62 protein-coding genes, 1 tRNA gene, 3 pseudogenes and 1 riboswitch (2 of these 67 running past the window's edge) are annotated in these 115,343 nt (G+C 47.9%); of the genes and pseudogenes, 14 read left to right on the top strand and 52 right to left on the bottom strand.

The features are described from left to right. The 13 genes from AC2CGA_RS01865 to AC2CGA_RS01805 all read right to left on the bottom strand — a co-directional run. Positions 1-4,838 carry the 5' portion of a non-ribosomal peptide synthase/polyketide synthase gene (locus AC2CGA_RS01865; protein ID WP_349686179.1) on the bottom strand. It extends 11,251 nt beyond the left edge of the window, so 4,838 of the gene's 16,089 nt are visible here — the first part of the coding sequence; the start codon lies at positions 4,836-4,838; its stop codon lies beyond the left edge, outside the window. Between the two features lie 44 nt (positions 4,839-4,882). After that, complete coding sequence (bamA, locus tag AC2CGA_RS01860) at positions 4,883-16,831, bottom strand: bacillomycin D hybrid PKS/NRPS BamA (RefSeq protein WP_484480109.1); 11,949 nt, start codon at positions 16,829-16,831, stop codon at positions 4,883-4,885. 19 nt (positions 16,832-16,850) lie between these two features. Further along, positions 16,851-18,053 carry a bacillomycin D biosynthesis malonyl-CoA transacylase BamD gene (bamD, locus tag AC2CGA_RS01855; protein ID WP_043867172.1) on the bottom strand — a complete coding sequence of 401 codons (1,203 nt, stop codon included), beginning with the start codon at positions 18,051-18,053 and terminating at the stop codon, positions 16,851-16,853. 555 nt (positions 18,054-18,608) lie between these two features. After that, positions 18,609-19,394 carry a 3-hydroxybutyrate dehydrogenase gene (locus tag AC2CGA_RS01850; protein WP_014305097.1) on the bottom strand — a complete coding sequence of 262 codons (786 nt, stop codon included), beginning with the start codon at positions 19,392-19,394 and terminating at the stop codon, positions 18,609-18,611. Positions 19,395-19,406: 12 nt separating this feature from the next. Next, entirely contained in the window at positions 19,407-20,069 is a 663-nt protein-coding gene (locus tag AC2CGA_RS01845) for a CoA transferase subunit B (protein ID WP_015388161.1), read from the bottom strand. Between the two features lie 17 nt (positions 20,070-20,086). Continuing rightward, positions 20,087-20,788, bottom strand: coding sequence for a CoA transferase subunit A (locus AC2CGA_RS01840; protein WP_003153920.1), 702 nt, complete (start codon positions 20,786-20,788; stop codon positions 20,087-20,089). A gap of 24 nt (positions 20,789-20,812) precedes the next feature. Then, complete coding sequence (locus AC2CGA_RS01835; protein ID WP_484480108.1) at positions 20,813-22,258, bottom strand: GntP family permease; 1,446 nt, start codon at positions 22,256-22,258, stop codon at positions 20,813-20,815. Positions 22,259-22,561: 303 nt separating this feature from the next. Then, on the bottom strand, positions 22,562-23,758 hold the full coding sequence (locus AC2CGA_RS01830; RefSeq protein WP_014305101.1) for a cytochrome P450: 1,197 nt from the start codon (positions 23,756-23,758) through the stop codon (positions 22,562-22,564). Between the two features lies 1 nt (position 23,759). Beyond that, the gene (gene bioB, locus AC2CGA_RS01825) at positions 23,760-24,779 is read right to left on the bottom strand and encodes a biotin synthase BioB (RefSeq protein WP_003153914.1); all 1,020 of its coding nucleotides are present in this window, start codon (positions 24,777-24,779) and stop codon (positions 23,760-23,762) included. Positions 24,780-24,781: 2 nt separating this feature from the next. Then, positions 24,782-25,483, bottom strand: a complete 702-nt coding sequence (gene bioD / locus AC2CGA_RS01820) for a dethiobiotin synthase (protein WP_024085380.1) — start codon at positions 25,481-25,483, stop codon at positions 24,782-24,784. Next, positions 25,480-26,640: an 8-amino-7-oxononanoate synthase gene (bioF, locus tag AC2CGA_RS01815; RefSeq protein ID WP_484480107.1), complete on the bottom strand. Its 1,161-nt coding sequence runs from the start codon at positions 26,638-26,640 to the stop codon at positions 25,480-25,482. The genes bioD and bioF overlap by 4 nt, the downstream gene beginning before the upstream one ends. Continuing rightward, positions 26,630-27,976: an adenosylmethionine--8-amino-7-oxononanoate transaminase gene (gene bioA / locus AC2CGA_RS01810; protein WP_024085382.1), complete on the bottom strand. Its 1,347-nt coding sequence runs from the start codon at positions 27,974-27,976 to the stop codon at positions 26,630-26,632. The genes bioF and bioA overlap by 11 nt, the downstream gene beginning before the upstream one ends. Then, positions 27,973-28,743 carry a 6-carboxyhexanoate--CoA ligase gene (locus AC2CGA_RS01805; RefSeq protein WP_207119914.1) on the bottom strand — a complete coding sequence of 257 codons (771 nt, stop codon included), beginning with the start codon at positions 28,741-28,743 and terminating at the stop codon, positions 27,973-27,975. The genes bioA and AC2CGA_RS01805 overlap by 4 nt, the downstream gene beginning before the upstream one ends. Before the next feature lie 278 nt (positions 28,744-29,021). On the opposite strand from AC2CGA_RS01805, the gene AC2CGA_RS01800 reads away from it, so the two are divergent. From AC2CGA_RS01800 to uptA, 3 genes are all read left to right on the top strand, one after another. After that, positions 29,022-29,429, top strand: coding sequence for a GtrA family protein (locus AC2CGA_RS01800; RefSeq protein WP_025851040.1), 408 nt, complete (start codon positions 29,022-29,024; stop codon positions 29,427-29,429). Positions 29,430-29,435: 6 nt separating this feature from the next. Then, positions 29,436-30,329, top strand: a complete 894-nt coding sequence (galU, locus tag AC2CGA_RS01795; protein ID WP_024085384.1) for a UTP--glucose-1-phosphate uridylyltransferase GalU — start codon at positions 29,436-29,438, stop codon at positions 30,327-30,329. A gap of 74 nt (positions 30,330-30,403) precedes the next feature. Continuing rightward, the gene (uptA, locus tag AC2CGA_RS01790) at positions 30,404-30,994 is read left to right on the top strand and encodes an undecaprenyl phosphate transporter UptA (protein WP_007410125.1); all 591 of its coding nucleotides are present in this window, start codon (positions 30,404-30,406) and stop codon (positions 30,992-30,994) included. A gap of 53 nt (positions 30,995-31,047) precedes the next feature. Here uptA and AC2CGA_RS01785 read toward each other — a convergent pair whose 3' ends face one another. The 17 genes from AC2CGA_RS01785 to AC2CGA_RS01705 form a co-directional block, all read right to left on the bottom strand. After that, positions 31,048-32,577 (bottom strand): acyl-CoA carboxylase subunit beta, encoded by a 1,530-nt coding sequence (locus AC2CGA_RS01785; RefSeq protein ID WP_007410124.1) that lies wholly within the window; start codon positions 32,575-32,577, stop codon positions 31,048-31,050. 17 nt (positions 32,578-32,594) lie between these two features. Next, the gene (locus AC2CGA_RS01780) at positions 32,595-33,374 is read right to left on the bottom strand and encodes an enoyl-CoA hydratase (RefSeq protein ID WP_264254917.1); all 780 of its coding nucleotides are present in this window, start codon (positions 33,372-33,374) and stop codon (positions 32,595-32,597) included. Positions 33,375-33,387: 13 nt separating this feature from the next. Further along, positions 33,388-34,287, bottom strand: a complete 900-nt coding sequence (locus AC2CGA_RS01775) for a hydroxymethylglutaryl-CoA lyase (protein ID WP_032857973.1) — start codon at positions 34,285-34,287, stop codon at positions 33,388-33,390. Positions 34,288-34,302: 15 nt separating this feature from the next. After that, a complete protein-coding gene (locus AC2CGA_RS01770) occupies positions 34,303-34,515 on the bottom strand; it encodes an acetyl-CoA carboxylase biotin carboxyl carrier protein subunit (RefSeq protein ID WP_007410121.1) in 213 nt (70 codons plus the stop codon). Then, complete coding sequence (locus AC2CGA_RS01765; RefSeq protein WP_139885300.1) at positions 34,512-35,861, bottom strand: acetyl-CoA carboxylase biotin carboxylase subunit; 1,350 nt, start codon at positions 35,859-35,861, stop codon at positions 34,512-34,514. Before AC2CGA_RS01765 ends, AC2CGA_RS01770 begins: the two co-directional genes overlap by 4 nt. Positions 35,862-35,882: 21 nt before the next feature. Beyond that, the gene (locus AC2CGA_RS01760) at positions 35,883-37,523 is read right to left on the bottom strand and encodes an AMP-binding protein (RefSeq protein ID WP_014305111.1); all 1,641 of its coding nucleotides are present in this window, start codon (positions 37,521-37,523) and stop codon (positions 35,883-35,885) included. 44 nt (positions 37,524-37,567) lie between these two features. After that, positions 37,568-38,710 (bottom strand): acyl-CoA dehydrogenase family protein, encoded by a 1,143-nt coding sequence (locus AC2CGA_RS01755; protein WP_014305112.1) that lies wholly within the window; start codon positions 38,708-38,710, stop codon positions 37,568-37,570. Between the two features lie 141 nt (positions 38,711-38,851). Next, positions 38,852-40,390 carry a glycoside hydrolase family 10-like protein gene (locus tag AC2CGA_RS01750; RefSeq protein ID WP_088037168.1) on the bottom strand — a complete coding sequence of 513 codons (1,539 nt, stop codon included), beginning with the start codon at positions 40,388-40,390 and terminating at the stop codon, positions 38,852-38,854. Positions 40,391-40,511: 121 nt separating this feature from the next. Next, on the bottom strand, positions 40,512-40,892 hold the full coding sequence (locus tag AC2CGA_RS01745; protein WP_015388151.1) for a DUF1360 domain-containing protein: 381 nt from the start codon (positions 40,890-40,892) through the stop codon (positions 40,512-40,514). 74 nt (positions 40,893-40,966) lie between these two features. Further along, positions 40,967-44,770 (bottom strand): non-ribosomal peptide synthetase, encoded by a 3,804-nt coding sequence (locus AC2CGA_RS01740; protein ID WP_484480106.1) that lies wholly within the window; start codon positions 44,768-44,770, stop codon positions 40,967-40,969. An 18-nt stretch (positions 44,771-44,788) separates the two neighbouring features. Continuing rightward, entirely contained in the window at positions 44,789-55,564 is a 10,776-nt protein-coding gene (locus tag AC2CGA_RS01735; protein WP_484480105.1) for a non-ribosomal peptide synthetase, read from the bottom strand. A gap of 25 nt (positions 55,565-55,589) precedes the next feature. Further along, complete coding sequence (locus AC2CGA_RS01730) at positions 55,590-63,239, bottom strand: amino acid adenylation domain-containing protein (RefSeq protein WP_484480104.1); 7,650 nt, start codon at positions 63,237-63,239, stop codon at positions 55,590-55,592. Positions 63,240-63,254: 15 nt separating this feature from the next. After that, positions 63,255-70,952, bottom strand: coding sequence for an amino acid adenylation domain-containing protein (locus AC2CGA_RS01725; RefSeq protein WP_484480103.1), 7,698 nt, complete (start codon positions 70,950-70,952; stop codon positions 63,255-63,257). A gap of 25 nt (positions 70,953-70,977) precedes the next feature. After that, positions 70,978-78,636 carry an amino acid adenylation domain-containing protein gene (locus tag AC2CGA_RS01720; RefSeq protein WP_484480102.1) on the bottom strand — a complete coding sequence of 2,553 codons (7,659 nt, stop codon included), beginning with the start codon at positions 78,634-78,636 and terminating at the stop codon, positions 70,978-70,980. Between the two features lie 479 nt (positions 78,637-79,115). Continuing rightward, the gene (dacB, locus tag AC2CGA_RS01715; RefSeq protein ID WP_103695042.1) at positions 79,116-80,591 is read right to left on the bottom strand and encodes a D-alanyl-D-alanine carboxypeptidase/D-alanyl-D-alanine endopeptidase; all 1,476 of its coding nucleotides are present in this window, start codon (positions 80,589-80,591) and stop codon (positions 79,116-79,118) included. A gap of 18 nt (positions 80,592-80,609) precedes the next feature. Further along, complete coding sequence (locus AC2CGA_RS01710; protein ID WP_139885610.1) at positions 80,610-81,578, bottom strand: aldose 1-epimerase; 969 nt, start codon at positions 81,576-81,578, stop codon at positions 80,610-80,612. Positions 81,579-81,693: 115 nt separating this feature from the next. Next, positions 81,694-83,082 carry an MATE family efflux transporter gene (locus tag AC2CGA_RS01705; protein WP_139885609.1) on the bottom strand — a complete coding sequence of 463 codons (1,389 nt, stop codon included), beginning with the start codon at positions 83,080-83,082 and terminating at the stop codon, positions 81,694-81,696. A gap of 228 nt (positions 83,083-83,310) precedes the next feature. On the opposite strand from AC2CGA_RS01705, the gene AC2CGA_RS01700 reads away from it, so the two are divergent. After that, the gene (locus tag AC2CGA_RS01700) at positions 83,311-83,853 is read left to right on the top strand and encodes an IseA DL-endopeptidase inhibitor family protein (RefSeq protein WP_015417595.1); all 543 of its coding nucleotides are present in this window, start codon (positions 83,311-83,313) and stop codon (positions 83,851-83,853) included. A 145-nt stretch (positions 83,854-83,998) separates the two neighbouring features. On the opposite strand, the gene AC2CGA_RS01695 is transcribed toward AC2CGA_RS01700, so the two are convergent. The 3 genes from AC2CGA_RS01695 to AC2CGA_RS01685 form a co-directional block, all read right to left on the bottom strand. Beyond that, positions 83,999-84,071, bottom strand: a tRNA-Arg gene (locus AC2CGA_RS01695). Positions 84,072-84,113: 42 nt separating this feature from the next. Next, positions 84,114-84,659: a site-specific integrase gene (locus AC2CGA_RS01690; protein WP_003153850.1), complete on the bottom strand. Its 546-nt coding sequence runs from the start codon at positions 84,657-84,659 to the stop codon at positions 84,114-84,116. A 314-nt stretch (positions 84,660-84,973) separates the two neighbouring features. Then, positions 84,974-85,204 carry an excisionase family DNA-binding protein gene (locus AC2CGA_RS01685; RefSeq protein ID WP_003153848.1) on the bottom strand — a complete coding sequence of 77 codons (231 nt, stop codon included), beginning with the start codon at positions 85,202-85,204 and terminating at the stop codon, positions 84,974-84,976. 243 nt (positions 85,205-85,447) lie between these two features. On the opposite strand from AC2CGA_RS01685, the gene ggt reads away from it, so the two are divergent. Beyond that, positions 85,448-87,223: a gamma-glutamyltransferase gene (gene ggt / locus AC2CGA_RS01680; RefSeq protein WP_014305170.1), complete on the top strand. Its 1,776-nt coding sequence runs from the start codon at positions 85,448-85,450 to the stop codon at positions 87,221-87,223. A gap of 46 nt (positions 87,224-87,269) precedes the next feature. Here ggt and AC2CGA_RS01675 read toward each other — a convergent pair whose 3' ends face one another. The 4 genes and pseudogenes from AC2CGA_RS01675 to AC2CGA_RS01660 all read right to left on the bottom strand — a co-directional run bounded on the left by AC2CGA_RS01675 (position 87,270) and on the right by AC2CGA_RS01660 (position 90,085). Continuing rightward, a complete protein-coding gene (locus AC2CGA_RS01675) occupies positions 87,270-88,445 on the bottom strand; it encodes an MFS transporter (protein ID WP_117614591.1) in 1,176 nt (391 codons plus the stop codon). A 143-nt stretch (positions 88,446-88,588) separates the two neighbouring features. Then, positions 88,589-88,891: an ArsR/SmtB family transcription factor gene (locus AC2CGA_RS01670; RefSeq protein WP_014305172.1), complete on the bottom strand. Its 303-nt coding sequence runs from the start codon at positions 88,889-88,891 to the stop codon at positions 88,589-88,591. Positions 88,892-88,928: 37 nt separating this feature from the next. Further along, positions 88,929-89,167, bottom strand: a pseudogene (locus tag AC2CGA_RS01665) (His/Gly/Thr/Pro-type tRNA ligase C-terminal domain-containing protein); the annotation flags it as partial. Positions 89,168-89,218: 51 nt separating this feature from the next. Next, positions 89,219-90,085, bottom strand: coding sequence for a LysR family transcriptional regulator (locus AC2CGA_RS01660; RefSeq protein ID WP_117614592.1), 867 nt, complete (start codon positions 90,083-90,085; stop codon positions 89,219-89,221). Positions 90,086-90,203: 118 nt separating this feature from the next. Here AC2CGA_RS01660 and AC2CGA_RS01655 point away from each other — a divergent pair, with 118 nt between their 5' ends. Next, positions 90,204-91,184, top strand: a complete 981-nt coding sequence (locus tag AC2CGA_RS01655) for a zinc-binding dehydrogenase (protein ID WP_117614593.1) — start codon at positions 90,204-90,206, stop codon at positions 91,182-91,184. Positions 91,185-91,559: 375 nt separating this feature from the next. Here the strand turns inward: AC2CGA_RS01655 and gltD are convergent, their stop codons facing one another. Further along, the gene (gltD, locus tag AC2CGA_RS01650; RefSeq protein WP_003153838.1) at positions 91,560-93,041 is read right to left on the bottom strand and encodes a glutamate synthase small subunit; all 1,482 of its coding nucleotides are present in this window, start codon (positions 93,039-93,041) and stop codon (positions 91,560-91,562) included. A 16-nt stretch (positions 93,042-93,057) separates the two neighbouring features. After that, positions 93,058-97,617 carry a glutamate synthase large subunit gene (gene gltB / locus AC2CGA_RS01645; RefSeq protein ID WP_484480101.1) on the bottom strand — a complete coding sequence of 1,520 codons (4,560 nt, stop codon included), beginning with the start codon at positions 97,615-97,617 and terminating at the stop codon, positions 93,058-93,060. 145 nt (positions 97,618-97,762) lie between these two features. Between gltB and gltC the strand changes: the two genes are divergently transcribed. Continuing rightward, positions 97,763-98,665, top strand: a complete 903-nt coding sequence (gltC, locus tag AC2CGA_RS01640; protein WP_003153836.1) for a glutamate biosynthesis transcriptional regulator GltC — start codon at positions 97,763-97,765, stop codon at positions 98,663-98,665. Positions 98,666-98,725: 60 nt separating this feature from the next. Here gltC and proB read toward each other — a convergent pair whose 3' ends face one another. From proB to AC2CGA_RS01620, 4 genes are all read right to left on the bottom strand, one after another. Then, positions 98,726-99,844: a glutamate 5-kinase gene (proB, locus tag AC2CGA_RS01635; RefSeq protein ID WP_014305177.1), complete on the bottom strand. Its 1,119-nt coding sequence runs from the start codon at positions 99,842-99,844 to the stop codon at positions 98,726-98,728. 24 nt (positions 99,845-99,868) lie between these two features. Continuing rightward, positions 99,869-100,717 carry a pyrroline-5-carboxylate reductase gene (gene proC / locus AC2CGA_RS01630; RefSeq protein ID WP_076983312.1) on the bottom strand — a complete coding sequence of 283 codons (849 nt, stop codon included), beginning with the start codon at positions 100,715-100,717 and terminating at the stop codon, positions 99,869-99,871. A 176-nt stretch (positions 100,718-100,893) separates the two neighbouring features. Beyond that, positions 100,894-101,262, bottom strand: a complete 369-nt coding sequence (rtp, locus tag AC2CGA_RS01625; protein ID WP_003153833.1) for a replication termination protein — start codon at positions 101,260-101,262, stop codon at positions 100,894-100,896. A gap of 285 nt (positions 101,263-101,547) precedes the next feature. Further along, positions 101,548-102,264, bottom strand: a complete 717-nt coding sequence (locus AC2CGA_RS01620; RefSeq protein ID WP_003153828.1) for a 3-ketoacyl-ACP reductase — start codon at positions 102,262-102,264, stop codon at positions 101,548-101,550. Between the two features lie 129 nt (positions 102,265-102,393). Here AC2CGA_RS01620 and AC2CGA_RS01615 point away from each other — a divergent pair, with 129 nt between their 5' ends. Both AC2CGA_RS01615 and AC2CGA_RS01610 read left to right on the top strand, forming a co-directional pair. After that, on the top strand, positions 102,394-102,699 hold the full coding sequence (locus AC2CGA_RS01615; RefSeq protein ID WP_003153826.1) for a DUF948 domain-containing protein: 306 nt from the start codon (positions 102,394-102,396) through the stop codon (positions 102,697-102,699). A 65-nt stretch (positions 102,700-102,764) separates the two neighbouring features. After that, positions 102,765-103,526: a hypothetical protein gene (locus AC2CGA_RS01610; protein ID WP_003153824.1), complete on the top strand. Its 762-nt coding sequence runs from the start codon at positions 102,765-102,767 to the stop codon at positions 103,524-103,526. Between the two features lie 31 nt (positions 103,527-103,557). On the opposite strand, the gene AC2CGA_RS01605 is transcribed toward AC2CGA_RS01610, so the two are convergent. Genes AC2CGA_RS01605 through AC2CGA_RS01595 form a run of 3 tightly spaced genes read right to left on the bottom strand, consistent with a single transcriptional unit; the run spans position 103,558 to position 107,328 of the window. After that, positions 103,558-104,805, bottom strand: coding sequence for an RbtT/DalT/CsbX family MFS transporter (locus AC2CGA_RS01605; RefSeq protein WP_003153823.1), 1,248 nt, complete (start codon positions 104,803-104,805; stop codon positions 103,558-103,560). Between the two features lie 47 nt (positions 104,806-104,852). Next, positions 104,853-106,319 (bottom strand): FGGY-family carbohydrate kinase, encoded by a 1,467-nt coding sequence (locus tag AC2CGA_RS01600; RefSeq protein WP_003153822.1) that lies wholly within the window; start codon positions 106,317-106,319, stop codon positions 104,853-104,855. Continuing rightward, positions 106,312-107,328: a 2-hydroxyacid dehydrogenase gene (locus AC2CGA_RS01595; RefSeq protein WP_003153821.1), complete on the bottom strand. Its 1,017-nt coding sequence runs from the start codon at positions 107,326-107,328 to the stop codon at positions 106,312-106,314. The genes AC2CGA_RS01600 and AC2CGA_RS01595 overlap by 8 nt, the downstream gene beginning before the upstream one ends. Before the next feature lie 121 nt (positions 107,329-107,449). Continuing rightward, positions 107,450-107,542, bottom strand: a riboswitch (SAM riboswitch). Positions 107,543-107,688: 146 nt separating this feature from the next. Between AC2CGA_RS01595 and AC2CGA_RS01590 the strand changes: the two genes are divergently transcribed. Both AC2CGA_RS01590 and AC2CGA_RS01585 read left to right on the top strand, forming a co-directional pair. Further along, positions 107,689-109,752, top strand: a complete 2,064-nt coding sequence (locus tag AC2CGA_RS01590) for a molybdopterin oxidoreductase family protein (RefSeq protein ID WP_139885606.1) — start codon at positions 107,689-107,691, stop codon at positions 109,750-109,752. A gap of 121 nt (positions 109,753-109,873) precedes the next feature. Beyond that, a pseudogene (locus AC2CGA_RS01585) lies at positions 109,874-110,012 on the top strand (hypothetical protein). Between the two features lie 43 nt (positions 110,013-110,055). Here the strand turns inward: AC2CGA_RS01585 and AC2CGA_RS01580 are convergent. Then, positions 110,056-110,280: a hypothetical protein gene (locus AC2CGA_RS01580; protein ID WP_139885613.1), complete on the bottom strand. Its 225-nt coding sequence runs from the start codon at positions 110,278-110,280 to the stop codon at positions 110,056-110,058. A gap of 197 nt (positions 110,281-110,477) precedes the next feature. On the opposite strand from AC2CGA_RS01580, the gene AC2CGA_RS01575 reads away from it, so the two are divergent. After that, on the top strand, positions 110,478-111,056 hold the full coding sequence (locus AC2CGA_RS01575; RefSeq protein WP_014305183.1) for a MarR family winged helix-turn-helix transcriptional regulator: 579 nt from the start codon (positions 110,478-110,480) through the stop codon (positions 111,054-111,056). Next, positions 111,049-111,330 carry a hypothetical protein gene (locus AC2CGA_RS01570; RefSeq protein WP_043867200.1) on the top strand — a complete coding sequence of 94 codons (282 nt, stop codon included), beginning with the start codon at positions 111,049-111,051 and terminating at the stop codon, positions 111,328-111,330. Before AC2CGA_RS01575 ends, AC2CGA_RS01570 begins: the two co-directional genes overlap by 8 nt. Positions 111,331-111,705: 375 nt before the next feature. Here AC2CGA_RS01570 and AC2CGA_RS01565 read toward each other — a convergent pair whose 3' ends face one another. Further along, entirely contained in the window at positions 111,706-112,452 is a 747-nt protein-coding gene (locus tag AC2CGA_RS01565) for an SDR family NAD(P)-dependent oxidoreductase (protein ID WP_060387001.1), read from the bottom strand. Between the two features lie 168 nt (positions 112,453-112,620). Between AC2CGA_RS01565 and AC2CGA_RS01560 the strand changes: the two genes are divergently transcribed. Further along, positions 112,621-112,977, top strand: coding sequence for a winged helix-turn-helix transcriptional regulator (locus tag AC2CGA_RS01560; protein ID WP_044053329.1), 357 nt, complete (start codon positions 112,621-112,623; stop codon positions 112,975-112,977). A gap of 598 nt (positions 112,978-113,575) precedes the next feature. Here AC2CGA_RS01560 and csaA read toward each other — a convergent pair. From csaA to AC2CGA_RS01540, 4 genes and pseudogenes are all read right to left on the bottom strand, one after another. Beyond that, on the bottom strand, positions 113,576-113,908 hold the full coding sequence (csaA, locus tag AC2CGA_RS01555) for a chaperone CsaA (protein ID WP_003153809.1): 333 nt from the start codon (positions 113,906-113,908) through the stop codon (positions 113,576-113,578). 68 nt (positions 113,909-113,976) lie between these two features. Further along, positions 113,977-114,665, bottom strand: a pseudogene (locus AC2CGA_RS01550) (AraC family transcriptional regulator). A gap of 56 nt (positions 114,666-114,721) precedes the next feature. Further along, positions 114,722-115,282, bottom strand: coding sequence for a TetR/AcrR family transcriptional regulator (locus tag AC2CGA_RS01545; RefSeq protein WP_069013334.1), 561 nt, complete (start codon positions 115,280-115,282; stop codon positions 114,722-114,724). Next, positions 115,282-115,343: the 3' end of an MBL fold metallo-hydrolase gene (locus AC2CGA_RS01540; protein WP_024085465.1), read on the bottom strand. It continues 658 nt past the right edge of the window; the window shows 62 of its 720 coding nt (coding positions 659-720); its start codon lies beyond the right edge, outside the window; it ends in the stop codon at positions 115,282-115,284. The genes AC2CGA_RS01545 and AC2CGA_RS01540 overlap by 1 nt, the downstream gene beginning before the upstream one ends.

Genomic DNA, 115,343 nt, shown 5'->3' with positions numbered 1-115,343 from the left:
AACCGGACGGGAATGGTGTTAATGAATAAGCCGATCATGGTTTCCACGTTTGGAATTCCAGCAGGTCTTCCGGATACAACACTTCCAAACACAACGTCCCGGCTGCGGTTATATTTCTGCAGCAAAACCGCCCATGCCGTCTGCAGCAGCGTATTCAGCGTGACATGATGCTCGCCTGCCGTCCGCTTCATTTTCGAAGTGAGATCGGAGCTTATGTCACACGTCACTTTTTCAGGAACGTATCGTCCGTCTTCCGCTGCATGATGATCCTTAGGAAGGCCGGTTTGCTCCTCATATCCCTCCAAGTACTGATCCCAATAAGCCGTGGCCTCTTTCGCATCTTGCCGGCCGAGCCATTCAATATATTGACTGTACGGAGTAATTGATGATTGTTCAGGCTGCTTTTGCTGAAGCAAGGCAAAGTAATTCTCGAATATTTCTTTTGTAATCAGCGGCAGGCACCAGCCGTCCATCAAAATATGGTGGAAGCTCCAGATAAAACGGTATGTCTTTTCATCCGTACGAAGGATGAATAGCCGCATTAACGCGCCTTTTTCTAAGTCGAACCCCCGCATCTTATCTTCTCGGGCATACTGCTGAATCATCGCTTCTTTTTGTGATTCCTTCATCTCTCGTAAGTCATTGAATTGAAAACCGATTTTTTTCGTTTTGAATATGATTTGGAGCGGCTGATCCTTCCAGCCTCTGTAAAAATTCGTGCGGAAAATATCATATTTTTGCGATAAGCCGTCCAAGCTTTTTGAAAATGAATCAATCTCCAGATCTCCATGCAGATCAAACATCGTTTGCTGAAAATAAGCACCTGAATTCGGATCAAATAAGCTGTGAAACAGCATGCCCTTCTGCATCGGCGTTAATGGATAAATATTTTCCGCTTCGCCTAATTCACGCGTCTGCTCCAAAAGCTGTTCCAGTTCGTCGATTGAGATATCTTTTAACAGGATGTCACTTGGTGTGAGAGAAGTCTGCTGCCGGCTTACGCAATGCGCAATGACTTCTTGCAAACTTTCTTTCAACCCTTGGGCAAATTGCGCCATAGTAGATCTTTCGTATTGTTTGCTGCTGTAGCTCAGTGTCAGTGATAATGTCCCTTCGGCAATCATGCCGTTCAAATCAAGCACGGCCGTTCTCTCTTGGTTTTCGTTCATCGATAACCCTGTGGAATATGGCGATATGTGCAAAGCCTGATGCTTCAGGTTTTGGTCAAATTGTCCCAAATAGTTAAACGATATCTCCGGATTCAGCTGCAGGCTGTCGGCTTCCGGATGCCCGGATATATATTTGATGATGCTGTAATTCATTCCTTTATCAGGGATGCGGCGCAGCCCTTCTTTCACGATCTTGATCCGCTGTGACAGGTTTTTTCCGGCTTCCATTCTCAGGACGACAGGGTACTGGCTTGTGAACCATCCTATCGTGCGGGAAATGTCAGCATTCGGAATAATCGGTTCTCTCCCGTGGCCTTCCAAATTCACGACAATGTCTTCCGTGCCTGTCCACTTGTGAACGGCCAGCCCTAACGAAGTCAGCAGCAGATCGTTGATATCCGTGTTGTAGGCGCGGTTCGCTTGTTTTAATAATTGCTCCGTTTCCTCTTTTGTCCATTGAATCGTCACTTCTTCGCTGTCACTTAATAACGATCCTTCGCTGATAGTGTCTTTAGGCAATGGCTGAGGCTTTATGCTTGAAAGCTCAGTCCAATAAGCAATCTCCTCTTCCATATCGGTTTCCGCCGCATACTTGGACAATTGATCGGCCCAGAATGGAAACGAATCTGTTTTTTGCGGGAGCTGGATCGTTTGTCCGCGTTCTGCCTGCTCATAACCGCTTGCAAAATCCTCGAGCAAAATACGCCAGGATACTCCGTCAATCAGCAAATGATGAATTGCAATCAGCAAATGATCTCCGTCCGGACATTGGAACAAACCGAGCTTCATCAATGGCCCTTTGTCTAATACCATGCTGCTTTGAATCTCATTCGCCTTATCGGCAATCGCTTGAGCCGGATCGGTTTCCCCTTTATAATTCATCACTTCCAGATGGTATAGTTCACTTTCATCTGTTCCTGTAATTCGCGGAGCGTATCCATCCGGCGTTTTTTCAAAAATCATCCTCAAGGCATCGTGATGCGACGCGATCTGTTCTATCGTCCGGCGAAGCGGAGCCTCTTTAAAGCATTCCGCCGAATATAACATGACGGCCTGATTGTAATGGTGTGCATGCGGCATGTTTTGTTCAAAAAACCAATGCTGTATCGGGGTCAGCTTGGTTCCGCCATTCACTTCTCCTTGATCAGCCACCCTGCTGACCGGCGCTACAAACTGACTTAGTTCAGCAATCGAGGGGTGTTTAAACAAATGCTTCATATCAACCTTGTATCCGGCTTGATACAATCTGGATGATACCTGAATTGATTTAATCGAATCTCCGCCAAAATCAAAGAAATTATCCAAAATTCCTATACGTTCTGCCCCTAATACTTCTTGCCAGATGGACGCCAGCAGTTCTTCTATTGTGTTCCGCGGGGCTATGTATTCGTATTCCGCCCGCGTATTTTCGTCAGCAGCAGGCAAAGCTTTCAGATCAATCTTCCCATTGGAAGTGAGCGGAATGCGTTCCAATGGGATAAAGCGGGAGGGAATCATATAATTGGGCAGTTCCCGGGATAATTCTTTTCTGAACTGCGCTGCTGTCAAAGAAGGCTCGCCGACATAATAGGCATACAATTGTTTGGACCCGTCTGCGTCTTCCCGCGCGACGACTGCGGCTTCACGAACGTTTTCCAGATTGAACATGGCTGCCTCTACCTCGCCGATCTCAATCCGGTAGCCGCGAATTTTTACTTGATGATCAATCCGGCCTAAATATTCGATTCTTCCATCCGGCAGCCATCTGGCGAGATCCCCCGTTTTATACATCTTTTGATCAGGGACATGCAGATGCTCCACAAATTTTTCCTCCGTCAATTCAGGGCGATTGAGGTAGCCGCGGGCCACTCCCGCTCCTCCGACATACAGCTCTCCCGGTACGCCGATCGGCTGGATTTGATGGTGCGCTCCTAAAATATAAGCTTGATGGTTGGCCACCGGGCTGCCGATTGTGATCTGTTCATCAGCGGACTGAACAGGGTGAAATGTAGATACCACGCTGTTTTCTGTCGGTCCGTATTCATTATTGATCCGAATGCGAGGCTGCAGAGAATGCAGCTTCTCAACTGTATCTGTTTCCAGCTGCTCACCACCTACAACAACATGCTGAACATGGATGAAGTCCTCTGCATTCATCTGTTCGATCATCGTTTTCAGAAGACGGGGAGAGGTTGAGAAATGAGTAATTCTCTCTTGTTTTATGGCATTTTGAATGGCGAAAGTTTCTTTATTCTCTTCATTAGGCAATAGGTGCAAAGTTGCCCCCGAGATGAGCGGGCCGAAGAAATTTAAAATGAACGCATCAAAAACATACGGGTACAAAACAAGCACGCGATCCGCCGGAGAATGTTTAAAAAACGCCTTCTTCCATTGGAGCGAATTCACAATGCCGCCGTGTTCAACCATGACTCCTTTCGGCTTTCCTGTTGTACCCGACGTATAAATGACATAGGCTAAATGGCTGTGTCCCGCTGCTGGTGATAACAATGAGCTATCGGCATGGTATGATGTTTCATCATTCAAATCAATCACCGGGCCGTCAAAGGTGAGACTGTTTTTTAAATGACGCTGAACAAGGAGAACGTCTGCATCCGCATCATGAAGCAAATATTGAAGCCGCTCTTTTGGATATTCAGGATCCAGGGGCACATAAGCGCCCCCTGCCTTCCAAACGGCTATAATGGATACGATCATCTCTAATGAACGATCAGCGAGAATGGCGACTAACGTATCGGGTTGAACCCCGCAATTACGCAATGTTCTTGCCAAACGGTTCGCCTTCTCATTCAGTTCCCTGTACGTCAAATGGTCGTTTTTAAACTTGACGGCCGCATGCTCAGGCGTTCTTTCTGCTTGCTCTTCAAATAATTGATAGACTGTTCTGCTCCCGGAGAAATCTCGGAAGGTGTCGTTAAAATCAACCAATAGCTTCTGTTTTTCCGCTTCCGGTAAGATCTCTGCCGTATGGATCGCGGCTTGAGGCTGAAACAGGATCACAGACAGCAGCTGATCCAAATGGGATACAATTTGATTAATATAGCGCTCATCGTACAGATTGCCGTTATAAAAAAGCTTCAAATGAACCCCGTTGTTCTCCAAATCAAAGTGAAACAGCGTATCGGCTGCAGTATCTTCTTTAAATTGCAAGGAATGAATTTCGTTAAGCGAAACGACGGTATGAATCAACGGCAGATGCTCGTCATTGTATTGCACGCTCAGATGCTGAACCATTTTTCTAAACGGCAGGTTTTGATTTTTCAGAGAATCATTAACGGCTTCTTTCAGCTGCCCGAATACGGTTTTAAATGTACTCTCGTTTGAAAGCGTATTTTTTAAGAGGACAATGTTGTTAACGGCTGACTGGCCGGCTTTTTGCTTCGATACCGTCGGAATGCCAAGAATCAGGCTCGTTTGATCCGTATATTTATATAACAAGCATTCAATACCCGCCAATAAAATCAGATAGGCCGCCATATCGGAATGATACGCCATTGTCATGATTCTTTGAGATACTTCCGGAGATAAGGAACGGCAGATGCATTTTTCCTGGTAGCCGGTACGGGCCAACGACGCTTTATCCGCTGCTTTAAAGTAAGGGAATGCGCTTAGTCCGTCTTCTTCATCAAACAGGTTTTCCCAGTACGTTTCTTGGTTTTTAAATACCGACATTGGAGCACCTCATTTTATATAATTTAAAGAAATAATGCTTTTCCCTAAAAATTCAATTGAATAGAATCAAGCGCGTTCTCTTCTTCCTCATTGCTGCCGCTCAATCCGATATGTTCGATTAGAATGCTTGGCTGTTCCAAAATCGCCGATAGGATGTGTAAGTAGTCGTTTGATAAAACCTCGATTCTGCTTTTCTTAAACAGTTTTTTCGAATATTCAAACAGTCCGTGATAGTTGTCTTGGTCCGCCTGAATCGACAAGGTCAAATCGAATTTGGCAACCGGATGATGAAATGGATACGGCTTGAGTTGAAGAGAATCAAAAGTCAATTCAGCATGATCGAGATTTTGCAGCACAAACATCGTATCGAATAAAGGATTGCGGCTTGAATCTTTTGGAAGATGCAGATGCTGAATTAATTCTTCCAACGGATAGTCTTGATTTTTATAAGCGTTCAGCATGTTTTCTTTTACTTCGTTTAAGTAGGCATCAAATGTTTTACGGCCCGCCGGGTGATTGCGAATGACTAACGTATTGACGAACATTCCCACGACCGGCTCTACATCCAAATGAGTCCGCCCGGCAGATGGCGTTCCTACGATAATATCTTCTTGTCCGCTGTACTTGGATAAAAGAATCGTATAGGCTGCCAATAAAATCATATACAGTGTTGCTCCTGTGTCTTCTTCCATTTGGCTTAAACGCTGTTTCAAGTGTTCGGGTATAAGAAATTCAAATGATTCGCCTTCGTAATCGCGTATGGCAGGTCTCTCATAATCCGCAGGCATATCCAGTACAGGAATATCACCGTGAAACTGATCCAGCCAATACGCTTCCTGGCTCTTGATGTTCCGTTTCTGAATGTCCGATTGCTGCCAAACTGCAAAGTCTTTATATTGAATAGAGAGCGGGTCCGGTTCGTTCCCCTCGTAGATTCGGCTTAAATCTTTCATCAGAATATTGACGGACACGCCGTCAGAAATGATATGATGCATATCAACCACAAGCACGTGCCGCGCAGGTTCAATTTCAATCAGTCCGGCCCGCATCAGCGGCGGTTTGGCTAAGTCAAACGCTTTGATGAAATCAAGCACACGGTCTTCCGCTTCTTCTTCGCTTGCTTGAATCCGTTCTATCGTAAAGTCGACGTTCTGATGAATACGCTGTGCCGGCTCGCCTTCATATAAATCAAAGCTGGTCCGCAACGCTTCATGACGCGCGATTAATTTTCGGAAAGCGGCGTTTAACCGTTCGGGATCGATCGTCCCTTCCACATTCATGGCACCCGTCATATTGTAAGTCAGCTCGCCGCCTTCTGTGTGACTTAACAAATACATACGCCTCTGAGCTGAAGAAACCGGATAATATGGCATTTCCTTTGCAGCCGGAATCGGTACATATCGGTTTTTGTCCATGTGTAACGCCTTGTCAGCCAATTGTTCAATGGTAGGAAACTTGAATATGTCTTTTAGAGACAGATTCACATCCAGCTCTTTGTGAATTCTGGCGGCTAAGGCAGCCGCTCGGATGGAGTTGCCTCCGAGATCAAAGAAATTATGTTTGATCCCCGCATGGCTTATTCCGAGCACTTCCTTCCATAAATCTGTCAGTTTGGACTCCGTCTCATTACCCGGCGGAACATATTCAGCTGTCAGCTGCAGACTCGCTTCTGGTGCTGGCAGTGCCTTACGGTTTATTTTCCCGTTGGACGTTAACGGCATATGCTCCAGTTGGACAAAATAGGACGGAATCATGTAGTCCGGAAGCTCCGATGACAATTGTTCCCTAAGCTGCGCAGCCGCTATAGGCTTGTCGCTTACGTAATACGCGCATAATTGTTTTAAGCCGTCTTCTTCTTCTTTCACTGTAACCGCGGCTTTTTGCACCGCTTCCGCGTTATGCATTGCTGCTTCAATTTCACCAAGCTCGATTCGGTGTCCCCTGATTTTGACTTGTTCATCAACGCGCCCGATATATACAAGATTTCCGTCCTTCAACCGCTTAGCCAAATCCCCTGATTTGTACATCTTCGCTCCCGGGACATACGGGTTTTCAACAAATTTCTCTGCCGTTAAATCCCGACGGTTCCAATACCCTCTGGCAACACCCGGTCCGCTGATATATATTTCGCCGATTACCCCGATCGGAACCAGATTTCTGCTTGCATCGGCCACATAAATATCCGTGTTGGCAGCCGGAGTGCCGATCGGTACAAATTCCCGCTTGTCCCGTTCTGCGTCGAAGTGATAAATCATACATCCGACGACAGCTTCCGTCGGTCCGTATTCATTGAAAATGTCCAGCCGGCCTTTAAACTGCTCGCTGACACTTTTGGCCAGACGGGTGCTTAAATTTTCTCCGCCGACAATCATTTTCCGTATTGCGGTGCCGCCAGCGATATTCATCTCCTTGATGACGTGCAGATGTGCCGGGGTCAACTTGATCATGTCTATTCTTGAGTCCCGCATAATCTCAGAAAGCACAGCGCTTTTGTCTTCGCCGTCAAAGACAATGATGGTATTTCCCGTAACCAGCGGCGTAAATATCGAGGTCACAGTCAGATCGAAAGAGATGGAAGAGTATAATGGGAAGTTGGTTTTCTCACCTCTTACATAGACCTCTTTCGCCCACCAAATATAATCAGCCAGTCCCTGATGCTCAATGAGGACACCTTTTGGATTTCCCGTGGAACCTGACGTATAGATCATGTAGGCCAAATCATGCGCATCGCTGTCCGATTCAAGATTCGAGTGATCCTCATGGTATGAGTTTTCCTCATCCAAAAGCACAACGTCACCATCATACGGTAATTGATCCAGCAGGCTGCGCTGTGTCAACACAACCTCCGCCCTTGAATCTCTCAGCATATATTGGATCCGATCTTCCGGATATTCAGGATCAATAGGCACGTATGCGCCGCCTGATTTCAGAACAGCCAAAATACCAACAATCAACTCGATGCGATGCGGAGAGATGATGGCAACGAATTGATCCGCTTGTACGCCTTTTGTCCGTAACATCCGCGCCAATCGGTTCGCCCGTTCATTGAGCTGTCTGTACGTATACCGCTCATTGCCAAAAATAACGGCTGCATGATCGGGACTCTGTTCCGCCTGCATTTCAAACCATCGGGTTACTGTTTCGTTATGCGGATACGGCGTCTTTGTGCCGTTACACTCCGTCAGCAGTTGATGCCGTTCGGTTTCAGACAGCATAGGAACGGAAGACAATGTCATCTCCGGCTGCTCAACAAGACTGTTTAAAATGCCGGTATAGTGTCTGGTGATCTGTTCAATGGTGTCTTTTGTGAATCGTCCCGGTTTATAATCAAAATGCATCTCTATCTGTTGACCGGCATCTTCGATCGTGAGCATCAAATCATACAAAGAGACCCCTGGATTTCGTTCTTTCACTTTAAATGTACATTCATTGTGCCGGATTTCATGAAATTCAATGTTTTGAAACACAAACATCGTGTTAAACAGAGACTTTCCGGTTGTTTCCCGCTGCACATTTAATTTCTCCACAAGCCGGTCGAATGGATAGTCTTGGTTTTCGAAAGCGTCAAGCGTCTGCCGCTTTACTTCTTCCAGATAATCCGTAAACGTTCTATTGGCGTGCGGCTTCGTCCGGATTCCGATGGTTTGTATGAAAATACCGATGATTTTTTCGATATCCGGATGATTTCTTCCTGAAGCAGGCGTGCCTACGACAATGTCTTCTTGTCCGGTATATTTATGAAGCAGCACATTATAGGCGGCCAGAAGCACCGTATAGAGAGTGGTTTCCGCCTTTTGCGCCAAATCTTGAAGCGAACGGATGACATCCGGCTGTAAGGAGCATGTCACACGCTGTCCCTCAGAAGACCGTTCTGCCGCTTTTGAACCGTCTGTCGGCAGGTCAAGGATGGGAATTTCGTCTTGAAATTGTTCCAGCCAATATGTCTCCTGTCGCTTCATGGCATCCTCATTCAGCCGTTGGTTTTGCCATTCTGCGAAATCTTTATATTCAAATTCAATGTCCGGTAATGGTTTCTGATGATATAAAGCCAGCAATTCATTTGTAAGGATGTTGACGGAATAACCATCCGAAATGATATGATGCATATCGATGAGCAGTTCGGCCTGCTCGTTTTCAATCTTGATCAGCTCCGCACGAACTAACGGAGCTTGGTCCAGGCGGAACGGTTTTACAAACCGGTCTGAATAGGCATCAAATTCGTCCCGGCTCATTGTCCGGACATGAACGTTAAAATCAACTTCGTTTTCAAGTTTCTGAACGATATCGCCATCTATAATGTCGAAATACGTGCGAAACGCTTCGTGCCGCTGCATCACTTGTTGAAGAGATGAGATCAGGGCTTGCTCATCGTACTTCCCTGTTATTGATATTTGGCCGAACATATTTTGCGCCAGCTGATCCGGTTCCAGTTGGTGCAGGAAATATACTCTTTGCTGCGCCGGCGATGTCGGGTAATACGCTTTTTTCTCGGCAGCCTTCATCGGGAGGTGCACGACTTTTGTTTCGTTCTGAATGAAATGTGCTAATTCCTTAACAGTCTGGTGATTGAAAAATTGTCCGATGGAAACCTTTTGATGAAATGTCTTCTGAACTTTGGAAAGCATAAGCGTCGCCTGGAGCGAGTTTCCTCCCAGAGCCAGGAAGCGATCTGATCTGCCGACCCGTTCAAGGCCGAAAAGTTCCTCCCAAATCCGCGCCAGCTGCCGTTCCGTTTCATTTATCGGCGCCTCGTAGGCTTCAGTGAAATTTGCTGTATTGCTTCCTATTGAAGAGACCCGCTTCTGGTGTTCGGCATACAGTTTTTGTAAATCGTGCTGTTCTTCATCGGAAAACATCATCATGGCGTCAAGAGGGATTGAATCCCCCTCAACCATTTTTTGCAGCAAATTTGTAAAACCCGCTCCCCACTTTTTCATGATTTCCGGACTGATGACGTTCGTATTAAAGTCGAAATCAAGAACATATTCTTGATGCGCGTCTGTTATGTTAAGAAATAAATCGTACAGGGTGCATTTTACCGGGTATGCAACGGGCTCCGCTTCCGCCTTTCCGAAATGCAGCTTTCGAAAAGGCCTGTCTAAATTAAAGATAATACGCATATCCGGCACTTGATCGTGCGGAAGCTCTCTGGCCACCAGTGTCATCGGGACGGCTTGGTGCCGCATTGCAAGATTCACGCTTTCTTTCATACTGCCAAGATAACCGGTTAAAGTGCTTTCTGAAGTAGACGTGTTCTTCACCGGAATCATATTGACGCAATTTCCAATCAGATCATGCTGTTTTATATGCGATTGACCTGCTGCGGGGATCCCGATCACAAGGCCTGACTGTTTGGTAAGCCGGTGCAGAAAAAGATGAAATGCACCCAGCATTGTCACAAATACGCTATTTTTCATCTGAATGCTTAATGACCTTAAAGCCTCGCTCAATGGCCGTCCAAGCCTGACGGTACACCGGTCTCCCTCATACCCGTTCGGATAACGGACAGAACCTGTGCTCGGCAGAATTGGCTGCTGAATCGGTTCAGAGAAATGACGCCGCCAATAACGGACCCCTTCTTCATAATGGCCGCTGTCAATCTGTGCCTGCTGCCAGTCTAAGTATTGGCGAAACGAAACATCTGCCTCTTTCGGTGAAATCGGTTTTCCTTGTACGATTGCCGCGTAGTTGCTCTCCAGTTCTTGAACAAATACGGCGATTGACCATCCATCGGCAATGATATGATGGAACGTGAGCACAATCAGATGTTCATTGTGAGCCGATGTAAGCACATGGATTCTAAACAAAGGCTTTTGTTCATGGAAATGGAACGGCCGCTTGGCATCTTCTGTCAGCCATTTTTGAATTTCCGACTCCCGATGTTCATGCGGGTGAACGGTAAAATCAATGACTGGTATTTCTATATTCATCCGTTCATGCACTTGCTGTACCTCGTCATCGGGATGAATCACCGTACGTAAAGCTTCATGACGGCCAACGATATGCCGGACGGCTTGTTTTAATGGTATATGCTGCAGTTCGCCCTCCACTTTCAGCATAATGGACTGGTTTAAAGCGGCGGACGCTTCATTCCCGTAATGGGATGCCATAACCAACTGCTTTTGTTCAGGTGAAAGCTCGCGCGTCCCGGACTTTTTACGGCCTCCGCCATCAGGGGAGTCCGGGCCTTCCGGAATAAATCCGCCTCGGCGAAGATCCTCCACCGTGTCTTTCACCGCTTGAATAATCTTTTCGATATCATCAGCGGTATGCGCCGCAGACAAGAAGCAGTTGCGTCCTTCCCACACATAGACACCTTTATAGTTGAGATGGTAAAAGAACAAGTCATTATCAAGCGATGAGACAAACCGGAATAAAGAACCGAATCGAACCATGCGGATAGGCACTTGCGCTTGTTCGAAGCAGCGATTCAGCTCATCCACCAAGTAGGCTGTTTTTTGATTAAGCTGCTCATACAGATGTTCTCCCTCGGTTTGTAAATGACGAAGCACGGCTAATGACATTCTCATGGTAAGCGGATGAGTATTGAAGGTTCCGGCCACAAACGTGCGTTTCGCCTCGTCTTGCGGGTAGGAATCATCCCCATACTGCCAGGTGCCCCCGTCGATCGCATTCATGAACTCAGCTTTTCCGGCAACTACCCCTAACGGCTGTCCGCCGCCGATGATTTTTCCGTAGGTCACTAAATCAGCCTGAATGCCGAACCATTCCTGTGCGCCGCCGAGACCGATCCGAAATCCGGTAATAATTTCATCCATAATCAGAGCTGTTCCGGATTGCTGCGTGATCGCCCGCAATTCTTTCAAAAATGCCCGCGGCTGCAAATCCGGTCTGCGGCTTTGTACCGGTTCCACCAGTACGGCTGCCAATTCATCACCAAGACTGCGGATCACGTCCAGCGAATCGGGATTGTTGTAATGTAAAATAATCAAATCATCCATAAAGCTCTGCGGTATACCCGGAGCCAGCGGGTTCGCAGACGCAGCTCCGCCTTTTGTGCCGGCAACCCCTAATACGCCGTCAAACGTGCCGTGATAAGACCCCGAGAACGCCACGACTTTCTTTCTTCCTGTTGCCGCCCGCGCCAAACGCAGGGCAACCATGACGGCCTCTGTTCCGGAATTATAGAAAGCGACCCTTTCTACCCCGGTACATGTGCGGATCCGGTCGGCAACTTCACCGGCGACATCTGACATCGGTCCGAGCGGAGGCAATGAAGAACGGGCTGAATCATCGATAACCTGTGTAATAAAGGAAGGATGATGCCCGAAAAGGTTAACCCCGAATCCCATGGTGACATCGATATATTCATTTCCGTCAATATCCCACATTTTAGAACCGTCAGAACGTTCGGCGATAATCGGGTATACGATTTCCTTCCAATATGAACGGAAGCTGGACAAGTTGCGGTTGTTTGCATGAGCAAATCGGGTGTTGTCCGTATATTGTTTGGAACCTTTCGTTTTATCTGCGTATTTCTTGATGAAATCTTCTAAGTATTGTTTTTGCCGTGCGGTATAGTGTCCCTGTTCATGCAGGTTCTGAGGCTGGAAAGGAACATAGGGTTTCGCTTCTTGAGCCGCTTTCTTTTCTGCAGTGACGGCCGGAGGCCCCTGCTGGACAGAAGGAATTGATCTCTCTTGCGCTTTAGCGTATTCTTTCTCATCGGAATGATGTCCGCTGTTTCTCAACAAATTAAAGCTATGTAATTGAGCTTGCAAGGTATCCTGAATTAATTGATTCTGAGAAGCGATTATTTTTTCGAGCATATGCTCTTGATGACCTTCTCTGCGATCCGATTCAGACTGTGCTTCTGAAATGACCTGCATTTCCTGCGCCGGAACATTCTCTTGAGGCGGAGCGGATGCAAAGGACGATGGAACGGTCTCAGCCAAGTAATCTATGACACTTTGAAGGTTGTTCATCGTATCAAAAAAACGATCCATCGGGATGTCTGCCCCAAATTCGTCCGCGATGGCTTTTTTGACCTGTGACAGCATGATAGAATCCATTCCGAGTCCGATAAAATGAGCATTCAGATCGAGTTCCTCCGCTCTGATCCCCGAAGCATTGCTGATTACAGTTTTCAGGAAGGATTCAATGTGCGACTTCGATTGATTGATATTCAATGCTGCTTCTCCTCTCTTTTCGTCCTCGTTTAAGCGCAATTGGTCAGCTTCAGCCCAGCATCGGCTCCGTTCAAACGGATACACGGGCAATGGCGTCTTTTGTACAGTTTCACCTGAATAAAGCGCGCGCCAATCGATAACGGCTCCTTGCACAAATAATTCGGCGGCGCGATGCAGCCATGTGATCCGTTCATCTTGCGTACGTAAACGCTGCTTAATCAGTGCGGCTGCTTGTTTATTCAGCTCTTCTTTATGAGCGGGCAGCATTTCCTTCATATTCTTGTAGCCGATGTATACACCGGGAAGGTTTCTGTCTCCCTGAATCAGGCGGGTCAGCTTATCCGATAGTTCTTGTTTACCGGATACAATCATGGCAATGCCATGATCCAAATGAGCCCTGCCCGTACTGGCTGTATAGCAAATGGACTTTAATGAAGCTTGGCTGTCATCCGATACATATTGCCGGTACTGCTGTGCGAGTTCATAGAGTGATTTTTCAGTATGAGCGGATAAAACAAATAGGTGCGGCCCATGTTCATCCTCGGGCGCATACTCACTTTGAGAAATATATTCTTCCAATACCACATGAGCGTTCGTTCCGCTAAAGCCAAATGAGCTGACTCCGCCTCGCAGCGGCTCATCACCGGATGGGAACGCTGCAGCTTCCTGGTTTACGTAAAATGGTGAAGAGTGGAAATGAATGAGCGGATTAGGTTCATTAAAGTGCACTAACGGCGGATTTTTCTTGTGATTCAGCATGAGGACAGATTTGATCAGCCCGACGATGCCTGCCGCTTCAAACAAATGACCGATGTTCGATTTAACAGAACCAATCGCACAAAATTGTTTTTTTGCCGTATACTTTTCAAACGCTTTACAAAGCCCGTTAAATTCAACCGGATCGCCGAGCTTCGTTCCGGTGCCATGCGCTTCGATGAAAGACAGTGTTTCAGGGGCAATGCCCGCGTCTTTCCAGGCCGTCTCAATGACCTCAGTCTGAGCTGCCGGATTCGGTGCTGTAATCCCGGCGGTTGTTCCGTCTTGATTCAACGCGCTTCCCTTGATTACGCCGTAAATATGGTCTCCGTCGCGAACAGCATCCTGCAGAGGTTTCAGCAGGACTGCGGCCGCGCCTTCACCTGTGCCAGTACCGTCTGAATCTTTGCTGAACGTTTTCGTGTACCCGTCCGAAGATTCCATATCAAGTCCGATACAGATCGGCAAGAGCGATGTCCGGATACCGCCGGCAAGAGCCATTTCACAATCGCCGGATATTAAAGATTTACATGCCATATGAACGGCGGCAAGCGATGAGGAGCACGCCGTATCGACTGTCACCGCCGGCCCTTTTAAATTTAAGAAATAAGCGATTCGGCTGGCTAACACGGAAGGGAGATTGCCCACGATATATTGATGAAGCTCCTCCGGATAATTCGCAGAAAGGAGACGTTCATAATCGTAGCCCACCTTCGAGTACCCTGCATATACCCCGACACGGCTCCCGTTCATGCTGCCGCCGGCATAGCCCGCATCTTCAATCGCATGCCATGCAGACTGCAAAAACAGTCTTTGGTTAGGGTCCATAAACTGAGCCGTTTTAGGAGCTAAACCGAAGAACGAGTAATCAAAGCGGTCGATTTCATCTAAATAGCCGCCCTTCACAAACTGATTCTCATTGATTTCGCTTTGGATGGACTTTAAATAATCCGCCGCATCTTTCAGCCGGGATGCAGGGTATTCTCGAATGCTGTGCTCACCTTTTTCAAGCAGATTCCAAAAATCATTTTTAGTTGATGCTCCAGGGACATTGAGCGACATCCCGATAATGGCGATATCTTTCGGCGTCACGTGGCTTGGTTTCGCTGCCACGTCCTGCTTGATTTCAGCCCGGCTTTCAGACAGATATGCCGCTAAATCAGTGATAGAAGGATACGTAAAGAGATCTGAAACGGCAAGCTCGCGTCCGAATTTCTGTTCTATGCGCTCGGCAATCTGCGATAACTGTAATGAATTTGCTCCCATATCAAAATAACTGTCAGCGAGGTGAACCTTTTTCCCATTGAGTACATCGGAAAAGATAGACAGTAATTCCGTTTCAATTTCATGAATGGGAGTCTGTCCGGACGTTTCCGGGCTGCTCTCCAAATATTCATTGATGGCGGCAGACTCTGTTGAAAAATTCCCTGCCTCATACTGTCTGGCAAGTTCGTAGCGTTTAACCTTTCCGCTGGTTGTTTTAGGGAGTTTTCGGATCGGAAGGACATCTTTTATGCTCCAGCCGCCCCGCTTGAGCAAATGCTTTTTTATCTCTTTGACAAGCGGTGCGAATTTTTCAGGTGATTTTTTGTAAACAACAAAGAGCACGATTTCTCCGCTTTGTGTCTTTTGATCATATACACCGCAGGCGGCAACCCTTCCTAAGTCAACCTCTTCCATTTCAATCGCGACCCGTTCAATATCGTGCGGGTAGATATTTTTTCCGTTCACGAAAATAATGTCCTTTTCTCTTCCCGTTACGACTAAGTTACCACTTTCACTAATGAATCCGAGGTCTCCCGTTTTTACCCAGCCGTCAGAAGTCAGCGCTTTTTCCGTACTCTCGGGGTTGTTATAATACCCTTGAGTCACATTGTCTCCTTTGATCTGGATATGGCCGATGATTCCGTCTTCTACTCTTTCATTTGCTTCATCGGAGATCCGAAGCTGACAATAGTCAATAGGTCGTCCCACTTCGACGAATGAAGCGCAATTTTGATCCTCTTTGCTGACGTTTACAGCTCTTTCACCAAGATTTAAATAGTCACGATGCAAATAAACGGGAACGAATTCTTTACCTAATTTAGAGAATGCTGCGCCGACCGAAGCTTCCGCTAAACCGTAAACATTCAAAATGGCGGATCTTTTCAGATTGAATGCTGCGCATCTTTTCAAAAATTCGTCACATAGCTCCGGCAATATCGGTTCTGCACCGTTTGCGATGACCTTGATGTGGGATAAATCCCAGTCTGGTTCGTTTTTCAGAAATTTAAGGAAGTAGTTGTATCCGAAATTAGGAGAGGATAGAATACTGGCTTTATGTTCATGAGCTTTTTTCATCCAAAGGATAGGTCTGCGAATAAATAATTCTGTAGGCATCAGATTTTGATTGATTCCGGTTATGAAGGGAACAAGGTGGCAGGCGATGAGCCCCATATCATGCGTTAAAGGCATCCATGATAAGAAAGAGTCTTTCGAATGAACGGCTAGGGCATTCCCAATGGCGCACGTGTTATGTATTAAGTTGTGATGCGTTAACATGACTCCTTTTGGATCTCCTGTCGATCCTGAAGAAAATTGGATAAAGGCGAGTTCATTCGCACCAGGTTCATAAAACGAAGCGGGGTAATCGTAGGTTTGATCTTGAATGATGTCAGATTTTTCGTTTAATTGATGATGGAAATCCTGTAAATCGTGTTCTGCAGCGTATTTCTTTATTTTGTCCAATACTTTTTCAGAGGTAATCAGAAACGGGTGATTTAATATGTTCCAAATGCGCCAGACCTTCAGCTTATGGTCATCATCTTCTCCGATACTGACCGGCACCGGGATCATTCCTCCTAATATACAAGCCCAAAAAGCAACGACAAATGATTTGTTTTCTTGGATTTGAAATACAATTTCCTGCTTCGGCTGAATGCCGATATGCTGTAAATAGCCAAGATATCCTTGCGCCTCTTCAAACAATTGGCGATAAGAGACAACCGTCTCGTTTTTATCGGATTCGATAAAACGGATCCCGCGGTCAGAGATATTGCTTCTTTCCCGAATGACATCTACTAAGGTTTGGAATTGACTGGTATACATAGGTCCCCTCCTGGGCGCTTTATTTTAAAATCCGCAATTCTTCCCAATCCGGAAGCTGTTTAGCCTCGCAAATTAATTTGCATAAATGGATCGAATGTTCGAGCTCTTGTTCTGAGAGCTCATTTTCCTGTCTTTCCATTCTCTCTTTCAGCTCTTGGATTTGCGTAAATAATGCCGTCGTCATATTGGAATAAGCCGCTGAATCCTTGTTGTAATTTCGCGCAATGACGGATTGAATCATCAATTTATTCAGTTGTTTTTTGCGTAAACGGACAATATGTTTCTTTCTTTCTGCTGAATTGGAAAGCAAGTGAACATCAGATGTCTGTCCTAAGGGATAAGGTACAATGTGATTCGTTGTTTTTCTCAGCAGACCGGCTAAGACATTGTTCGGACCCATTTCGATGACTTCCGTCACTCCGTGTAAAAGCAAGTAATGCATCGATTCCGTCCATCTTACCGGCATCGTCATGTGCTGCTCGAGATGTTCGCTGATCGAATTTCCGCTGCTGTAAGGGCGTGCAGTGACATTTGAAATGATCGGCCATGCGGCTTCCCGGAAGGAATACCGGTGTAATACAGTCTGGAATTGTTCAGATGCTGATCGTATCAGCGAACTGTGAAAAGGCGCACTGACATTCAAATAAGTGTATGCCGCTCCCTTTTCCTCCGCCATCTTGATGACACGTTCCACAGCTTGCCGGTGTCCGGAAATCACATGCTGCTGTTCTGAATTCATGCAGGCTACTCCTGCCGGAAAGTCTTCCGTCGACACTTTCGAACATATTTCCTGCAACGTTTGAAGAGAGAGGTGAGTCACGGCGGCCATCGTCCCCTGCTGCTGAGGATCCGCATTCTGCATAAGAATTCCCCGCTGCCTTACAAGTGTAACGGCATCCTGAAAAGAAAGGGCGCCGGCACAGACAAGCGCTGAATATTCGCCTAAGCTATGGCCTGCCAGGAAGCGGGGCTTCACCCCTATTTCCTGCATATACACTTGAAAAGCAATAACACTGACCGTTAAAATAGCGGGCTGCGCGTTCATTGTCTTTGTCAATTCATTCATATCTCCGTTAAAACACAGTTTTTTTACATCCAAGGAGATCGCATCGCTCGCTTCTTCAAACAATCTCTTTGCGAGCACAAAATCATTCCAAAATTGTTTGCCCATTCCTACAAATTGAGACCCTTGTCCAGGAAATAAAAAGGCAAGATTGTTCATGAGATTCCTCCGATCATATTGAACAGAAATACAATATCCTACAAATTATCCCTTTATCTAACATCCTAGCATGATTATAACAAATGTGTATAGAATACTTTCGGAGGAGTTATTGTTCGATTTTACAAACGAATTAGATATATTTATTCATAAAATAAAACATGGGGTTTCACCGAAAATCAGTCTTAAAGAGAGATGATGAAAAGCCGGAGTGGAGCCTGTTACCGGCTCTTCTTCACTTAGGTCGCGTTCTTCATGTTTCATATGTTTTAGGGCTATTGGCATTATTGTGTCAGAAATTACATATTTTCTGTTTATTGTAAAAATTCATTTGTATATCTGTGAAGGATTGTAAACTGATGGCGCTTGATTATAAATGCGGCGCAGAAATGGATCTGGATGAGGAAAATCTGCAAGGACAAAATACGCCGCAGAACATGTGAATGACCCAGCCCGGATACCGGTTGGGCAGTAAATCGGCCTATTGAGTGAACAAGTTTTTCAGGCATAAAAAAACAGCCGTTCAGAGCGGCTGTTTTTAAAAAAATATAAGAACTATTGAGCGGTATACCCGCCATCCATGACTACGGCCTGACCTGTAACCCCTTTTGCTTTGTCGCTGGCCAAAAATACAGCGTAATCAGCGATTTCCTTCACTGACAGCAGCCGTTTTTGGGGAACGAGCGGAAAGATGACGTCCTCAAGCACCCGCTCGTACGGTACATTCCTTGTTGCGGAAATGTCCTTTAACTGATTGCGGACAAGCTGAGTGTCCACATATCCCGGACAAAGCGCATTGACGGTAATGCCGTCAGCCGCGCCTTCAAGTGCGCCGACTTTCGTTAAACCGATGACGCCGTGCTTGGCGCTGTTATATGCCGCTTTCCCGTGAAAACCGATCAGCCCGTTGACAGACGCCATATTAATGATTCGCCCGAATTGCTGTTTTTTCATAATGGGGAATGTATGCTTCATTGCGATAAATGGCGCAGTCAGCATGACACGAATGAGCCGTTCAAACTGTTCGGTGGGAAATTCCTCGATGGGCGCGACATGCTGAATGCCCGCATTATTCACAAGGATATCGAGGCGTCCGAATTGTTTCTCGACCGTCTGCAGCATGTCGGCCACTTGCTTTTCATTTGTTACATCGCATGTGATGCTGACTGCTTCACAGCCTTCTTCTTTCAGTCTGGCCGCCGCTTCTTTCCCCGCTTGTTCGTTTACATCAGAGATGATGACGGCTGCTCCTTCACGGGCGAATTCTCTTGCGATTTCAAGCCCGATTCCTCCGGCTGCTCCTGTTACAACGGCTGTTTTTTCAATAAGCAATGAATGCATGACGGCATCTCCTCATTTTGGTCTGACCCCGTTTTTTAACGACTGGCTGACAGTAAAATGACCTTCTGTTTTCTCAAAGACCTCCTCCATTGTTACACCTTCCTGCAGTTCGGTGAGCGTCATACGGCCATCATGAAAATCGAATACAGCCAAATCTGTGATCAGCCGATCGACCACCTGCCTGCCGGTTAAAGGCAGCGTACATTCCGTTCTCACTTTAGATTCCCCATATTTATTAACATGCTCCATAATGACAATAATCCGTTTTGCTCCGTGGACCAGGTCCATGGCGCCGCCCATTCCTTTGATCATTTTTCCGGGGATCATCCAGTTCGCCAAATCTCCCCGTTCGGACACTTCCATCCCGCCGAGGATCGCTACATCAATGTGGCCGCCGCGAATCATGGCGAAGGATTCGGCACTGTCAAAATACGAGGCTCCCTTTACCTCGGTAATGGTTTCTTTTCCCGCATTGATCAGATCGGGATCCTCCGTTCCATCCGCCGGATAAGGCCCAATTCCGAGCAAGCCGTTTTCAGACTGAAGCAGGACGTTATAATCATTCGGTATCTCATTGGCTACAAGCGTCGGCATCCCTATCCCCAAGTTCACATTCATTCCGTCCTTTATTTCCTTTACAGCCCGTTTGATCATTCGTTTTCTGCTATCTCTCATTCTGTCAGCCTCCTTTATCATGCTTGCCGGACGGTGCGGCGTTCAATCCGTTTTTCATGAATCCCGCCAAGCAGAACGTGCTGCACAAAAATACCCGGCGTATGAATTTGATCGGGATCAAGCTCTCCGGCATCGACGATTTCTTCAGCCTCTGCAATCGTCACTTTGCCTGCCATTGCAGCGAGCGGATTGAAATTTCTCGCCGTCTTTCTGAACATCAGGTTGCCCAGAGGATCGGCTTTCCAGGCCTTTACGATGGCGGCGTTCCCTGTAATCCCTTTCTCCAGAAGATAGGTGCGTCCGTCAAATGTCTTATGTTCTTTTCCCTCGGCTACTGATGTTCCGACGCCCGCAGGTGTATAAAACGCCGGAATGCCCGCCCCTCCCGCGCGAATTCTTTCTGCGAGCGTTCCTTGGGGCACCAATTCGACTTCCAGCTCCCCGCTTAAAAACTGCCGTTCAAAGGTTTTGTTTTCTCCGACATAGGATGCGACCATTTTTTTGATCTGCCGGTTTGCAAGCAAGAGGCCTAACCCCCAATCATCAACACCGCAGTTATTACTGACAACGGTCAAGTTTTTCACGCCGCTGTCCCTGATCGCGAGTATTAATTGTTCCGGAATGCCGCACAGGCCGAAGCCTCCTGCGATGAGGGTGTCTCCGTCCTTGATCAGTGCAGCAGCATCTTTATAAGAGTCCATCACTTTTCCTTTTCCCATATTCGTTTCCCCTTTCTGTTTTGGCTACACAAGGCCCGTCAGACTGTAAATGGCGATGATGACAAACACAGCGGCTGTTTTAATGACGGTAATGGCAAAGATATCCTTGTAGGATTGGCGGTGGGTCAACCCGGTGACCGCGAGCAGTGTAATGACGGCGCCATTATGCGGAAGAGTGTCCATCCCGCCGGAGGCCATCGAAATCACCCGGTGCATGACCTCCGGCGGGATGTGGAATGTATTGATTGCTTCTGTATATGTTGCTGACATCGTGCTTAAAGCGATGCCCATTCCTCCTGATGCCGATCCTGTAATTCCGGCAAGTGCAGTGGTCGTCACCGCTCCGTTGACGAGCGGATCAGTAAACGTCTGCGATATGCCGCTGCTGACCATTTTAAAGCCGGGAAGCGCCGCAATGATGCCGCCAAATCCGTATTCGGCTCCTGTATTCATCGACGCCAGCAAGGCACCCCCGATGCCCTCATTCAGTCCTTCTTTCAAATTGAAGAGCACTTTTTTCCAATCGAACAAAATCGTTGTCATGATTCCGATGAGCAGTGCGAGTTCTACTGACCAGATCGCAGTGACGGAGGAAAGGTCAATCTTCCCGAACGCTTCTAAACCGAGCTGCGCAAAATCAAATCCGTCAGGGTACCAATGCGGGAGCCACATCGTGAAGCATTTGTTCATGACCCCCACAAGGATAAGCGGAACAAAGGCGAGCACTTGCCGCGCGGGGCTGGGTTCTGCCTCCTGCGGTAAAACAGGCGTATGTTTTTCATTAGCCAGACCTGAGGGTTCCTCTGCAGCGGAAACTTCAGATTGAAATCCAGCATAGCCTTCTCCGGCATTGGCCGCTTTTTTGCGCCGGGATTCTAAATAAATCATTCCGGCCGTAAGCACAAATGCTGCGCCAATCAGTCCGAGCCAGGGAGCGGCATAAATGTTTGTTTTAAAAAAAGCTGTCGGAATGACATTTTGAATTTGCGGTGTGCCGGGAAGCGCATCCATTGTAAAAGTAAACGCGCCCAATGCAATCGTACCGGGTATCAGACGCTTGGGAATATCAGCTTTAATAAATAGTTTTTTAGCAAACGGATAAATGGCAAACACCGCTACGAAGAGACTGACGCCGCTGTACGTTAAAATCGCACCCATTAAGACGATGGCGAGAATGGCTCTTTTTGCTCCCACAAGCCTGACGATTGTTTTTGCAATCGACTCGGCGAGCCCGGATATTTCAACAACCTTGCCAAAAACGGCCCCTAAAAGAAATACGGGAAAATACAGCTTAATAAATCCTACCATCTTCTCCATAAATATATTCGAGAAGAAAGGAAGTACGAAGCTTGGATCTGTAAGAAGCACGGCAAACAGTGCACAAATCGGAGCGAATAAAATGACTGAAAAGCCCCGGTAAGCCGCAAACATCAGCATGCCTAATGCCAATAAAATAATAACAATGTCCACAAATCCCCCTCTTTTCTGCTCAATATTAGTAAGCGCTTACAAAAATCAAGAAAATAAAGCAAAAAACATGCCGATTTTGCACCGTTTCTGAGGCTGAAAAAATGTGCATCATGGTGAATTTTCCGTTTTGGCGAAAGAAAAGGAGATTCTTGCTGTATGATATTGAATGGCGGAGCAGCGAGTTTTTTTAGGGATAGTGAGATGGATCAGAGAGGATTTTTGCTTTATAAATATGTATTCTTTTTTCTTTCATTTATTTCCTGCAAGAGGAACCGATAAAATCCGGCCCTCCTGCATGGTCATTCAGCCAAGGACAACCGGAAGCTCTTTGAGCGACCTAAAACCAATGAGCTTGCGGTATTCAAGGCGGTGTGCGGCCAGCCGAAGCTTAGGCATCCGCTCAAACAGTGTGAGAATTGCAATTTGTGCTTCGATGCGCGCTAATGAGGAGCCTATGCAAAAATGGGCGTTCTTTCCGAATGCAAGATGCGGATTCGGTTTTCTTTGGATGTCCATTTTATGAGGCTGATCGAATATGCTTGGATCGCGATTGGCTGCCCCTAAAAGGATATATACCTGCTCTCCTTTTTTTATGGTCTTCCCATTTATTTCACAGTCTTCTGAAGCGGTGCGTGCCGTCAGCTGCGCGGGGCTGTCGTAGCGCAGACATTCCTCGACAGCAGTTTCAATAAGCGAGGGGTTTTCTCTCAGTGCGCTAAGCTGTTCAGGGTGTTTCAATAAAGTAAACACACCGTTGCTCATGAGGTTTACCGTCGTCTCGTGTCCGGCTATGACAAGTAAGATACATGTCGCGAGCACTTCGTCTTTTGAAAGCTGTTCCCCCATAATAAACCTGCTGATTAAGTCTTCCTGAGGATGTGCTTTCCGCTCGTGAATCAAATCTCTGAAATAAGCAGTCAGCCTGCCTGCGGTGTCGCTTGCTCTGACTAACATCTTTCTTGACCGGGTAAGATCAATGGCCTGAATGACGTCTGCCGTCCATTGTCTGAATTGATATCTCTCCTCTTTCGGCACTCCGAGTATCTCCGCAATGATGAGGCTTGCCAATGGAAAGGCAAACTCTGAAACAAGGTCTGCGTTTTTTTTGTTTTGGATTTGATCCAACAAGTCATGAACCGTTTCTTTTATACAGGGGCGAAGTGATTCCGCCGTCTTTGCGGTAAATTCTTTACCTATAAGCATCCGCATCCGCTTATGGTCTGATTGATTTTTAAATAACAGCATATCGTGCTGGATATGCGATAGATTTTGATATTTCGTTGAAGCTTCCGGAAAAGGGACGCGGTTTTTAAACCGGGTGTCTTTCAAAATCGCTGCCGCTTCTTTATACCCGGTGACATACCAGCCCGGATGTTTTAATACGGTTCCTTTATAAACAGGATCAATGGCACGCAGTTTTTCATAAAACGGGTAAGGGTCATTCCAAAAATCCGAATCCGCATGGAGGGACGGATGTGCAGTCGATAGGCCCGCCGTCATCTTATACCTCCGTATTGCAGGCGGATTGCAGGCCGGCTTTCATTTCTTCAACGGATTCGACTTCAAACCCTAAATCATGGAGCATTTGATGATCCTCTGTTTCATGCTGCCCTGCTGTCGTTAAGTAATCTCCGACGAAAATCGAATTTGCGGCGTAAAGTCCCAGCGGCTGCAGCGAACGAAGGTTGACTTCCCGGCCTCCTGAGATACGGATTTCTTTTGACGGATTGATAAAACGGAACAAGGCGAGCACTTTCAGGCAATACACCGGATGTAATTCGCTTACCCCTTCTAACGGAGTTCCGTCAATCGCATGCAGAAAATTAACCGGGATGCTGTCGGCGTCAAGCGCTTTTAAGCTGTTCGCCATATCAATGACGTCCTGTTTCGTTTCTTTCATGCCTACGATGACACCCGAACAAGGCGACATCCCCGATTGTTTCGCCGTTTCCACTGTATTGACCCTGTCGTCATACGTGTGGGAAGTCGTAATGTTTGAGTGATTCCTTTGTGATGTATTGATGTTATGATTGTACCGGTCTACTCCTGCCTGTTTCAGGCGCTCTGCCTGTTCCGGCTTCAGCAGACCGAGGCATGCGCAGATTTTTAAACCGTACGTTTCTTTAATTTCTTTGACAGCATCAACAACTTGATCTACTTCTCTGTTTGACGGTCCCCGCCCGCTGGCGACGATGCAGTATGTCCCTATATTCAAGTCATGGGCGCGTTTTGCCCCCTTAAGCAATATATGCTTATCCACCATCCGATAAGACTCGATCGGCGCTTTTGATATTGAAGATTGTGAACAGTACCCGCAATTTTCCGGACACAGGCCTGATTTTGCATTCATAATCATATTCAGCTTTACTTTTTTTCCGTAAAATCGTTTTCTGATATGAAAAGCGGCATGCATCAGCAATAAAAGATCCTCATCAGGACAATTTAAAATGGCCAGCGCTTCTTGATTCGTTACTTCCGCCCCGTCCAGAACTCTCTCTGCAAGATCCATCCATTGATTCATGTTTATCTCCCCATTTGTGTCAGATTCATGAAAGAGGAAACATCTATATGTTTCTCAATCATGTGTTGAATGTTTTCCGGTGAAACGTGATCCAGCTTCGGTGTGATTCCCAAAATCGGAACTTTGCATAATGTTTCAATCATGCTCGGGTTTGTCTTCTCGTCCAGCCCCGGCCGGCTCTTTACGCCGTTGATCATAATACCGAGAACCTCTATTCCCATGTTTTTCGCATATTCAACGGTTAAATATGTGTGGTTGATGGTTCCGAGATCAGGCCTGGCGACAATCACTGCCGGTAATTCCAAGGCTTTTATCAAATCACTGACTAAGTAATTTTCACCAAGCGGAACGGAAATGCCGCCTGCCCCCTCGACGATGAAACACTCATGACGATTTTTGATCTTACTCCAGTGGGCCATGACTTCATCCATGCTCACGGATTTCCCCTCAAGCATGGCGGCCGTGTACGGCGCAAGCGGCTCTTTCCATTCAAATGGCGTGATTTCTTCATGAGACAGTGCGGTTTGTGACATGTTTTTCAAAAGCGAGGTGTCACTTTCCGGATGAGTCCGCGGCACGCCGCTTAAAAACGGTTTAAACACTCCGATATCCGCCTGTTTCTGCCTGAATGCCGCGGCAAGTCCGCAAGAAACGATGGTTTTTCCGACGCCGGTATCTGTTCCTGTGACAAAAAAACTTCTCATTTGTTTATATTCAGCTCTTTTCTAATGGAATCAAATGCTTCTGTCAGCTCGTCTATGTCCTGTAAGCTGCGATCCGCCGTAACGGTCAGCCTGATTCTGCTTTCGCCTTCCGGAACGGCGGGCGGGCGGATGGCCGGGGCGCAGATTCCCTTTTTCTCAAGCAGCGCAGCGGCTGAAACCGCTGTTTTTGCATCACCGATGATAACGGGGATAATCGGTGTATCTCCGCCTCTTACAGTAAAGCCCATATCGGCCAGACGCGTTTTTATCTTTTTGACAGACGACTGCAGCTCACGGCGCGTATCGTGCATATCTGATATGAGGTCAAATGCCGTATGCGAAGCCGCACAAATTGACGGCGGGAGGGCCGTCTGAAAAATAAACGTCCGCGCCTGATTCAGCAAAAAATCAATAAAAATGTTTGATCCCGCGGCAAAACCGCCTTCCGTTCCTACAGCTTTGCTTAATGTGCCGATGACAACATCAGGACAAACACCGAAATAGTCACTGGTTCCTCCGCCGTTTTCCCCGAGTACACCGGTTGCATGCGCGTCATCTGCTATCACAAATGCCTGGTACTGCTTTGCAAGCGGCATTATTCGGTCAAGAGGCGCGATGGTGCCGTCCATGCTGAAAACGCCGTCTGTGACGATAAAGCGGCGGTTCCGATTCTGGACGGAGGCAAGTTTTTTCTCAAGATCAGCCATATCAATATGGCGGTACACGATGGTTTCCGCTTTTGATAAACGGCAGCCGTCAACAATGCTCGCATGGTTCAGTTGATCGCTTAAAATGACATCGCCTTTTTGAGGCAGTGAGGCAAGCACGCCGATATTCGCCAAGTAACCGCTTGAAAATAATAAAGCCGCTTCCGTCTGTTTAAAGTCCGCGATTTTTTGCTCAAGTTTTTCGTGCCACACAGTATTTCCTGTCGTTAACCGTGAGCCGCCGCTTCCCGCTCCGAACCGGCTCAGCGCTGTTTGCGCGGCTGTGATCAGCCGTTCATCTTTTGACAGGCCTAAATAGTCATTGGACGCCCAGGTCTGCCGCTTTTGCCCCTTGGTTTTAAGAGCGGTTTCCTGTGTTCGCAGCGTCCGATACAGCCCGTCTCTTATCACCGCATCGAGCCTTCCGAGGAGCCATCCGTCAAAATCCACGGCCGGTCACCTCGGCTATCGCTTCTTTCATAATGGAAATCATGGCTTGTAACTGGTCGGTTGTGCTGGCGAGCGGCGGAAGAAAGGCGATGACGTCACCGAGCGGCCGTGTCAGCATACCCAGCTCTCTCATTTTCAAGGACACCTTGTATCCCATCCGCTTTTCAGGCGGATAAGGCTGTTTTGTCCCCTTATCCTGCACAAGCTCTATGCCGCACATCAAACCGAGCTGGCGGACATCGCCGACATGAGGAAGCAGCTTCAGATCATGAAGAAATTTCGCAGCCGTTTTTGATTTTTCGGCGACTCGTTCAACGATTCGCTCTGATTCGAATAAACGCAGATTTTCAATTGCCGCGGCACAGCCAAGCTGATTTCCTGTATAGGAATGGCCGTGGAAAAATGTTTTCATTTTGTCGTAGTCATCGTAGAAGGCTTCATAAATGGCTTCTGTGGCAAACGTCACAGCGATCGGCAAATAGCCTCCCGTAATGCCTTTCCCTGCCGCCATCAAGTCCGGCTGGACGTTTTCATGCTCACAGGCAAACATTTTTCCGGTGCGGCCGAACCCCGTCGCCACTTCGTCAACGATCATTAACACATCATATGCCGTACACAGCTTTCGTACGCCTGCCAGAAAGCCTTCAGGCATGACGATCATCCCGGATGCGCCTTGCACCATCGATTCAATCGTAAGTGCGGCAATCTCTTCGTGGTGCTTTGCAAGCAGCTGTTCGAGCGCGTGAAGGCATTCATCCCGGCACTGTACGGGGTCACCGCTTTCAGATCTGTATACATATGGAATCGGGGCTTTGTAGCTTTCAAACATCAGCGGGCCGTACACATGGTGGAAGAGTTCAATGGAGCCGACGCTGACGGCTCCGATTGTATCGCCGTGATAGCCGTTCTGCATCGAAATAAACGTCTGCTTCTTAGGTCTCCCTACGTTTTTCCAGTATTGAAAGGCCATTTTCAGAGCGATTTCCATTGCTTCCGCTCCGCTGTCGGAGTAAAAAACGCGCGTCAGCTTTTCCGGTGTGATGCCCGTCAGCATCTCGGCAAGTTCTGTTGCGGGAACGTTCGTCATACCCAGCAAAGTCGAATGAGCGATTTTTTCAAGCTGTTTTTGAATCGCTTCATCCATTTCTTTTTTGCGGTGGCCGTGTACATTGAGCCATACTGAAGAAAAGCCGTCATAATATTCTTTGCCGCTGATGTCTTTCAGCATGATCCCGTTTCCGCTTTCAATGATGAACGGATCTTCATCGTAATCTTTCATTTGTGTGAAAGGCAGCCAAAGATGCTGTTTGCTTTTTTCAATCATTGATTGTTTCATATGTTCTCCTCCCGCTGTATGAATACAGGCTGCTTCTCTAAAAAATGGATACAGCTCTCCGCATCTATGGAGCCATCAGTAAAGAAAACCCGGCATCCGCTTTCATCTCCGGCATTCTTCATCTTGGCAATCCGCTGATATCCCAGCTTCTTTGCGGCAACGTAGCCTGTTATGTAATCAGGGTCATCTGACCAGCACAATTCGGCAATAATTCCCGGATGTGCGCAAACTTTTGCCGCGATGGCATGTGCTTCCTTTATTCGTGAATTTTCCGGCATGTTGTGAGTAAAAGCCCATTTTTGAAAATCATGTGACGGCCAATCCACTCGGGATACCCGCACACCTCTATTCCCTCTGCAGTCAATGCGTTTTCCTGCCCGGATATCAAACAGGACCGCTCCTCTTGCTTCTGCATATTCCGCAATGTTTTCGTACGCTTTCTCGATCATGTGCGGAGGAATCCCCGCCTTTTGCAGAAGCTTGCGGGCGATTGCTTGTCCTTTTTCCGGCGTGTCTGTTTGATGGAGGGCAACCGGCAAAGGGCGGATCGTTTCGATCGGTTCATGAACGCTTTCAAGCTGAATCTGCATAAAATCAGGTATCCCTCTTGAGTGTGAGAAGCCTTTATGTAATAAGCCATCTACCGCTTCCTGTAAACCGCTGTAAGTGATGAGCCGTTCTCCGCCGGAAATATGTTTTCCGCCCTGCTCATGGGGGGCGTTTCGGGAAGCTCTCATTCTGACGCTGTAATAGGTCTCTTCCTGCATGAAATTTCCCTCCTTTCTTTTATTTCGAAATTTAATGTTAACCAAAATAATAAAAGGTTAACACTAATACAGAATATTAGTGTCTTGCACGTAATATGTCAACCTAAAATATAAAACTGTTAACTTAATGGGTTTTACAAAGCCTCATTACGTTTTCATGTTTTGTTCATATTTTAGTAATTGTTTATTCAACACTGTCCGCTAAAGTAATCCATATCAACAAATAGGACAGCGATCCGCATCTTACTTATGAAGGGAGGTCAAAACCGGATGCCGTTATGCTGAAAGAAAAAGTAAAGACAGCAGGCCGTTTTTGCACCGTGGGCGCCGGCAATACGCTGATCGATTTTGGTGTCTTCTTTCTTCTCACCGCTTGCCTTGTCCCCTATCTGCCGGCGCAGATCTGCTCCTATTCGGCAGGGATCATCAACAGCTATGTGTGGAACCGGAAGTGGACGTTTCGTGTAAAACACAAGGCTGACGGGAAAGAGATCGTGCGCTTTCTCATCATTAATCTTGCAGCGTCGGGAATCACCTTTTTGCTGCTGTACGCGTTTCAAAAAGGCGGCTGTTCGCTTTTGGTGAGTAAGCTCGCCGCCACTATCGGCGGAATGATGATGAATTTTATCGGAAACCGAATCTGGGTATTTGGAGATTCGCTGAAAAACATACAGGATCAGGAGTGAAGATGAATGAGAAAAAAAGTGAGAAAAGCGGTCATCCCCGCAGCGGGTTTAGGAACGAGATTTCTGCCGGCGACAAAGGCGCAGCCGAAAGAAATGCTGCCGATCGTCGACAAACCGGCCATCCAGTACATTGTCGAAGAAGCAAGAGAGTCAGGAATTGAAGATATACTGATTATTACAGGGAGAAACAAACGCTCGATTGAAGATCATTTTGACCGGTCGGCGGAGTTGGAAATCAATCTTAAGGAAAAAGGCAAGTCAGAGACGCTGAAGGAAATGCAGCGGATTGCCGATTTGGCCAATATTCATTACATCCGTCAGAAAGAACCGCTCGGACTAGGCCATGCGGTGCTGTGTGCGGAGCATTTTATCGGAGATGAGCCTTTTGCCGTTCTATTAGGTGATGATATTATGGTATCTGACACTCCCGCTCTTTCACAGCTCATAGACGTCTATAACCAACACGGCACAGAAACGATCGGCGTACAGCCCGTCGATCCTGCTGATGTCAGCAAATATGGTATTATACAGACGGGGCGGCAGAGCGGTCATGTGTACCGGGTTGAGGATCTGATTGAGAAACCGGCCGTTGAAAAGGCGCCCTCTCATATTGCCGTGTTGGGCCGTTACATATTAACCCCTGCCATTTTTAAAGCGCTGAAGACGATCGGAAGAGGCGCGGGCAGCGAAATCCAATTGACAGACGCGCTGCGCGAAGTATGCCGCACCCGAAGCATTTACGCGCGGGAGCTTGAAGGAAGCCGGTTTGATATAGGAGATAAGTTCGGCTGTTTTAAGGCCGGCACGGAGATCGGGCTTCTGCGGGAAGAAATGAGACCGAAACTTTTAGCTTATTTAGAAGAGGTGTTAAAAAGAGAATCTGAAGAAATCGCGCGTTAAAAAATAATTTGTAACCATTTTGCTTGTCAATCAGTCATATAATTGGGTAAAAAGATAAAGAGGTTGTGAACAGTGTGGGCAATTTTATTAGTGAAATATTATCCTGGCTGACAAGTATGGGCTATTTAGGGATTGCGCTCGGATTAATGATCGAAATCATTCCGAGTGAAATCGTTCTGGCTTACGGAGGCTATATGGTGTCAGAAGGCACGATCAGCTTTATCGGCGCCATTGTCGCCGGTGTGATCGGGGGAACGATCGCGCAGTGCTTTATATACTGGATCGCCCGTTATGGGGGACGGCCGTTTTTGGACAAGTACGGCAAGTACTTACTTCTGAAAAAGCATCATGTTGATGTTGCGGAAAACTGGTTTCGCCGTTACGGCGCCGGCGTTGTGTTCTCGGCGCGGTTTATCCCGGTCGTCAGACATGCGATTTCCATCCCGGCCGGCCTTGCGAAAATGCCTCTTTCCAAGTTTGTCATATTGACGACGCTTGCCATTATTCCGTGGTCTGTCATTTTCGTTTATCTCGGGTATCAGCTCGGGGGACAGTGGAAAGACGTAGACAGCTATGCCGGAATGTATACAACTCCGATCATTATATTGGCACTCGTATTTATTGTTGTTTATTTTGTTGTGAAGAAAATGAGATCAAGACTGTGAAAAAAGACTGCATAAGAACGGCTGTGAGCCGGATCTATGCAGTCTTTTTTTATTTATACCGGGTATACGGGGTGTTTCCGGTGTGTGAATGTCAGTTGTTTGGACATGTAAGCAGTGAGGCGTTTATTGAGTTCTTCCCGCAAGGAATCAGCAGGAACAATGCCGTCAATCACCATTTCAGAGGCAAGCCGGTAAAGGTTAATGTCTTCCTTATATTCATCACGCTTTTCTTGAATAAAAGCAGGCCTTTCTTCAGGGGCCAGCTCGCTGATTTTGTTTGCGTAGACCGCATTCACCGCTGCTTCAGGACCCATTACGGCAATTTGCGCAGTCGGAAGCGCTAAACAGCAGTCCGGTTCAAAAGCAGGCCCCGCCATCGCGTATAATCCGGCACCGTAGGCTTTTCTGACGATAACGGAAAGCTTCGGAACAGTCGCTTCCGCCATTGCGGAGATCATTTTTGCGCCATGCCTGATGATGCCCGCCTGCTCAACCTTCGTTCCGATCATGAATCCGGGAATGTCTGCTAAAAACAGAAGCGGAATATGGAATGCGTCGCACAAAGCGATAAATTTTGCGGCTTTATCCGCCGAATCGAGAAATAAAACTCCGCCTTTGACACGCGGCTGATTGGCGATAATGCCGACCGGCTGTCCGTGAATTCTCGCAAGCCCCGTTATTAATTCCTGCGCAAATAACGGTTTAATCTCAAAAAATGAGTCTTCATCAATGACACGTTCAATTAAATCCATCATGTTGAACGGTGCGTTTTGATGTGCCGGGATGACATCTGAGAGCGGTTTTTCAAAAGCTTTCGGGTTCTTAGATTTGTTGACGGGCGCTTTTTCAGTATAATTTGCCGGAAAGTAGCTGAGATATGTCTGCGCCATCATGATTGCTTCCTGTTCCGTCGGGGCGAGGAGATCACCGCAGCCTGATACAGAACAATGCATACGGGCGCCGCCCATTTCTTCAAGCGATACTTTCTCGCCGATTACCATTTCTGCCATGCGCGGGGAACCTAAGTACATGGATGCATTGCCTTCGACCATAATGACAATGTCGCAAAAGGCCGGAATGTAAGCGCCGCCCGCAGCGGAAGGACCGAACAATAAACAGATTTGCGGAATGCGGCCCGACAGCTTTACTTGATTATAAAAGATGCGGCCGGCTCCCCTTCTGCCCGGGAACATGTCGACCTGATCCGTAATTCTCGCACCTGCGGAATCGACTAAGTACAAGAGCGGACACTGAAGCTTCTCCGCCGTCTCCTGAATGCGGATGATTTTTTCCACCGTTTTCGCGCCCCACGAGCCCGCCTTTACGGTTGAGTCGTTTGCCATCACACAAACGGTTCTGCCGCCGATGGTTCCGATCCCGGTAACGACCCCGTCAGCCGGCAGTCCGTCTGACATGCACTCGGCGAAAAAAGCGTCTTCAACGGATATGCCGTCATCGAATAAAAGCTTCAGCCTGTCTCTTACAAAAAGTTTTCCCTTCTTTTCGTTGCTTGCATGATATTTCGCGGCTCCTCCCTTTTCAATCGTTTTGCTGCGTGTCTGCCGTTCTTTTTCGTAATCCATCCGAGTCCCTCCATGTTTTATTTTCCTTTGTATTCAGGGGGTCTTTTTTCTTTAAAAGCGCGCAGGCCCTCTTCTCTGTCAAGTGTAGGGATGACTTGTTCATATGCTTTTCGTTCGATTTCGAGCCCTGTTTTGAGATCTGTCTCCAGACCCTTGTTTATCGCGGATTTTGCTTGTCTGACGGCGATCGGCCCATTAGCGGCGATGCGGCCGGCCAGTGCTTTTGCTTTTTCCATAAGTTCATCGGCTTCACAAACATGCTCGATCAGCTTCATGTCTTTTCCCTCTTCGGCAGAAAGCCTTCGGCCGGTATAGATCAATTCTTTTGCCGCGCCGGGGCCGATAAGCCGGGGCAGTCTCTGCGTTCCGCCCGCCCCGGGAATGATTGCAAGCCCTGTTTCAGGAAGGCCGAGGCCCGCCCGGCTGACGGCTGTTCTGATATCGCAGGCGAGAGCGAGTTCAAGGCCTCCTCCGACAGCGGTTCCGTTCAGCGCTGCAATGACCGGCTGCGGGAGAGCTTCAATGGATGCAGCCGTTTCACCGATACGCCTGACGCTTTGCTTAACTTGTTCATGATTCATCCCAGCTCTTTCTTTTAAATCAGCGCCGGCGCAAAATGTGTTTCCGGAGCCGGTGAGAATAACACAGCGAATGGATGGCGAGTTTTTGATGTCTTCAATCACACGCTGTAAATGATCAATCATTTCTGAAGACAGCGAGTTGGCCGCATGCGGGCGGTTCAGCGTGATCAGACCGATCGTTTCTTGACAGACGGAATACAAGACGCAATCTCCCATGGCTTCTCCTTTCTCATTTCGTTCTGAATGCCTGCAGATTTCTGCTTGGCAGCTCTTTGCCTATTTTATCCGCGATCCAGCCGGCGGCATAAAGAAGTTTATTCATGTCCGTCCCGGTATCAATCCCCATTTGTTCGAGCATATAAATGACGTCTTCTGTGGCAGCGTTGCCTGCTGATCCCGGAGCATACGGACAGCCGCCAAGCCCGCCTGAGGAAGTATCGAAGGATGTAATCCCCATATCAAGAGCGGGAATGATATTCGCTAGAGCCGTTCCTCTTGTATCATGGAAATGGAGTGCGATTTTTGAGGCGGGAATTCTCGGCAAAAGGGCTTCAAGCACGGCTATGACCTGCAAGGGGTTTGCCGCGCCGATCGTGTCGCCGAGCGATATTTCATCAACACCCATTTCGAGCAGTGTGTCTGACAGGCGGATGACTTGTTCGACCGGCACGTTCTGTTCGTACGGACAGCCGAACACAGTGGACAGATAAGCTCTCGTCGCCATTTTTTCAGCTTTTGCTTCAGTAATAACCCGCCTGAGCTCTTGAACGGTCCGGTCAATCGGTTTGTTTACGTTTTTTTGGTTATGGGTTTCGCTTGCAGATAAAAATACACAGGCCTGATCGATTCCGCCTTCTGCCGCATGCTCCAGTCCGATGAGGTTCGGAACGAGCGCCGCGTAGACCGTATGTTCAGACCTGGCAATGCCTTTTGCGACGTCCAGGCTGTCACGAAGAGCCGGAATCCATCTCGGATGCACGAATGATGTCACTTCGATATAGGGAAGGCCTGTTTTTGACAGCATATTGATCCACTCAATCTTATTTTCTGTATCCACCCACGCCGATTCATTCTGCAAGCCGTCACGCGGTCCTACTTCATTGATGCGGACATATTCCGGACAGTTCATGCTGCACCTCCCGTTTTATTGAAGTTCAATCAGGACCTCTCCTTCATCAGTGAAATCACCTTCTGATTTTTTCACTTCTTTCACCGTACCCGCTGCATCAGCGATAATCGGAATTTCCATTTTCATAGATTCCAAGATGGCCACTTCCTGTCCTTCTTCAATGACATCACCGGGCTTCACATGAATTTTCCACAGGTTTCCCGCCATCTGAATTTTTATGACGCTCATTTTGATGCCCCCTCGTTCATTGTTTGTAAAAAACCGGTTGTTGCCTCACCCTTTTCAAACATTTCTGAATGTGCAATTTTTGTAAGCAGCGGAATGTTGGTTTTAATCCCTTCTACATGATATTCGCCAAGGGCGGTTTTCAGTTGTTCAATGGCTTGTTTTCTCGTATTCGCCGTGACGATCATTTTGGCAATCATCGGATCGTAAAACGGAGAAATGACGCTTCCCTTTTCGACGGCGCATTCGTGTCGCACTGACGGGTGTCTTAAAACGGAAAAAGACGAGATGGTACCGGGTGACGGGTAAAAGGTGACCGGATCTTCCGCATAGATCCGCACTTCTATCGCATGACCGCGGTGGTTGATATCTTTCTGCGAGAAAGTCAGCGCCTGCCCGGCGGCGATTTTCAGCTGTTCTTCCACAAGATCCAGTCCTGTAATTTCTTCTGTCACCGGATGCTCCACCTGCAGTCTTGTGTTCATCTCTAAAAAATAGATTTGTTTCTTTTGGTCGACGAGAAATTCTATTGTGCCTGCATTTTGGTAGCCGATCGATTTAGCGGCTTTAACGGCGGTTTCACCGAGTCTTTGTCTTAATTCAGCGTCAACAAACGGCGACGGCGCTTCTTCTATCACTTTTTGGTGGCGCCTTTGTACTGAACAGTCACGTTCAAACAGATGAACGGTGTTGCCGAAAGAATCTGCGAGAATCTGAATTTCAATATGACGGGCATTTTCAATGACTTTTTCCATATACATTGCGCCGTCTCCAAAAAAGGACGCGGCCCGCTTTTGATTGCCTTCGAACGCTTTGGCCAGCTCTTCTTCTGAATGTACGATCTGCATGCCGATTCCGCCTCCCCCTGCAGACGCTTTCAGCATGACCGGAAAGCCGATGGCACGGGCTTCGGCTAAGGCGGAGTGGACATCGGGCAATGGCTCTGAAACACCGGGAACGATCGGGACCTTTGCTTTTTGCATCGTTTTTCGGGCTTCTATCTTGCTGCCCATCTTGGCGATGATATCACCGGGCGGGCCGATAAATGTGATTTGTTCCTTCCGGCAGCGTTCGGCGAACAGGCTGTTTTCTGACAGCAACCCGTAGCCCGGATGAATGGCGTCCGCTCCGGCGGATTTGGCGGCTTCTATGATTCTGTCGATATGTAAATAGCTTTCATTTACTCTCGATTTACCGATCGGATAGGCCTCATCAGCCGCTTTTACATGCAGCGCGTCCCTGTCGGCTTCTGAATACACAGCTGCCGAGGGGATGCCGAGACGTTTGCAGGTGCGGATAATTCTTAAGGCGATTTCTCCTCTGTTGGCAATCAGGACTTTTTTAAACAAATGTGAAGCACTCCTTTTTCATTAAGTTAACTTGAGCTCTTCAATCGTTTTTTCCCGCAGCTTGAATTTCTGAATTTTTCCTGAGGCTGTCATTGGATATTCATCTGTAAACAAAACATACCTGGGGACTTTATAGCGGGCGATATGTTCTTTGCAAAAGGTTCTGATGTCTTCTGCGGAAGCGGTTTGTCCGTCTTTGAGCCTGACCCACGCCGCGGCCTCTTCTCCGTATTTCGGATCAGGCACGCCGACGACCTGAACGTCTGCCACTGCGGGATGCCGATATAACATTTCCTCAATCTCGCGCGGATAGATATTTTCGCCGCCCCTGATCAGCATGTCTTTCAGACGGCCCGTGATTTTGCAGTACCCGTCCTCGTCCATGACAGCCAAATCACCGGTATGCAGCCAGCCGTCCTTGTCTATCGCTTCTTCGGTCGCTTCTTGATTTTTATAGTAACCTTTCATGACATGATATCCGCGGGTGCAGAGCTCTCCTTGTTCGCCCCGGGCGGCTTCTTGGGATGTTCCGGGCCGAACGATTCTGACTTCGATATGGGGAAGCGCGCGCCCCGCTGTTTCCACTCTTCTTTCAAATGAATCATCCGTTCTTGTCTGCGTAATGACAGGTGATGCTTCGGTCTGTCCGTAGGCAATGGTAATGCCGGTCATCCCCATTTTGCCGATCACTTCTCTCATGACTTCCGCCGGGCATGGCGAGCCTGCCATAATCCCGGTTCGGACGTGGGAAAGATCATATTCAGAAAAGCGGCTGTCATTTAGGAGGGCGATAAACATCGTCGGTACACCGTGCAGAGCCGTGCAGGCTTCTTGCTCCACCGTTTTCAGAACGGCCGGCGGAGAAAACTGCTCGATCGGAATCATCGCCGCACCCGCGGAAACACATGCCAGCACGCCAAGCACACACCCGAAGCAGTGGAAAAACGGCACGGGAATACATAAACGGTCACTTGAAGTAAGCTTCATGCATTCTGCGATATTGGCCGCGTTATTTACGATATTAAAATGTGAGAGCATGACGCCTTTCGGAAATCCGGTCGTACCTGATGTATATTGCATATGAATGCAATCATCCTTTTTCAGGCTGTCCATCCTTCCGTCAAGCGCTGCATCCGTTACAGCTTCGCCTTCCTTCAGCAAAGAATCCCAGCGGTGCATCCCGGGCGGACTTTTATCACCGATATATAACACCGTCCGTAAAAAGGGGTAACGTTTCGAACGCAGCCTGCCGTGCTCACAAGTTTTCAGCTCCGGAATCAGCTTATTCACCATCTCAACATAAGATGTCTGCCGGTAGGAATCCATGATTATCAGGGCCGAGACGTCTGAATGCGCCAGCAGGTAATCGAGTTCTGCGATTTGAAAATTTGTATTAATGGTGACCAGAACAGCGCCGATTTTCGCCGTTGCAAATTGCGCCGCGAGCCATTCCGGTATGTTGGATGCCCATATGGCCACATGATCTCCTTTTTCAATTCCCAGTTTCATCAGCCCTTTTGCGGTTTGCCGGCATAACCGGTCAAACTCGGCATACGTATAACGAAGGCCGCGCTCAGGGTAAACAACCGCTTCATGATCCGGAAAAAGCTCCGCGGTCCGCTCAAGCAGCTTTCCGGCTGTTAAATGGATAAGTTCAGCCATATGACCTGCCCCCTTCCATCCCTGTCTTAGTAAACGTTTTCATTTCACTTCAAAAGCTGTCTTGCGATGACCATTCTTTGAATTTCTGACGTTCCTTCGCCAATCTCCATCAGCTTTGCGTCACGAAGCATACGTTCGACACCGCATTCCTTCATATAACCGGAACCGCCATGAATTTGGATGGCCTGAAGGCATGTTCTGACGGCCATTTCTGAAGCATAAAGCTTGGCGAATGCCGCTTCTTTCGTAAATGGCAGGTTTTGATCCTTCAGCCATGCCGCTTTAAGCACCATTTGTCTGGCAAGGTCAATTTCCATCGCCATATCGGCCAGCTTAAATTGAATGGCTTGAAATGACGATATCGGACTGCCGAACTGCTTGCGTTCCTTCGCATATGACAGCGACGCCTCCAGTGCGCCTTGAGCGATACCGACAGCCAGTGCCGCAATCGAGATCCGCCCGCCGTCTAATGTATATAAAAATTGTTTAAAACCTTTTTCAGGATCACCGAGCAGGTTATCGGCAGGCACCCTGACATCCTCCAGCACAAGCTCGGCCGTATCCGAGCCTCTCACACCCATCTTGTCGTACGGATTTGTGATCGTAAATCCCGGTGTGTCTGTCGGGACGATGAGAGCTGAAATGATCGGTTTTCCGGCGGAGTTCTTTCCCGTAACGGCGGTGACAATGACCGTGCGGGCGTAATTTGCGTTTGTGATCCAGCATTTTTCTCCGTTTATCACATAGTCATCGTCCTTTTTCTCGGCTTTTGTCTGGGTGCCGCCGGCATCTGAACCGGCATTCGGCTCTGTCAGCCCGAATGATCCGAGCGCTTTTCCCGAAGCAAGCGGAATAAGATGTTCTTGCTTTTGCTGTTCAGTACCGAAATAGTATAATGGGCTTGCGCCGAGTGACACGGCTGCCGCGTAGCTCAGCCCCGTGCTGCCGCAGGCTTTTCCGATTTCTTCAACCGCTGCTGCATATGAAATGGTGTCACCGCCCGCCCCGCCGTATTCTTCCGGAAACGGAATTCCGAGCAGCCCGAGTTCGCCTATTTTTTTAAATGTGTCTATCGGGAAGACGGCTGATTGATCAACCTCATGGGCTTTCGGGGCAATTTCATTTTTGGCGAAATCTCTGACCATTTCGCGCACCATCTGCTGTTCTTTTGTCAGTTGAAAATTCATTAACCTTCCTCCTTCTGCTGCTTTCTACATTTTATTAATGGGGGTCTTTATTCATTCCATCCAAATAAAGTCTGAACATTCGGACTCATCCGCCGCAAAAAAAACTGACAGTGCCGCAACTGTCAGTTTTATTAATAATGGCTATTTAATCGTCCGTTTTGCGGAGGGACGGCTCTCATGGTGAAGCCTGTCAACAGAAGTAACGATATAGGTGCATGCTTCTTCCGCCCGAATATCAGTATCTGAAAATGTCTGCGTCCGTGACGATGTTTTTCTGACTGTATCCACTAAATAAGGCTGCTTTCCCTTTTCTGCGCGGTAAATGGCGTAATAAGCCGTTTTTTTACCGTTGGATTTCGCATCTTCGATATAGAGTGTATGGCCTGAAGCATTCTTCTCCGCCCGTTTGACAGCCGGTTTTTTTAAAGCGGAATGTCCGAGCCAAGGCATCTCGGGAATTAATGCGGGCCGGCTGTACATGTCATTGATCAAACGGTTTTTCACATCGAGCGGATTACGGTTTAAATCCTTTAAACTGAAATGCATGCTGCCTTTTATCCATGCTGATCCTCTGTTTAGCGTAATCTGTCTTCCGTATTCCCCCGGGTCGGCCCAGGCCGGATCAGTATTGTTGTTGATTTTATAAGCTGCCTGCCCGATATATAAATGCACCGGCCGATTGTTCACTTCTTTTCCCCACCAATCCGCTAAGACGTCATATGCCGCCGCTTTAAATCCGATACTCCAGTAAATTTGCGGTGCGATGTAATCAATGTATCCTTTTTGGATCCATTCTCTTGTATCAGCATATAAGTCATCGTAGTTCCGCACCCCGGCGGCCGTTTCGGAGCCTGTCGGATCATCTGCGGCATTTCTCCATACGCCGAACGGGCTGATTCCGAATTTGACATAAGGTTTTTCTCGTTTGATGGTTTCGTTGATTTCTTTTACAAGCCGGTTGACGTTATCCCTGCGCCAGTCATCAATTGATGCAAAGTGAGCTTTTCCGTACCGTTCGTATTCCGCCTGATCGGGGAATTCCTGTCCGGCAATTTTATAAGGATAAAAATAATCATCCATATGAACCGCATCAATGTCATAACGGCTGACCACTTCTTTGATTCCATCCGTTATAAATTGTCTTACTTCCGGAATGCCCGGATTATAATACAGCTGTTTTCCGTATGCAGCGACCCAGTCCGGATGGGAACGCGCGGGATGATCATCTGAAAGCGCATTCAAATTTGTGTGATTCATCGTGATCCGGTAAGGATTGAACCAAGCGTGAAATTCAAGATTCCGTTTATGTGTCTCTTCAACTAAAAAAGCAAGCGGATCGTAGCCGGGATTTTTGCCTTGGGTTCCTGTCAGATACTCTGACCAAGGCCCGTAATCTGATGGATAAAAAGCATCAGCCGCAGGCTTAATTTGGACGATAACGGCGTTCATTCCCATCTTCTGAACGTCATCCAGCAGCTTGCTGTATTCTCTTTTTTGCTCTTCCGGTGACAGCCCTTTTTTAGAGGGCCAGTCGATATTGGTGACAGACGCGATCCATACGGCTCGCATTTCTCTCTCCGGCTGAGTGCCGCTTGCTTGTGCGGATGCTGAGAACGTAAAGATGCCGGCTGTCAGTACAACGGCCAAAAACCATATCATGCTAAAACGGCAGCTTTTCATGTTTTTCCCCCTCTCTGCTTTACGGTATTCCGAAGCATTCCGGGCGGTGAATCAGAAAGCCTGCTTTGCTCCTCTCAGCCTAAAAGGGAAAGAAAAAAGTCCTAAAGCGAATCAAAACGCTTCAGGACTTTTTATGTTTTATGGCGGCGAGCACGTCAATGACCTTCGTTCCGACGCCGACGCATGTTTCAAGAATGGCCTGCGCTCCGGCAATGGACAAAATGAAAATAACCGGATGTGCATAGCGGGGCCAGACCAAATAGCAGATGCCGATCAATATGGCGCACCAGACGCCCGCACACCAATAACATTGCAGCATATAACCGAATGCGGAGGAAGGGACTTTTTTTTGGATGGCGCGCCCGTTTTGATCGACGGTTTTTTCTTGCTTTATAAAGGGTTTTCTTATGAATTCCGTAATCTTATCAAATACGATCAAATGGGTCAGCCGGTAGCTGGCAAGAATAATCATTACATACGTAAGCCAAGATAGGTTCGTCATCTCAAAGCCTCCAAAAAAACTGAGTGTGATTCCCCTATCTTGCCCTTTGTCTTCTTCAGTCATTCTGCCGGATGTTACAGATTCCGCGCCAAGCGTCTTCCGCTGTTTGCGATGATGTCCAGTATGACCTCGGCATTTTTGTGTGCAAACTCGGGCTCAAACATATCTTTATGGGCTCCCTCGCCCTGATATTCCTGGTAGAGTCCCGTTGTGGCGCCTTCCCATTTCTTCGGCTCAGACTCAGCATTGTGCTCTTCCTTTAAGCCGGCCTCGATAAAATGGAGGTTTGCCGCAATTTGGCCGTCATTTATCAGTTCCGCCCAGTACGTTTGATAGCGCTCTGTTTTTCTGATGACCGCTTCCCTGACGGCTTCCGGGACATTTTCGGCTGTTGCGTTTGTTGGCTGCTGCGGCAGTGCGTCAAGCTTTCTGTACGCGTCTGCGATAATGACGTCGCTGATTTCTAAGCCGCGCTTTTCCATCGCTTTTGCAGCCTCGAATGCCGTATTGCCGCCCGCTGAATATCCGAAGAGGATATAAGGGCCTTCCGGCTGGATTTCCAGCATTTTATCAATGTATTGTTCCATTCTGCTGTCTTCTTCAATAAAGTTAAAACCGTACACAGCAGCCCGTCCATTTAATGCCGCCGCCAGATCTTTAAAGAAAATGCCGAAACCTGAGATAGGCGGAAAACAGAAAAGATTGCGGCCTTTCGGCTGATTCAGTCTGCTGATATGCTGTTCGGCAGCTTCTGACAGTGTGTTTGAATACAGCTTTTCAGCCAATTGTTCGATTGTCGGATATTCAAATATCATTTCAATCGGGACGTCCATCTGCTGCCTGGTCTTCAGCTGATGAATCACTTGCAATGCTTTCAAAGAATGGCCGCCCAGCTCAAAGAAGTCATCCTGTATGCCCAGCTCCCCGCAGCCGAGGATCGGCGTCCAAATGTCGATCAGCTCACGCTCTACCCAGTTTCGTGGCGGAACGGCTTTTGATGAAGCTTTTTTCCGTTCCGGCGCAGGCAGCCCGCGGCGGTCCACTTTGCCGTTTGCGGTAAGCGGCATACGGTCAAGCTTCATCACATACTGCGGAATCATATAGTCGGGAAGCGACCTGGCCAATAGGGATCGAATGGCTCTTTCTTCAGCATGTGCGCCTGTATAATACGCACAAAGGGTTGCTTCTTGTCCTTCGTCTGACACGATGACTGCCGCTTCCCTGATTCCATCAATTTCAGTCAGCCGCGCTTCGATTTCGGCCGGCTCGATACGCTTCCCGCGAATCTTGAATTGACGGTCGATACGGCTGATGTATCCGATGCTTCCATCAGGCAGCCAGTGTGCCAAATCCCCTGTTCTGTAGATCTTTTCTTCAGGATGAACCGGGTGGCTGACAAATGCTTCACTTGTTAAGTCAGGCCTGTTTAAATAGCCTTTGGCAACCCCGTCCCCGCCGACACAAAGCTCACCGGGCACGCCGATCGGCGCAAGTCCGCCATTTTTATCAATGATATACGCGGTTGAATTGCTGATCGGTTTTCCGATTGGGATCGGCTGAGAAAAATCGTGCCTGATTTCGTAAAAGGTAGAAAATGTTGTATTTTCCGTCGGTCCGTATATGTTATAAAGGCTGAGATTCGGACAGCGGTGTCTGACCTTATTGATGAGCGCCGGGGACAATGCTTCTCCGCCGACATATAAGGTGTGCAATCCGGAAAACATCTTCGGATCCGCCTGGGCAAACTGGTTAAAAAGCGCCGTCGTCAAAAACAGAATCGTAATACGGTTGGAAGAAAGATAATTGCCGAACCTCTCAGGGGCAAGCATTGTCGTACGGTCAACCACATGGAGGCACGCTCCGTTCAATAGCGCTCCGAAGATTTCAAACGTCACTGCGTCAAAACCGATGGATCCTGTCAGAATGAGACGGTCCGTCGTGCCGGCTGACGTGTAATTACTGTTTGACACGAGCGATACGACGTTGCGGTTGGAAATCATCACGCCCTTCGGTTTTCCTGTTGAACCGGATGTATACATAATATAGGCAAGGTCACCAGGTGACGTAACGGTATTCAGTTTACCCGCCTCAGCTGTTTGTTTTTCAGCTGCAGCCGGGATAGAGATGATGTGAGAAAAGTCAATGTCAGTCTCAATCCCTTTTTGTACCGTTAACAGCTGTGCTCCGCTCTCAGTGAGCATTTCGGCGATCCTGTCGGATGGCAGTTCTGCATCGAGCGGAAGGTACGTCCCTCCCGCTTTCAATACAGCGAGAACAGCGATGATAAATTCCGGTGAGCGTTCGGCAAGAATCCCGGCAATTCCTTTTGGCGCCAAACCGTTTTCCAGCAGGATGCGGGCGAACGCAGTTGACCGTTCATCGAGCTCCCGGTACGTCATCGTCAGCCCGCCGGCGTGAAGCGCCTGATGGTCCGGGGTTTTCTTCACCTGTCGGCTGAACAGGCTGATGATGCTTTCGTCTCTTTCATACGTTGTTTTCGTGTCATTAAATTCGCCGATTATTCTTGATTTTTCCTTTTGTCCGAGCATCGGAAGCCGATCAGCGGGAACATCAGGATTGAAGGCGGCGCCGCGCAGCGCCTCTTCCAAGTGTCCTTTTACGCTCTCTATCCATACTTCGTCATAAACGTTCGCATTGTAGCTGAATTTGATGATCAGCTCATCGCCGGGCGCTATGATGAGGTTAAAATCGTAGCCCGATTGTTCCGAAACATTGACATTCCCGATCCGGAACGGTGCATCCGATTCCTTTTCCGCGTCTCTCATCTGCTGCTGAATCGGATAATTTTCAAACACGATGATATGGTCGATTAAATCCTGTTTCAGCTCAGTCTGAGATTGGATGTCAGCAAGCGGATGATAACTGAACGCCTCTGAATCAAGCATTTCTTTCTGGCAGCGGCCCAGCAGTTCTCTAAAGCTTTCGTCACCCGTTTTAATGCGTACCGGCACAGTATTGATAAACAGCCCGATCATGCTTTCCACGCCGTCAATGACGGAAGGCCGCCCTGATACGACGGCGCCGAATACGGCATCGTCCGTCCGGTTGTAGCGCTGCAGCATCAGGCCCCATACAGTCTGCATAAGAACCGCGAGCGTAGCGCCCTCTTCTTTGGCGATGGTTTTCAGCCTGTCTGTCAGATTTTGATCTAAAGAAAACAGGAGCTCTTTCTTACGGTAGCCTTTTTCCTGGGGACGGGCCGATATTTTCGGGAGTCCTGAGGGTGTCTCGCAGCCTGCTAAATATCCTTTCCAATACTCAGAAGCCGCGTCTTTGTCCTGATCAGTCAGCCATGTAATATACGTGCTGTAAGGCTTTGCGGGCGCCAATGTGACGGGTGAGCCTGATTCAATCGCCCGGTACATATGCATGAATTCCTGAAGGACGATGCCGAGGCACCAGCCGTCCATAAGGATGTGATGGTGGCTCCAGACGCATACATATTTTTCGTCAGCCGTTTTAAACAAAGACACACGCATCAGCATATCCTTTTGCAAGTCAAAGCCTTTTAAGCGGTCACGTTCCTTAAATCGCTGTAAGTAGGCGCTCTGTTCCGCTTCATCCAAATGTGTAAGATCTTCGCGGTGCAGCAGGAATTCCCGCTCACGCAGCACAACTTGGCGGGGGCCGTTCAGCTGAGCGACATGAGGTAAAAAAACCGTTCTGAAAATATCGTGACGGCTGATGACAGACTGTACGCTTTGCTCAAACAATTCCGGACGAAGCCGGCCTTTTATGGTGAAGACGGATTGCTCGATATATGCAGCCCCCTCCTTTTGCAGAAAGGAATGAAAAAGCATTCCTTCCTGCATTCGGCTGAGGGGATAAATATTTTGGATATTTTTTGTTTTGTCCATGTGTTCCTCCCGCTCGGTTTAGTGGAAGCTGAGTAAGTCGGCAATATCCTGCAAGGCTTCCTCAGTCAGCTCCCGATCATCAAAGTCACTGACGGTCTTCTCCGTATCGGTTTTGCTGAGGCAGTGTTCCGACAGTTTCAGGAGATAATACCGGCAGCTTTCGGACAGCCGTTCGATCGTATCTTGCCGGAAGCGCTCCGTTTCATAGGAAATGCTGACGGTCATCCGGCCTTTTGCCGCAATCGCGCTGATTTCAAGTGACTGCTCCCGTTTCCATGTATCTGTGACATCATCTCCGCCTCCCAAAGGAGAAAACTGAAACGCGTCAGGCTGTTCCGTTTCTGCCGGACTCCCGCCGGGCGCATCGAATTGTCCGAGATAATTAAAGCTGATCTCCGGTGCTTTCCCGAAAGTCATCCCGGCAAGCTTCGGCGGTGTTAAATATTTGAGGACGCCGTATCCGTTCCCTTTATCCGGAATGCGCCGCAATGTGTCTTTAACGGTTTTCAATGTGCGAATTTCATATTCTTCAAGAGGTTCATAAACTCCGCTCCGGACAAGCACCGGGTAAATGGAAGTGAACCACCCCACTGTCCTGCTGATGTCCGCACCTGCCTGCTCCGATTGGCGTCCGTGTCCTTCAAGGGCGATTTTCAAAGCGTGCCGCGGCGACCACTTTTGAAGGGCAAGCACGGCGGAAGCCAACAGCACATCTTGCGTATCCGTATTGTAGGCGCTGTGCACATCTTTCAACAGGGCGTCCGTTTCACTTTCTGTCAGAGTGAAGGATACCGTGTTCCGTTTTTTTGCAGGAGTTTGGGATAGATCTGCCTGCTCGTAAGGAAGACTTTCTGTTTCATAGTGTTCAATCTCCCGCCAATACTCCGCCTGCTGAAGAAGCTGTTTGCTTTCGGCATAATCGGCCAGCTGCTCCGTATATGTTTTGAATGACATGGTTTTCGGAGGGAGTTTGATTTCCTGTCCAGAGGCGGCCTGCTCATAAGCAGAAGCCAAGTCCTCCAATAAAATCCGCCATGATATCCCGTCGACAGCGAGATGATGGACCGTCAGAAACAAGTAATCTTCTGCTTCAGAGCGGAACAGTCCCGCCTGTACCAGCGGCCCGTTCTCCAAATCCATGTTTCTCTGAAGCTCTGCGACACGGCGTTTTATAAAACGTTCCTTCTCATGCTCATCGCCTTCCGTTTCTAATATGGTCAGGTTGTAAAGCTGCTCATCTGCGAGGTCAGCCGGTCTGTTGAAGAGGAGAAGACCTTTCTCTTCGTCTTTTTTGCAGACAAGGCGCAAGGCATCATGATGAACGGTAATGGCTTTTAACGTTTTCCTGAGAGCCTCTTCATCTATTGAATTTGTTCTCGTCAGCATGACGGACTGGTTAAAATGATTTGCTTCCTTCATGTCTTGTGTGAAGAACCATTTGTGAACCGGCGACCACTTCACTTCTCCTTCTGCAGGAGCTTGGCTGACCGGCTGCCGCTCTGTACGGACATAAGGAGCCAGCTCTCTAATTGTCGGCCGGCTGAAAATATCTTTTACGGCGATCTGTTTTCCTGCCTGATGTAATCGGGCTGATACTTGCAGGGCTTTGATGGAATCGCCGCCCAGTTCAAAAAATGATTGATCCGCGGCAATGTTTTCAGTTCCGAGCACTTCGCTCCAAATCGCGGAAAGCTCTTTTTCCATGTCGCTTTCAGGCTCCGTAAATGCCCGTCCGGTGTGCGCTTTTTTCCGCGGCTCAGGAAGCGCGCGGCGGTCAAGCTTCCCGTTCGGTGTGACAGGCAGGGCTTCAAGTGTTTCAAAGAACGCCGGCACCATATAAGCGGGCATTTCATTTCTGAGCGCCTGCTGCACGGTTTTACTTTCTGTTCCTTCTTCTGTCACGATATAAGCGCATAGTTCCGTTTGGCCTGCTGATGCGGTATGAGCGGTGACGGCTGCTTCTTTGACACCTTTTATGCCTGTTAAGACCGATTCAATTTCTTTCAGTTCCACCCGGTAGCCTCTGATTTTGACTTGCTCGTCCATTCGGCCGATATATTGCAGCGTGCCGTCCGGCAGCCATTTTGCCAGATCGCCTGTGCGGTACATGCGCCGGTTCTTCTGGAACGGGTCTTGGACAAAGGCTTGGGCCGTTTGCTTAGGAAGATTGCGATACCCTCTTGCAAGGCCGGAACCCGAAATGCAAAGTTCTCCCGTTACACCGATCGGCTGCGGGTGATCCCCGTTTAAAATATAAACGTGTGAATGCTCAATCGGCCGGCCGATCGTAATGTTCTCACTTTGTTCTATATGTCTTGCCGCTGTAGTGGCGACGCTGTTTTCCGTCGGGCCGTACTCATTGGCAAGCTCCGTGTGAGGACAAACCGATAAACTGCGGCTGATAATGTTTTGGTCGACAGCTTCTCCAGCTAATGTGACAATTCTGAGAGACTCTGCATCCCCCGGCTCCAGTACGTCAAGCAGTGTACGGTACAGTACGGGAACAATGATCATATGAGTGATGCGGTAAGATGCAAGATAGTGTTTAATGGCAAGAATATCTCTTGCTTCATCTTCGGCTAAAACGGCTGCTTTCGCACCGGAAATCAGCGGTGTGAACATACTTGTTACAAAACCGTCAAATGAAAATGAAAAGAGCTGAAGAACCGTATCTTTCTCATTCAGATCATAAAATCCGCTTCGCCATTGAAGGGTTTGGCTGACGGAACGATGTTCGACCATAACCCCTTTCGGCCTGCCTGTCGTCCCGGACGTGTAAATGATGTAAGCCAAATCTTCCGGTGCTGATAATGGCTGAACCGGTGATGCGTCTTGTTCTTGGATATCCTCCAGTGCGAGCACTTCGCCTTTAAAATGATCAGGCACTTGATCTATTGCGCCGTGTACGGTAAGGAGAAGCGCTGTGCCGCTGTCTGAAATGATATATTGCTTGCGTTCCTCCGGGTATTCAGGATCTATCGGAACGTAGGCGCCCCCGGCTTTCCAAACCCCGAAGACTGCGGCGACTTGTTCCGGTGATCTTGGTATCACAATGCCGACGGCGGCATTCGGTCCGATCTGCCGTTTTTGCAGAGCTCTGGCGATTTTATTCGACCATTCATCTAATTCTTTATATGTGACCAACGTTTCCCCGCTGATAAGGGCTGCCGCATCCGGTGTTTTTCGCGCCTGAGTGATGAACAGTTCATGAACTGTTTTTTCAGGCAGCTGTTTATCCGTCATGCCGTTAAAGTCCGAAAGAATTCGGTCCCGTTCCGCAGCAGTCAGCATGCTGATCGCTTGTATAGAAGTTTCCGGTTCACGGACAATGTGTTCAAGCATCGTCATAAAGTGGGAAGCCCAGCGCTGCATCGTTTCTTTCCGGAATAAAGACGCCGCATATTCAAACAGAAAATGAATCTGTCCCCCGCCTTCAGAAGCCTGCAAAGTGACATCAAATTTGGAAACCGGACGGGACACGTCCGCAGGCTGAATATGCAAACCGTCCAACAGCAATTCCTCATGTTCCATATTCTGAACGACAAGCATGGCATCAAATAGCGGATTACGGCTTGTGTCCCGCTGCACGCCGATCCGCTCCACAAGCTCTTCAAACGGGTAGTCCTGATGTTCATACGCCTCAAGTGCCGCCTGGCGGACTTCCGCCAAATAATCGGTGAACCGTTTGTCTCCTTTCGGCTCCGTTCTGATGGCAAGCGTGTTGACGAACATCCCGAGAATCGGTTCAAGGTCTTTGTGCGGACGCCCGGCAATCGGCGAGCCGACGATGATGTCTTCCTGCCCGCTCAGGCGCGCGAGCAGCGTATTGTACGCGGCGAGAAGCACCATATACAAAGTGGAGCCGTGATCCCGGGCGATGCGGTGAAGGCCGGATGCCGTTTCAGCGTCAAGCGTGCACGATACTTTCCCGCCCGCAAAGCTTCTGACCGCCGGACGGGGCTTGTCAGCCGGAAGCTCAAGCACCGGAAGCTCTCCTTCAAGCCGCTTCAGCCAATAGGCTTCCTGCTTCTGATATCCTTCCTTCTCCTGAAACGACCGCTGCCAGACGGCATAGTCTTTATATTGAAGGCGCATCGGCGCAAGCGAACGGCCTGCGTACAGCTCGCCGAATTCTTTAATCAAGGTGTTGACGGACACACCGTCAGAAATTATATGATGCATATCCGTTAATAAAAGATGGCGTTCATCCGATTCTTTCACGAGAGCCGCACGGAAGAGCGGCGCTTCTTCCAGACAAAACGGCCGGACGAATGCGTCAGCTGACTCGGCCTCATCGAGCTGAAACGGTACGCTGTCATGGATGCGCTGCACCGGTTCGCCGTCAGGCCCCGTTTCAAAGGACGTTCTGAGCGACTCATGCCGCTCAACAAGCTGCCGGAACGTCTCCTCCAGCCGGCTGCGGTCAAGCGGGCCCGTCAGTTCCAGCACAGCCGGCATATTGTAGCCGACACCGCCGTCTTCAAGCTGTTGGAGCACATACATCCGTTTCTGCGCTGAGGACACCGGGTAGGTGTCCTGTTTTTTCGCAGGCTGAATCGCTTCATACGGGCTCTCTTCCAAGTCCTGAATAACCGAAGCGAGCTCTTCCACCGTCGGCCGGGCGAAGATGTCCTGTAACGGCACCTGAACACCGAACTCTTTGGCGATGCGGGAGACGAGAGCCGTCGCTTTTAACGAATGGCCGCCCCGCTCAAAAAAGTGATCCCGGATGCCGACGGGGCCGTTTTTCAGCACCTCTTCCCAAAGGGCGCAAAGCTTCATTTCCGTGACGTTCCGCGGGGCGGTGTACGCCTGTCTGTCTGCCGCTCCGCCGGGAGCCGGCAGCGCGCGGCGGTCAAGCTTTCCGCTCGGCGTGACCGGCCATTCGCTCATCTCTATGAACTGAGCCGGCATCATGTAGGCCGGAAGGCGTGTGGCAAGCTCTGCCCGCACGTCATCGCTTTTTCGTCCTTCGATATAGGCGTAAAGCGCGGTTTCGCCGTGTTCGGTCCGGGCGGTGACCGCCGCCTCACGAATGCCGTCGATGCGCCGGATCGCCGCTTCGATTTCTCCCGGTTCAATCCGGTAGCCGCGGACTTTCACCTGTCCGTCTGAACGACCGAGCCATTCGACAAGGCCGTCTTCTGTCCAGCGTGCGATATCGCCCGTCTGATACATGCGTTCTCCCGGATAAAACGGATCAACGACAAAGCGCTCCTCCGTCAGCTCAGGGCGGTTCAGATAGCCCCGAGCCACGCCGGTCCCCGCGATATACAGCTCTCCGATACAGCCCGGCGGCAGAAGCTGTTTCTTTTGATTTAAGATATACAGCCGCATGTTATGTCCGGAACTGCCGATCGGAACATTGTGAAATTCCTTTCCTTGCGGCAAATCGAAGTACGCCGCTTCTACCGTCGCTTCCGTCGGACCGTAGGAATTTGTCAATTCCGTTCCCGGCAGAAGGTCATAAAAACGGGAAACCAAGTGCGGGCCCAATTGTTCGCCCCCGGCAAAAACCCTTTTTAAGCAGGTCTTTTTGATCGGCTGTTTTCTGGAATTTATATATTCCAAGAAAGCATGAAGCATGGATGGCACAAAATGAGCTGCCGTGATGCGGTTTTTCTCCAATGCATTCAGTATCATTTCAGGGTCTTTCTCGCCGCCTTGCGGAAGGAGAAAAACAGAAGCTCCCGCGATCGGCCACCAAAACAGCTCCCAAATCGAAGCATCGAAAGAGTATGATGTTTTATGCAAAATGGTGTCGGAATCCTTTAATCCATAACGCGTTTGCAGCGAGTATAAAAAGTTTACGGCTGACTGATGTTCAACCTGCACACCTTTTGGGCGTCCCGTAGAACCGGATGTATAGATGATATAAGCCAATGAATCAGGTTTTACCGGAACATTGGGGTTGGCCGCAGCTTCCGGGTTTCCTGTTTGTCCGCTTTTCAGAGAGATCGTTTCTCCCTTAAAAAGATCTGGTGCGAAAAGTTCTGGTTCTGCCATTAAGAATTTCACGCCGCTGTCTTTCAGTAAAAAGCGAATCCGCTCTTCCGGGTAATCCGGATCAATCGGCAGATATGCACCGCCTGCTTTTAAGACAGCGTAAATGCCGATCAGCATGTCAGGAGAACGCCGGCCCATAATGGCAGTTTTATCCTCCAGCCTTATCCCCCGCTTGATCAGCCGGTGCGCAAGCTCATTCGCTCTTTCGTTCAGTTCCTGATACGTAATCGAAATGTCATCAGTTAAAATCGCCGGACGGTCCGGCGTTTTTTCCGCCTGTTGTTCCAGCAGCTCATGAAGAGGCTGATGAAGCGGAAACGCTGTTTTCTGCAAGGGGCTGAAATTTTGAAGCAGAGACACTTCTTCTTTTTCTGACAAAACAGAAATATCGTCTAATTCCAAACCCGGATCAGCTGCGGCGTTTTCGGCAAATGTCGTGAAAAATTCCGCCCATTTTTGAATCGTTTTTCTCTCAAACAAATCAGTGCTGTATTCAAACTGGCAGTACAATTCACCGGCGTTTTCGGAGATGTACAGCGATAAGTCAAATTTAGAAATCGGCAGGCTGACGTCTGCCGGCTGCAGTTCAAGTCCGGCTGCCCTAAGCTTCTGCTGTTCCATATTTTGCAGCGCAAATGTTGTGTCAAACAGCGGATTTCGGGACATGTCCCGCGGCACACCGAGCTTATCGACGAGCTCTTCTAACGGGTAATCCTGATGCTCGTAAGCCTCAAGCGCTGTTTGGCGAATTTCCTTTAAATATTCTTTGAACGTCATGCTTCCGTCGGGACGCGTCCTGAAAGCGAGCGTATTGACAAACATGCCCAGAACGGCGTCAAGGTCGGCATGAGGCCTTCCTGCAATCGGAGACCCGACAATCATATCTTCCTGTCCGCTTAAACGGGCTAACAGAACCGTGTACACACCGAGCAGCGTCATATAAAGTGTGCATTTGTTTTCTTTCGCCAGCTTTTTCAACTGTGCTGTATGTTTTTCGCTGATGACAAATGACACCCGGTCACCGGAAAAGCTCCGCACCGGGGGACGCGGCTTATCAGCCGGCAATTCAAGCACGGGAATCTCCCCGGCAAGCCGGTTCAGCCAGTACTCCTCTTGTTTCCGATATGCGGCGCCCGCCTTAAATGATTGCTGCCAGACGGCATAATCTTTGTATTGAATCCGTAACGGCGGCAGACTTCTCTCGGCATACAGCTCACTGAATTCACGTATCAAAAGATTGACGGATACGCCGTCTGAAATAATATGATGCATGTCAGCTAAAAGCAGATGCCGGTCTTTTTCTATTTGGACAAATCCCGCCCGGAAAAGAGGCGCTTTACCGAGTTCGAACGGCCGGATAAACGCTTCGGCTGATTGTTCTTTTGTAAATGCAAACGGCACTTCGTCATGAATCCTCTGCACAGGCCGGCCGTTTATTTCTTCAAAGGACGTTCTGAGCGGTTCATGCCGCCGGATCAGCTCCTTGAACACGGCTTCCATCCTGTCTCGGTCAAACGGCCCCTTCACCTCTAAAACGGCTGGAATGTTATAGCTGACACCGCCATTTTCAAGCTGGTGAAGGACATACATCCGTTTTTGAGCGGATGAGACAGGATAAGTTTCTTTTGTTTCTGTCTTTTCTATGGATGCGAACGGATTCTCTTCTGCTTCACCGATGATTTTGGCGAGTTCTTCTACAGTCGGATAGCTGAAGACATCACTCAGCGGGATTTGCACGCTGCACTCTTTAGCTATTTTTGCAACGAGTGCCGTCGCCTTTAATGAATGGCCGCCAAGCTCGAAAAAGTGATCGTGAACGCCGATCGGGCCGGTTTGAAGCACTTCTTCCCATATGCGGGTAAGCTTCAGTTCGGTCACATTCCGGGGAGCTGTATATCGACGGCCCGCTGCGTACGCCGAAGCTTCCGGAAGGGCCCGCTGATCGACTTTGCCGTTCGCAGTGAGCGGAATCGCGTCAACGAAAGCCCATTTGACCGGAATCATATAATCAGGCAGCTCTTTGGCCAAATCACTTCGCAGCTGAGAAGGATCAGTCGCTTGTGAGACGCTGCAGTAGGCGCATAATTCATTTTCGCCCGACTCATTCGTTTGAATCAGCACGGCAGCTTCTTTCACGGCATGATGATTTGCCAGGACGGTTTCAATTTCCTTTGGTTCAATCCGGTACCCTCTGATCTTCACTTGATCATCTGTCCGGCCGATGTATTCCATTTGGCCGTCCGCACGCAGTCTTGCCAAATCTCCGGTCCGGTACATGACGGCGCCCTTTCTGAACGGATCCGGCAAAAATTTCTCTTCGGTCAGCGCCGGATTGTTCACATAGCCTCTTCCTGTATTCGCTCCGGAAATATACAATTCTCCCGCAATTCCGAGAGGCTGAAGCTGTCTGTTTTTGCTGAGAATATACATCTTGTTATGATGGATCGGTTTCCCGATCGGCGGATGTTCAGGTATGTCATCTCCCGCAGAAATCGTATACGTTGAAACCACATGGGTTTCTGACGGGCCGTAATGATTATGCAGCTGCATACCGTGTAAACGGAGCGTCTGCCTGAACAAACGTGAGATAGTCAGCTGCTCCCCGGCCGTAATGACATGCTTCACACAGCGGGGAAAAGACTGTGCATAACCTTCTTCATTGAAAAGCATCTTGACAAACGCAGTCGGGAAAAACACCACTTCCGTTTTGTGCTGATCGATAAACGAATACAGCTGAGAAACATCCCGTTTGATTGATTTGGGCACGATACAAAGGGTGCCGCCGCTCAAGAGTACTGAAAATAACTCCTGATAGCAGACGTCAAACGCCAAAGATGCGTACTGCAGCACATTTGTGCAAAAATCAATGCCTGTGTTCGTCAATTGGTCAGAAAGAAGGTTGGCCATATTTTTATGTTCGAGCAGCACGCCCTTCGGTTTCCCTGTCGTACCGGATGTATAAATCATATAAAGGAGGTCGTCCGCCGTATTAATGGATTGCACATTGCTTCCGTCCGCTTCCGTCCCGGCCTCTTCTATATATGTAACCTGCAGCGTTTGTTCCGCGGGGAGTGACTGATCCCGCTCTGTTACAACATGGATGCAGCCGCTGTTTTCAATAACATATCGGATACGCTCCTTTGGACTGCCCGGATCTATCGGAACAAAGGCGCCGCCCGCTTTTAAAATACCGAGAACGGCCGCCGCTAAAGAAGGAGAACGGCCGAGCATGACGCCTACCGGCTCCTCCCGCTTTAATCCGCGTTTTTGCAGCAGACGGGCCAGCTTATTAGCCGATTCATTCAGCTCTTTGTACGTCACTGACCCGCCTTCATACCGGATCGCGATTTGATCCGGCGTTTGTGCGGCCTGCCGTTCAAACATCGCATGAATCGTGTCATACTCAGGCTTTTCAGTTTCTTCAGAAATCGGAGCAAGCAGCTGCTCTTTTTCCTCAGGAGTGATGATTACAAGCTTATCCGGCGTGATATCAGGTTTGTCGAGAATCTGGGAAACGATATGTGTCAAATGACCTTTGATATTTTCGATAAATTGGCGGTCATACACGCTTGAATCGTATCTCATTTTCAAGTGAATCTCGTCACCCGGCGCCACCATCAGGTAAAAACTGTAATTGGTTTCGTCTTCCATGCTGAAATCATGGATGTGAAAAAGGTCTTTCGTGTCCCCCTTGCTGTTCAGTACATCAAGCTCTTGTTCAACCGGATAATTCTCAAAGACGAGAATGTGGTCAATTAAGCCTTGTTTTACCTGTGAATTCGCCTGTATATCATAAAGCGGATGATAGCTGTATGCCTGTCCTTTCAAAGCGTCCTTTTGCACGTTTTTGATCAGCTTTTGAAACGGGATGTCCGCCCCGCTGATCCGGACAGGCACGGTATTAATGAACAGGCCGATCATTCGCTCGATGCCTTCGATTTCAGACGGCCTTCCGGAAATAACAGAACCAAAAACCGCATCTTCTGTCTGGTTATACGCCTGAAGCAAAATGCCCCAGAGCGTGTGGAAAATGGTGCTCAGCGTGACCTCTTCTTTCACGGCCAGATCTTTCAGCTTAGCCGTGTCCTCTTTTGAAAAGGAAAACGTCACTTCCTCTTGTCTGCTTTCGCCGGCTTTTTTCTGCTTCGGCAGAACAGTCTGCTGCTCAAAGCCTTCAAGGTATCGCTCCCAGTACGAAGCGGCTTTTTCTTTATCTTGCTCCATCAGCCACTTGATGTAGGTTCCGTACGGCACAGCGGGCTCAAGCGTTAACGGTGTCCGGCGGAGCCGCGAGGCGTATATCTGGAAGAACTCTTTCAGCACGATTCCGAGACACCAGCCATCCATAATAATGTGATGAAAACTCCATATGCACGTATATTCACATTCACCGGTTTGAAGCAGCGTCACCCGCATCAGCATGTCTTTTTGCAGGTGAAATCCTTTCTTACGGTCTCTTCGTTTGGCTTCTTCAATATGCTTGATTTGATCAGCCTTGTTTAAATTGGTGAGATTTTCCTCAATGATGCTGACGTTCCGCTCTTTTAATACGACCTGTTGCGGCACTGACACGTTCTGGCTGATAAAGATCGTTCTGAAAATATCATGTCTTTCGAAAAGGGCATGAACGCTCTCTTCAAACACGCGGGTGTCAACCTTCCCTGTTATTGAAAAAGAGGCCTGCTCGGCGTAAGCTTGTGATTCCTTTTGCAGGAGGGAATGAAAAAGCATTCCTTCCTGCATATAAGACAGCGGATAAATATCCTGAATTGCATTCTTTTTTGTCATGTTATAATCTCCCCGTCGCCTTTTTCTACAGTTCCTCGACAAAACTCGCTATGCTGTCCAAATCATCAGATGTTAACGTTTTGCTGCTAAAATCACTAACGGTTTTTTCTGCTTCCTCTTTGCCGGTGCAGTGCGACATAATATCACGCAAATATTGCTGTAAGGTTTGCAGCAGCTGTTCCATCGTTTCTTTGCGGAAGCGGCTCGGCGGATAGCTCAAACTGAAGTGCAGTTTATGTTGTGCAGCCATCGCGCTCATTTCCACCGCTTGTTCCCGCTGCCATGTCGGCGTGATGTCGTGCCCGCTCGCAAGACCGGATAAACTGAATGTGTGCTGATCTTCTGTATCATTGAATTGCCCTAAATAGTTAAAGCTGATTTCAGGCGCTTGTCTGAAGCGGATTGTTTTTTGTTCAGGCGGTGTCATGTATTTTAAAATGCCGTAGCCTATTCCTTTATCCGGTATTCTTCCGAGTGTGTCTTTGACCGTTTTTACAGCCGTTCCAAGCTCAGCGCCTGCTGTGTTCAAGTCAATGAGCACCGGGTACATGGAGGTAAACCAGCCTACGGTGCGGCTGATGTCGAGCTCCGGCATGATGTGCTCTCTCCCGTGCCCTTCCATCGCGATGCGCAGTCTGCCGCCCCCTGTCCAGTCCCGTAAAGCCAAAGCTGCGGCAGTCAGAAGAATATCTTGCGTATCGGTATGGTATGCCCGGTTGACCTGCTGAAGCAAAACGTACGTTTCTTCTTCTGTAAGTGTAAAGCTTACCGTTTGCCGAATGCTGTCGGCTCCCGTCTGATGCTGCGGTTTTTCATAAGGAAGTTCGGCGGCTGTTTCTTCTTCAATAAAACGCCAATATTCTTCTTCACGCATCAGCTTGCTGCTTTTTGCGTATTCTGAAAGCCTTACGGCGTATTGCTTAAACGAATCGGTCTTTGGCGGAAGCTGGACCGGCTGACCTTTTACGGCTTGAGTGTAAGCGGCAGATAAATCCTCCAGCAGAATACGCCATGACACTCCGTCAACCGCCAGGTGATGTACGGTGATGAATAAATAATCCCCTGACTGGGTTTTGAACCAGCCGGCTTTTAATAACGGCCCTTTTTCAATATCCATCCGCTGTTGGAGCGCAGCCACTTCATCTTCTATTTCTCTTTCCCAAGTATCTGTCTCAGACAGATCCCAAATGTCCAAGCTGTACAGTTCATCTTTTTGAATACCGTGATTGATTTGTCTGATACTTTCGTTTTCTGAACTGACGGTGATCCGGAGTGCATCATGATGAATGACAAGATGCTCCAAGGCTTGTTTGAGCGGCTGTTTATGCAATGCGTCAGAGCTGAACATCATGACGGACTGATTGAAATGATTTCTGTTTTCCATCCGCTGTGATAAAAACCAGTGCTGAACGGGTGTCCAAGGTATGTCTCCTTCCACCGGCCGCTGATCGATGACTCTTTCCGCTTTCCGGATAAGAGGCGCGAGTTCCTTAATGGACGGATGCCGGAATAAGTCACTTGCCGTCATTTTCCACCCGTAGCGTCCGAGCCGTGCGGCAACTTGCAGCGCTTTGATTGAATCGCCGCCCAACTCAAAAAATGAGTCCTCAATCCCGACTTGTTTTGTGCCGAGCACTTCCTGCCAGATCACGGAAAGCTGTTCTTCAAGCTCATTGCGGGGAGCTGTGTACGCGGTTTGAAGCGCGAGCTCCGGTTCGGGCAGATTTTTCCGATCCAATTTACCGTTCGGCGTAAGCGGCAGCTTCTCAAGTTCCATCATATAGGCCGGGACCATGTAATTCGGCAGTTGCTTAGAAAGTGATGAACGCACTTTTTCTGTATCCAGGTCCGTCTGCAGACTCATATATGCGATCAGTTCTTTATTGCCGGACTGCCCGGTTCTGACTGACACGGCAGCTTCTTTCACGCCGTCCAGGCTCCTTAGTGCGGCTTCAATCTCTCCCAGCTCGACCCGATAACCGCGGATTTTCACTTGATCATCCATCCGTCCGGCATATTCAATCGTTCCGTCCGGCAGCCAGCGGGCTAAATCTCCGGTGCGGTACATCCGTTCTCCCGGAACAAAAGGATTAGGGACAAATTTTTCTTCCGTCAGCTCAGGGCGGCCGAAATATCCTCTTGCCACACCGTCTCCGCCTGTGCATAATTCGCCGATGACGCCGATCGGCTGCGGTGTTCCCCTGCTGTTTATGATATATGCAGTTGAATTTCCGACAGGGCGGCCGATCGGGATTGAATGATCGTATGATTGTTCAATCAAAAAGCAAGTCGAGAACGTCGTGTTTTCAGTCGGTCCGTATCCATTCCATATTGAAAGATGCGGCAGCGTTTTCCGAACCCGGTTTACATGACTTGGGGACAGTGCTTCCCCGCCGATAATCAATCGGGATAATCCGGAAAACACGTGTTCATTTTGTTCTGATAGATGATTGAACAAAGACGATGTCAGCCACAGTGTCGTAATGCCGTTTTGCTGTATAAATGTTTCCAGAACATCAGAGTCGAGATAGGTTTCCTGGTCACTTACATATAAAGAAGCACCGTTTAAAAGCGGACCGAATATTTCAAATGTCGTTACATCAAATCCTAATGATGAAGTAAACAACAGTCTGTCTTTCGGCGTAAAATCAATATAATTGCTGTTTTTCACAAGACGGATCACACTTCGCTGTTCAATCATGACGCCTTTTGGCGCACCTGTTGACCCGGATGTATAAATCATGTAGGCCAATGATTCAGGTCCGCCGAGCGGTTCGGGATTTTCCGAACTCAAGCCGGCCTTTGTTTGAATATCCTCTATGAATAAACGTTTTCCGGAAAGCGGCAGACCGTCAAGTTTATCAGATTGGAGAAGAATATCAGCTTTACAGTCTTTAAGCATCCATTCAGCCCGTTCCCGAGGCACATCGTCACCGATAGGCAAGTAGGCGCCTCCCGCTTTTAATATTCCGAGGATTCCGGAAGCAAGCTCTGTTGTGCGGCCGGTTAATAAGGCGACAACACTTTCCGGACCGACGCCATTTGATCGGAGAGCCGCCGCTATTCTGTTAGCCCGTTCGTTCAGCTCACGGTATGTCAAGATTTGTCCATCATATACAACTGCCCGGGAATCGGGGGTTTCTTCAGCCTGCCGCTCAAATAAACGGCTGATGGTTTCATGTCTTGGGTAATCGCTTTTCGTCTGATTAAACTGATAAATGACGCGATTTGTTTCAGCATCATCCAATACGTGAATGTCACCAAGCGGTATTGTTTGGTCTTCAATTACTTTTGTAAGAATACGAGTAAAGTAAGAAAGCCATTTTTCGATTGTCTGTTTTTGATAGATATCTGTATTGAATTCAAAATCAAAGCTGATGGAACCGTCAGACCCTTCCGCCGCGTAAAGCGTGGCATCAAACTTTGCGGTTTTATGACCTGTATCCGCGGCTTGAGTCAAATGCAGCTCATTTAAATTCAGGGATTCACGCTCCATATTTTGGAGCACAAACATCACGTCAAACAGCGGATTACGGCTCATGTCCCGCTGCACGCCGATCCGCTCCACAAGCTCTTCAAACGGGTAGTCCTGATGTTCATACGCCTCAAGCGCCGCCTGGCGGACTTCCGCCAAATAATCGGTAAACCGTTTGTCTCCTTTCGGCTCCGTTCTGATGGCCAGCGTGTTGACGAACACCCCGAGAATCGGTTCAAGATCTTTGTGCGGACGCCCGGCAATCGGCGATCCGACGATGATGTCTTCCTGCCCGCTCAGGCGCGCGAGTAACGTATTGTACGCGGCGAGAAGCACCATATACAAAGTGGAGCCGTGATCCCGGGCGATGCGGTGAAGGCCGGATGCCGTTTCAGCGTCAAGCGTGCACGATACGCTGCCGCCCGCAAAGCTTCTGACAGCCGGACGGGGCTTGTCAGCCGGAAGCTCAAGCACCGGAAGCTCTCCTTCTAGCCGCTTCAGCCAATAGGCTTCCTGCTTCTGATATCCTTCTTTCTCCTGAAACGACCGCTGCCAGACGGCATAGTCTTTATATTGAAGGCGCATCGGCGCAAGCGAACGGCCTGCGTACAGCTCGCCGAATTCTTTAATCAAGGTGTTAACGGACACACCGTCAGAAATTATATGATGCATATCCGTTAATAAAAGATGGTGTTCTTCCGATTCTTTCACGAGGGCCGCACGGAAGAGCGGCGCTTCTTCCAGACAAAACGGCCGGACGAATGTGTCAGCTGACTCGGCCTCATCGAGCTGAAACGGTACGCTGTCATGGATGCGCTGCACCGGTTCGCCGTCAGGCCCCGTTTCAAAGGACGTTCTGAGCGACTCGTGCCGCTCAACAAGCTGCCGGAACGTCTCCTCCAGCCGGCTGCGGTCAAGCGGGCCCGTCAGTTCCAGCACAGCCGGCATATTGTAGCCGACACCGCCGTCTTCAAGCTGTTGGAGCACATACATCCGTTTCTGCGCTGAGGACACCGGGTAGGTGTCCTGTGTTTGCGCAGGCTGAATCGCTTCATACGGGCTTTCTTCCAAGTCCTGAATAACCGAAGCGAGCTCTTCCACCGTCGGCCGGGCGAAGATGTCCTGTAACGGCACCTGAACACCGAACTCTTTGGCGATGCGGGAGACGAGAGCCGTCGCTTTTAACGAATGGCCGCCCCGCTCAAAAAAGTGATCCCGGATGCCGACGGGGCCGTTTTTCAGCACCTCTTCCCAAAGGGCGCAAAGCTTCATTTCCGTGACGTTCCGCGGGGCGGTGTACGCCTGTCTGTCTGCCGATCCGCCGGGAGCCGGCAGCGCGCGGCGGTCAAGCTTTCCGCTCGGCGTGACCGGCCATTCGCTCATCTCTATAAACTGAGCCGGCATCATGTAGGCCGGAAGGCGTGCCGCAAGCTCTGCCCGCACGTCATCGCTTTTTCGTCCTTCGATATAGGCGTAAAGCGCGGTTTCGCCGTGTTCGGTCCGGGCGGTGACCGCCGCCTCACGAATGCCGTCGATGCGCCGGATCGCCGCTTCGATTTCCCCCGGTTCAATCCGGTAGCCGCGGACTTTCACCTGTCCGTCTGACCGGCCGAGCCATTCGACAAGGCCGTCTTCTGTCCAGCGTGCGATATCACCCGTCTGATACATGCGTTCTCCCGGATAAAACGGATCATCGACAAAGCGCTCCTCCGTCAGCTCAGGCCGGTTCAGATAGCCGCGGGCCACGCCGGTCCCCGCGATGTACAGCTCTCCTGCCACACCCGCAGGCTGGATGGTTCCTCCGCTATCTAATACATACAGACGGGCACCCGGAACGGGTTTTCCGATCGGAAGCCGCGTTCGTCCGCTGTCCTGTTTTCGGTCACAGACGTAAAACGCCGCATCAACCGTCGCTTCCGTCGGTCCATAGCCGTGAATAAGCATGGTCTCCGGCAGAAGATCGGCAAACCGGGCAGCCGTAAGCGGGGAAAGAGCTTCCCCTCCGGCGAACACGCGTGTCAGTGTTCTGCCGAGGCGTGCTCTTGTTTCCGCAGGCTCTGTTTCCAGCGCGTCTAAAAAGCTGTTGACCATCGCCGGAATAAAATGCGCGGTCGTCACCTTTTCAGAAGAAAAAGCTTCAATCATCCGCACAGGATCTTTCTCCCAGCCGGCCGGAAGCAGATACACGGAGGCGCCGGATATCGTCCACCAAAACAATTGCCAGATAGAGGCGTCGAATGAAAAGGATGATTTCAGCACGATAACATCCTCTTCCGTTAACGGAAACTGCCCTTGCATCCCTGATAAAAAGGCGGCGGCTTGACGGTGTTCAACAGCCACTCCCTTCGGTGTTCCCGTCGAACCGGACGTATAAATGATATAAGCGAGCGAATCAGCATCCGCTTCGTCAGAGACAGCCCCTGTCTCCGCCTCACTTGTCAGAGAAGAAAGAGACACTTCTAGCGTTTCACCGGAAAAACCGGAAACGGATAACCCCGGCTGTGCAAGCAGGAGACAAGCGCCGCTGTCCTCAAGCATATATCGCAGCCTGTCCTCAGGATAGTCAGGGTCAAGCGGCACGTAGGCGCCGCCCGCTTTTAACACGGCAAGCACTGAAACCGCCATCTCCGGCGAGCGTTCAGCGAGTACGCCGACCATGCTTTCTTTGCGGACGCCTTTTTGTCGGAGCCGGACGGCGAGCCTGTCCGTGTACTGGTCAAGCTCAGCGTACGTCAGCATACCGCCCGGAAAACGGAGCGCCGGACGATGCGGCGAAAGCGCGGCGCGGCGGGCAAACAGCCCGTGAAGCGTCGGAGCCGGCGGTTCAACCGCTTCTGTATGGTTAAATGCATCCATCATACTTCTGGCTTCACACGCATCCAGCAATGCGATCTCGGAAGCGCCGATTTCAGGGTCGGAAATGACTGAGTTCACCATATGCCGTAAAAATGTTTCGATATTCTTCATAAAAACATCGTCGTATATACCGGTATCAAATTTTAAGCGGATATAAAGAGAATTGCCCGGAATCACCTTTATGCTGCATCCGTAGTTTGTGACTTCTTCCATCGTAAAATCCTCTACCGCAAAATCAAATGAACCGGCCTGACTCACATTTTCAATTTCACGCTGGGCCGGCACATTTTCAAACACGATAATGTGGTCAAACAGCGCTTGCTTCAGAGGGCTTTGCGCCTGAATGTCATACAGCGGATAATAGCTGTACGCTTCTGCTTGCAGCGTCTCCTGCTGCAAATGCCTGACAAGCTCCAGAAAAGAAAATGAACCGCTTTTCACCCGTACGGGAATCGTATTGATAAACAGTCCCACCATTTTTTCCACGCCTGCGAGATCCGACGGCCGGCCGGAAACGACAGAACCGAAAACGGCATCATCACAGCGGCTGACACGCTGCAGCAAAATGCCCCACAGTGCCTGGAACACTGTATTCAGCGTTGCTCCCGCCCTTGCCGCAATGTTCTTCAGCTCATTTGTCTGCTCTTCAGAAATGGTGAAAACCGCCTGCTCAAGTTCGCCGTTTGGTTCCGCGGATTTTTTCGGAAGAGACGCCGTTTGCTCAAGATCGGCAAGTCTCGTTTTCCAAAAAATCTCGGCTTCTTTACGATCCTGCTTCATGAGCCATTTAATATACTTCCCATATGGCTGAACGGGCTCGAGGAACGGAAGCCGTTCGTCTCCGAGAGATTGATAGATCATCAGAAATTCCTTCATGACAATTCCGAAGCACCAGCCATCCATGACAATATGATGATGGCTCCATATACAAACATAGCGTTCAGGCGCTTTTTTCAAAATGGAGACTCTCATGAGAGGGTCTGATTGCAAATCAAAGCCTTTATCTTTATCTTCTTTTCTGAACCGGTCGGCATATTTGTCTTGTGCCTTCTCGTCCAAATGAGAAATATCATGAAACTGAACGCGGCTCGGCCTGTTTTTCAACACGACTTGGCGGGGCTTTGCCACATTCTTGTGAATAAATGTCGTACGGAAAATATCGTATCGTTCAAAAACAGTGTCTATACTTTTTTGGAACCGTTCCCGGTCAAGCTGTCCGCTGATCGTAAACACCGCTTGTTCGAAGTAGGCTCTTGAGTCATGATCCAACAGAGAATGAAAAAGCATGCCCTCCTGCATAAAAGACAAAGGATATATATCTTGTATTTCCGGTTGCTGCCCCATTGCGCCACTCCTTTTCTATAGTTTGTTGACGGCTCCCATAATGTCATTCAGATCTTCCAGCGTTAACTCCTCGTCACTGAAATCAGCGGCGCTCCATTCACGCTCCTCTTTGCCTGTGCAATGCGTGATGATCTGCTTGAGAAAGGTATGAAAATATCCCGTCAAAACTTCAATCGTTTCTTTTTGATACTGAAAACGGTTGTACACGACATGCATGCTGAGACATTCCGACGATACGGAGCCGCTGATATCAAGTGTGTACGGACGTTCCCAGTCTGGGCTGACTTCATTTCCCGCTTTTACGGGAGAAACACCGAAGCCGCTGGAACGGATTTCCCGGTCAAACTGTCCCAGATAGTTAAAACTGATTTCAGGAGAATCAGATTCAGTCTCTCCCCAGAGTTTGCTTATATATTTCAGCACCCCGTATCCCGCTCCTTTATGCGGTATGCGGCGCATCATGTCTTTTGTCCGCTTAATGTGATAGCCGAGACGCTCGCCGTCATCAGGCTGATCTTGAAAACTTGCGTCAACCAATACCGGATAAATTGACGTAAACCAGCCGATGGTTCTGCTGATATCAAGATGCTCCAGGTGCTCTTCCCTTCCGTGGCCTTCCATGCTGATTTTGAATGTCTCGTTTCCGGTCCATCTGTTCAGCGCTAGGCTTAACGCGGCAAGCAATAATTCGCCCGTCTCTGTTGTGTATGCTCTGTTCGCTTCCGTTAACAGCTGCTCGGTCTCCTGTTTTGTCAATGTAACGGTCATCACATCTGTATCTTTCAGAAGATTGGAAGAGATGCGGGTATCTTTCGGAAGCGGTTTGACCGCCGCTTTTTCTCTTTCGGACCAGTAGTCTGCTTCCTGTAACAGCCGGCGGCTTTTTGCATAATCAGAGATTTGCTTCGCGTAAGTCTGATAGGAATCGGTTTTTGCCGGAAGCGCGGCTTCTTTTCCTTCGAGCGCCTGCCTGTAGCACGCGGTGAGATCTTCAAATAAAATCCGCCATGACACTCCGTCAATGACAAGGTGATGAAGGGAAAGCAGCAGATGATCGCCATCATTAGCGTGAAATAAACCGACAGCTACGAGCGGACCCGTCTCCAGCCGAATGGAAGTTTGAATGCGGGCGGCCGCCTGTTCAATTGCGGCGTGTTCCTCTTGTAATAACCCTTTCCCTCTCACGTCATGCGTTTCAAACGTAAAGAGTTCTTCTTCAGAAAGGTTATCCGCTCTGTTATATTGAATCAATGATCCGTTTTGTGTGCCGCATACCATCCGTAATGCGTCATGATGAACCGCGAGCTGTGCCAGCGCTTTTCTCATAGCAGATTCATTGATTCTGTCCGCACTGCTGAGCATAACGGACTGATTAAAATGATCATGCGGCAATGATTGCGAAAAGAACCAGTGCTGGATCGGCGTCAGCGGCACGTCTCCCGTGACGGGAGCCTGATCAATCACGCGGCGGACTTTCCGGAGCCGCATCGAGACTTCTCCCAGTGTCTGATGCTCGAACAGCTCGCGGACGGTCGTTTCATAGCCCTGCTGTTTCAGCCTCGCACATACTTGCAGCGCTTTAATCGAATCCCCGCCGAGATGGAAGAAATGAGCATTGGGGCCGAGTCCTTCAACACCTAAGAGTTCTTCCCAGATGTCAGCCATCATTTCTTCAGTTTCATTTCTCAGGCTGATATCATCTCCAAGGCTTTCATTTAATTCAGGCTGCGGGAGCGCCTTCTCGTCCAGCTTCCCATTCGCCGTCAAAGGCAGTTCATCAAGCTCTATCAAGCGGGCGGGAATCATATATTCCGGCAGATAAGCTCTGAGAGAGGCCTGAATCTCTGCTTCTTTTATCTTTTCGTTCCCGTGTAGGACCGCGTATGCGTAAATGGAGTGCTGACCGTGCTGATCAGCACGTGTGATCACGGCGGCCTCTTTCACGAAGGAAAGCTCCTGCAGCGCTGATTTTATTTCTCCCAGCTCAATTCTGTGGCCTCTGACTTTTACTTGCGCATCTTTCCGCCCGACATATTCCAGCTCGCCATTTGAGAGTCTTTTGGCAATATCGCCCGTCCGGTAGAGCCGCATGCCGGTAATGTGCGGATTCGTGATGAACCGGGAGGCGGTTAAATCATTCCTGTTTACATATCCCCTCGCGACGCCTTCCCCGCCGATATAAAGCTCACCTGGAATTCCGATCGGCTGCGGATTCATATAGGCGTCCATGACAAAAGCATGGAGGGTTTCCAGCGGTCTGCCGATATTGCTTTTATTTCTCTCAATATCATCCATCTTCAGTTTTTTGCATGTGACGTGAACCGTGGTTTCCGTAATGCCGTACATATTAACAAGCTCCGTCTCCGGGTACTTCTCTTTCCAGCTTTTCAGCATGCCGGGCTGAAGCGCTTCTCCGCCGAAAATGACATATCGAAGCTTCAGCTTGTCCGTATGCCCGGCTTCTTCATGAATGAGTCCGGAAAAAGCCGTCGGCGTTTGGTTCAGCACCGTTACGCCTTCACTTTGCAGCAGCTGCCGGTACAAATGCGGATCACGGGCTGTTTCTTTCGGCACGATAACTACCTTTCCGCCGTATAAGAGCGCGCCGAATATTTCCCAGACAGAAAAATCAAAGCAATAGGAGTGGAACAGGGTCCAGACGTCTCCAGAGCCGAAATCAAACGGCAGTCCTTTATGTGTGATAAGGCTGATGACATTGCGGTGTTCCGTCATAACGCCTTTCGGTTTTCCGGTTGTGCCCGATGTGTAAATCACGTAAGCCGGCTGTTCAGGCGTTATCATTTCTTTCGTTCTGTCTGCTGAAACGGATTCAGGCTTATCGATGTATAAAACCGGCAGCCCGTCCATTCCGGATATCCCAAGACCCGATTGCGTCAACAGAACACGCGCGCCGCTGTCAGTCAGCATAAATGAAATCCGCTCGTCAGGATAGTCAGGATCAATCGGCAGATAAGCTCCTCCCGCTTTTAAAATACCGAGAATCCCGATCAGCATATCAGGGGATCGTTCGGTCATAATTCCGACAATCTGTCCGGAGCGGATGCCGTTTTCCGACAGCATATCGGCGATTCGATCCGCCTTTTCATTGAGCTCGCGGTAGGTGAGACGCTCATCGGACATAACGGCTGCAATTTGATCCGGCATTTTTTCCGCCTGTGCTTCAAATAAACTGACGATCGTCTCATGCCTCGGATACTCAGCTGTTTGATTTTCCGCTTGAAGAAGCATCTGCCGCTCATTTGTGTCCAGCAAATGAATGTCAGACAGCTTCCGCTCATCATCCGCTGCGATTTGTCCTAAAAGCTCTTTAAAATGACCGGCCCACCGTTCGATCGTACCTTTTTCAAACAACGCGGTACTGTATTCAAAATGAAAATCCAGTGAGCCGTCCGGCTGTTCCTCGGCATGAAGCGTCAAGTCGAATTTTGAAATGTCATGTTTCACTGCATGTGAAGAAACGGATAAGCCCGGAAGGTTCACTTTGAAATCATCACTGTTTTGCAAAACGAGCATGGCATCAAACAGCGGATTGCGATTGACTTCCCGGTGTGTATCAAGCTTTTGGGCAAGTTCTTCAAACGGGAAGTCCTGATGTTCGGCTGCGCCGAGGGCGAGCATTTTCACCTCTTCTAAATAAGCGCGGAATGTTTTATCCCCTTTCGGCCTGCTTCTCATTGCCACGGTATTTACAAACATGCCGATGACCCCATCAAGCTCAGCGCGGCTTCTGCCGGCCGCAGGTGAACCGACGACAATGTCCTCCTGCCCGCTCAATTTAGAAAGGAACAAGGAGTAGCCTGCCAAAAGAATCATATACAGTGTCGAACCCGTCTCATCCATGAGCCGGCGCAAATTCTCCGCCGTTTCTTTTTGTAGGCGCGTTCGAACAACGGACCCGCTGAAATCAGGAAGCTGCGGGCGCTTTTTATCGAGCGGCAGATCAAGAACGGGAATATTTTCCCCGATCGCATCCAGCCAATACCGCTCATGTCTTTTGAATTCTTCAGCGGCGAACCGCTCATGCTGCCAGACGGAAAAATCTTTGTACTGAAGTTTTAACGGCCGCAGCTCTTTTCCTCTGTACAAATCCGTCAATTCTTGAATCAGAACGCTCATTGACACACCGTCTGCGATAAGATGATGCATATCAAGCAGCAGAAAATGACGTTCTTCAGTGGCTTTGGCTAAAGTCACTCTCAAAAGCGGCGCTTTTTCCACGTCAAACGGTTTGACGAAAGTTTCCATCGCCTCTTGAAGAAGTGTCCCGGATGGCATGTGAATCTCTGTGAGATCGAGATCGACATGTGAATGTACGTGCTGCATCGGCTCCCCGTTTCGTAAAACAAATGATGTCCGTAACGCTTCATGCCTTTGTAACAGCGCTGAAAAGGCTTCGTGAAGACGATCCCGGTTGAGTCTGCCGCTCAGTTCCAGACAAGCGGGCATATGATAGCCCGTGCTGTCCGCCGCAAGCTGATGAAGGGCATAAAGCCTTTTTTGCGCAAAAGATAGCGGGTACAAGTCCTTTGCCTCCGCAGGCGTGATTTCTGCATATTCTCCTCTTTTCCTCTGTTCTAGGAAGCGGGCCATGCTCTCGATGGTCGGATGTTCAAAAACATGGCGGACGGCAAGTTCAATTTCCAGCCGTTTATGTATCTTTGAAACAAGCGACGCCGCTTTCAGCGACTGTCCGCCGATTTGGAAGAAATCATCTCTCATACTGATGTGTTCCCGTTTCAGCACTTCTTGCCAAATAGACAGCAGCTCAGTCTCAAGCATTGTGCGCGGAGCTTGATAATCACCGGTTCTCTCGGCTTCTTTCGGCTCAGGAAGTGCGGCCCGATCAAGCTTTCCGCTCACAGACAGCGGCATTTCCGTCAATTTGGTAAAGCTTCCCGGGATCATATAAGCAGGTAATCTCCCGGCCAATTCGGCATGAGGATCAAATGTCACACCCGCGTTTTCCAGCACGGCATAAGCTGCAAGCTCCTGTTCCCCGTCCGCCGTTTTGCGCACGATGACTGCCGCCTCTTTTACCCCGGACAGACTTCTGAGTGCCGTTTCGATTTCTCCTAATTCAATTCTGTAACCTCTTACCTTCACCTGATCGTCAAAGCGTCCCATATATTCAATCGTTCCGTCCGGTAAAAATCGGGCTGCATCTCCCGTTCTGTACAGCCGTTCACCTTCACGAAACGGATGAGGGGTAAAGACTTTGTCCGTCAGCTCTTTTTGCTGAAAATATCCGTCCGCCAGACCTTTTCCGGAAATACACAGTTCACCGACGGCTCCGACCGGCTGCAGCCGATCTCCGTGCATCATATAGACAGAAGTGTTGGCAATCGGGCGCCCGATCGTAATCCGGCTGCTTTTTTGCAGGTTGCGCAGAATCGTCGTGGCCACACTGTTTTCCGTCGGGCCGTATTCATTCAGCAGCTCGGCATTCGGGCATATGTTGCGGCTCGCTTCCACGATATCAGGGGTGGCCGCTTCCCCGGCAAATGTCACCGCCCGAAGCGTCTGCGCATCCTTTTTCGTCAGCGAATCAAGCAGAACGCGATACAGAGACGGAACGATCAGAAGATGGCTTACCCCGTGGCGGGCGATTTTCTGTTTCATTGAAAGAGCGTCTTTTGCATCGTCTTCATCAGTCAACAGTACACAAGCGCCGGACAGCAGCGGAGTGAAAAGACTTGTCAAAGAGCCGTCAAATACGTATGAAAAAAGATGAAGCGCTATGTCGCCTTCTGTCATGCCGTATTCTTCACGCCGCCATTGCAATGTATTGCTGATCGCTTTGTGTTGTACAAGCACGCCTTTCGGACGGCCTGTCGTTCCCGAGGTGTAAATGACATACGCCCAATTTCCGCTGCCGGACACCGGCGGAAGCGGTGCAGTCTGCTGGGAAACCGTTTCCTCCATGATGACGACGCTGCCCTTGAAATGCGGCGGAATGAGGGGGAGCAGGTCTTTTTCAGTCAGGAGCACTGAGGCTTCACTGTCTCTCAGTAAAAATGAAATCCGTTCAGGCGGAAATTCCGCATCAATCGGCATATAGGCGCTGCCCGATTTCCAAATTCCGAGCAGAGCGGCGACCGTATTCATCGATCGGCGCAGCATAACAGCGGTAATCTGATCGGGACGGGCGCCTTTTTCCCTTAACGCATGCGCAATCTGATTCGCCCGCTGATTTAATTTCTTATAGCTCCAGCTTATCCCGTTATATCTCAACGCTTCCTGGTCGGGCGTTTTGGCAGCCTGTTCTTCAAAAAGCCCGTGAACGGTTGTCTCAGGATACGGACGGCTTGTGTCGTTAAACGAATGAATCAAGGCCTCTTCCTCCGGCGGCACGAGACTGATGCTTGATAAGAGCCTGTCCGGATCCTCTGTTACACAGGAGATGACCTCAAGAATATGCCCTTTGATCCGTTTCATGTCCTCCCGATCATAAATGTCAGCATTGTAGCTGAATTTCACATAAAACTCTTCCCCCGGAACGATGACGACGTTGAGATCATAGTTCGTTTCTTCCGCCATCGAAAAGTTTTCAAGAGAGAGCGCATGGCTTTCAGTCTGCTGCCAGCCGTTTACCGCAGCCTGCATCTGAACCGGATAATTTTCAAAGACAAGGATATGGTTCAAGAGATCTTTTTGCAGACCGCTCTCGTTTTGGATGTCATAAAGCGGATAATAGCTGTGCTCTTCCGCAGCGAGTGACTCTTTTTGCACCTTTTTGAGAAGAGAAGAAAAAGTCATATCCCTAGCCGCGCGCACCCTTACCGGCACGGTATTGATAAACAGTCCGGCCATGGATTCAATGCCGCTGATAGCTGAAGGCCTGCCGGAAACAACCGAACCGAAGACGGCATCTTCAGTCCCGTTGTAACGATGGAGAAGCAGACCCCAAATGCCCGTAAATATAGTATTCAGCGTGACCCCGATGCCTCGGGCAATGTCTGTCAGTTTTTGTACGGTTTCAGGCTCAAGGGAAAATTGGAAATGCTCAGATGCATAACCGTTTTGCGCCGTCTTATTCTTCGTTTGCGGAACGGAAACGGTTTCTCCGTAATCTTCCAAGCAGCGCGACCAGAACGCTGACGTTTCTTCTTTATTCCTGCTTCGGAGCCATTTGATATAAGTGCTGTAAGGAGCCGGACTGCCGAGGTTTACAGGCCGCCCGCTCCGGATCGCATAATACATGCTGAAGAAATCTTTCAGTACAAGGCCCAAGCTCCAGCCGTCCATCATAATGTGATGATGAGTCCAAACGCACGTATGGCGGTTTTCTCCCGTTTGAAAAAGAGTCAGGCGCATTAAGGGGCCTTTTTGCAGATCAAACCCCTTATGCCGGTCGTTTTCCTTAAATTCGTCAATGATGCTTTGCTGCCGTTCTTCCGAATAGTCTGAAATGTCTTCAGTCCGTACGGCAGTGTCACGGCGTGAAAGGACAACCTGCTGCGGCCCTTCAAGGTCAGGCACTTCTTTTATGAAAATCGTTCTGAAAATATCATAACGGCTGACAAGCATATCCAGACTTTTTTGGAATGTATCAATGCATAAATCCCCGCTGACTGTAAACGAAATCTGCTCGACATATGCGTTTGATCCGGAATCCAGAAGCGAATGAAACAGCATGCCTTCCTGCATATATGATAAAGGGTAAATATCTTGAATTTCTGTCGCTTGTGTCACGAATGCCACACACCTTTTTATGAAATTAAAGTCCTTTTACGAGATCTTCAATGCTTGATAGGGCTTGAGCGGTCAATTCTGTATGGCTGTAATCCGTTAATGTTTTTTCCCGCTCTTTCTTGCCGGAACAGTGGGCGATGATGTCCCCGAGGTGAGTATGGAAACGATTCATGAAGAACTCGATTGCCCCCGGTGCAAATACATCGGTATAAACGGCTTTTACCTCCAGTTGCCCGGCCGCCACCATCGCATTAATATCCAGATCAAACTCGCGGATGCGCCCGGCCGCTATATCATGCTGCGGCTTGAACGGTGACATCTTCAGCGTCCCCTCAAGACCGTCAAACGCACCGAGATAGTTAAAGCTTATTTCTGGGTCTTTATAATTAATGTTTCGCGAATATCTCAGCAGCCCGTAGCCGGTTCCGTGATGAGGAACCCGTCTCATCATGTCTTTTACCGTCTTTATGCGGTGCGCGGTTGTTTCGCCTGAGCCGTCCGGCACTCTCATATCCAAAAGCACCGGGTAAACAGATGTAAACCAGCCTGCGGTTCTTGACATATCAATGTCAGGAATATGCCCCTGGCGTCCGTGTCCTTCAGTGCTGATAAGGATCTGTTCGGAACCCGTCCACTCATGAAGCGCCATTCCAAGCGCCGTTAAAAGCAATTCATGAACATCCGTTCCGTACGCCTGCTGTGTTTCCAACAGCAGCTGCTTCGTGACTTCGCTGCTTAATATCCATGATGCAGTGCGCGCGTTTTCCTGCAATCGTCCGGCGTTTTCATCAGTTATTTTCGGCAGCGGCGCTGTTTCACCAGACATCACGCTGTCCCAGTATGCGGCTTCCTCCAGCAATGCTTTGCTCTTGGAAATGTCAAAAAGCTCTTCGGCATACTTTATATAAGAATCGCTTTTCGGCGGCAGTTCGATTTGTTTGCCGTTCAATGCCTGCTGATATGCTGTCTGCAGATCTTCAAGCAATATTCTCCACGACACGCCGTCCGTGATAAGGTGATGAATCGTGATGAGCAGATGGTCGGCTTCTTTCAGCCGGAACACTCCGAGATGAAACAGAGGCCCTTGATCAAGGCGCATAGCCTGCTGTATTTCTTTTTCCTCAGCGGCTATCCGTTTTTCCGGCTGTGTTTCTTCTGAAAGATCTATGACGTTAAGCGTGAAGATTTCTTCATGCTGCTCTGTGATTCCGCGGTTATATTGAACAACTTCCCCATGCTCATTTTCAGTGAAAGTCATTCGCAGCGCATCATGATGTTCTGTCAGCGCGCAAACCGCCTGATACAGCGCATCTATTTCGAGGCTGTCTTCACTGCACAGCATGACTGATTGGTTATAATGAAGCTCAAACGCACCCGGCTCCTCAAAAAATCTCTGCTGGATCGGTGTCAGCGGAGCGCTTCCTTCTATCGGGCCCTGATCAGCCGTTGCAACAGCCGGCGTGAGGTGCTTCGCGAGTTCTGCAATCGTCGGGAACTGAAACAAATCGCGGATCGACATGTTCCAGCCTTCTCCGGCGAGTCGGGCTGACACTTGAAGCGCCTTAATGGAATCTCCTCCAAGCTCAAAGAAAGAGTGATGAATTCCCGCTTTCTGAATATGAAGCACATCTTCCCAAATCCGGCATAACATCGCCTGTTTTTCATCGCCGGGCGCGACAAATGCCTGTGATGAATGTATCTCTTCTGCCGGCAATGCCGATTTATCAAGTTTGCCGTTCAGTGTAAGGGGCATGCTGTCTAAACCGATAATATGAGACGGCATCATATAAGCCGGGAGCTCCTGCATAAGAGACTGGCGGAGTGATGAGATATCGGCCTCTTTAGGAACGACGTATGCCGCTAATCGTGCTTGTCCTTCGGCATCTTTCATCACGGTAACAGCCGCTTCTTTGACTTGATCGTGTTTCAAAAGCACACTTTCTATTTCTCCCGTCTCAATTCTGTAGCCTCTGATCTTCACCTGCTTATCGATCCGCCCTTTAAAACGAAGAGTTCCATCCGGCAGCCAGCAAGCCTGATCTCCGGTTCTGTAAAGCGTTTCTCCCGTTTGTAACGGGTCACTGAATGCGTCCTCTGTCAGCTCAGGCTGTCCCCAATATCCTTTGGCGACGCCGGCGCCTCCGATATACAGCTCTCCGAAAACGCCGATCGGCTGGACCTGTTTGTCTTTGTTTAAGACGTACATTTGCACATTCGGAAGCGGAACACCGATCGGCACATCATCTTCCCGCGGCTCTTCGCTCATTTCGGCTTCATAATACGAAGAGTCAATTGTCGCTTCTGTTACACCGTAGCTGTTAATGATCCGCATTTCTTTCCCAAAGCGTTCATGAAGCGTATAAAAATCTTGCGACTTGATCATATCTGAACCAAGTACCAGTATTTTTACGCTTTGCAGCGCGAGTTTCCGGCGGTATATATATTCCATAAACGGAACAATCAGCGCGGGTGTCGACTCCATAAACGTGATACGGTGCTGATCAATGAGCCGATAAAGCTGCTGCGGCTCAAGCCGGACGTCATCCGGACAAATGACAAGCGTTCCCCCGTTTAGCAGGGCGCGTGCTAGATCCCCTGAAAATACATCAAATGAGAAACTCGCCATCTGCAGCACTCTGACCGGTATAAGATCAAGCTCATAAATCCTGCGCCATGCAAGTGCTGCATGCGTAAAGCTGCGATTTCTGACTTCGACTCCCTTCGGCGTTCCCGTTGTTCCCGAAGTATATATGATATATGCGGTATCATCCGGTGACGCTGTCGGCTGAATATTCTTTGCGGAAATATCGTATTGATCTTCATGATCAAGCTGAATGAGAAATAAATTGTGATCCGTCAGCTGTGAAGCAAGTTCTTTGTATTCTGACTGCACCATCAAGACGGAGGCCGCGCTGTCTTTTAATAAATAGCGAATCCGTTCCTCAGGATAATGGGAGTCAACCGGTATATACGCCCCTCCTGATTTCATGACCGCAAGAACACTGACGATCGCTTCAATCGAACGGTTTGCTAATATGGCTGCTCTTTTTCCCGGACCGAATCCATTTTTCTGCAGTGTTCGGGCAAGACGGTTTGCCCGCTCATTGAGCTGTAAATAGCTGATCTGTTGTGCTCCTTCAATAACAGCGGTCTGATGAGGCGTTTCTTCTGCTTTCTCTTCAAACAGCTGGTGAAACAGTTTGTGTTTTTCCATGAATTCGGTTTGTGTGTTATTAAACTCAATCAGTAACTTTTGTTTTTCTTCTTCATCCAAAATGTCAGCTTTCGATAGTGTGACTTCCGGTTCGGCGGCAACATGGCGCAAGAGATTCAGTAAGTGGCCCATCCAGCGTTCAATCGTTTCTTTCATAAAAAGCTCGGTGCTGAATTCCATCTCAAAGCGGATGTTTCCATCGGATTCAGCCGCTGATAAGGTCAGGTCAAAACTTGATACATCATGTTCGGTATGCTTTGATCGTGACGCCTTCAGACCTTTCAGATTTATCTCCTCCCGCTCCATATTCTGAAGAATAAACATCACATCAAACAGCGGATTGCGGCTCATGTCCCGCTGCACGCCGAGCCGCTCCACAAGCTCTTCAAACGGGTAGTCCTGATGTTCATACGCCTCAAGCGCCGCCTGGCGGACTTCCGCCAAATAATCGGTAAACCGTTTGTCTCCTTTCGGCTCCGTTCTGATGGCAAGCGTGTTGACGAACATGCCGAGAATCGGTTCAAGGTCTTTGTGCGGGCGCCCGGCAATCGGCGATCCGACGATGATGTCTTCCTGCCCGCTCAATCGCGCGAGTAACGTATTGTACGCGGCGAGAAGCACCATATACAAAGTGGAGCCGTGATCCCGGGCGATGCGGTGAAGGCCGGATGCCGTGTCAGCGTCAAGCGTGCACGATACGCTGCCGCCCGCAAAGCTTCTGACCGCCGGACGGGGCTTGTCAGCCGGAAGTTCAAGCACCGGAAGCTCTCCTTCAAGCCGCTTCAGCCAATAGGCTTCCTGCTTCTGGTATCCTTCTTTCTCCTGAAACGACCGCTGCCAGACGGCATAGTCTTTATATTGAAGGCGCATCGGCGCAAGCGAACGGCCTGCGTACAGCTCGCCGAATTCTTTTATCAAGGTGTTGACGGACACACCGTCAGAAATAATATGATGCATATCCGTTAATAAAAGGTGACGTTCATCTGATTCTTTCACGAGGGCCGCACGGAAGAGCGGCGCTTCTTCCAGACAAAACGGCCGGACGAATGCGTCAGCTGACTCGGCCTCATCGAGCTGAAACGGTACGCTGTCATGGATGCGCTGCACCGGTTCGCCGTCAGGCCCCGTTTCAAAGGACGTTCTGAGCGACTCGTGCCGCTCCACAAGCTGCCGGAACGTCTCCTCCAGCCGGCTGCGGTCAAGCGGGCCCGTCAGTTCCAGCACAGCCGGCATATTGTAGCCGACACCGCCGTCTTCAAGCTGTTGGAGCACATACATCCGTTTCTGCGCCGAAGACACCGGGTAGGTGTCCTGTTTTTTCGCAGGCTGAATCGCTTCATACGGGCTTTCTTCCAAGTCCTGAATAACCGAAGCGAGCTCTTCCACCGTCGGCCGGGCGAAGATGTCCTGTAACGGCACCTGAACACCGAACTCTTTGGCGATGCGGGAGACGAGAGCCGTCGCTTTTAACGAATGGCCGCCCCGCTCAAAAAAGTGATCCCGGATGCCGACGGGGCCGTTTTTCAGCACCTCTTCCCAAAGGGCGCAAAGCTTCATTTCCGTGACGTTCCGCGGGGCGGTGTACGCCTGTCTGTCTGCCGCTCCGCCGGGAGCCGGCAGCGCGCGGCGGTCAAGCTTTCCGCTCGGCGTGACCGGCCATTCGGTCATCTCTATAAACTGAGCCGGCATCATGTAGGCCGGAAGGCGTGCCGCAAGCTCTGCCCGCACGTCATCGCTTTTTCGTCCTTCGATATAGGCGTAAAGCGCGGTTTCGCCGTTTTCGGTCCGGGCGGTGACTGCCGCCTCACGAATGCCGTCGATGCGCCGGATCGCCGCTTCGATCTCCCCCGGTTCAATCCGGTAGCCGCGGACTTTCACCTGTCCGTCTGAACGGCCGAGCCATTCAACTAGGCCGTCTTCTGTCCAGCGTGCGATATCGCCCGTCTGATACATGCGTTCTCCCGGATAAAACGGATCATCGACAAAACGTTCCGCCGTCAGTTCAGGACGGTTCAAATAGCCCCGGGCCACGCCGGTCCCTGCGATGTACAGCTCTCCTGCCACGCCCGCAGGCTGGATGGCTCCTCCGCTATCTAATACATACAGACGGGCACCCGGAACGGGTTTTCCGATCGGAAGCCGCGTCCGTCCGCTGTCCCGTTTTCGGTCACAGACGTAAAACGCCGCATCAACCGTCGCTTCCGTCGGTCCATAGCCGTGAATGAGCACGGTCTCCGGCAGAAGATCGGCAAACCGGGCAGCCGTAAGCGGGGAAAGAGCTTCCCCTCCGGCAAACACGCGTGTCAGTGTTCTGCCGAGGCGTGCTCTTGTTTCCGCAGGCTCTGTTTCCAGCGCGTCTAAAAAGCTGTTGACCATCGCCGGAATAAAATGCGCGGTCGTCACCTTTTCTGAGGCAAACGCTTCAATCATCCGCACAGGATCTTTCTCCCAGCCGGCCGGAAGCAGATACACGGAGGCGCCGGATATCGTCCACCAAAACAATTGCCAGATGGAGGCGTCGAATGAAAAGGATGATTTCAGCACGATAATATCCTCTTCCGTTAACGGAAACTGCCCTTGCATCCCTGATAAAAAGGCGGCGGCTTGACGGTGTTCAACAGCCACTCCCTTCGGTGTTCCCGTCGAACCGGACGTATAAATGATATAAGCGAGCGAATCAGCATCCGCTTCTTCAGAGACAGCCCCTGTCTCCGCCTCACTTGTCAGAGAAGAAAGAGACGCTTCTAGCGTTTCTCCGGAAAAACCGGGAACGGATAATCCCGGCTGTGCAAGCAGGAGACAAGCGCCGCTGTCCTCAAGCATATAGCGCAGCCTGTCCTCAGGATAGTCCGGGTCAAGCGGCACGTAGGCGCCGCCCGCTTTTAACACGGCAAGCACTGAAACCGCCATCTCCGGCGAGCGTTCAGCGAGTACGCCGACCATGCTTTCTTTGCGGACGCCTTTTTGGCGGAGCCGGACGGCGAGCCTGTCTGTGTACTGGTCAAGCTCGGCGTACGTCAGCATACCGCCCGGAAAACGGAGCGCCGGACGATGCGGCGAAAGCGCGGCGCGGCGGGCAAACAGCCCGTGAAGCGTCGGAGCCGGCGGTTCAGCCGTTTCTGTACGGTTAAACGCAGTTAACACCCGTTTCTTTTCTTTTTCATCCGCCATATCAATATGCTGAATCAGCCGGTTTGGATTTCTAACGGCATTTTCAACGATCGTCAGCAAATGAGTTTGAATTCGTTTAATCGATGTTTTAGTAAATAAAGCGGATTGATAATCAAAATTCAGCTCAATCAATCCCGTATCTGTCCGCTCCTTAATTAAAATGGACAGCTCATTTGCCGTATGCCCGCTGAAAAACATCGCCGTTTCATAATCGAAACCTTCTGCCTGACGCCACGCGAGAGGCTGGTATTGCATCGAAATCCCGATGATATTTTGCAGGTCGTGATGAATCTGCCTTAATTCATTGACAAAAAGATTGTAAGGATATTTCTGGTGCCGCATAACAGACAGCTGCTGTTTTCCTACACTGCGGACAAAAGACAGGAACTCCGCATCCGGATCTGCCGTCATTCTGATCGGCAGCGTGCTGACGAACATGCCGAGCATATCCTTTTCGAGCTTGGAACCGCGGTTTCCGTAATAAGTACCGATGGCAATATCCTTTTTAGCCGTCAGACGGCTGATGCATATGTATAACGAAGCCATAAACAGAGAGATGATGCTGACATTATGATCTTTGCAAAAACGCCGGATTGATTGTTCTAAGGAGTGGGAAAGAGTGATTGTATCTCTTGAAGCTGCAGTGCTTTGTCTAAGATGAGAGGTTCGTTCCGCCAGTGAAAGGTGTTCCGGAACGGTTCGGTATGTTTCAGTCCAAAATGAACGGTCTTTTTGAAAACGGGAAGACTGTAAGTATTGCTGTTCTTTTTCCATGTAGCTGAGATAGGAAGGGCTTTGGTGTTCGGCCAAATCCTCGCTTCGCATGATTTTTTGGTAGATTTCAATGAGCTGATTGCCAAGCAGATTGAGCGAGATGCCGTCCATAATAATATGGTGAAATTTTGAATAAAGCCAAACTTCTTCGTCTGACATGACAAGCAGAGTAAAATGATACAGCGGTGAATGAAACAGCTTGAACGGAACACGCGTCTGTTTGTCAATCCATGCATCCCGCTCTGATTGATCAATATGAGTAAAATCAACGGTCTCTAAAGAAATCGGCCGATGCCCGGCCAGATACAGCTGGGGTTCTGAGCCGTCCCCTTCCGTCAGTTGAAACCTGAGCGAATCATTTTGCAAGATAGAGAAATCTAAAGCACGGCGCAATACGTCAAAGTCGATATTCCCCCTGAATTTGACGCACGCCGCAAGATTGCAGATACTTGTGCCCGGCTCGAGCAGCTCTGTAAACCAGACTCTTCTTTGGGCGTGAGTTAAAGAATAAACAGTGTTCTTCAATGGAATCCCTCCATTTCAATTTAAGAGGATAAGAAAGTGAAATAATTACAATTAAATTTCGACAGCATATGACTAAATCATCCATATAAGCATTATTTTAAAACATATTTTAGAAATCACAATAAAAAATTAAATTTTTTCTAACATTTTTTAGAATATAGTATATATTCCTCACTTCACTTCTTCATTTCTATAATTTTTATACCATGTAAAACAGTATGTATGTACACTGCAAACTGGTTCTAAAACACTATAATAAGGAATAAAATGTATAATTAATTGCGCTTTTAAAAAGGTTTTGCTTTCCGAAAAGAAATTTTATGATAAAAAATGAAAAATCAGTGAACAAGTAAGAAAGTATCATGTAAAAAAAAGGAAGAATGTTGCCGATATTACTTTTTGAAAAGATTGATTCATAATCGCAATATAATGTTTTACAGACATCAAAAAAGCCGAACCCTCTAAGGATCCGGCCCTTCTTATTGATTTGCCAGCACGACTGCGATTTTGTCTTCAATGTCTTTTCCGTCATCTTCGTCAAGCAGCCCGTTTTGAAGCACGGAAAAAATAAGCGTATCTCCTGTTTTTGTGTCTGCATAGCCGGCAATCGAACTGACTGATGTTAGTGACCCGGTTTTTGCTTTAATTTTGCCCTCTGCCGGAGTATTCTTCAGCCGGTTCCGAAGAGTGCCTCCCGTCATTCTGTCGCTTGCACCGGCGACAGGGAGCGAACGAAGGAAAGCCGGGTACCACTTCTCTTTCTGAACCGCATACAAAAGCTCTCCGATTTGGCCGGCGGATACGCCGTTAATATGAGAAACGCCGGATCCGTCTCTTGCAATCAATTCATCCGGATTGAGCCCGAACGATTTGAGCTCCGATTTCATCACGTCCAAGCCCTTTTCCCAGCTGCCCTCCCCTTTTTTCACTTTTCCCATTTCCTTGATCAGAATTTCGGCGTGCCCGTTGTTGCTCAGTTTCATAAACGGGATCAATAATTCTGAAAGAGGCATGGATGACCGTGATGTGACAAGCTGGGTGCGGTGCGGCATTCGGCCTGTTCTGATTTTCCCTTTTACAGTTATACCCTGTTTAGTAAGCGCTTGTTTCCATAAATCTAAAGCATAGGACGACGGATCCCACACTGCCGCCCATTCTCTTGCCTTTGCCGAGCCGGCAGGTATGGTTCCCTTTATCGTAATCACATTGCCACCGTGCTCCCGTTCAACCGTCAATTCTTTCTTTTCATCAGAAGCGACGGTTTTTACTTCATTTTTCACACGAACGATGTCCGTATAGGGAGAAATTGAAATGCGCGGCTTTTTACCGGGCTGTTTCGCCGGGCTGATTTCCGCAATCACCGTTCCGGTATCATAATCCTCATTTGGGGAAGCGGTAAGAGCTGATACTTGCGCGCCATAATATTGGCCTTCATCACTCCACGGAAGATCAACTGAATACCTGGTATCGTCATACCACGAATCATCCCCGACCAGATCTCCTTTAATGACATGGATGCCTCTGGCTTTGACCTGTTTAGCCATCTTCTCAAAATCAGAAGCCAATAGGGTCGGATCGCCTTTTCCCCTGAGATAAAGGTTTCCGCGCAGCTGTTTTCCTCTCACGGCGCCGTCTGCCCGTACTTCTGTCTTAAAGGTGTAATCTTCTCCGAGAACGGAAAGCGCCGAAGCTGCCGTCAGCAGTTTCATCAATGATGCAGGCCTCAGCCGCATATCTTCCCGGCTGCCGAACAGCACCTCCCCTGTTTTTGCTGACCGGACACTGACGCCCGCTGAAGCCCCCTTTAAAGCGGGTTCTTCATCCAGAATGTGTTCCAGCTCTTTTTGCAAAGTATTTTTTTGTTCAGCCGCCTTAGCCGCATCATCAATATAAGGAACTTCAGCAATGATCAAAAGCAGAATCACCGCGCACAAGCGTTTCACATATGTTTTCAATGTTATCCCGCCTCTTTCCTATTCTTCGTCATGCAAAATGGTGATCCTGGATGACGCAGCCGCTTCTTCGCCCGGTTTCAGAATCTGAAGCCCTGTCAGTGATGCAGGCTGATTCAGATTAAATGCATCTGTAACGGAAGTATAAGGCTCAAGACTGACAAACCCCTGCTTTCCGTCACCGTTATATACCACCCAATGCTTGAAAGACGTGTCTGCCTGATACAAAACGGATAATTTCTCATTCGGATGATAAATAACAGCTTCGTTATTGCCGCCATTCCGTCCGGAAGAAAGAAAAACATCGTCAAACTGTTTATTTTTCAAAGACATCCCATGACGGAACGCTTCTTTATCAGGAACATCCAATAAACGGCCCGTCGGTACGAAACGTTCATTTAATTCCCACATGCGGTCAGCCGTCAAAAATAGACGGGATCGCTCTTCATCGAAAACAAATGTGGAATGATAGCCTAGCCCCCAAGGGAAAGCCTCCGTTCCCTTATTCATAATCAGCGCCCGCTGCGTAAACACATTGTCTTTTAATGTATAGTTCATCCGGACAATGACATCGTGCGGAAATTGTTTATGAACACGGGGAATCTTTGAAAGATCAATTTCTGTTTCGACTGTCATTCCATCCCCCTCTTCTTTCGCTGCTGCCGCTTTCCAATGCTGATTGTGAAGAAAGCCGTGAATATGATTATGTTTATCCTCTTCGTTTATCTCGAATTGATACGCGCGCCCGTCAAAACGAAACGTCCCGTCCGTAATCCGGTTCGGCGGGAATAAAACGGGAATGCCGTACAGCATCGGTTTTTTGAGGAATTCCTCCGCAGTTTCCGGTTCTCTCAGAAGCCGCATACCGGTTCTTTTATCCCGAAGCGATATGACATTTGATCCCCACTCCGGCACAATGATGCATTCAGCCTGATCAGTCTCCGCCTTTATGGCTGAAACTCCTAAATAAGTCGTATGTTCAATCGTCATAAGCACCTGCCCTTTCCTTGTTTTCTAGCATGTATAGGAATTCCATTTTCTAAACTCATTTTCCTTCTCTAAAAAAAACATCGCCCGTATGAATTGAGCGATGTGCGGTAAAACCTTATTGAATCAGCCGGGTAATCTGTTTTTTCTTCCATACAAACCGGTAATATCCGTATTGCAGCAGCAGGCTGACGACAAAAGCCGCCGGATAACCGACCCAAATGCCGAGAATGCCGAGATTCGTATAATGAGAAAGAATAAAGGCCACAGGCACTTCAATTCCCCAAATCGTAAAAATGCTGATAATCGTCGGCCATAACACCGTACCGCTCGCCCGCATTGTTGCTGAAACAATCTGAGCGTGACCGAAAATCAGATAGCTCCAAAGGGTAATCATAATCAGATTGCGGGCAATGCGGAGTGTATCCTGATCGGTTAAAAACAAAGCCAGTATCTGCCGGGAGAAGGTGTAAATCAGCACAATCAAAACCCCGCCGATCAAATAATTCAGGCCGATTCCGACTTTGATGACCTGCTTCAGCCGGCCGAATTGATTGGCGCCAATGGATTGGGCGGCAAAAATTGAAACGGCGATACCGAGGCTTACCGCCGGCATCTGCACATAACTCGCCACTTGGTTGACGACCCCGTAAGCAGCCGTCGCGTTTGATCCGTAATGATTGACAAATGAAATGACCGCAATTTCAGAAAGTGATACGAGAATCATATTGATGCTTGACGGAATACCGAGACGGAGTAAAAGCGCGAGCAGCTTTTTGTCCATTTTAAGAGAACGGAGCGCAGTCCGGTCAAATGCCAATGGATGTTTCCTTTTCCGCAAATAAACCATGAGTACGATAAATGTCACGATGTTTGAAATCACGGTTGCATACGCCGAACCGTAAATGCCGAACTTCGGAAGTCCGAAAAGCCCGAGAATCAATAAGGGCAAGAGACCGATGTTTATGACTGTACTGACGATTAACGTATAAAACGGAGTCTTTGAATCTCCCGTTCCGCGTAAAAATGTCGTATACGCAAAATATAAAAACATCAGCGGCATTGCGCAAAACAAAATGCGCGCATATCGGACACTGACATCTATTACGTTTTCCGGCGTTCCCATCAGCCGCAGAATATCAAGCGTAAACACACTGCCGACAACTGCCAGAACAACACCGAGCATAAAGGTAAAAGTCAGTGTAGTGCCGACAATCGCCTTCATCCTCTCTTCGTTTTTCGCGCCGTAAGCCTGCCCGATCAGAATGGAACTTCCCGAACCGATTCCGATCGTAAAGGAGATCAGCAGAAAAAACAGCGGAAAAAAAGACGATACGGCGGCAAGCGCATCAACTCCGAGCCACTTTCCGACAAATACCATTCCGACCAATTGGCCGACAGATTGCAATACATTGCTTAAAAGCAGCGGCACTAAAAACAGTGACATCGATCGCCAGACAGACTGGCCGCGGCCTTCCGCTGTTTCTAAATGATCTTGTACTTCCATATGTAGGACTCCTTTTTTGATTTTCTTCCATTTTATTATTCAGCAGACAGCTTGTAAAAACCTTTTGTTCAATGAAACTCTTTATCTTTTTCTCACGTCTTACATGGAAATAAACCATAAAAATAAAAAGTCCGGAAAATATTTCTGAAAAGGTATTGTAATCTTACCGTAATTATTGTAACATTTGTAACATAAGAGAAAGAGATTGATTGAAGGAGAGATTATATCATGAAAAAATGGCTATTATTCCTCACTACTATTACATTGATTCTGTCATTGGGCACTGCGGCGACCGCCAAAAATGCATCTAATGACCTTACACAAAAACAAGCACTTCAGCTGGCCCTGTCAGCGAGAGAACATTTCTGGAACACGATGAGCGGCGGTGCGCTTAAATCAAACGCAAACTGCACATCTGAACCGTTTGAATATCAAAATCTTCAATACGTATTTATGTGCAAAGACCTCGGAACAAAAGCGAAAGCCGTAAAATATCTGACACCCGCTTTTACAAAGCAAGCGATTGACAAAGGGCTCAAAGATTACCACTTCACTGTAAAAGACGGCAAATTGGCTGTTCCGGTCGGCGACGGAGATAACCTCCTGAATTGGAAAAAAGCAAAAATGACCCTTCTTTCTAAAAAAGGAAGCGTTCAAACATACCGCTTCACTGTACCGACTCTTGACGGTTCCCCGTCAGCAAAACGCGATGTAACATTCGTAAAAGAAAACAACGTTTGGAAAGTCAATCAATTTGATGCTGTCATATAAGAAAAAGCCCGCTTGCTTACAGCGGGCTTTTTTTACATCATTTCCACCAGGCTCTTGCGAAATATTCAACTCAAAAACCCCTTGTATAACAAGGCGTTTTCTGTCTTGCCGACATTATTAATCTGCGCCTATCTTATACAAAAAACGCTCTAGGAGAGATTCGAACTCCCGACCTGCAGTTTAGGAAACTGCTGCACTATCCGCTGTGCTACTAGAGCCTGCTTCTATTATAGTAACGCTGGCGGCCGTTTTTTTCAAGCCTACAGCCCTCCGAACACTTTATAAGCGGCTCTCGTCGTATCTTCATCTATTCCGATATAACGCATTGTAATAGACGGAGAAGAATGATTCAAAATCCTCTGCAGTTCAGCAATGTCTTTTGTCCTCTGATAAAAATGATACCCGAACGTCTTTCTAAGCGTATGCGTCCCGATTTCCTCCAATCCGCACGCGGCAGCTGCTTCCTTTAATATTCTGTATGCCTGAATCCGGGAAATGGGCTTATTCGTCCGTTTCGATTTAAACAAATAGTCATCCTCTTTCATGTCTTTTGTATAAGCGTATATGTCGGCCTTTAAAGACTCCAGTATCAGAATTTTTCTTTTCTTTCTCGTTTTGCTTTCGGTTGCCCACACATGATCTTTGTTCCTTACATCCCTCACGCGAAGCGGCAGAACATCAGAAATCCGCAGTGCGCTGTTCATGCCGAAAATAAATAAAAAATAATCACGATCACTTTTCTTCATTAAATACTGTTTGACTTCCTGGATCTTCTCCAAACTTCGGATCGGCTGTACGATATGCATCAAAAAACCCCTTATAATTGGTAAAGTAACATATTGAGCATTATGTTACTATTATAGCCGAAACCTGTTGAATGATAAAGGATAAAGGGCCTTATGTAACATAATATACATAGTGTTACATAAGAGGAATAAGGCACACAGTTTCATCGAAGTCTTCAAAAACATCATTTTTGACCCGATGACGGGATTTTAAATCAATAGAGACTCACGGTATTAAAAAAGAAAAACAACGCCCTTAAAACGAAATCTGAGCATTCGTTTTTTTGTGAGCAACCGAAAAAAATGAAAAAAAAGACACAATATGAAATTGTGTCCTAGTCTTCATCTTTTACATCAATGTCTTCAGGAAGCGGCTCATTTAAAAACTCTTGAATCATTTCCTTATATTTTTCCAGCTGTTCGAGATGGGTTTGAAATTGTTCCTTGTTGATTAAATATTGCTGTCCGTCATGTACGGCCCTTATTTTATTCGTCAAAACAAGATTGTGCACATATTCTTCAGGAAGACTGGTAAACTCAGCTGTCTCTTTGATCGTTAAATACATGGCTCACGTTCCTTTCATATGTCATGTGAGTGAATTCTGTTTTGTTTATTGTAGCTTATTTTTTGTCTTTATGCTTGTTTCACAGCTTTTTCTGCCCGGTTTCCCATTTAGCCTATTTGCGACTGATTATATTCACACAGAAACTCCGGCTTTTTGCGCACCGGACTATTCCGTTTGTCACTTGTGAAAACAGCACATTTTACTTACTCTATAATTGTAAGCGGAAAACAAAGGAGGCAGACTATGAAAAAGAAAAAGTTTATGAATCTCTGTTTTATCGTTCTGCTCAGTACTTTGCTCACGGCCGGAAGCATCCCTTATCACGCTCAGGCTAAGAAACACCCGTTTTCCTATGACGACTACAAACAGGTAGATGTCGGCAAAGACGGCATGGTTGCCACCGCCCATCCTCTCGCTTCACAAATCGGTGCCGACGTGCTGAAAAAAGGAGGGAATGCAATTGACGCCGCGGTTGCCATTCAATTCGCATTAAACGTAACTGAACCTATGATGTCAGGAATCGGCGGCGGCGGATTTATGATGGTTTATGATGCGAAGACGAAAGACACCACCATTATCGACAGCCGGGAACGCGCACCGGCAGGCGCAGCACCGGATATGTTCCTTGACGAGAACGGCAAAGCCATCCCTTTCTCCGAACGCGTTACTAAAGGGACTGCAGTCGGTGTCCCGGGAACATTAAAAGGACTTGAAAAAGCGCTCGACAAATGGGGCACACGCTCCATGAAACAACTCATCACCCCTTCCATCAAACTTGCCTCAAAAGGCTTTCCGATCGATTCGGTTTTAGCTGATGCCATCTCAGATTATAAAGACAAATTATCACACACCGCTGCAAAAGACGTGTTTCTTCCGGACGGAGAACCTCTGAAAGAAGGAGACACACTCATCCAAAAAGACTTAGCCAAAACATTTACAGCTATTAAGTACAAAGGCACAAAAGCATTCTATGACGGTGCATTCTCCAAAAAGCTTGCGGAAACAGTGCAGGAATTCGGCGGCTCAATGACAGAAAAAGATATCAAAAACTTCAATGTGACGATTGACGAACCGATCTGGGGAGATTACCAGGGCTATCATATCGCAACTGCTCCTCCTCCAAGCTCGGGCGGTGTTTTCCTGTTGCAAATGCTGAACCTCCTGGATGATTTTAAGCTTTCTCAATATGATATCCGTTCTTGGCAAAAATATCAGCTTCTCGCAGAAACGATGCATTTGGCTTATGCTGACCGCGCCGCATTTGCCGGGGATCCAGAATTCGTCAACGTCCCTCTCAAAGGCCTCTTGAATCCAGATTATATCAATGCCCGCAGACAGCTGATAGATATTGATAAAGTCAATAAAAAACCGAAAGCCGGCGACCCTTGGGCCTATCAGGAAGGTTCTGCAAACTATAAACAAGTGAAGCAGCCGACTGACAAACAAGAAGGCCAAACGACCCACTTCACGGTAACCGACCGCTTCGGCAATGTCGTATCTTATACGACAACGATTGAACAGCTGTTTGGTTCCGGCATTATGGTTCCCGGATACGGCGTTGTGTTGAATAATGAGTTAACAGACTTCGATGCGGTGCCTGGCGGCGCAAATGAAGTGCAGCCGAATAAACGTCCGCTCAGCAGCATGACTCCGACTATTTTATTCAAAAATAACGAACCTGTCCTGACTGTCGGCTCTCCCGGCGGAGCAACGATTATTTCTTCCGTCCTGCAAACGATCCTGAACAAAGTTGAGTACGGCATGGATCTGAAAGCGGCGGTCGAAGAGCCGAGAATTTACACAAACAGCATGACATCCTATCGATATGAAAAAGGAGTGCCGGAAGAAGCCCGCACAAAACTGAATGAAATGGGGCATAAATTCGGCAGCAGCCCGGTTGATATCGGTAATGTGCAAAGCATCCTGATCGACCGTGAAAACGGCACCTTTACCGGAGTTGCCGACTCAAGCCGAAACGGAGCCGCAATCGGCGTAAACTTGAAACAATATAAAAAATAACTAGACAAAAAGCCTCGTTTCTCAAGCTGAGAAATGAGGCTTTTGTTTATTCTGCACTGTATTCAGATGAGGGTTTTTCAGATGTTAACGAGGCAAGTGAAAGCACGCCGCACATCGCGATGACAACACCCGCTGATCCGATCCATGTCACTGATGCAAGAGACAGATGAGTGACAACAATGCCCCCGATGCCCGCCCCGGCCGCCATAGCCAGCTGCATCACAGACTGGTTGAGACCAAGTAATACACCCGATGATTCAGGCTCCATCGTTGCCAAATGATACTGCTGAGCAGGTCCTGATGACCAGGCGGCGAAGGACCAAAAAATAAGTACTGCCGCCGCTCCGAAAGCAGAATGTGTGACAAACGGCAATAACATGAGCATGATAGCATGAAGCACCATTCCGCCGGTTAATGTCATACGCGCCCCCCATTTGTCAGCACTGAAACCGCCTGCTTTAGAACCGGCAAGACTAGCAACACCGAAAATAAGCAGCAATGTACTCAGTATTCCGCTGCCGATATGAGTGACGTTCAGTAAATACGGAGAAAGGTACGTATACGCAACCGAATAGCCTCCGAGCCAAAAAAACGTAATAGCAAGCCCGACAGCCACCTTTCGTTTCTTCAAAAGAGAAAATTGCTGAATAAGCGGCACCGGTTTATCTCCTTTTATCTCAGGCAACGCAAAACGTATAATAAGCATGGCAATGATTCCGATTGCCGCAATTCCGGCGAAAACCACCTTCCAGCCAAAAGCTTCAGACACGGTTCTTCCGATCGGAACACCGATAATGAGCGCCGCCGTAAACCCCATAATGACGGTCGCGAGAGAACTTGCCTGTTTTCCCGGGGGAGCGATTTTTGCTGCGATCGTAAGCGCGGTGACCACCACAGTTCCTGCTCCAAGCGCCATGATCACCCGGGCTGCCGCAAATAAGCCGTATCCCTGTACAAGAAATGAAATGATATTTCCGATTACAAACAATCCAAGAGCATAGATCATGAGCTTCCTTCTGTCCAGTTTTGCTGTAAGGGCCATCATGACAGGCGTTCCGATTGCATAAACAAGTGAAAAAATCGTAATCAGCTGCCCTGCTGCTGCCACAGTAACTCCCAAGGAACCTGCAATTTTATCAAGCATCCCGGATATCACATATTCAGACGTCCCCACTAAAAAGCTGATAATTGCCAAAATGTAAATCTTCCAGGTATTTTGCACCTGACACACTCCTTCATTGATGATTTATATAAAGATATATTGTGATATATCGATATAAAGAGTTGAACAAACAGAAACAAATCGCAATATGTCGATGTGTAGTCAGGAAAAGAAACTGAATCCCTCTTCTAAAGGATTCAGCCCTACATTTCGCGCTGAAAATAATCGGCCATCGCCTTTATCGCATCTTCATCTCTTTTATAATAGGTGTATTTGCCAATCCGTTTTGTTTGGATAAGGCCTGCGCGCTGAAGAATGGAAAGATATTGAGACGCCGTTGACTGTGTCATCCGAAGCTTATCGGTGATCTGGCTGACACATACTCCGATCTCATTCATATCAATGCCATCATGCGGTGCGAAGTGACGGTCCGGCTCTTTCAGCCATTGTAAAATCTCAAGCCGTGACTCATTAGACAACGCTTTAAAAACATCAATAGGTTTCATACGCTTTATTATATCGTGATTTTGCGATATGTCAATGTTATTTTTCTTGAATCTCTATTTTTTGTTTTGTCTCTCTTATGATCCGGGAAATAAAATCACTCACATTCTCTTCAAATGTGTTTTCCCGCCCGTATTGCCTTACATGTACAGAATGATGGCGGCACTCTTGATCTCCCACAACCGCCATATACGGTATTTTTTCATTTGTGCTTCTCTGATTTTATAGCCGAGTTTTTCATCACGCTGATCGAGCTCAGCCCGGATACCCGCTTTCTTTTTGAGAAAAACCGGAACGAAAAAATTGGCGTACACAGCTGTCCTGTTTTCTCATCTTCTGTTCGATAATGTCTTTAATCCATTCAGCAGTTCTTCAAACGCCGATGTCAAAAATAAATCACTCCGGTAGATGAATGATATATTCATATTCCGAAAATGTTCAGGGAGCTTATGAAGAAAAAGATTTTTCCTGTTTTGAAAATAACGGACGGCTGATGCAGGCAGAAAGGAGACCCCCAACCCCGCCTGCACCGCCACAATAATGGCTTCCAACGTACCGAATTCAATGATTTTATGTGCGGGCACTGCCTCTTCTTTCAGTATGTTTTTTATTTTGCGGCGGTGCGAACAGCCCGCGGCAAAATACAGAATCGGCTCTCGCAGCAAGTCTTGCAAACTGCCTTCCCGCTTATTTGAAACCAAGACCAATTCTTCTTGAAATACAGCGAATTGCTCAAGATCTTCATATTCGACCGGTCCGTAAACAAAAGCGCCGTCCAGCTCATAGTGTAGAACGCGCTGCACTAAGGTATGTGTATCACCGGTTGACAGTGACAGCTGTACTTTCGGGTAGCGGCTGCAATACTCCGTGAAAAATTGAGGGAGATGGACGGCTGCCGCCGTTTCAAGAGAACCGATTCGAAGCGGCCCGTTCGGATCGCCTGCCTCTCGCGCTGTTTTTTGCGCCTCATGCAGCAATTGAAGGATTCTGTCTGCGTCTTTTAATAAGTTTTCACCTGCTGGCGTCAGCGTCATTCCCCGATTTGTGCGGTAAAAAAGCTGTGTTTGCAATTGCCGTTCCAGCTGCTGAATCCGGTTTGTCACATTTGATTGAACATAATGCAGGCTTTCTGCCGCCTTTGAAATACTTCCTTTGCGGGCGACAGCCTGAAAAATCTTTAAGTCTCCGCTTTCCATCTAAGGGCACCTTCTTGCTATGATTTTTATTGATAGCCGGCTATCAATTTTCATTTATTTACTGCAGCTGATACAGCCTGTAAAATTTTTCTCATCAATCATAAAGGAGAGAAGAATCATGAATGTCCTTATCATACACGAAAATGGCTTTAATTTCAGGCAGGCACCTGACAAAAGGCCGGGAAACGGCGAAGTAAAAATAAAGCTGAAAACAGCCGGATTAAACCATCGTGATTTGTTTTTAATGAAAAAACACGAAACCGGAAACCATGAATTTATTCTCGGTTCAGACGGCGCGGGAATCGTAACCGAAATAGGACACGGCGTCCGGTCTCATTTACTGAATGCAGAAGTCATCATCAACCCGGTACTGAATTGGAAGACTGTTGAGGACGTACCAGCCGTCCCTGATATTTTAGGCGGTCCGAGCGACGGAACATTTTCACCTTATGTCATCGTTCCTGCGGAAAATGCCGTTTTAAAACCCGAACACCTGACTTGGGAGGAAGCGGGCGTCCTGCCGTTATCAGCATTAACCGCTTATCGCGCCTTATTTACAAAAGGACAATTAAAAAAAGGCGAACACCTTATCCTTCCGGGCATCGGAAGCGGCGTGGCAACATATGCCTTATTAATGGCAAAAGCTATCGGAGCGACAGTCAGCGTCACCTCCCGCAGTGAAAACAAAAAACAAACCGCACTGTCATACGGTGCAGACCGGGCGATTGACAGCTACGGTGACTGGAATGAGGCGCTGAATGGCGAAAAAGCAGATATCATACTTGACGGTGTAGGCCCCGCTTTATATCAACACTATCTTGACATTATTAAACCGAATGGCCGGATCGTAACATTCGGCGCCAGTTCAGGCGATCAGCTCGGATTTCCCATTCGCTCGCTGTTTTTTCCGCAGATTCATATTCTCGGTACATCAATGGGAAGCAATGAGGAATTCGCGGATATGCTGGAATTGATAAACCGCTGCGAGCTCCGTCCCATTATCGACCGCATGTACCCTCTCAGTGAAGCAGCTGCCGCTTTTAACAGAATGCGGGAAGGACGGCAGTTCGGCAATATCGGCTTTCGTATAGATGTCTAAAAAAAGGAACGGACCCGTCCGTTCCCTTATTTGTTTTTAAGCGTTTCCGCTTGAAATTCAATATGTTTTTCTTCATCGATTAAAATCTGCCCGCAAATCGACTGCAGACACACAGAGCCCGTCATGTTTTTTAAGGCGTCATTTTAAACGGCAGCGATGACTTCCGCCGTCAGCAGCACCCTGATCGATTGCGCAAGGCTTGCAAATCGTATCAGTCTGCGGAAAAAAACAATCTCTCCGCTCTGTAAAACAAAATTCCATATTTATCCTCCATTTCCACATTACCTTTATATGACCAATACAAGAAGAAGGAGGTTCCATTTCAATACGAAAAACCGGCTGATCCCAGCCGGTTTTATAAATAAACCCCTTTATTTACGGTAAAACAGTGCTCCCCATTAAATAACTGTCGACTTCGCGCGCTGCTTCCCGGCCTTCATTAATCGCCCATACAATCAGGCTTTGGCCCCTTCTCGCATCCCCTGCGGCGAAAACACCGTCAACATTCGTTTTATAATCCCCATATGCCGCCTGAATTTTATGATTTGCCGAATCGACTCCGAACTGTTTCAATAATGGCTGTTCTGTCCCTTCAAAACCGATGGCGATGAACACCAGCTGAGCAGGCCAGACTTTTTCTGTACCGGGCAGTTCATGAAATTCATACTTTCCGAATTCGTTTCTGACTTTTTCCATTTGAATGGTGTGGATCTCTTGTAAGCGGCCCTGCTTATCGGCCACCATTTTTGTCGTTTGAATTGAATATTCTCTCGGGTCTTTGCCGAACTTTGCCTGCGCTTCTTCATAGGCGTATTCAAGGGTAAAGACGTGCGGCTGTTCAGGCCACATATTGTCGTTCGTGCGCGTCTGAGGAAGTTTAGGATGTTTCCCGAACTGGTGCACGCTGCGCGCTTTTTGACGCAGCGCGGTTGCCACGCAGTCAGCTCCTGTGTCTCCTCCGCCGATCACGATGACATCTTTCCCTTTAGCGTCTATAAATTGTTTGTCTTTGAAGTTGGAATCTAAATAGCTTTTCGTCGCCAGTGTTAAATAGTCCATCGCATAATGGACGCCTTTTGCTTCCCGGCCTTCAATCAGCAGATTGCGCTGCTTTTGGGCGCCTGTGCACAAAATGACGGCATCAAATTGTTCTTTCAGCTCATCTGCCGTTATATCAACGCCGATTTCGGTATTTGTCACAAAATCTATACCTTCCTGCGTCAAAAGCTTAATACGGCGTTCGACGACATTTTTCTCAAGCTTCATGCTCGGAATGCCGTACATCAGCAGGCCGCCGGCTCTGTCGGCACGCTCGTAGACCGTTACGGAATGACCGGCTTGATTCAGCTGATCAGCGCTTGCCAGACCTGCCGGGCCTGAACCGACGACAGCGACTTTTTTACCTGTGCGTTTCGCGGGAATTCTCGGCTGAATCCATCCATTTTCAAAACCTTTGTCAATGATCGTCCGCTCGATGTTTTTAATTGAAACAGCCGGATCTGAAATGGCCAGCGTACAAGATCCTTCACAAGGAGCGGGACAGACCCGCCCTGTGAATTCAGGAAAGTTATTCGTTTTCAGAAGGCGCTCCAAGGCTTCTTTCCAGCGCCCCCGATAGACGAGGTCATTCCACTCCGGTATCAGATTATAAATCGGGCATCCGGAGGTAAAACCGTTGATATCAGCGCCGATTTGGCAAAACGGTGTGCCGCAATCCATACACCGCGCCCCCTGCCGCTTTGACGCTTCATCTGAAAATGGAGCCGAATACTCTTTCCAATCCTTTAAGCGAGTGAGAGGGTCCCGCTCAGCCGGTTTTTCTCGTTTTTCTTCCATGAATCCAGTTGGTTTCCCCATGTTCCTCTCCCCTTTCTTACTGTACTACCGCTTGTTTTTGATCTTTGGCAGGCGTTTGCTGAACCTTTGTATTGGCTTCAAAAGCATACATAATTGCGTCTTCTTCTGATAAACCCGCCGCTTTTTGTTCTTCGATGCTGAGGAGCATTTGTTTATAGTTTTTCGGAATGACTTTGATAAAGGTTTCTGCGGCTTTTTCCCAATTGTCCAGGAGATTTGCGGCTTTTTTGCTGTTTGTCAGCGCCGCATGCCGTTTGACCATTTCTTGCACTTCTTTGATCTCCGCCTCATCCGTCAGCTTTTCAAATGAAATCATTTCCATGTTGCATTTGCGTTTAAATGCTTTGGCATCTTCACTCAGGACGTATGCGATACCGCCTGACATTCCCGCCCCGAAGTTTTTGCCGACTTCGCCGAGGACGACAACCCGGCCGCCTGTCATGTATTCACAGCCGTGGTCTCCGATACCTTCTACAACGACATTGACTCCGCTGTTACGGACTGCAAAACGTTCACCGGCGCGCCCGTTAATGTACGCTTCCCCGCTTGTTGCTCCGTAAAATGCGACGTTCCCGATAATAACGTTATCGTGTGTTTCACAATTGAAGGCATCAGGCGCTTTCACGATGATTTTTCCGCCTGAAAGCCCTTTGCCTACGTAGTCATTTGAATCCCCGTTCAAATGAAGCGTCATCCCTTTAGGGACAAATGCACCGAAACTCTGTCCGGCTGATCCGGTAAAATGAAGTCTGATCGTATCATCCGGCAGGCCTTCCGCTCCGTAGCGTTTAGAAATTTCACTTCCCGTCACGGTTCCGGCTACGCGGTTTGTATTATTGATCTTGATTTCAGCTTCCGCTTCCTGACCGGCTTCAATTGCAGCCTGCACCGCCGGAAGAATAACCGTCATATCAAGCGACTCGTCGATTTTATGGTTTTGCGCCGTACGGAAAGTGCGTATGCCTTCAGGCTGGTACAGCAGTGTGGATAAATCAAGCTGGCCCGCTTTCCAATGCGCTTTCGCACGTTCACTGACATGAAGAACGTCTGTCCGTCCGATCATTTCATCAAGCGTCTTAAAGCCTAACTGCGCCATATATTCACGCACTTCTTCTGCGACAAATTGCATGTAATTTACGATATGGTCAGGATTGCCCATGAATTTTTTGCGGAGCTCCGGATTTTGCGTCGCGACACCTACAGGACATGTATCTAAATGGCAGGCGCGCATCATGATGCAGCCAAGAACGACAAGCGGCGCTGTAGCAAAGCCGAATTCCTCCGCACCGAGCAAGGCGGCCATTACGACATCTCGGCCTGTCATCAGCTTACCGTCCGTTTCCAATACCACGCGATCCCGTAAACCGTTCAGCATCAGCGTTTGGTGAGCTTCTGCAAGACCAAGCTCCCACGGAAGACCGGTATGTTTAATACTCGTTTTCGGCGATGCGCCCGTTCCGCCATCGTAGCCGCTGATGACGATGACATCCGCAGTGCCTTTTGCCACACCGGCCGCAATCGTGCCGACACCGGCTTTTGACACGAGCTTGACGCTGATTCGCGCGCTTCGATTTGCATTTTTCAAATCATGGATCAGCTGCGCCAAATCTTCAATTGAATAAATATCATGGTGAGGAGGCGGTGAGATCAGCCCTACACCTGGTGTAGAACCGCGGACATCCGCGACCCAAGGATATACTTTGTTCCCCGGAAGCTGACCGCCTTCTCCCGGCTTCGCTCCTTGCGCCATTTTGATCTGCAATTCATCCGCATTGACGAGATAATGGCTCTTTACGCCGAAACGGCCGGAGGCGATCTGTTTAATCGCACTTCTTCTGTCGTCGCCATTTTCATCCGGAACGAAACGTTTCGGGTCCTCGCCGCCTTCTCCGCTGTTGCTTTTTCCGCCAAGCCTGTTCATCGCTATCGCTAAAGCCTCATGGGCTTCCTTGCTTAATGAACCGAATGACATCGCTCCTGTTTTAAAACGTTTCACGATGGACGCAGCTGATTCAACTTCCTCTAATTTTAAAGGCTTGCGGTCTTCTTTGAAGGCGAACAGATTGCGTAAAAATCCGATTCGTTCTTCATCCGCTGCATGAGAATACTGCTTAAACAGGCTGTAATCATTTTTTCGGCAGGCCCATTGCAGTGTATGGATGGTTTTCGGGTTGAAAGCGTGGTGCTCTCCCCCGTTCCGCCATTGGAATTCACTTCCAGGATCAAGAGTTTGGCTGTAATCATCCTTGTACGCCGCTTGATGGCGCTGTTTCGCTTCTTGCGCAATCGTCTCGATATCGATTCCGCCAAGCTGAGATGCAGTACCGGTAAAGTATTTGGCGATAACGTCTTCACCGATGCCGACCGCTTCAAAAATTTGGGCGCCCCTGTAACTTTGCACAGTTGAAATCCCCATTTTTGACATCACTTTCACGACGCCTTCTGTTACGCTCTTTCCGTATTTGCTGACAGCTTCTTCATACGGAATATCAAGCCGGCCTTCATCGATTTCCTGCTTATACGTAGCATAAGTCAAATACGGATTGACAGCATCGGCACCATACCCGATGAGAGCCGCAAAGTGATGAACTTCACGCGCTTCCCCGGATTCAACGATAATGCTTGCTTTTGTTCGCAGGCCTTGACGGATCAAATGCTGATGCAGCGCACTGACGGCCAAAAGCGGCGGAATCGGCGTCAATTCCTTACTCATTGCCCTGTCAGATAAAATTAACAGAGATACGCCTTCCTTGATCGCTTTTTCCGCTTGCTGAAATAAATCCTTCAGGCCTTTTTCCAGGTCATCGGAAAACAGCGTGCGGATGTTCTGGCTCTTAATGTCAGGGTGCACAAGTGTTTTCAGCGCATAAAACTGTTCGTTTGATAATACAGGAGTATACAATTTTATGCGGCGTGCATTTCTTTCACTCGGATGCAGCAGATCACCTTCAGCCCCAAGCCATGTCACCGTAGAGGTCACAAGCTGCTCGCGGATCGCGTCAATCGGCGGGTTTGTGACTTGCGCAAACAGCTGTTTAAAGTAATGAAACAGTGATTGGGCGCGATCGGATAAAACGGCGAGCGGCGAATCATTTCCCATAGAGCCGAGCGGGTCCTTGCCTTCTTTAATAACAGGAATTAAATATTTCTGGATATCTTCATACGTATAGCCAAACGCTTTTTGACGGACGAGAAGATCATCGAATTGTTCCTCTTCCCGGATTTCCGGGTCAGGATTCACTTGAACCAATTCTTCTTCAAGCCATTTTTGATACGGGAATTCATTGGCGATTTCTGTTTTTACTTCTTCATCTGAAATAATCCGGCCTTCCTCTAAGTCAATGAGCAGCATTTTTCCGGGCTCCAGACGTTTTTTATGAAGAATGTTCTCCTGCTCCACTTCAATAACGCCGACCTCAGATGAGAAAATAATATGGTCATCTTTTGTCACATAGTAACGTGCCGGACGCAGGCCGTTACGGTCAAGGATGGCGCCGATTTGTTTTCCGTCCGTAAACGAAATGGCGGTCGGCCCGTCCCACGGCTCCATTAAAGAGCTGTGATATTCATAAAAAGCCCGTTTCGCTTTAGACATGTGAGTGTTTTCCGTCCATGGTTCCGGAATCAGCATCATTGCCGTATGTGCCGGTTTCCGCCCCGCCATCACGAAAAATTCAAACGCATTATCAAGAATGGATGAGTCACTGCCCTCAGCATTTAAAATCGGCAGCACTTTGCGAAGATCGTCTCCGAAGCTTTCTGAAACGAACTGCTGCTCCCTCGCTCTCATCCAATTGATGTTGCCCCGGAGCGTATTGATTTCTCCGTTATGAATCAGATAGCGGTTCGGATGGGCACGTTCCCAAGTAGGAAAGGTATTTGTGCTGAATCTTGAATGCACGAGTGAAAATGCAGATACGAAGGTTTCATCCTGCAAATCCAAATAAAAAGCGTCAACCTGCTCAGGCGTTAACAACCCTTTATAAACAATAGTCTGGCTTGACAGGCTTGCGAAGTAAAAATCAAGCTGTTCTTGAACGCCCCAATTTTCAGCCTGCTTCCGGATAACATACAATTTGCGTTCAAAAGCAAGGCTGTCTTTCAAATCGTTTGCGGCTCCGATAAATACTTGACGCACATACGGGCAAGTGCTTTGTGCCACTGTTCCGATTTTTCCGACATTTACAGGGACGGTTCTCCAGCCGAGAACGATCTGTCCTTCCTGCTCAATGAATGCATTCACCTGTTTTTCGATCTTTTTTCTTTCCTCTTCATTTTGCGAGAAAAAGACCATTCCTACCCCGTAACGGCCTTTTTCCGGCAGCTTCATTTCTCCGCACTCTTTCTTAAAAAAAGCATCAGGGATCTGAACCATCAGGCCGGCGCCGTCACCCGTATTCGGATCACTGCCCTGTCCTCCTCTGTGATCCAGCTGGCAAAGCATCTTCAGTCCTTTTTTGACAATGTCATGTGAAGGTTTCCCTTTTAAATGGGCATACAAGCCGATTCCGCATGCATCGTGCTCAAATTCCGGACGGTAGAGACCTTGTGCTCTCGGCATTTGATTGTAAGTCATAATTCCTCTCCCCCGATCAGTTTCCGTTAATTATCGGTCATAAAATCTGACAACTTTAAATTAATTGTAAGTTTTCAAAACAATATAAACAATATATAATTTAGATCAAATACATCTCAAAATGAGATAGATGGGTGTGAACGCAATGGAATTACGCCAGCTTCGTTATTTTATGGAGGTAGCAGAACGGGAACATGTGTCAGAAGCGGCTGATCATCTGCATGTCGCACAATCCGCCATCAGCCGGCAGATTGCAAATCTTGAAGAAGAGCTGAAAGTCACTTTATTTGAACGGGAAGGCAGAAATATTAAATTAACGCCGATCGGCAAACAATTTTTAGAACATGTTAAAACGGCGATGAAAGCAATTGATTATGCGAAGGAACAAATTGATGAATATCTTGATCCGAATCGCGGAACCGTCAAAATAGGATTTCCGACGAGCCTTGCAAGCCAGCTTTTGCCGACTGTGATTTCGGCATTTAAAGAGGAATACCCGAACGTTGAGTTTTTGCTCCGCCAGGGTTCTTATAAGTTTTTAATCGAAGCGGTAAGAAACAGGGATATAGATGCTGCGTTGCTCGGCCCCGTTCCGACGGAATTCCCCGACATAACAGGCAATATCTTATTCACGGAAAAGATTTACGCGCTTGTTCCGCTGCATCATCCGCTTGCCAAACAGAAAAATATTCATTTAATTGATCTGCGCGGCGACCAATTCGTTTTATTTCCCGAAGGGTTTATTCTCCGAAACATGGCGATTGACGCTTGCAGACAGGCCGGCTTTGCGCCGCTTGTATCGACGGAAGGCGAGGATTTAGATGCCATTAAAGGATTAGTCTCCGCGGGGATGGGAGTTACTTTATTGCCTGAAAGCACCTTTGCAGAAACCACACCCCGGTTCACGGTCAAAATTCCGATTGAATTTCCTCAAGTGAAGCGCACCGTAGGCATTATTAAACCAAAAGGAAGAGAACTGGCTCCGTCTGCAAATGATTTCTATCATTTTGTCATTCAATTTTTCTCCAAACTTGAACAATATCAATAAAAAACAAACCCGAGCTTCAAAACGAAGCCTCGGGCTTTTTCATATTTTTATAGATCTTTCTCAGCCGATCGGAATGGATAGTTCAACGTGGCAGACAAACGCTTCCGGATCAATGACTGATTGATCGGTCTGTTTGTGAGGCGTTTCTTTAAATGTCTTCAGCTGGGCTGAGGAATAGTTGACGATGCCGAGTCCGAGCTCTTCTCCCTGCTGATCAAGCAGCCTGACAACCGCTCCGCTGCTGAATCTGCCCTTAATCTGTTCGATATCCTGCGGTGACAGCGCCATATTTCCGTTCGCGACATCGCGGCTGCTTTTCTTTTCCATCACAATTTCGCCTTCGGGGCCGGAATTAAATGCAAGCCATTGTTCTTTGTGGTTTAACGGCAGGGTTCCTTCCGCTTCAAAATAAGTTCCTTCAGCCGCCTCATCTACCGCTTGAAGCAGAATGTCCGGAATGTTAGCCTGCCCGAGAAAGCCTTTAATACCGGAGGCCATCACAATTTTAAAAGCATCCAGTTTCGAACGCATTCCGCCGGTTCCCATTTCACTCCCGGCATCTCCCGCGCTTGCTTCTATTTCCGGAGTGATGTCACTTACATGTCTGATTCTTTTCGCTTTCGGGTTGCTGCGCGGATTATCATCATATAAACCGTCAATGTCTGATAAAATTACAAGCATGTCGGCATCAATTAAACCTGCCACCTTCGCTGCGAGTGTATCGTTATCTCCGAATTTCAGCCGGTTGACTGTGACCGTGTCATTTTCATTAATAATCGGAATAATGCCCCGTTCCAAAAGGACGTTCATCGTATTGCGCACATTATGGTAGCGGTATTCATCGGAAAAGTCGCTTCTTGTAATTAATATTTGTGATGCGACATAACCGTGCGCTAAAAACAGCTTTGAGTAAGCCTCCATTAATAATCCCTGCCCGATGGAAGCAGAAGCCTGTTTTTCAGGGAGGCCTTCCGGTTTCTGAATAAATCCGAGCTTCCGATAACCTGCCGCCACTGCGCCGGAAGATATTAAAATCACTTCATAGCCGCTGTCCTTCAGCTGTGCGATTTGATCCACCAATGCTTCCAGCTTTCTTCTGCTGATTTCCCCGTGCAGGCTCGTCAGTGAGCTGCTTCCGATTTTCACCGCGACTCTTTTGATCTTCGTCCGAGACGTCACTGTATCACTCCTGTTTTTTAACGATTATAGTGCTGCCGTTTTTTCAATTGTTTTGCTGATCTCAATAGAACGTTCGGTCGCGTGTTTAATGGCTTTGGCAATGGCTTCTCCGCCGCCTTCTGACCTGAGCGCATCGAGGCCGGCTTCCGTCGTGCCGTTTGGAGAGGTGATGTTTTCCCGAAGCACATCCGGTTTTTCACCCGTTTCCATCAGCATTTTTGCAGCGCCCAATAACGTTTGCGCCCCGATTTTGCGGGACAGCCGTTTGTCTAAGCCGGCTTCTTCACCTGCTTTTTCAATAAACTCCATTAAATAATAGAAGTACGCCGGTCCGCTGCCTGCGATGCCGGTGAAAATGTCCATCTGATCTTCCTTGATCACGTACACTTCCCCGAGGCATTCCAAAAGAGATACCGCGGTTTTTGCTGCACCGTAAGAGACATGGTCTCCGAAAGCCGCAGCTGTTGCCGATTCGCCGATCATGCTGGATGTGTTCGGCATCACTCTTACAACTGGCTGACGGTCATGTAATGATTGTTGTATAAATGAGGTTGTTATGCCTGCCAGAACAGACAGGATGATTTGATGAGGTTGAATACGCCGTTTCAGCGTAGCAAGAGCGATTTCAGCATCCTTCGGTTTCATGGCTAAAATAAAGACATCAATGTCTTCGGTTTTCATGCTGTCAAAAGCAATGCCTTGAATTCCGTATTGATGTTCCAATTCAGCGAGTCGCTCTGTATTGCGGCGGTTTGTCACGCAGATGTTTTGGTTGGGAATTTTTTTTGCGCGGACCATGCCTGATATCATTCCTTCAGCCATTGATCCTGCTCCGATAAAAGCAACTTTCTTTTGATCTAAGATCGGTAACATCTCCCTTGTTCGTATTTTGTTCGTATTTTTCACACGTTTTTTATGTTACCACTTCAGGAGTCGATGTCAAGTTTGGAGGTTTTATTGATATGTATTGTTCCGAGCCTGTTATTATGTATAATGAATCACAGAACAAACCTTTTGAGCCCGGGAGGCCGGGTGCGTTCCGGCCGGATTTAAAAATTATCTGAAATGGCTTTTTCTATCAGCTTTTTGCAGCGGTCAAGCTCTGTCTTCAGCTGTTTTTTGTAAAGCTTCGCAGCTTCATAGTCTTTAAATTGATAGAGAACGACTTCCTGGAGTTTGGCTCCCTCTTTTTTCACTTTTACTTGCTTTAAAATCCCGTCATCCAAAAGTTCGTGAAGTGAACGGTACACCTCGGTATGATTCGGCTTAAAACCGATGGGTTTAAATTCCGAACGCAGCACCTCGAGAAGCTTCAGTCCGTAAAGCCGTTCCTGCTCTGTCATTGTAATCATGTAAAGCTTTAAAAAGGCTCTTTGTTTCACTAAAAAACCGGTTGAACTTCTTTTTTCTTCTTTCAATATGTGCCCACCCTTCCTTCTAACAAATTATTCCATGTACTAAATATTCTCTTTATATCCCGTTTTCCCTTTTATTGTTCGGACAGTTTGGTTTGTATTGATTTGTTTTTTGGATGCGGGGAAAAATAACCTTAGTGAACATTTGGTACATAGTTCATTTAGTTTAATTATAGCTGATATCGGTTTCTTTTTCACTCTTTTTTCTGCAAAAACGGATCTTTATGCCTATTTAATCCGGTTGCGAAAACAAAAAAAGACCCGTCACGAAGACAGGTCCCCTTTTGTTTAAGGATTAGTTGACCACAAACCGGCAGTTTTGATGAAAATGCGCGGATGTAATTTCAATTGAGCAACCATATATTCTGCAAGATCCTCAGGCTGCATGACTTTTTCCGGATTGCCGTCTGTCAGATTTAATTCAATAGACATGTCGCTTGCAACCGTGCTCGGAGTCATTGCGCTGACACGGATATTGTGTTTTCTGACTTCCTGCATGAGAGATTCGGTCAAACCGAGAACGGCAAATTTAGAAGCGCTGTACGCACTTGTCGCCGCGGCGCCTCTTTGGCCCGCCGTAGAAGAAATATTAATGATATCTCCTGATTTTCTCTCAATCATTTCAGGAAGAACGGCGCGTGTCACGTGGTATACACCCATTACATTAACTTGAATGATGTCTTCCCACTCTTGAGGCGTAAGATCCAAAAATCCGCCGAATTTGCTGATTCCGGCATTGTTAATCAGGATGTCAACCTCACCGAGTTCTTCTTTAATAGAGGAGACGGCTTGTTCAACCTCTTTTTGGTTTTTTACATCGGCAGCAGCGAATGATGCCTTTACACCAAGGGCTTTCACTTCTTCCGCAACCTTTTCGACATTTGCTTCTGTACGGCCGATTAAACCGATATTGACTCCTTCTTTGGCTAAAGCGATAGCGGCGGCGCGGCCGATTCCTCTGCCCGCACCCGTGATAAGAGCCGTTTTGTTTTGTAAGCTTTCCATGTCTTTCACCCTTTCTGAATGTCCTTATGTACGATTTCACATTATAAGCAGAAAAAAAACAATTAGCAAATAAAATGATTCAGCACGATCGGTAAAGGGTATCAACTGAAAAAAAGGAGTGAAAAGCAGATGATCATCATTTTGTATATCAGTGCTGCCGTTGCGGCTGCCGCATTAATTTATGCAGCCGTATCCGCCGTGCATTTTAAAAGAAACACAGCGCCTGATATAAAGAAGATTAACGCCGCGACAGCGTCCATGCAGACGTCTGTTGAAGAAATCAAAACAGAAACCCGTTTGTTATCACAAAAGCAGAAAGAACTGCAGGAAGACTTTCTTACTAAAAAAACAGCCGTGCAAACGACGGCAGCCGAAGTTAAAGGAACGCCTCACGTCCTGAAAATGCTCTGGAACGCCGGTAAAAGCGGTTTATGAGCCTGCATGTCATCCGACGTTTTTGATGACACTAAGAGAAACTGGCGGATTCAAGGAGGCATAACATGATTTGCGATCGTGAGCGGCTTGCGCATTTTTTGCAGCAGCTTAAAGCATTATCATCTTCGGGAGGATTTACAAAATCGGATTTGCTGACTCCGGAGTTCCATTTAGCCAAGGACGGAGATCTGGATATGTATTATTCGCCTCATAATGAGTATATCAACCCACATGCTGCGGTTGTCATCTCCGGAATTACACCCGGTTTTTTTCAGATGCAGCGGGCGTACAAAGCAGCGGCACAGCTTTTAAAAAACGGCGAATCTCTTGAGGTGATAGCATATGAGACAAAAAAAGCGGCCGGACTTTCCGGTTCCATGAGGCAGCACATCATCGAAATGCTTAATGAATGCGGTCTGCCGGCCGCGCTTCACGTTGAGGATTCATCCCGGTTTTTTGATTCAAAAAGGGAGCTGCTTCATACGACATCCGTTATCAAACACCCTGTTTTTTATAAACAGAAAAACTATACGGGACACCGGCCGGCCATCAGCAGATCAGCTCTTCTCAGCCGTTACGCGCTGACATGTTTTCCGGATGAAATAGAAATGATGAAAAAAGACATTCTGCTTATCCCTCTCGGAAAAGCAGCAGAATCAGCCTGCCGCACGCTGAAGAAGAACGGCAGAATGGGCCATGCGGTCATTCTGGAAGGCTTCCCGCATCCGTCCGGAGCAAACGGACATCGTTTCAAACAATTTCACGAAAACAAACAATCGTTACGTGAACAAATTCAGCGGTTTGCCGGGTTTCTTCAGCAGCCGTAAAAAAACGCCCCGAATTTTCGGGGCGCTGCTGTTAAGAAGCGTATTCAGGCAATGCTTTATTGTGTTTTGCCGTTTTCTCTTCAGGTATTTTGATTTGATTTGTCAAGATCGCACTTACGAAATAGAGCGCTGCGAAAATCCATACAACGCCTTGTGCGCCGACAAGCCCGATGAACGCCCAGGCAAGCGCGGGGCCGACAAATGCCGACAGGCCCGCAGCCAGATTTAACACAGACATGGCAGCACCTTTATTGCTGCCGGCCGCCGTCGGCACGATAGCCCCGATCGGAACGAACCCGGCGAGGAGCCCTCCCCATATAAAACCGACAATGCTGACGAACAGCAAATTCCCATGTGATACAACAGGAGCATAATATAATAAAAGAGTAAAAATGCCGCAGCCCACTCCTCCGAACCACATGACAGTCTTTTTCCAGCCGAAGGCATCGCCGACTGCGCCGAAGATTAAGTTAAAGACGATATTTCCGAGAAAAATCGTTCCCCAAATTTGCAGCCATACATTTGTAGAAATGCCGTGCTGCGCCATATGCATCGGGAGGAATACCGGAAATCCATATGTTCCGATGCTGTTAATGATCCGAATGATCCCCCCAGAGAGCACGCACGGATTTTCAGCAAGGATGGTGATTCCCTTCATTAATTCCTGCGCCTTTTCCCGCTTATCTGCCTTTTTCTTTTCAAAGCGGTCCCTATTTAAAATCAAAGCAAAAAACGCGCCGAGGCATACCCAGAAAATTGAACTCCACAGCGTATTCAAATAGCCGAAGGATTTGATGGCCCAGCTTGAATACCAAGCACCGAATACAAACATCCCGCAGCAATATGCAATCCAGAACCAGCCGACCGCCGTACTGAGCCTGTTTTTCGGCGACCGGTAAATCACCCATGTCAAAAATGAATAGGCAAACAGCGGGTAACCCAGCCCTTTAATAAAATACGTGACATACATCACCGGCAAATTAAGATTCTCAAATCCGTATGCGATAAACGCGGCTGTTCCGATGACGTAAAACAACAGCCCCATAAACATCGTCCGCTTTGCGCCGAAGGCTTCGAGGCAGACCCCTGAAAACCACGACGCCACAGCAAGAGAAATACCGTAAACCGTAAACAGGGATGCTGATTGCTGTACCGTCAAGCCGTTTTCAACTAAAAACGGGCTGAGCCAGCCTTGTTCAAGGCCGTCTCCCATCATAAACAGCACGACCCCTAAAAATCCCCAGGCGAGCTGTTTCGGAATTCCTATTTTATTAAGCATTTTTGTTCCTCCTCAGCAATCTTTCATGTTGTCATCTCATCCCCAAGTCAGCCTTTCACCGCCGGCTGAAAATGAGTAAATAATTTTTGGGTATGTTTCCATTCTTCATATAGGAAGAGATCCGTCTGATCCGCTTCCGGCTCAATTACCTTTGTGCAGGTCGAAAGCTCTGCTTTCACACCGAGAGCTTCGTTGCAAATCATCACCGCTCCCATTGCGGATGCCTGGCTGAACCCCTCTCTCTTATAGATTTTCTTTTGAAGAAGGTTAGCAAGAAACTGCGTCAAAGCATCACTTTGGAAACCGCCGCCGCACACCTTCACATAATCTTGTGAAAAGGAAGCCGCCTCTGTTAACGCCTCATAGTTCCATTTGATTGAAAAAGCGATTTCCAGCAGTGCGGCTTTGACAAAATGGGCTCTGCTTAAGTTTTGGGACAGCGGAGCGTCAAAAATAAATCCGCCTTTTGCCAGTGCGTTTTTCTCAGGAGATAAATAGGAGCCTAACGCAGATATACAGGCATGATCATGTTTCGGCAGACTTGCGATTTCCCGTTCCATGACGCTGTAGGATTCATTCGGATAAAAAATGGATTTTAATTTTTGATAATTGAGTCCTGTTACACCCGGATTCGTTTCTAGAAGCCATTCACCTTCTTCTGTATGGCAATTCAGCCATGCATTCTCTAAACTTTCGGTTCCGGTCTCCGCTGTTATCTTTGTAATCGGCGTCGTCGTGCCGGATACGATGACGATATCTCCCGGCTTTGCATCTGCACTTTTGATGGCAAGCTGTGTGTCTCCCCCGCCTGCAATCACAGGCACTCTTTCAGAAAGACCGAGCACCGCCGCTTTCTTAAACGTTAACATTCCGACAACCGTCCCAGATCGGACGAGTGAAGGAAGAATGGCAGAAGGCACACCGAAGATGTTGCATAATTTCTCTGACCACGCCTTTTTCCTTACGTCAAACAGCAGTGTTTCAGCAGCCTGTGACGGTTCATAGCTTAAAATTCCGCTCAGCTCAAATGTCACCCAGTCACTGATGCTTGTGATACACTTCACTTCTTTCCATAAAGACGGCTGTCTGGCTTTTAATCCGACAAGTTTCATGGCGGAAAATAAAGCGCTCGGTAGACGTCCGGTTTGCTGATGCACTTCTTCTTCTGCCTCAATCCCGCCTTCCCATTCACGCCCTCTGTTATCAATGTTGGGCAGACCGAGAAATGCCTTTTTATCTTTATTGATCAAAACGATTCCCTGCCTCTGGCTTGTTGAGGTGATTCCGATTAATGTAATATGAGGGCTCTTGGCAATAGCCTTTCTTGCCATAGCGCTGATTTGCGTCCATAACCCTTCCGGTGAGAAATATCGTCCGTCCGGATAAAGCGGATCCGTCACATATTCAATGTCTTCCCTTTCAAGCGCGGTCACTTCGCCGCCGGCAGTCACGACCGCGACTCGCGCATTCCCAGTCCCGATGTCAAATACAAGGTAGCCTTTTTGTTCAGCCATTACAGCCTCCTGCTTCCGTTTCAAGTTCTCTTTTGTTATAAAGTTCACGTATTGAGCAGGTTTGATCTTGTTTCCATTTGAAAAGCGCTTCATTTAAAATCTTCACATGATGATCTTCCACTTCAAATGTTGCGCCCGCTAAATGGGGAGTCGCGAACACATTCGGCAAAGAGATCAATTCATAATCAGAAGATTCAGGCGGTTCGTGATAAAACACGTCAAGGATCGCTCCCTTAATCCGCCGTTCTTTCAGCACCCGCAGCAGCTCTTCCCTGTCTGTAACCGCCGCTCTTGACGTATTGACAAAAACAGCTTCCTGTTTCATCAATTGAAAGTGCCGGGCGCCGATAAGGCCGATGGTTTCTTCTGTGCGCGGCAAGTGAACGGAAACAATATCACTTTCAGAAAATACCTGTTCAATCGTCGTTTTTTCATACTCCCGGTTTTCATGACGGACAAATGGATCATAGTAAAGCACCTTGCAGTCAAAAGCGGCCAATAGCCTGGCGATTCTCTGTCCGACAGCTCCGAAACCGATAAGGCCGACTGTTTTCCCCGTCAGCTCATTTCCTCTGAATTTGACGTAAGCCTGCAAATAATCACCATTCCACTTTCCGTCCTTCAGCCACTGATGGGAAGAATACGTATGACGCAAAAATGAAATCACATTTCCGATAAACATTTCAGCAACGGCCTGGGCATTGCGGGCCGGTGTAAAGAAAACGGGGATTTTTCTTTTAGTCGCCGCCGCAATATCCACATTAGACGGCATTCCTCTGCAGACACCGATAAAAGCGGAATCCGGCAATATGTCAATAACACGCTGAGACACCTCATCAAGTTCGGTTATAAGCCCCGACGCGTTTGTCTCATGAATCATCCGGATCAATTCATCTTCCCGATAGGCCCGGCCGTGCTTCTTCCACGGCCGGTGCACAGTCCGGCCGAACAGCTCAGCCAGCTCCTTCAGCCCCTCGTCGTGATATGGCGCGGTAATTAAAACCGTCATGGTGCAAAACATCCTTTTCACATAAATTTTTTCATAAAAAAATCTCTTTCCTCAAAGAAGGAAAGAGATTCATATACCGTCTTTATCCGCTTGAAGCGCACAAATATGTATAGACCATTCTTTCCTATCTTTCAAGCATACGCTTGCTGGAATTGGCACAATAAATGTTGCCGAGGTTTCATAGGGCCAGTCCCTCCACCTCTCTGGATAGAAAATAAAATGATGAAATTGTCAGGCTGTTTAAAAGAATAAACTCATCATAGAAAAGTCTTTCCGTAATGTCAACACTTTTTTCTGAATTGACGTTCGATTTTGAAATGTTATAATGCTTACAATATAAACAAAGAGGAGAAATGGGCTATGAATTCTGCTGCAACACAGCCGAACGGGGTCTTTAAGTCGGTGTGCTCACTAGACTGTCCCGATCAATGCGGCTTGCTTGTGACAAAAAAAGACGGAAAAATCGTTAACATTCAGGGAGACCCCGATCACCCGGTCACATCAGGGAATATTTGCAACAAAGTCAGACACATGGCTGAGCGTATTTATGATGAGAAGCGCGTAACCGTTCCGTTAAAAAGGATCGGTAAAAAAGGTGAAGCCGCGTTTGCGCCTATTTCCTGGGAGGAAGCAATCAATACAATCAGTTCGCGCTGGAAAGAGCTTATTTCCGAAGAAGGAGCGGAAAGCATTCTTCCGTACAGCTTTTACGGCAATATGGGAAAACTGGCGGCAGAGGGAATGGACCGCCGTTTTTTCCATCGTCTCGGAGCGAGTCATCTCGAACGGACGATCTGCAGCAAAGCCGGTTCTGAAGGCTATAACTATACAATGGGAGAAGGAGCGGGTACTGATCCGGAGGAGACCATACATGCTAAGCTCTTTATTTTTTGGGGAATCAATGCCGTCAGCACGAATATGCACCAAGTCATGATTGCTCAAAAAGCCCGGAAAAAAGGGGCTAAAATTGTCGTTATCGATGTACATAAGAACCAAACCGGCCGGCTTGCTGATTGGTTTATTCCCATTCGTCCCGGCACAGATGCCGCACTCGCCCTCGGTATCATGCATATCTTATTCGCTGAGAACCTTCACAATGAAGCATTTCTCACAGAATACACCGAAGGCAGTGACGAATTAAAAGCGCATGTCAAACACTATGATCCGGAAACGGTTTCTGCTATTACAGGCGTTAAAGCCGACGATATCAGACGCCTTGCGAGAATGTACGGAGAAACCTCCCCTTCCCTTATCAGGATCGGAAACGGCATTCAGCACCATGACAATGGCGGAATGATCGTCCGCACCGTCTCCTGCCTTCCGGCTGTTACAGGGCAGTGGCTCAACACCGGAGGAGGCGCAATCAAGCACAACAGCGCGGTATTAAACTATAACAGACAAGCGCTCCAGCGGCCTGATCTGCTTTACGGCCGGAAGCCGCGATCATTTAATATGAACAGGCTCGGAAGCGTTCTTTTAGAAACAAAACCGCCCGTGCGCTCCCTGTTTATTTACGGTACGAATCCCGCAGTGGTGGCGCCGGAAGCGAATAAAGTCAGAAAAGGCCTGCTGCGGGAGGATTTATTTACAGTCGTTCACGATCTGTTTTTAACGGAAACCGCCAAATATGCGGATATCGTGCTCCCCGCTGCATCCGCATTTGAAAACACGGATTTTTACACGTCTTACTGGCATCATTTTATTCAGCTGCAAAAACCAGTGATCGAACCCTACGGGGACAGCAAATCGAATACGGAAGTGTTCCGTCTGCTTGCCGGAGCAATGGGATTTACCGAGCAGGAGCTTCAGGATTCTGATGAAGAATTAATCAGACAGGCGCTGGACTTTCCCGACAATCCGTATATCGAGGATATTGATTACGAAGCGCTCTCACGCCATTCCTTCATGAAAGCCAAACGGAAAAAACCGCTTTTTCCGGGAAAGCTCAAGACACCGAGCGGAAGAATTGAATTATATTCGGAAAAGATGAAACAGGACGGTTATCCGGCGCTGCCGACACACATCCCTCTTGAGAGCGATGACGATTTTCCGCTTTTATTTGTCCCGGGACCGAATCATAATTTTTTGAATTCGACATTTTCAAATAACGAAAAACACGTAAAACTGGAAAAAGCGCCAAAGCTTTTCATTCATACAGAAGATGCTGTACGCCGGAACATAGAAGACGGAGAAACCGTTAGAGTTTGGAATCACCGCGGTGAGTGCGAATTGACAGTTTCGGTCGGCGAACAGGTGCTTCCCGGCGTTGCGGTGAGCCAAGGTCTTTGGGCCGATATGGATGATAAAAAACAGCTCGTCAATTCGCTCACGCCCGATCGGCTGGCGGATATGGGCGGAGGCGCTGTTTTCTTCTCCGGAAAGGTGCAGGTGGAAAAGCTCAGCAATCAAAACCGTCCGCAATAAACGCACGGCGGTTTTGCTGAAGGCTGAATCCTCCGGCCGGCTTCACCGTATAAAAAATGATAACGTTTATTGGAGGTTTGGATATATTACCGGCATCGGAATCGCTTTAGCCGGATATTTCATCGGAGACGGATTGAAAACTTTAACTCACCTGATCCTCATGAACATCTGACATTCCGCATATCACGAGAAACGGAAAGCGGTATGTGCAGAAACCGGCATTAAGAGAATGGCTGACTTCCATGCTGGAAAAAGAATAACAGCTGCCATGAAAAGCGGGAAGAGTTTTTCTCTTCCCGTTCATTAAGGTTTGCCCCCCTGCCTCTCTTCAACCCCAAACATACGACGGATATCGTTCTTACGTAACGAAACATCCCCTTCTTTTGATTTCAAATAAAACCCTTTCTTATATAACCGTATGACTTCCTCATATGTAAGCTCATGACGAAGGAACGCCATTAAACGCCCATCTTTTTCATCTTGTTTATTGAACCATTCATACCGTTCTGACCAGTTCACTTTCTGAATGTCAAACACCTTCCCACTTTAGATTAATGCCCTTTTCGCATTTATTATACTTTTTTCCCCTTCTGTAAACACTCCGACTGTCTGTGGCATTTTTGAAAACAGCCGTACCCGCCTATTAGTCACCATGTTGACTTATTTCCCTTTGTGATGTATATTGTAATTGTCAACATGGTGACAATTTAGATGGGAGATAACTTATGGATATTAAATTACTAATGAAGGAACTGCATTTTATGCAACAAAGTTACGCATCATTATTTTCGGTTGTCAATAAGGTGCAGACTCGGGGGGACGAATACTTAGAAATGTTGACTTCCCGACAGCACATGACTCTTATTGCTATTGCCCATTTACCGACGGAAGATACCACACTTATGAATATCGCTAAAAAGCTGGGCACAACAAAACAAACCGCTAACAAATTAATTTCAAGTCTCTCGAAAAAAGGATATGTTCACACTGTGCCAAGCAAACTGGATAAACGTGCAATCAATATTGAGATTACCCCTGAAGGAAAAAAAGCGTTAATTTCCTGTTCAGAAAGATCCACCTATTTTTTAGCGGATATGTTTCATGAGTTCACAACTGAAGAAGTTGAAACATTCTGGAGGCTATTGCAAAAACTTTATCGTTTTGATGGTGAAGAACAGGACGGTTTTGAAGAAAAAGCACATTTGAAAGTTGAAGACCAGGCACAATCCATCTCAGATGACTATGAAGAAAAAATCATGGCTGAATTTTCAAAACGGCGATATGGGAGTGCAAACGATGAATAATATGCTTTATCGAAAAGTAAAAGAAACTGAGGATAAGATGAAGGAAAAATGCTATGAGCTGAAAGATAAAATTGATCAATTTATTTCTCATGCTAAATATAAACTTCATTGCAATCGTAAACTGGACCGAGCCGGCAATTATATATCAATTGCCATTGGACTCTTTATCCTAACTGCCTCATGGCTGACCGCAACACAATGGCTGCTTTGGATAGGCGCGGCGAGTATTTTGAGTAATGCCTGTTTGCTCATTATAAAGCCTGTTAAAAATTGAAAATCTGAAAAAAGCTCTCTAAAAGAGAGCTTTCTTTTATTAATCGTCTTAGTCTTCATCTTCTTCCCGATTTTCTTTCATCTCATGAAGTCTTTCATAAAAGAACTTTATAAAATGGGCAGAATTAAGTTCTTTATAGCCACCGAATTCACTCCAAATAACAACTGGACATTCTCCTTTCCGTTACTTTAAGTACATTTATTCACAAAGTAATCTTTTTTACAGGTCATTTAGTGGCAGCCCCAGGAAAATGCGAATTTACAACGTTAATCAAATTCAAACATAAAAAAGTCGAATTCCCTGTCTATACGGCTTCTTCAAGTAAATCCCCATTAACCTTTTTTGGGTAAGATTTGTAACCTCTGCGCAGTGAAATTATACCTGTGCTAGCCCGCCATCTACGAACAATTCAATACCCGTCAAGTAACTGCTTTCGTCTGAAGCAAGGAAAGATACAGCGTTAGCTACTTCTTCAGGTGTCCCAACTTTTCCAGCTGGAACAGTATTTCTGGCATTTTCCATCGCTCCTTCAAGTGCATCACCAAAAAGCTCATCGTATGCAGGTGTAAGAATCACTCCTGGACTTACCACATTTACACGGATTTCAGTACCTTTTAGGTCAAGAATCCAGTTGCGAACCAGTGCTCTTAATGCTGCTTTAGATGCTCCATATACACTAAATGCTGGGTTGCCAATTGATCCAGCAGTAGAGCCCGTTACAATAATAGAACCTACTTTGTCCGGGAATAGTGATAGCGCTTTTTGAACAGTAAAAATGGTTCCTTTCACGTTAATGCCGAACGTTCTATCAACCTGCTCTTCAGTAATTTCACCTAATGGAAGGAAGCTGCCGATGCCTGCATTAGCAAAAAGGATGTCCAACTTACCTTTTTCCTGCTTTATCATGTCATATAGTTTGTCTAAGTCTTCAAGCTTAGAAATATCACCTTGAACACAGGTTACGTTCTTGCCAATTTGGTTAACAGCTTTATCAAGTTCGTTTTGTCTACGTCCCGTGATATAAACATATGCACCTTCGTTTACAAATTTTTGTGCTGCAGCAAGACCAATCCCACTTGTTCCACCCGTTACAAGCGCTACTTTACCTTCAAATTCACCCATACTTAACACTCCTTTAGAATTAATATTATTTTATGTCTAGTACCTTTAAGTACTTGAAGAACAACTTACAAGTAATAGTATCCTTCAGTAAGCACATTATCGGAAGTACCTACTTTTTTGTGATATAGTAACTAAAAAGTAATAAATGTGGAATGGAGAGCTTTAGACATGAAAAAATTCAGCTGTGGGTTTGAAGTGACAAAGGAAGTGATTGGCGGAAAATGGAAAGGCCTTGTATTATACTTTTTAATGAATGGACCAAAGAGAACGAGTGAATTAAACCGCATTATCCCAAATATTACTCAGAAAATGCTGATTCAAACACTTAGAGAGCTTGAAGCCAGTGGACTTGTGAGCAGAAAGATGTATAACCAAGTACCGCCGAAGGTTGAATATTCATCCACTGAACTTGGAGAATCTCTTAAACCTATCTTGCAGGAGCTCTGTCAATGGGGAGGCCATTATGCGGAGCAAAAGTATGCAGAAGGTGAATATGAAATTGTACAGCCAGAACAACTAAGTTAGGATTGATGCAGCTGCTGAAGTAAATGCTAAACAACTTCAATACCATCACCTGACAGATAAAGAACAGCCAGAAATAAATGAGATATTCAATTTTGAAAGTGAAGTTATAATAAGAAGTGTCATGGACTATATTCAGGAGAACTTTGATGAAATCAAAAAAGAGCTGTTTCAAATGTTAAAGAGAAGGTTCAGAAACTTAGCAAAAAGATAAATGAAGACATCAGTAATAACATTTAATGCCTATATGGTCTCTTCGCATGCATTTTTTACACAAAAAGACCCGGATTTTAATTCCAGGTCACACTTCGGGTCACAACTTGCTCAAATTCCCTCTTGCATTTGTCAAACTGCTTTATTCAAGATCATAAAATTTCAAACGAAACCTTACACGAAGGAATCGGGGATCGGCAAAACAAAGCCAGATATAACATATATTAAAAAATCTCTTGCATTTCCACACCCGCCATGCTATATTCATATAGCGATGAGCTGAATTGTGTAAGCCGATGCACATGCCCTTGCGGCACACACGAATGTGGCGTGTGGTGTATCGCCTCAATACGCAAAAGACGTTTGCTTCTGCAAACGTCTTTTTTTATTATCCGATTTTCGTTCCGTTCGGTACTGACTGCTCTGGCGTAAGCAGGACAACATCTCCTTTTTCCGGGATGCCGCCAAGAACGAGAACTTCTGACTTAAATCCGGCGATCCGCCGCGGCGGAAAGTTGACAATAGCGGTAACCTGCCTGCCCGTCAGATCACCCGGTTCGTACCGTTTTGTAATCTGGGCGCTTGATTGTTTCATGCCGATCTCTTCGCCGAAATCTATTGTCATCTTAATGGCCGGCACCTTTGCTTCCGGGAATACTTCCGCTTTTACGACCGTTCCTATTCTGAGATCGAGCTTGATAAAATCTTCGATGACTGCCATATCAAAAACTCCTTTTTTACAATCATGATACCAAAAAAAGACGCAGTTTATTTAACTGATTTTCAGGATTATTTATCAGATTGAAAGGTGTTTCGGAAGACGCGCGGCGTTATTCCCTTATGTCTGACAAACCATCTGGTAAAGGAAGACAAATTTTGAAAGCCGACCTCCTGACTGATGTCTGTCAGCCGGCATTTTGTTTCAATAAGCATTTGTTCCGCTTTCTTCATACGGAGCTCAGCAATATAAGCTTGCGGGCTTTTCCCCGTCTGCTTTTTAAACCAGTCGGAATAATACGCCGGATGGTAATGTTCCATTGCGGCAAGCTCTTTAATTGAAAAAGTCTTTGAGAGATTTCGGCGGATATACGCAATTGAATCATTCGTACGGTTTTCTTGTATCTTTTCAGCAATGAATGAGCCGACTGCTGCTTAGTCTCTTCTGTCAGCAGAAACCGAATCGATGTCCAAAAAGAATCAAGCTTATTCAGAACGCCGGGATCAAATGAACCTTTGAAAAAATATGCCGGTATGTCGAGAACGAGACATTCGTTTCGCTCCAAAGAACGGAACCGATGTTCATGCCCGGGCGGAATATACAGCATTTGATCAGGTTTTAATCTGATTTCACGTCTTTCTGTCTCCAAGTCCAGCTGTCCTTCGAGCGGAAAGAGCATTTGGCAGTATGTGTGTGCATGAGAATCAAAAATATGTGAATAGGTGCGCCGCTCACAAATGATATGTTGTAATGAATCCATTTGTCCCTCCTTTTACTGATGCGTTTTTTTATTTAGTTTACATAATAATATTATTGTTACCTACCCTGTAAACCTCTTAGGAAAGCAACAACTGCAAACTTCCGGCTTTCCTTAATTGATTCGGTTAATTCAAATGCACTCTGTTTTCTCAACACGGCAAAGCCGTGAAGAAGGCTCCTCAGTCCTCTCGCAGCATGAATCGCAGTGTCAGACTGTGCATAACCGTTAGCTGTCAGCTGCCTGACAACAAGCTCTACAAGCAGGCTTGACAGATTCTCAATCCGGCCGTCTTTTATCTTTTGAAATGTTGCGTCATATAATCCGGGATTGGCTTCGGCGAAATTGATATAGGCATCGGCAAGAGCGAGCAAAGCCGTTTCACCCGTCAGTCCTTCTGCAGAGGCCGCCATTTTTTCAAATAACATAGTTAAACCGGAGACAGCGAGCTCTGTTTTAATTCCTTGAAGGCCATTGACAAAATTGTAAAGGGAAGGCGGTTTTACGTTTAAGGACTTTGCAACGGCCGCAAGCGTCACTTCGTTCAGCCCTTTTTCGTCAGCGATGCCTGCTGCGGCTCTCAATATCATGTCAAGGCTCAATCCGACTCTCGGTGACATTATGATCGGCCTCCCGGCAGGCTTCGTTCCGCTTCCTCAGCAGCCTCAGCCATCATTTCAA

The sequence above is a fragment of the Bacillus sp. SYZHCR11 genome (genome assembly GCF_057196865.1).
This window is presented reverse-complemented; position numbering and strand designations above follow the sequence as displayed.

Excerpts from the sequence above, each read along its gene's own strand:
- bamA (WP_484480109.1), bottom strand. The coding sequence starts at position 16,831 with ATGTATACCAGTCAATTCCAAACCTTAGTAGATGTCATTCGGGAAAGA.
- bamD (WP_043867172.1), bottom strand. The coding sequence starts at position 18,053 with ATGAACAATCTTGCCTTTTTATTTCCTGGACAAGGGTCTCAATTTGTA.
- AC2CGA_RS01850 (WP_014305097.1), bottom strand. The coding sequence starts at position 19,394 with ATGCATTCATTGCTTATTGAAAAAACAGCCGTTGTAACAGGAGCAGCC.
- AC2CGA_RS01845 (WP_015388161.1), bottom strand. The coding sequence starts at position 20,069 with ATGAGAGATAGCAGAAAACGAATGATCAAACGGGCTGTAAAGGAAATA.
- AC2CGA_RS01840 (WP_003153920.1), bottom strand. The coding sequence starts at position 20,788 with ATGGGAAAAGGAAAAGTGATGGACTCTTATAAAGATGCTGCTGCACTG.
- AC2CGA_RS01830 (WP_014305101.1), bottom strand. The coding sequence starts at position 23,758 with ATGACGGCGGGCCTATCGACTGCACATCCGTCCCTCCATGCGGATTCG.
- bioB (WP_003153914.1), bottom strand. The coding sequence starts at position 24,779 with ATGAATCAATGGATGGATCTTGCAGAGAGAGTTCTGGACGGGGCGGAA.
- bioD (WP_024085380.1), bottom strand. The coding sequence starts at position 25,483 with ATGAGAAGTTTTTTTGTCACAGGAACAGATACCGGCGTCGGAAAAACC.
- bioA (WP_024085382.1), bottom strand. The coding sequence starts at position 27,976 with ATGAAACAATCAATGATTGAAAAAAGCAAACAGCATCTTTGGCTGCCT.
- AC2CGA_RS01805 (WP_207119914.1), bottom strand. The coding sequence starts at position 28,743 with ATGCAGGAAGAGACCTATTACAGCGTCAGAATGAGAGCTTCCCGAAAC.
- AC2CGA_RS01800 (WP_025851040.1), top strand. The coding sequence starts at position 29,022 with ATGCTGAAAGAAAAAGTAAAGACAGCAGGCCGTTTTTGCACCGTGGGC.
- galU (WP_024085384.1), top strand. The coding sequence starts at position 29,436 with ATGAGAAAAAAAGTGAGAAAAGCGGTCATCCCCGCAGCGGGTTTAGGA.
- AC2CGA_RS01785 (WP_007410124.1), bottom strand. The coding sequence starts at position 32,577 with ATGGATTACGAAAAAGAACGGCAGACACGCAGCAAAACGATTGAAAAG.
- AC2CGA_RS01780 (WP_264254917.1), bottom strand. The coding sequence starts at position 33,374 with ATGGGAGATTGCGTCTTGTATTCCGTCTGTCAAGAAACGATCGGTCTG.
- AC2CGA_RS01775 (WP_032857973.1), bottom strand. The coding sequence starts at position 34,287 with ATGAACTGTCCGGAATATGTCCGCATCAATGAAGTAGGACCGCGTGAC.
- AC2CGA_RS01770 (WP_007410121.1), bottom strand. The coding sequence starts at position 34,515 with ATGAGCGTCATAAAAATTCAGATGGCGGGAAACCTGTGGAAAATTCAT.
- AC2CGA_RS01760 (WP_014305111.1), bottom strand. The coding sequence starts at position 37,523 with ATGGCTGAACTTATCCATTTAACAGCCGGAAAGCTGCTTGAGCGGACC.
- AC2CGA_RS01755 (WP_014305112.1), bottom strand. The coding sequence starts at position 38,710 with ATGAATTTTCAACTGACAAAAGAACAGCAGATGGTGCGCGAAATGGTC.
- AC2CGA_RS01750 (WP_088037168.1), bottom strand. The coding sequence starts at position 40,390 with ATGAAAAGCTGCCGTTTTAGCATGATATGGTTTTTGGCCGTTGTACTG.
- AC2CGA_RS01745 (WP_015388151.1), bottom strand. The coding sequence starts at position 40,892 with ATGACGAACCTATCTTGGCTTACGTATGTAATGATTATTCTTGCCAGC.
- AC2CGA_RS01740 (WP_484480106.1), bottom strand. The coding sequence starts at position 44,770 with ATGGACAAAACAAAAAATATCCAAAATATTTATCCCCTCAGCCGAATG.
- AC2CGA_RS01735 (WP_484480105.1), bottom strand. The coding sequence starts at position 55,564 with ATGACAAAAAAGAATGCAATTCAGGATATTTATCCGCTGTCTTATATG.
- AC2CGA_RS01730 (WP_484480104.1), bottom strand. The coding sequence starts at position 63,239 with ATGGGGCAGCAACCGGAAATACAAGATATATATCCTTTGTCTTTTATG.
- AC2CGA_RS01710 (WP_139885610.1), bottom strand. The coding sequence starts at position 81,578 with ATGACGATTGAACATACGACTTATTTAGGAGTTTCAGCCATAAAGGCG.
- AC2CGA_RS01705 (WP_139885609.1), bottom strand. The coding sequence starts at position 83,082 with ATGGAAGTACAAGATCATTTAGAAACAGCGGAAGGCCGCGGCCAGTCT.
- AC2CGA_RS01700 (WP_015417595.1), top strand. The coding sequence starts at position 83,311 with ATGAAAAAATGGCTATTATTCCTCACTACTATTACATTGATTCTGTCA.
- AC2CGA_RS01690 (WP_003153850.1), bottom strand. The coding sequence starts at position 84,659 with ATGCATATCGTACAGCCGATCCGAAGTTTGGAGAAGATCCAGGAAGTC.
- AC2CGA_RS01685 (WP_003153848.1), bottom strand. The coding sequence starts at position 85,204 with ATGTATTTAACGATCAAAGAGACAGCTGAGTTTACCAGTCTTCCTGAA.
- ggt (WP_014305170.1), top strand. The coding sequence starts at position 85,448 with ATGAAAAAGAAAAAGTTTATGAATCTCTGTTTTATCGTTCTGCTCAGT.
- AC2CGA_RS01670 (WP_014305172.1), bottom strand. The coding sequence starts at position 88,891 with ATGAAACCTATTGATGTTTTTAAAGCGTTGTCTAATGAGTCACGGCTT.
- AC2CGA_RS01660 (WP_117614592.1), bottom strand. The coding sequence starts at position 90,085 with ATGGAAAGCGGAGACTTAAAGATTTTTCAGGCTGTCGCCCGCAAAGGA.
- AC2CGA_RS01655 (WP_117614593.1), top strand. The coding sequence starts at position 90,204 with ATGAATGTCCTTATCATACACGAAAATGGCTTTAATTTCAGGCAGGCA.
- gltD (WP_003153838.1), bottom strand. The coding sequence starts at position 93,041 with ATGGGGAAACCAACTGGATTCATGGAAGAAAAACGAGAAAAACCGGCT.
- gltB (WP_484480101.1), bottom strand. The coding sequence starts at position 97,617 with ATGACTTACAATCAAATGCCGAGAGCACAAGGTCTCTACCGTCCGGAA.
- gltC (WP_003153836.1), top strand. The coding sequence starts at position 97,763 with ATGGAATTACGCCAGCTTCGTTATTTTATGGAGGTAGCAGAACGGGAA.
- proC (WP_076983312.1), bottom strand. The coding sequence starts at position 100,717 with ATGTTACCGATCTTAGATCAAAAGAAAGTTGCTTTTATCGGAGCAGGA.
- AC2CGA_RS01620 (WP_003153828.1), bottom strand. The coding sequence starts at position 102,264 with ATGGAAAGCTTACAAAACAAAACGGCTCTTATCACGGGTGCGGGCAGA.
- AC2CGA_RS01615 (WP_003153826.1), top strand. The coding sequence starts at position 102,394 with ATGATCATCATTTTGTATATCAGTGCTGCCGTTGCGGCTGCCGCATTA.
- AC2CGA_RS01610 (WP_003153824.1), top strand. The coding sequence starts at position 102,765 with ATGATTTGCGATCGTGAGCGGCTTGCGCATTTTTTGCAGCAGCTTAAA.
- AC2CGA_RS01605 (WP_003153823.1), bottom strand. The coding sequence starts at position 104,805 with ATGCTTAATAAAATAGGAATTCCGAAACAGCTCGCCTGGGGATTTTTA.
- AC2CGA_RS01600 (WP_003153822.1), bottom strand. The coding sequence starts at position 106,319 with ATGGCTGAACAAAAAGGCTACCTTGTATTTGACATCGGGACTGGGAAT.
- AC2CGA_RS01595 (WP_003153821.1), bottom strand. The coding sequence starts at position 107,328 with ATGACGGTTTTAATTACCGCGCCATATCACGACGAGGGGCTGAAGGAG.
- AC2CGA_RS01590 (WP_139885606.1), top strand. The coding sequence starts at position 107,689 with ATGAATTCTGCTGCAACACAGCCGAACGGGGTCTTTAAGTCGGTGTGC.
- AC2CGA_RS01575 (WP_014305183.1), top strand. The coding sequence starts at position 110,478 with ATGGATATTAAATTACTAATGAAGGAACTGCATTTTATGCAACAAAGT.
- AC2CGA_RS01570 (WP_043867200.1), top strand. The coding sequence starts at position 111,049 with ATGAATAATATGCTTTATCGAAAAGTAAAAGAAACTGAGGATAAGATG.
- AC2CGA_RS01565 (WP_060387001.1), bottom strand. The coding sequence starts at position 112,452 with ATGGGTGAATTTGAAGGTAAAGTAGCGCTTGTAACGGGTGGAACAAGT.
- AC2CGA_RS01560 (WP_044053329.1), top strand. The coding sequence starts at position 112,621 with ATGAAAAAATTCAGCTGTGGGTTTGAAGTGACAAAGGAAGTGATTGGC.
- csaA (WP_003153809.1), bottom strand. The coding sequence starts at position 113,908 with ATGGCAGTCATCGAAGATTTTATCAAGCTCGATCTCAGAATAGGAACG.
- AC2CGA_RS01545 (WP_069013334.1), bottom strand. The coding sequence starts at position 115,282 with ATGTCACCGAGAGTCGGATTGAGCCTTGACATGATATTGAGAGCCGCA.